Consider the following 94418-nt stretch of genomic DNA (forward strand, 5'->3'; position numbering starts at 1 on the left):
AGGCCTTATCTCGTGTCCAACGTCGTTGCCGATCATCTCGTCTTGCTCGACCACTTGCGCAGCATCCTGGTTGCCGTCGGCGAAGCCGAACAGGTACCCGAGGAAAGCCACTCGCTGTTCCTGGAGCGTTTCGACGAACTGCGCGCCCTGTTGCCAATCGACCCGATCGAAAGCCAGTACCTGGGCCAGGACCTGATGAGCCAGGTCATCCTGCGCTACCCGCAAATCGCCCACCTGGTGCCCCGCGACCTGCTGTGGTTCTTTGGCGGCGACTGCCTGCACTTCATGCCCGACGAAGAACTGGACCTGTACCAGGCCCTGGAAGAACGTCGCTATGAAGCCGAACAGAACGACGAACCGTTCGACTGGAACCAGGAAAAACAGCTGCTGGCGATGCCTCAGGACCAGAGCAAACACTGACGACTATGCTCGTTCCTACGCTCTGCGTGGGAACCTATCCTGTGACGCTCTGCGTCACCCGTGTACAGGCATAAAGGCAGGACGCGGAGCGTCCAAGGTGGCATTCCCACGCAGAGCGTGGGAACGAGCAACCGCGCTCCTACCGCCGCCGCAGCGTGGGCTCCTTGGCCATGCACTCCACCAGATAATCGATAAACACCCGCAACTTCGGCGGTAGGTACCGTGTGGGCGAATGCAGCAGCCACGCCTCGCCATGGTACGAGGCAATAAAATCCCACCCCGGCAACACCTGCACCAACTCCCCCGCTTCCAATGCATGCCGCGCGGTGAAATACGGCAAGCTGGCAATCCCGACATGCTGCAACGCCGCCTCCAGCCGCACCCCGGTGTGGTTCGCCGCATACCGGCCGCGTACGCCGACCGTGACCGCCTTGCCAGCCTGGCGAAACTTCCAGCGTGAATCTCCCGGTGTTTCACCCAAATAAATGCAACTGTGCCCAAGCAGATCATGGGGATGGCTCGGTGTACCGTGCTCGGCCAGATATTGCGGCGTCGCGCACAACAAATGTTCGATGGGCAACAGCTGGCGCCCGACCAAGCCTGGCGGTGGGCTGTCGGTGATGCGGATGCTCAAGTCGACGTTGTCGTCGATCAAATCCACATGCCTATCTTCCAGGATCAATTGCACATCCACCTTGGGATAGCGCCGCAAAAATTCCGGCATATGCGGGTGCACCACAAATCGCCCCACCGCCTTGGGCACACTGACCCGCACCAGCCCCTCCGCTTCATGGGTAAATTGCCCACTGATTTCCATCACCGAGCGCGCCGCATTGACCATCTCCTGGCAACGCTTGAACACCTCCTCGCCGCCCTCGCTCAGGCGCAGCTTGCGCGTGGTGCGTTGCAGCAGGCGCGTGGCCAGGGCTTGTTCCAGGCGCGAGATGCTGCGGCTCACCGCCGAAGGTGAAACGCTGAGTTGCCGCGCCGCTTCGGAGAAGCTGCCGGTTTCCACGACCTTGACGAAAATCGCCATTTCACCCAATAACGGTAAAGGAAGATTGATGCTCATGACGCACAGGTCCATTGATAATTGAGCGGATTATCACCCATCTGCGCACTATTTATACTGCCCACAGAACCCTGATGCGGATGTAAATAATGACCGAGCGCCTGTTTTTTACCCACGACCACCTGACGGCCGAGCTGGAAGTGCTCAGTTGCACCCCGCACGAAGAGCAATTCGCCGTGATTGTGCAGTCGACCATTTTCCATCCCCAAGGCGGCGGCCAGCCGTTCGACACCGGCTGGCTCGGCGATAGCCAGGTACTGCGGGTCGTGCAGGAAGCCGAACAGGTGGTGCACTACGTCGACCAGCCCCTGGAACCAGGACCCGCCATTGCACGAGTCGACGCACAGCGGCGCGCCTTGCACACTCGTCTGCATTCGGCGGGGCACTTAATTGGCAATGCCGGCGAACGCCTGGGCTGGATGCCGATCAAGGCTCACCACTGGCCCGGCGAAGGCAAGATCACCTTTATCCGTGGCCAAACCGCGCAAGACATGGATGCGCAGACGCTCCAGCAGTGGGTCAACACATGGATCGCCGCCGACTATCCCCGCTATATGACGCTGGAAGATGGCACCCGCGAAGTCGGCTTCGGCGAATTACCGGCTTACGCCTGTGGTGGCACTCATGTCCAAGCGCTGAGCGAACTGGGCCAGGTAACGATCCTGGCGTTGTCGGAGAAAAAAGGCGCGCTCTCGGTGCGCTATGAAATCAATGCGGGAGGAGGCTTGCCTTAATGCCATTCAGTTAAGCTCAGTTCCCCTGTGGGAGCTGGCTTGCCTGCGAAAGCGTTAGTGCAGTAGCAGATGCAGTGACTGACACACCGCTATCGGGGGCAAGCCCCCTCCCACATTGGATCGCCCCAAAGAAACAGGCTACACGGCAATCGCCCCCGCCCTGCTCGGCTCAACCACGAACGACTTCAACGTCGACACCGTCGCCGCCGGGTCACGCGGATCACTGATCGCACGAAAATTCGTCAACATGCTATTGGCCGCCAACTCCACCGACACATACCCACGCTGGCGACTGTCGAAAAACTTCACATGGGGGTTGAGCGGCATGATCTTCATGAACGCGTCATAGGGCGGGCCGTCGGAGGTCACCGACGAGCCAACAAACTCGGTGGCGACCACCGCCGAGTCCGGCCTTTCTGCGTCGGCATGCAGGTCGGTGGCCCAGAACGAATGAATATCCCCTCCCCAGAACACCGGGTTCTTCACGCGATTGCGCACGATCGACGCCAGCATCCGTGAGCGGTTCGCCATGTAGCCATCCCAGCCATCGGTCCAGCGGCCAAGCTTATGGTTGGTGAGGTCACGCTGCATCAGCGGCGCCACCAGCAGGTCTTGTGCGATCACATTCCACTGCGCTCCAGACTGGGCAAAGCCCTGATCCAGCCAGGCTTCCTGCTGCCAGCCGAGCAACGTGCGGCCAGGGTCACGCAGGTCGCTGCAGGGGGCGGTGACAATATGCCCCTGGTGGCTGCCATTGGCCACGATGCACGGTTGCTCGGAACGGTACTGGCGACCGTCGAGCACATGGAAACGCGCAAGCCGCCCATAGTCCAGGCGCCGGTAGATGCGCATGTCCGGCCCCTTCGGCACGCTGCTGGCACGCAGGGGCATGTGTTCATAAAACGCCTGGTACGCCGCGGCCCGTTGCTTGAGAAACTGCGCCACCGCCACCTTCGGGTCCTGGGACCAGCGGTTGGCATAGTCATTCTGTACTTCGTGGTCGTCCCAGGTCACGACGCTGGGGGCAGCGGCGTGAAGGGCCTGCAGGTCTGGATCGGTTTTGTACAGTGCGTAGCGGTTGCGGTAATCACTGAGGCTCTGTGCGTTGCCACTGCCGTGAGAACGAAACACCTTGCCCGAATCCGCAGCATAGGAACTGTCGTAAATATAATCACCGAGGAAAAACACCAGGTCCGGCTGCTCGGCGGCAAGGTGTCGGTAGGCGCTGAAATAGCCGCGCTCCCAGTGCGAGCAGGACACAAACCCCAGCCGGGCCGAGGCCATGGCCTGCAGCGGCGGCATCGTGCGGGACTGGCCCACCGGGCTCTGCGCACCGAGCCCTTCAAACTGGTACCAATACGGCCGATCTGCCGCCAGCCCCGCCACCTCGACATGCACCGCATGAGCGAAACGCGGCGTCGCCAATACTTCGCCCTGCTTCACAATGCGCGTCATCGCCGCATCGCTGGCCACCCGCCAGCGCACCGGCACCGAGCGACTCAGGCCGCCACGGCCATCCGCGGCGTTGAACAACGGCGCCAGGCGCGTCCAGATCACAAAGCCATCTGGCAACGGGTCGCCGGAAGCCACGCCGAGGGTGAACGGATAATCCACCCCGGCACTGCGCGCAAACGGGCTGAGGATGGAAAAGGCGGTAGCGACCACCAACCCGCCGAGGACCCGGCGTCGGCCGTGGTCGACGTCGCCGCTCACAAGCAGCGCTCCCAGTCATCACGCACGGTGGCAAACCCGAGCAAGTCCTCATACACGCCGTTCTTCAGGAACGCCTGGTGCATGCAGCCTTCATAGCGCAGGCCGATCTTCTCCATGACCCGCGCCGATTCCTTGTTGCGCGCGAAACACTGGCTGCCCACGCGCTGCAACCCTAGCGCCTCGAAGCCGAAATCCATCACCGCGCTCGCCGCTTCTGCCGCATACCCCTGGTTACGGCAGTGCGCCGCCACCCAGCCACCCAAGTGCCCATAGTGATGGCGAGCATTGATGCGCAGGCTGACCATGCCGACCAATTCGTCGGTGCCGCGCACATGCATCCCCAGGTTCAGCAGTTCACCAGTGCGGTACTTGTCGGCGGCCCCGGCAATAAAATCCTGGGCGGTTTCCAGGGTGTAGGGCGATGGAATGTTCGCCGTGTTGTCGGCAATTTTCGGCCCGTTGGCAAGCGTGAAAAGCACCTGCGCCTGGTGCATATGCAGGGCGCGTAACAGCAGTCGCGGGGTCGTCAATTGAGGCAGTGCAGTGGGCATGGGAGCCGGCTCTCAAGATAAATTTCTCAAGCATGGAGGCCCCGAGTGTCAGTTTCATTACGCCCGAAAACTGACCGGTAAGTTTTCTGAAAGACGCGTCCTAGAGCCTCTAAACGGTCAATTAAAGTTAACCAATCGGTCATTTTTGGCTGTTAGCGTTTTGCCCCTAATTCAATGACGGGGTAACGGAATGAGAACCTGGGACGAACCCAAGAAACGCAAGGCGCACATCGAGCTGATCCCGATGATCGACGTGATGATGTTCCTGCTGGTGTTTTTCGTACTGGTGAGCCTGAACGTGATTCCCGCGCTCGGCATGAAGACCCAATTGCCCAGCGCCAGCAGTTCGCAGCAGCTCAAGCCGCAGAACAAATTCATCCTCACCCTGGGCCTGGAAGGCCAGTTGCAACTGGACGGCAAGGACCTGACGGTGGAGGCCCTGGTGCCGGCGCTGAAGGCGGCCGAGAAGCCCGATACCAAGTCGACGATCATCGTCAACAGCGACAAAGGCGTGGAGGTTTCGCGCCTGGTGGAAGTGATGGACACCCTGCGCCTGGGTGGCTTCACCTCCGTGTCCATTGCTACGCGTAAGTCCTGACCATGTACGCTCTGTTTCGCGTGCGTCAGCTGCTGGGCGGCGTGCCGGCCCTGATCGCCTTGGTGCTGATTGCACTGGGTATCCAGTCCCAGACATTGAAGGTCGAGCCGGTGTATGACGAGTCGGCGGTCGAATTGGCCTTGGTCGAGCCGGAACCGCAAGTCATACCGGAACCGGTGGTGGAGCAAGAACCGCCACCGCCAGTGATCGAAGAGGAAGAGGCCGAGCCGGCGCCCCCGCCGCCACCGCCCAAGCCGCTGCCCAAACCCAAACCTGAACCCAAGCCAAAACCTGTGCCCAAGCCTGCCCCCGTGGTCGCCAAGCCCGTGCCGACGCCGCCACCGGTGGCCGCCAAGCCAGCCCCGGCCGTCGTCACCCAAGCGGCACCGACGCCTGCCCCACCGGCGCCACCGAAGGTCGATGGCCAGGCCCTGGAAAGCGGTTACCTCAAAGGCTTGCGCAACGAACTGGACACCTACAAGCAGTACCCCACCGGGCGCCAGGCGTCCCTCGAACGCCCGAGCGGCGAGGTGGTGGTGTGGTTGCTGGTAGACCGTCAAGGCCGTGTCCTCGACTCGGGTTTACAAACCCAAGCCTCGAGCATGCTGCTCAACCGGGCCGCCACCAATAGCTTGCGTCGCATCAAGCAAGTCAAACCGTTCCCCGAGCAAGCCTTCGGGGGGCGCAATGAGCAGCGCTTCACCGCCACCTTCAACTACAGCGTGCAATAAGCACCCGACACCAGGACGACAGTGATGAAGTTCACCCGTATTCATCTGGCACTAGTGGCCGCGACCAGCATGACCCAGGGAATGGTCATGGCAGAGACCAGCGACAGTGACGTCGGCACCATTGGGGTACAAGGCAAGGCGACCGCAGGAGGCGGTTACATGGTGCCGGAGGAAAGCATCAAGGGCCGCTCCACGGTAACCAAGGAAGCACTGGATAAACAGGCGGCCACCGGCAATGCCATCGACAAGCTCAAGTACACCCCGGGCTTGAACATCTCCAGTGAAGACAACACTGGCCTGTCGGGCTTTCGCTTCACCATGCGCGGCATGAACTCCGACCAGGTGGGCATGTCGGTGGACGGCATGCCGATCAATGATTCGGGCAACTACGCGCTGTATTCCAACCTGCTGGGCGATCCGGAAAACATCGACCAGATCTTCGTCACCCAGGGCGCTGCGGAATCCGACGGCCCGCACATTGGTTCCAGCGGCGGCAACATTGGCATCGTCACGATTCGCCCGACCAAGGAAACCGGTGCCTTCGTCAAACAGGTCGTCGGCAGCAACGCCACGCGCAAGACTTTTGCCCGCCTCAACACCGGCGAAATCAACGGCCTGAGCAACTGGCTGTCGGTGTCCCACACAGAAGGTGAAATGTGGCGCGGCTCGGGCGCGGTACGCGCGGACAAGGTGGAGTGGAACAGTTTTTTCGACGCCGGCAATGGCAACACCGCCAACCTGATCCTCAAGTACCACGAGCAGGACAACAACAGTTACAGCCAGTTGACCAAGGCGCAGTTCCAGCAATATGGCCGCAAGTACGACCCTTACCCTGCCACCCCGAGCGTGGGCAGCAACGGCAAATACAACAGCTATTACGCCCTGGCGCAGAACCCGTTCCAGACCTTCACCGCCGTGCTCAACACCCAGTTCAAACTGGCCGATAACCTCGCGCTGTCCGTGATCCCGTATTACTACTGGGGCAATGGCAGCGGCGTCGGTTCATCCAGCTATGCCCTCAACCGTGGCTCCAACCAGGGCGGTGTGTTCGACCTCGGCAACCTGCCCACGGCCGCCCAATACAACGCCGACGGCACACCCAACAGCGGCGTGTACTACCGCCCTTCACGCACGCAAACCTGGCGTCCGGGTATCACCACCAAGCTGACCTGGGACCTTGGCGACCACAGCCTGCAATTCGGCTACTGGTACGAGCGCGCACGCCAGAGTCAAACCCAGCCGTTCATTCCGCTCAAGAGCAACGGCAAGCCAGTGGACACCTGGCCGGACTCCAACAGCGCCATCGTCGATGCCAACGGCAACACCGTGCAGGGCCGCGACCGTTTCACCGTGACGCCAGCGCAAAAGGTCTGGGCCCAGGACACCTGGTACATCAACCCGGACTGGACCTTCATCGCAGGCCTGGCCTACATGAACGTCGAGCGTGAAGGCACCAACCACGGCAGCCTCAACGAACGCCCGGAAAAACGTAACCAGACCTACAACAAACTGCTGCCCAACGCCGGCCTGAAATACCAGCTGGACGAGCGTGACCAGTTGTTCTACAGCGTGTCGCGCAACATGCGCGTGCCGCAGAACTACGTGCTCTACGACAAAGGCGCCGGCTCGATCGACGCCGAGCCGGAAACCAGCTGGAACCATGAACTGGGCTGGCGCTACAGCGGCGACGACATGAGCCTGGCCGCCACCCTGTTCTACATGGACTTCAAGAACCGCCAGGTGTCGTCCCGGGACATCAACGGCGACTTTGCCGACATCAACGCCGGCTCCGTGGTCAACAAAGGCCTGGAGCTGGAGTGGAGCGGCCAGTTGCCCCACCACTTCAATTACTACACCTCCTACACCTACACCAAGGCCGAGCAGCAGGATGACCTGACCGTCTACAACGCCGGCAAACCCATCGTGCTGCCCACCAGTGGCAAGCAGTTCGCCAACGTGCCCAAGAACATGCTGGCGGCCAACATCGGTTATGACGACGGGCGCTTCTACGGCACCTTCGGCGGCAAGTACACCAGCAAGCTCTACGGCGACCTGACCAACGACGAGGCGATTTCCGGTCGCACCGTGTTCAACCTCGGCGCCGGTATTTACCTGCCGGTGGACAAGAAGGTGGTCAAGGACGCGACCCTGCGCCTGAACGTCGACAACCTGTTCGACAAGAAATACCTGGACGGCGTGTACACCACCAAGACCAACGCGGCCAGCTACAGCGGCTTCCGCGATGGCGACCCGGCGTACATCGTCGGCCTGGACCGTACCGTCACGGTTTCGCTGGAAGCGAATTTCTAAGACTCACCCCAAGAGGAACACCATCATGGATATGAACCTGCTCCACGACGTCACCTTCTATGTGATGTACGCGGCGATGGCCATTGCGATCTTCATCGCCATCGAACGCGGTATCTACTTCGCCTACGTACGCCGCCAGGCAAGCGCATTGATCGACGCCCTGGGCGCCAATGTGCACAGCGAGCGTGACCTGCCGGAAAACCTGACCCGTCGCGACAGCCTGCCGCTGAACATGATCTTGCCGGTGCTGGCCCAGAAGGCAACCCACGGTTCGCGCAAAGACCTGGACGACGAAATCGATACCCAGTACCTGAAGACGCGCGCCCCATTGGCCCGCAGCCTGTGGATCATCGAGACCATCACCACCGCCGCCCCGCTGCTGGGCCTGCTGGGCACCATTCTCGGCATCATCGACACCTTCAAGGCACTGGCCACCGCAGGCGTGTCGGACCCAGGGCAGATATCCGGGGGTATCGGGACGGCGTTGTTCGCCACAGGATTAGGTATCGCCATCGCACTGTTTTGCGTGGTGTTTCACAACTTCTTCCAAGACAGCCTGGAGCGCATCAACGACCAGTTGAAGATCCTGTTGATCCGCGCCGCCACCGGTGCCCGCGCACAGGATGAAGTGCCCCATCGCGTGCCCACCCCGCTGCACAGCCGCACGGCTTGACCTACAGGGCGGGCGCCTTGGGCGCTCGCCTTTTCCTTTGGTGCGATGAGACGCTTATGTCCCTTTCGATGAAGTTGCGTATCGCCGGCCTGACCGGCTTGCTCCTCAGTCCGCTGGCCCAGGCGGACTTTTCCATTCCAGGCTTTGAACTGGTGCATACCGTACCCGTGGACACCGCCTTGGGCACCGACGATCTGCGCCAGCCCGGCCCGGTATGGATCGAGCTGTTCGACGGCGCCAAAAGCCGCATTGATATCGGCCAGTTCTACGCCGCGGACCACCCTGGTTCGGTGATGAACACGGTGCTTGAACACCTGGAAGCCGCCGGCAAACGCGGCGTGAAGATTCGTTTCCTGCTCGAAGAAAAAGGCATCAAGCTGTCGGATGCCGCCACCCTGGAACGCTTGCGCGCCATTCCCAACCTGACCTTGCGCGTGCTGCCCTACGGGCAACTGAGCGGCGGCATCATCCACGCCAAGTACCTGCTGGTGGATGGCAAGCAGGCGTTTGTCGGCAGTCAGAATTTCGACTGGCGCGCCCTGGAGCATATCCACGAAACCGGGCTGCGCATCACTGACGAAACGGTGGTGGGCCAGGTGCAGGCGATCTTCGAGCAAGACTGGCAAGCCCAGGCCGCGCTGGCGGGTAAACAACCGGTGCCGCTACCCGCCAGTGGCCCGGCACCCGCACGTACCGGCAACTACCTGGTGGCCAGCCCGCAACGCTACAACCCGCCCGGCGTGGGCGACTCACAGTTGGAACTGCCGCGCCTGCTGGGCGAAGCCAAAAAAGAAGTACGCGTGCAATTGCTCGACTACGCGCCGCTGTCCTACGGACCGGATCGAACCCGGCCGTACTACGCGGTGATCGACAACGCCGTGCGCGCTGCTGCTGCCCGTGGCGTGTTGATCAAGCTGATGGTATCCAACTGGAACACCGACCCGCTGGAACTGCCTTATCTCAAGAGCCTGGCGGTACTGCCCAATGTCGAGATCAAGATCGTCACCCTGCCCGAGGCCAAGCAGGGCTTTATCCCTTATGCGCGGGTGATCCACACCAAAACCATGGAGATCGACGGCCAAGTGGCGTGGGTCGGCACCAGCAATTGGTTGGGCGGCTACCTGGATAATTCGCGCAATCTGGAAGTGGTGATGCGCAGTGAGGCGATGGCCAAGCGCGTAGGCCAATTGCATGAACAACTGTGGGATGGGCCTTACGCTAGAGCCTTGAGCGTGACGGAGGAGTATCCCGCGGCCCATCCTGGCCAGCATTGACCTTGGGCACCTGAGTAATGGTAGTGTGTGGAAATGTTTCTGACTCTTCCGTCAGAAACCTCCTACTCACTACCTGCAAAGGAATGCCTTTAACCATGCACTTTCCACTGAAAAAACTGGTGGCTGCCACCTTGTTCGCCGCGAGCCTGTCGGCAGTTGCCACTCCCGCATCCGCTAACATCACCGCAGACCAAAGCGCAGCCATCCTGAAGCATTTCAGCGAGAACTCGGCCACCGATTTTCGCAGTTTCCTCGGCACCCTGGCCAAGAGCGAACTGGGCAAATCGGCTGACACCGGCCCTGCTATCAGCGCGTTTCTGGGCAACAAAACCCTGAGCGCCGAGCAGCAGAACGAGATCAATCGCCTGCTGGGCATTTATACCCGCGTGAAGTACGGCAAAGCCGCGCTCGAAACCCTGCGCGAACTCGTGGAAATCCCCACGTTCAACGTGGACGGCCTGCCACAGTATAAAAACCCGGAATTCCTCAAGATCGCGGCGAAGATCGAGGCCTTGGCCAAGTCCTTCAACCTGAACTTCCGTAACGTCGATAACCGCGTGTACGAAATTTCCCTGGAGGGCAGCGGTGATGACGTCGTGGGTGTGCATGCCCATGCCGATGTGGTGCCCGTGACCCCTGAAAACTGGGTGCTGCAAGACGGTACCAAACTCGACCCGTTCAAGGTCACGCTGATTGGCGACCGCATGTATGGCCGCGGTACCGAGGATGACAAGAACGGCATCGTGGTGACGATGTACGCCATGAAAGTAATCAAGGAAGAAAAACTGCCATTGGCGCGCACGTTCAAGCTGCTGGTGGACACCACTGAAGAAACCGCCGGTGATGCCATTCCTTACTACTTCGAACGCAATCCCGTGCCGCAATACAACCTGGCGCTGGATGGCGGTTACCCGGTGGTGATCGCCGAGAAAGGCTCGGGTACGGTCATGGCCACCTTCCCGGTGCGCAAGGGCGAAGGCAAAGGCGCGCAAATCATCGCGATGACCGGCGGCAAGGCGAACAACCAGATTCCATCGGCCTCGGTGGCCACGCTGGTCAGCGATACGCCAGCCGAATTGGCCGCCAGCTTGCAACAGGCCGGTGACGACTATGCCAAGCGCAATGGTGGCAATTTCCAGGTGACGGCCAAGGTCGATGGCAAGGACGTCAAACTCACGGTTACCGGCGTATCCGCTCACTCCTCCGAGCCTGAAACCGGGGTCAACCCGGTGGCGCGTATGCTGGAACTGATCCACAGCCTCGACGGCAAGGTCGCCCTCCAGCACAACCACATCACCGATGCCGCGCGGTATGCCGCCGACAACTGGGGCCTGGATTACCTGGGCGGCAAATTGGGTGTGGGCTACGCGGATGATTTCATGGGGCCGTTGACCACCTCGCTGACGTTTGTGGGGCAGGATGACAAAGCCTTCAAACTGGCCGTGAACCTGCGCGCACCGAAAGGTAAAACCCCGGAGGCGCTCAAGGCGCAAATCGAGCAGAAGCTGAACACCTGGGACAAGAACGCCAAGGTCAACGTGAGCTTCACTTACTCGCTGGACACGCCGATGTACCGCAACCCTGAAGGGGAATGGGTAAAAGCCTTGCTGGCAGTGGCCACTGAAAACCTGGGCATGGCGCACAAATTCGGCACCTCGGCCGGCGCAACCTCGGTGCACGACCTGCCCAACGGCGTGCAATTCGGCCTGGCCCGCCCGGAAGAGAAGTACACCGGGCACACTGACAGTGAGTTCAAGACGGTTGAACAGTTCTTGCTGGACCTGCAGATCGTCACCGAAATGATGGGCCGCGTCGGGCAATTGCCGAAGCTCTGACCCAGTTGAAGCCCCAGCGAGGCTGCGATGGCGGCGGTACAGGCAACTTCTTTAGCGCCTGAACCACCGCTTTCGCAGCCTCGCTAAAGCTCGGGAGATCGGCGTATGTGGAATCACGCTTTGCAGGGCCATCGAGCCAAACACAACTCCCGACAACAACACCGCCCCAATGTGGGAGCTGTCGAGCCCCGGCGAGGCTGCGATGGCGCCGGCACAGTCAACCTCTTCATCGCCTGAACCACCGCTATCGCAGCCTCGCTAAAGCTCGAAAGCTCCCACAGGGGATCGGCTGTGTATGTGGAATCCCGCCTTGCAGGGCCATCGAGCCAAGCACAACTCCCGACAACAACACCGCCCCAATGTGGGAGCTGTCGAGCCCCGGCGAGGCTGCGATGGCGGCGGCACAGGCACCCTCTTCAGCGCCTGAACCACCGCTTTCGCAGCCTCGCTAAAGCTCGACAGCTCCCACAGGAGATCGGCGGTGTGGGTGAGATCTCGCTTTGCAGGGCTATCGCGCCAAGCACAACTTGGCAACATCAGCCTTGCAACATCAGCATGTCTTCAAAGAAACCACCGACCGGCTCCGTGGGATGGCACAGCTGTATTTCCAGCACCCAGGCCATTTCACTCGGTGGGATCTCCAGGTCAGCCAACACTTTGCTCTCGAACAACGCATGGGGGAAATCTGCAAGGCGGTGCCCTGCCAGGTTGCGTGCCAATCTCCAGCCTTTGGACAGGGCGCTCTGCTCGGCGAAGTCGTAGAGTTCACGCCCAGTCAGGCCACGCAGCCACGCCTGGCGTGTTTCATCAAACACTTCGTGCACGGCCGTTTTGCAGGACTGGTGCAACGGCGCATCGCCGAACACAAACGTATCGCCATAGTCCCCTTCGTAGCCATCCCACACCGGGCCAAGATCGACCACGGCAATGTCATTAGCGCGCAGCCTGCGCTGACGATCAACACCCTCGCGCGGTGGGCGCACAGTGTCGGCGCCAAAACGAATGTAGGTCGGATGCCAGGTGTGCGAAGCGCCCATGGCCTGCAGTTGCCTTGCGGCCATCTCAAGGGCCTCGCCGGTGGTCATGCCGATCTTCAACTGGCTGGCAATGGCCCCCAGGGCACGCATGGATTTTTCCCGCGCAGCCAACATGCCGTCCAAGGAATAACGCGGGCCGACTTTCTCCCAGACCGGGTCGAACGACAGGGAAACCGTTTCCGCACTTGACCGACCACTGGCAACAAACGCCTCCGCGATAAACCGGTGGCTCGGCAACCCCGCTTCAAGGCAATGGGTGCGCACCTGGCTGAGCATTGCACCATTACCGCACGCATACACCTGGACCTGCTCCCAGCGATGCCCGTGACCCGATGCAACCTCCTGCACCCTGCCCTCTGATGACCGCACGGGATGCCAGCGAAAACGGGGATGCTCAAGCATCGCGTGGTCGAGGAAGGCGCTGTCATAAAAGTCCGCCGATTGCGCGCCACCCCAATACAACGTCACTTCGACATCGCGCTTGAGCGCGGTCAGCAGGATAGGCTTGATGCCCGCGTAACCAGTGCCCGTGGCAAATAGGACCACGGGCGCCGCCTCATCGTCCTGCCAGGTACAGGCACCAAACGGCCCTTCCACGTGAAGACGCTCACCCGCGCCGAGATCACCCAGGATACCCTCGGAAAAGTACCCGCCACTCACCCTTCGAATCTGGAAGATCAACCGCCCTTCATCATCGGCGGGCAGGTTGGCAACCGAAAAGCAGCGCGTGTCACCGTCCGCCAGGCGGAACTTGAGGTATTGACCAGGCCGCACCGCCACTGGGCTTTCGGGTATCAATACCAACTCGATCACATCGGGGCCCAGCGCACGCTTACTATGCACTTGCGCCGCCACTACCAGCGCGGGCGTATCCAGCGACCAGCCGGGAATACGCAGGCGCATGTCGCCGCAGGCGTGGCTCTGGCATAACAACATTTCATTGGCTGCCAGAGGATAAGAAGGCGCCGGCGCACCCGGCGCAAGGCGCTTGGCCCGGTACGCACCTTCGGCGACCACCACCTTGCACGAACCGCAGGCGCCACGGCGGCAGGAGAACGGCACGGCCAAGCCGCTGGCGAGCATGGCGTCGAGCAAGAGTTCATCGCCCGCTTCAAAGGTTTTCCCCGAGGGCGACAGTTCGATGACATGACGTTTATTCATAAAGACCTCGGGATAAGTAAGGCTTGATTGTTGCGCTAGACTAGGCCCATTAAAACCTCCAGATTTGGATACTTCAGATGGTCCAGATGCGTAAATGGCGTCCACTGCTCCGGCTTGAAGAAGGTGCAAGCCAGGCGACTTACCGCAAGATCGCCGAAGGCTTGGTCAATGCCATCCTCGAAGGCCGCCTGCCGCCCGGGACGTTACTGCCGGGCACGCGGGAAATGGCACACTTGCTCGACGTCAACCGCAAGACGGTGATCCTGGCCTACGAAGAAGCCATGACCAAGGGCTGGCTGATCAGCGAGCCGCGCCGTGGCACCTTCGTCAATGCGCAGTTGACACCCACGCAACTGCCCAGCGTTACACAACCGTCTTTCGCACCGCAGTTACTGAACCAACCAGCGGTACCCTATTTCACCCATAACGCCCAAGTGGTCGCGCTTGAGCATCGACACGGCGCGCTGTTTTTCGACAACGGCACCAGCGACCACCGCCTGCTGCCCCAGGCCGTTTTGCACCGTTACTATCGCCATGCATTGCGCAACAGTTTCGCCTCCAATACCGTGCGTTACGGGAGTGAGGGCACCGGCTATCATTTGCGCTGTGCCCTGGCCGAGATGCTGCGTAACAACCGTGGGCTGACGGTCACTGCCGAAAATATCTGCCTGACCCAGGGCACCCAGATGTCCCTGTACCTGAGCGCCAGCCTGCTGCTCAAGCCCGGCGACGTGGTACTGGTGGAGCGCTTGAGCTACCCACCGGCCTGGGAAATTTTCCGTCAGCTCGGGGCTCAGTTGGTCACGGTCGACATCGACGATGAAGGTTGCCGCACCGACCAGATCGAGCGCTTATGCCGTGAGCACAAGGTGCGCATGATTTACCTCACGCCCCATCACCAGTTCCCCACCACCGTGAGCCTGCATGCCGCCCGCCGGCAACACTTGCTGGCGTTGGCCGCGCTGCATGACTTGTGCATTATCGAAGAGGACTACGACCACGAATATCATTTCAGTGGCCGCCCTTACCTACCGCTGGCCAGTGACCGCGCCCAACGCCATGTGCTGTATATCGGCTCGTTGTCCAAAGTGCTGGGCTCGACGTTCCGCTGCAGCTATATCGTCGCGCCCACCTCTGTGATTGAAGCCCTGCAGCGCAATGCCGCGCTGATGTTGGGCGATGCCGACGCGGTCGCTCAAGCCATGCTGGCAGACCTGATCAATGACGGGGAGTTGAAGAAGCATGTGCGCCGCGTGTCGAAAGAATATCGGGCGCGCCGATCCGTGCTGCAGGACTGCCTGGACCAGGCGTTTGGCGCTCGCATACAGGTGCGCGAACCCGAGGGGGGCTTGGCGCTATGGGTACGTTTCGAGGAAGAAATAGACGTCGATAAGTTGGCAAGCGCCGCATTGGACCACGGCGTCGTGGTGCGCAGCGGTCGTCAGTTTTCACCCAACGACCAGCCGGTAAACGCGCTGCGCCTGGGCTTTGCCTCCCTCGACCGGGATGAAATCCAGCAAGCCACGCGGCGCCTGGCCCAGGCGATGAACGCCGTAGGCAGGCGTTGAAAAACTTACCCAGCGGCCCCCAGGAAAGGCAGCGCCAGGTACAATTTGATCACCACCGCATTGGCGATATCGATGAAGAACGCGCCCACCATCGGCACCACCAGAAACGCGATCTGCGAGGGCCCGAAGCGCTGCGTTACCGCCTGCATATTGGCAATCGCCGTGGGCGTTGCGCCAAGCCCGAAGCCGCAATGGCCTGCCGCCAGCACCGCCGCATCGTAGTTGCGGCCCATCACCCGGAACGTCACGAAAATCGCGAACAGCGCCATCAGCAATGCCTGTGCGGCCAGCAGAATGACAATCGGCAAAGCCAGTGCCGCCAAGTCCCAGAGCTTGAGTGACATCAGCGCCATCGCCAGGAACAACGACAAACTGACATTGCCCAGCACCGAGACTTCGCGCTCGAACACCTGATGCCAGCCGAGCATCGACAGCCCATTGCGCAGCACCACACCGACGAACAATACGCACACGAACGTCGGCAATTCGAACGCGGTGCCTTGGATGGCGGCATTCAACAAGTTGCCGCCCTGCAGACTGATCGCCACCAGCGCCAGGGTCTCGATAAACGAAAACGCGGTGATCAGGCGCTCTTCATTCGGTTGTTCGAACCCCTTGGCCAGGCTCGACTGCGGTTGCCCAATACCTGGCACCTCGACCCGCTTGATCAGAAAGCGCGCCACGGGCCCGCCGATCAGGCCACCGAGCACCAGGCCAAAGGTCGCCGAGGCAATCGCCAGTTCAGACGCAGACGCCACGCCATACTGCTCACTGAACACCGCGCCCCAGGCCGCACCGGTGCCATGCCCACCGGACAAAGTCACCGAACCCGCAAGCAGGCCCATCAATGGGTCAAGCCCGAGCGCCGAGGCCAGCGCGATACCCATGGCGTTTTGCACCACCAGCAAGCCCGTTACCACCAGCAGAAACACCGCCAGGATCCGTCCGCCTTTCTTCAGGCTGGCAAAATCGGCGTTCAAACCGATAGTGGCAAAGAACGCCAGCATCAAGGGGGTTTGCAATGAAGGATCGAAGCGTACTTCGATATCGGCAAACCCGCGCAACGCCAGGAGCAGCATGGCGACCAACAGGCCACCGGCTACGGGTTCCGGAATGTTGTAGGTACGTAAGAAGCCGATGCGAGCCACAAGCCCGCGCCCCAGCAATAGCACCAGTGAAGCGGCAACGAGGGTTGAATAGAAATCGAGTTGAAGCATCCGGTCAGTTCTCTGAAGTGGACAAGGAGAATGGGTGGCCAGAGTAGAGAGCACAGGGCGAAAAGGCATCCACCCTACAAAAAACACAGACTTTCCCTACAAGCTTCACAATAATAACCTACAACCGCCTGCACCTCGCCCATCCAGAGATACGCACAGTAGACTTATCGACGACGCCTTCGCAGCAGAGGCCAGTTTGAGGCGATCTCACCCGGCTCAGCGTCACGCCCTGCGACTCGCACCAGGTCTGGAAACTCAAGCAACAGGGCACGATTGCCCCGGCCAATGTGCTCCATCACCGCCAGGGTAATGTTTTCCCGCACCATGCCCGTCGAAACGTAGTACATGGCCCAGGCCTGTTCTGGCGTACACAGGCCGATCTGCTCTTCAATCTCTTTGTAGGCCTTGTAGTCGTCCGACTCTAAATAGCGCTGATCACCACCCTGGCGCATGCTGTCTCCCTCCCCGACCTCGTCCCCGTCACGTACCGCTTTTGACCTTGGTCCAGACCCGTGTGCGAATGCGCTCCGCCTTCAGCGGCAAGGGCTCAAGCGGAACCAGTGTGGCCATGGTCTTTTTATCGGGATAGATCCAAGGGTTATCCCGCAACTTTTGTTCGACGAATTCAGTGGCGTCTTTATTGGCGTTGGGATAGAGCATGTAGTTGGATGTCTTGGCTATCACCTGTGGCCGCAGCATGTAGTTGATGAACGCCAGAGCGGCCTTTGGGTGGCGAGCGTCCTTGAGCAACACCCAGTTTTCAGACCAGACCAAGGCGCCTTCGCGCGGCAGGCTGTAGGCAATCTTGCGGCCACTGTTGGACTTTTCATTAATCGCCTGCGCCGCCAGGGCACCATTGGCCCAGCCGACGACCGCGCAGATGTTGCCGTCGGCCAAGTCGGTGTCGATCCGGGAAGAGTCGAAATAGAGCACATAGGGGCGAATTTTCAACAGCAGCGCCTGGGCCTTCTGGTAATCCTCGGGATCAGTGCTGTTGCTGGGCAGCCCCAGGTAGTGCAAGGCAATGGAAATGATCTCGCTGGGGGAGTCGAGCATGGCCACGCCACAAGACTTGAGCTTGCTGATGTTTTCTTCTTTGAAGATCAGGTCCCAGCTGTCCACCGGGGCGTCATCGCCCAGCGCCGCCTTGACTTTATCCACGTCGTAGCCAATGCCGGTGGTGCCCCAGACATAGGGCACGGCGTAGCGGTTACCGGGGTCATTGACCGCCAGCAGGGAGAGGATGTCAGGGTCGATGTGCGAAAGGTTACTCAACTGCGCGCGATCCAGCGGCTGCAGCACCCCGGCCTTGATCAAGCCCGGCAATACATTGGAGGTGGCCACCACCAGGTCATAGCCGGTGCGCCCAGCCATGACCTTGCTCTGCATGATTTCGGCGCTGTCGAAAGCATCCATATGCAGCTTGATGCCGGTCTCCTGCTGGAATTGCTTGGGCGTCTGCGGTTCAAGAAACCCGAACCAGTTATACAGATACACCGAAGATTCAGCGGCGGCTGCGGGCGTGCTGATTGCAGCGCCCATAAGCGAAGCTAAAAAAATAGCTCGCAAGTGTGCTCGACTCATATGACTATCCCTGTCCACACGACGCGCCCTCATGGCTATCGTAAGCTCGGGGTGAATATACCGAGCCTCGACGAATAGTAAATACCTACAAGTACTTAGCTCTGGCCTGCAAAGCCCTAACCCTAAAGGGGTAGAACATGTCGCTTGACCTTCATAGCCTGGCTTGGCACCGATCGGTTGGAAAACTGATCATGCAGCTCAATCGCCCTGAGTTCTGGAGTTCGTTGATTCGCGTATTGAATGAATATGTGCAGATAGACAATTGGGTGGTGCTGGTTTTTGGCGACCACGCAGTGCGTGTGATCAGCCTGCCCGAAGTAGCAGACAGCGAAGAAATCGACGCCTTTATTCACCGCTATGTGAAAGGCCTGTATCTGCTGGACCCGTTTTATATCGCTGATCGAGAAAACCCACAGAGCGGGTTCTTCCATCTGCTCGACATTGCGCCGGAACACTTCCGGGAAACCGAGTACTACCAGCAATATTTCGCGCAATACATCTCGGTCGATGAGGCGCAATACAATGTAAGGCTCGATGCCGGTACAACGCTGTGCATGTCGTTTGGCAGCAACCTGCGATTCACCCAGGCGCAGATAACGGTATTGGACATGATCAAGCCGTGGGTAACGGCAATGATGCATCAACGCATGGGCTTTGAAACTGACCCGGCAAAAAATCTTGCCGAGCCGGCCCCATGGGCTGAGGCACTTACTCAGTTGGAAGCACAAGTAACGGCACGTGAAAAGGACGTACTCAAGTTACTGCTCAGTGGGTTCTCCAACAAAGAGATCGCCGGCAAGCTGTCGCTGTCGACGGAAACCATCAAGGTTCACCGCCGCAACATCTACAGCAAGCTGAATATCAAATCGCAGTCCGAACTGTTTGCGCGGTTTTTTATGCCACGGCAGGAGATTCCTTCGACGCTTTGAACGGGGGCGGTGCGCTGGCGAAGTAAATTGCGCACAAACAAAAACGCCGATCATCACTGATCGGCGTTTTCGTTAAATATGGAGCGGGAAACGAGACTCGAACTCGCGACCCCGACCTTGGCAAGGTCGTGCTCTACCAACTGAGCTATTCCCGCAAATGGCGTCCCCTAGGGGACTCGAACCCCTGTTACCGCCGTGAAAGGGCGGTGTCCTAGGCCACTAGACGAAGGGGACACGCTACTGAAACACATGGTGTGTGTTCCAGTGCCCAGAGGCCTTGTCCGAAGACTTGGTCCTGGTTTCACTCAATGCCGCCCGAAGGCCACACTGCTTGTAAATTGGAGCGGGAAACGAGACTCGAACTCGCGACCCCGACCTTGGCAAGGTCGTGCTCTACCAACTGAGCTATTCCCGCATATGGCGTCCCCTAGGGGACTCGAACCCCTGTTACCGCCGTGAAAGGGCGGTGTCCTAGGCCACTAGACGAAGGGGACACACGTACAACATTCACTCCCTACCGCGTTTCGCTGTGTGCTTTACGCTGTAAGTGGCGCGCATTCTATGGATGGATTGAAAGGTCGTCAACCCCCAAGGATAAATTTATTTAAATCAATGACTTCGCCATGGTTTCACGGCCTTCGCGGGCATTGGCACCGTCCGAGCCTTGACGCCTATATTCTGGCGTTCGACAAGACGCTATAGTTCACCCAGGCAAATGATGGCAATGTGCATCCATTCAGGGAACGCCTACCTATATAGAAGAAATCACCTGGGCAACTGGTCGATCGGTCCTATCCGCCGGATGACCCAGTCACTACACTCCACAGCAAACCCTATTAAAGAGGTCACACCAGTGACACCACTCATGATCACCCTGCTGGTAATAGCCGGGATCGTAATACTGATCGCCATTGGCTACATGAACCACGTGGTGGAAAACAACAAGCTGGAAAAGAAGCGTACCGAGATCGAGCTTAACGATCGGCTGCGTCGCTGCGGTGAAATTACCGAGACCTTCCCCGGCCAACTGATGACCCCAGCGCTCAAGCTGTTGCTGGCTCGCCTGGAACTGAACGTCAACCAGCGCCTGTTGAATCTCAACAAGTCCAGCACACCGCTCAAGGCGCGTATCACCGAACTGAATGCGCTGATCGCCCAAGGCGAATCGATTCCGGTGGCCAACCCACCGGCACCGATCCAGACCGAGGCCAAGGCCAAGGACGTGCGCTTCCTGCTCGAAGCCCTGCACGGCCAAGTCACCCGCGCCGCGCAGGATGGCTTCCTGCCGACCAACGAAGCCAAGCACTGGATCAAGGAAATCCGTCATATCCTGGTGCTGCTGCACATCGAGTTTTTCAACAACCTCGGCCAGCACGCCCTGCTGCAAGGCCAACCCGGCCAGGCACGCCTGGCGTTCGAGCGCGGCGTGCAGTACCTGCGCAAACAGCCGGAGCCGGTGCTCTACAGCGCCCAGTTGCAACTGCTGGAGTCCCAATTGGCGCGCGCCAACTCCACAGTGCTGACCAACAGCCAGCCTGCCGAGGACGAAGTCAACGAGTTGACCGAGGGCTTGAAAGTCGTCGACGCCGATGCCGAGTGGAAGAAGAAAGCTATCTACGATTGATGGCATCGCGAACGCAATGCTCAAAGCAACGAACATCAAAGCTGGCTTGCCTGCGAAGACGTCGGCTCAGCAACATTGATGTTGACTGACACACCGCTTTCGCGAGCAAGCCCGCTCCCACAGTGGGATTGTGGGGTGTCAGGTAGGTGAGCATCGGCTGGCAGGCCTTCATCGCAGGCAAGCCAGCTCCCACAGTGAAATCATCACATGCCATCAATGTGCACCTATCCTCCTGCCCCCGACTAGCGTAAAAAAGTGCCCCTCACTCCGTGAAACTAGAGGCCTGTTATGCCTGTCGCCGTGATTGATGGACAACCGCTGCACTTTATCGACCAGGGCGCCGGCCCCGTCGTGCTACTGGGTTCGAGTTACCTGTGGGCCAGCGACATGTGGGCGCCGCAGATTGAAGCGCTGTCGCAGCAATACCGCGTGATCGTCCCCGAGTTGTGGGGCCACGGTGAGTCCGGGCCGTTGCCAGCAAACACCCATTCCCTGGATGACCTCGCCCGCCAGGCCCTGGCGCTGCTGGATCACCTGAGCATCGAACAAGCCAACCTGGTGGGCCTCTCGGTCGGCGGCATGTGGGGCGCACGCCTGGCGCTGCTGGCTCCCGAGCGCATCAACACCGTGGTGCTGATGGACACCTACCTAGGGGCTGAACCCGAAGCAACGCGCCAGTACTATTTCTCGCTGTTCAAGATGATTGAAGACGCCGGGGCGATCCCCGAACCGTTGCTGGATGTGATCGCACCGATCTTCTTCCGCCCGAACATCGACCGCGAATCCGCGCTGTACCAGGACTTTCGCCAGTCACTGCAAGGCTTCCCCAAAGAACGCTTGCTGGACAGTATCGTGCCACTGGGCCGCCTGATCTTCAGCCGCAAAGACATCTTGGAGCAATTACCTGGCTTGGACGCCGACACCACCCTGGTGATGTGCGGCGAGCAGGACAAACCCCGGCCACCCGCCGAGTCCGAGGAAATGGCCGACCTGATCGGTTGCAGCCTGATCCTGATCCCCGAAGCCGGGCATATCTCCAGCCGCGAGAACCCGGATTTCGTCAACGAGGCGCTGCTGACCTTCCTCGCCAACCACGCCTGATCGCCCTGCCCTCAGATCGCAGCGTCTACGCTGCGATCAAAGGCGGAAATGCCCCACCATCCCCTTGAGTTGCGCGCCCAACTGCGCCAACTGGATGCTCGAGGCGGCATTGCCTTGCATGCTCAACGCAGAATGATCGGCACTCGCCCGAATACTGGTGACACTGCGGTTGATCTCTTCGGCCACCGAGCTTTGCTCCTCGGCGGCGGCGGCGATCTGTTGGTTCATCTGCTGGATCAATGAAACAGCCGCCGCAATGCTGCCCAAGGCCCCTTCGGTCTCCAGTGCATCACTGACCGCCAGTTTCACCAGCTCGCCACTCTGCTGGATCTGCTGCACCGAGGACTGCGCCGCACTGCGCAGCGTGCTGACCAGCCGTTCGATTTCCTCGGTCGATTGTTGGGTGCGCTTGGCCAGTGCCCGCACTTCATCGGCCACCACCGCAAAGCCACGCCCCTGCTCACCGGCACGCGCCGCCTCAATCGCAGCGTTCAAAGCCAGCAAGTTGGTCTGTTCGGCCACGCTCTGGATCACGCTCAAGACGGTACCTATATTCTGGATTTGCGCGCTGAGGCTTTCGATGCTGGCGCTGGCACTGTTGCTCGACGTCGCCAGCAATTCGATACGCTGAAGGCTCATGCGTACCACCTGTTGGCCGCTATCGACTTTGGCATCCGCGGTCTGCGCGGCTTGGGCCGCCTGCTCGGCATTGCGTGCCACATCGTGCACCGTGGCGGTCATCTGGTTCATCGCCGTGGCGACTTGCTCGGTTTCGTCCTTCTGGTTGCTGACTTCGGCAGTGGTTTGCTCGGTGACGCTGGACAATGAATGCGCGGAGCTGGCGAGCTGTTCGATCCCCGCCTGCAACCCGCTGACCATCTGGCTCAAGCTATTGCCCATCTGCTGCATCGCCTGCATCAACTGGCCGATTTCATCACGACGGCTGATCTCCATGCGCCCACTCAGGTCACCCGAGGCGATCTGCTGGGCCACGGCGATCACCGCGCGCAACGGCGCAACAATCAAGCGAGTGATCACCCATGCAGCGATCAAGCCCACCAGCAGCGCCAGGGCGGATGAGCCGATGATCAGCAACGTGCTGTGCTGCAACTGTGTTTGCATGGACTGGTCTTCGGCGGCATACGCCTGGTTGACCCGGCTGACCACTTGCTCGGCGCGGTCATGCAATTGCGTGTAGACCACTTTTTCCTGGGCCAGCAGCCCGGTGTATTCGCCGAGCTTTTCACTGAACGACGCGATATGCCCGGCGACTTCGTTGAGCACGGTCTGGTAGCCGGGGTCCTTGACCGTGGTTTTGAGTGTCTCGACTTCAGCCAGGGCCTGGTCGGCTTGCTCGATCTTGCCCTGCCCGGCGTCGTCTGCGTCCGCCCTGCGGCTCTGATCCAGGCGCACCCGCGCTTCGTTCATGGCCTGCAACATCAGCCGCGACACCTGGCTGACCTGCCCTGCCTGCTCGATAAACGCCGCGCCCTCCTTGCCTTGGCTTTCCTTGAGGCCATAGGCGCCGTCGTCCGCCAGCCCGGCTTGCAGCACATCCAGGTTATTGGCCACGCTGGACACCGACCAACTGGCCATTTCCAGGGCGAGGTCTTTGGTCTGGGTCAACTCGACGAACTCATCGAATGCCTGGCGATAGGCGACCAAAGCTTGCTCAACATCACCCATCACTCGCTCGTTGCTGGCGGACCGCGCCTTGAGACGCGTGGCCTGGGCCATCAGCGCATCGACACTGGCATGCAGGGCCTCAACGGCCTTGGGGTCGGCGTGCAACGCATAGTCCTGCTCGATCACGCGCACCTTGAGCAGGTCGCTGTTGAGCGTCGACATCGACGTAAGACCCTCGAAGCGCTGGCCGATGGTCTGCAGGGACCACACACCGATGGCCGCTACCAGGGCCGTCAACAGCAGTACCAGGGTAAAACCCAAGCCGAGTTTTTTTGCCATACCGAGGTTGGCGAAACGTCGTTGCACGCCCGAAATCATTGCACTTGATCCTCTTGCGATGGCAAATGCCATAAGCCAGGTTTACAAGCAGCGAGATTCGCAACCCCGAGGCACTGAGCACAAGCCGCTGGCGCCGGAATAATGGCAAAAAGCTACATGTGCGTCGTTTTCAGAATGGTCGAGGTCGATCTCGCTGCACCCATAGCGCGGAACAGCGTCAATGCGCGTTGATCAGCGGCGTAGGCCACATTGATGCGCAGCCATTCGCTGCGCTCACCCGTGGGGCTGAACAACGCACCCGGCGACAGCAACACACCCAGCCGCTGGGCGCAGGCTTGCAATCGCAAGGGGTCGGCCAAGCCTGGTCGTGCCCACAGGAACATCCCGCCCGCGGGTGCGGCAAATACCTGCCACTCTTCATCCTCCAGCACCTGCAGAGTGGCAGCCATCTGCGCAGTCAGGCGCTTGCGCAGGCGCTGCATCCACTTACGGTAAGTGCCGTTACTCAGCAACGTCGCCACCATGGCTTCGGCAAACCGTGAGGTGCCGATGCCTGTCAGGGTCTTGAGCTGGACCAATTGCGTGATGATCGCGGCATTGGCGCACAGGTAACCCACGCGCAGGGCACTGCTCAGTGTCTTGGAAAAGCTCGACACATAGATCACCCGCTCATCATGGGCAAGCGCCGACAAGCGTGTGCAACTGGCATGTTGCAGGTCGCCGTAAACGTCCTCTTCGATAATCAGGAAGTCGCGCTCGCGTGCCAACTCCAACAAGCGCTCCGCCACCGGACGACTCAAACTGGTCCCCGTGGGGTTGTGATACAGGCTGTTGATGAACAGGCACTTGGGCCGGTGGGTGTGCAGCAGCGCTTCCAATGCCGGAATATCCGGGCCACCACGGGTGCGCGGCACTTGCAGCAGCGTAACGCCCTGAAAGGCCAGTTGGCGATAGAGATTGCCATACCCGGGTGTCTCGACCACCACCTTATCACCTGGCTTGAGCAGTGTGCGTATCAGCAGGTCCTGGGCATGGCTGGCGCCGTGGGTGGTGAGAATACGGTCCAGGCTGGTGGGCACGTGTATCTGGGTCAGGCGTTTGAGCAGTTGTTCGCGCAACGCCGGCAACCCCAAGGGTGTGCTGTAGTTGAACAGGCCGCCAGTGTCGGTACGGCTCAGTTCGCGGATCGCGTAGTTGATGTCATCGCTTTCGCGCCAGGTGTCGGGTAGCCAGCCGCAGCCCAGCTTCAGCTGGCCCAGTGGGCCATCGGTAAATGCCCCCCAGCCCTGTTCCGCACCCTCATACCAATGGTTTTCGTGGACCGTCGTGGGTGACGCCACCACAAACCCCGAGCCATGTCGGGGGGCCAGCAGCCCCTGGGCCACCAATCGTTCGAATGCCTCGATCACACTGGCCTGGCTCAGCAGGTTATCGAGGGCCAATTGGCGAATGGACGGCAAGCGTGTGCCAGGGCTCACCCCCTCCTTGCGAATCCATTCTGCCACCGCGCTGACGATCTGCTGAACAACCGGTACCAGGGCTTGTCGATCGATCCCTAAATCCATGAGCCACTCACTTCAACTGTCTGTTAACCCAAAACAGTTAAGCACAGAAGCTCAGTAAAACCGGCCGCCAACTTTTATTAAAGTATTGATTTTATTGGGTTATTTACCTAGTGAAACATATTCGGGCGCAGCCCACTGCCCGCCATGGAAACGCCCCACAGCACCTGGCTCTGTTTTCGAATGCCACGCGACCTGCCGTCCTAGATCGCTGTCGCGCCGCCGTCCACCGCCAGGGCCTGACCGGTGGTAAATGCTGCGCCATCACTGCACAGGTACAACACGGCGCTGGCGATTTCCTCAACCTTGCCAATGCGTCCGACCGGGTGCATGGCGGCGGCAAACTCAGCCTTGCGTGGGTCGGCCTCATAGGCGCGGCGAAACATGTCGGTATCAATCACGGCCGGGCAGACCGCATTCACGCGGATTTTCTTCTTCGCATACTCGATGGCCGCCGACTTCGTCAGCCCGATCACCGCATGCTTGGACGCCGCATAGATGCTCATCTTCGGTGCCGCCCCCAACCCCGCCACCGATGCGGTGTTGACGATGGCCCCACCGCCCTGGGCCAACAGCAACGGCAGCTGATACTTCATGCACAGCCACACGCCTTTGACGTTAACCCCCATGATCGCATCGAACTCATCAAGACTGCCGTCGGCCAGCTTGCCCTTCTCGATCTCGATGCCGGCGTTGTTGAAGGCGTAGTCCAGGCGTCCATAGGTGGCGACGGTCTGAGCCATCAATTGCTGCACGTCCGCGTCGAGCGTGACGTTGCAGCGCACAAATATCCCTTCGCCACCGGCCTGGTGGATCAATGCCACAGTGCCCTCACCTCCCGCCACATCAAGGTCAGCGACCACCACCTTCAAGCCTTCGGCGGCGAATGCCAGCGCGGTGGCGCGGCCAATACCAGCGGCGGCGCCGGTCACCAAGGCGACCTGGCCGGAAAACGTCATGCTCATGGGAACTGTCCTGTGGGGTTAGTAGCGATGGAGCGAGTCTAGCCAACGCCGGGAGCCGCACGTCAGCACTATCAGAAGGCCGGTTGGCGCTGCATGAATCGCAGTGATAAAGCGGACCGGCTGATTATCAATGAGGCCTATTGCCGGGCATTCGCCTGCGCCGCACACCCTTGCCCTTCTGCCACTGAGGGTCTATCACTCATGTTCCATTTCTAAAGAGTCCTTGCCATGACCGCCCAGACCAACCGCCAATTTCTGCTCGCCAAACGCCCGGTCGGTGCCGCCACGCGCGAGACCTTCACTTACCAGGAAGTACCGGTGGGCGAACCCCAGGAAGGCCAGGTGCTGGTGCGCAATGAATACCTGTCCCTCGACCCGGCCATGCGTGGCTGGATGAATGAAGGCAAGTCCTACATCCCACCAGTAGGCATCGGCGAAGTGATGCGCGCCCTGGGCGTAGGCAAGGTGATTGCCTCGAAGCATCCGAACTTCGCGGTGGGGGACTACGTGAACGGTGCACTGGGCGTGCAGGATTACTTCCTTGGCGAGCCCCGTGGTTTCTATAAGGTGGACCCCAAGCTAGCGCCCCTGCCCCGCTACCTGTCCGCCCTGGGCATGACCGGCATGACGGCGTACTTTGCCCTGCTGGACACCGGCGCACCGAAAACCGGTGACACCGTGGTGATCTCTGGTGCTGCCGGTGCCGTGGGTAGCATCGCCGGGCAGATCGCCAAGCTCAAAGGCTGTCGCGTGGTGGGGATCGCCGGTGGCGCCGAAAAGTGCAAGTTCCTGGTGGATGAGCTGGGCTTCGACGCCGCCATCGACTACAAAAACGAAGACGTGCCCGCCGCCCTCAAGCGCGAGTGCCCCAAAGGCGTGGACGTGTATTTCGATAACGTCGGCGGGGATATTCTCGACGCCGTGCTCAGCCGCCTGGCGCTCAAAGCCCGCGTAGTGATTTGCGGCGCAATCAGCCAGTACAACAACAAGGAAGCGGTCAAAGGTCCGGCCAACTACCTGTCATTGCTGGTCAATCGTGCGCGCATGGAAGGCTTTGTGGTGATGGACCACGCGGCGAACTTCGCGGCGGCGGGCCAGGAAATGGCCGGCTGGATGGCCCAGGGCAAGCTCAAGAGCAAGGAAGATATTGTCGAAGGGCTGGAGACATTCCCGGAAACGCTGATGAAGCTGTTCAATGGCGAGAACTTCGGGAAGTTGGTGCTCAAAGTCAGCTGAAACAACACAAAAACAAATGTGGGAGCTGGCTTGCCTGCGATGCAAGCAACTCGGTTTCTAAGTGATACCGAGTTGATACTATCGCAGGCAAGCCAGCTCCCACATTTTTGCTCACTCTAAAAATCAGGCGATCTCGGCGACGACCGCTGCCAACGCCTTGGCAGGATCCGCCGCCTGGCTGATCGGACGGCCAATCACCAGGTAATCCGAGCCCGCATCCAGGGCCTGGCGTGGGGTCAGGATGCGGCGTTGGTCATCCTGGGCGCTGCCGGTGGGACGGATACCCGGTGTCACCAGTTGCAACGACGGGTGAGCGTTCTTCAAGGCCTGGGCTTCCAGGGCCGAACACACCAGGCCGTCGAGGCCGGCTTTCTGCGCCAGGGCTGCCAGGCGCAACACCTGAACCTGCGGCTCGATATCCAGGCCAATACCTGCCAGGTCTTCACGCTCCATGCTGGTGAGCACGGTTACACCGATCAACAACGGTTTTGGGCCGCTGCGCTGTTCCAGCACTTCGCGGCAGGCGCTCATCATGCGCAGGCCACCGGAGCAGTGCACATTGACCATCCACACGCCCATCTCGGCCGCGGCTTTGACGGCCATCGCCGTGGTGTTGGGGATGTCATGGAATTTCAGGTCCAGGAACACTTCGAAGCCTTTGTCACGCAGGGTGCCGACGATTTCCGCCGCGCAACTGGTAAACAGTTCCTTGCCGACCTTGACCCGGCAAAGCTTGGGGTCCAACTGGTCAGCCAGCTTCAGTGCGGCGTCACGGGTGGGGTAATCCAGGGCGACGATGATAGGAGTCTGGCAGACGGACATTGGAATGGGCTCTCAGGCAAGTCGAAATCGGCGCGGATTGTAGCGCAAGCAGCGCCGTTGCGGGATCCGATGATCGGTAAATACTGATCAAGCGCCCAATACCGGCGATTCAGAGCAATTGTTTCAACCCCGATACATTCACGACACGCCCCCAATACGCCGCCCGGCTAGCCTCGCGCACATGACCGTCCGCCCAGCACTTCCAGCCCTGGAACTGGGCGCCTATGCTGACAGCCACACTCAGGCAGATGACCTCGCTATGCATACCCCTTGCGACCCTGTAAACGAAGCGCCAAAAGACGCGGTGATCGCCGAAGACAAGCGCTGGAATACTCGCGCGCTGATTGTCGACGACGACGTGCCGATCCGCGAACTGCTGATCGACTACCTGGCACGTTTCAATATTCTCGCCTCGGGCGTCACCGACGGCACCGCCATGCGCCAGGCCATGCAAGCGGAGACCTTCGATGTGGTGGTGCTCGACCTGATGCTGCCGGGCGAAGACGGGCTGACATTGTGCCGCTGGCTACGCGCCGAGTCGGATATTCCGATTTTGATGCTCACCGCCCGCTGCGAACCTACCGACCGCATTATCGGCCTGGAACTGGGCGCCGATGACTATATGTCCAAGCCGTTCGAGCCGCGGGAGTTGGTCGCGCGTATCCAGACCATCCTGCGCCGGGTGCGTGATGACCGCACCGAACAGCGGGCCAATATCCGTTTCGACACTTGGCGCCTGAACAGCGTGCTGCGCCAGCTGGTGGCCGATGATGGCCTGGTGGTGCCGTTGTCCAACGCCGAGTTTCGTTTGTTGTGGGTGTTTATCGAACGCCCCCGCCGTGTGCTGAGCCGCGAACAGCTGCTGGACGCGGCCCGTGGGCGTTCCATCGAGGCCTTTGATCGCAGCATCGACCTGCTGGTGTCGCGCCTGCGCCAGAAGCTGGGGGATGACCCCAAGGCTCCGCAATTGATCAAGACCGTACGCGGCGAAGGTTACCTGTTCGACGCCCGGGATATCGGTTGATGCGCGCGCCCTTCAACACGCTGTTCGGGCGACTGTTCGGCCTGTTGCTGGTGGCGATTGTGCTGGCCCATGTGCTGGCGTTCTTCTGGTTCCACCACTACGGCCCGCCGCCACCACCCCGCGCGGCCTTCGTCGAACAACCAGATGGCAGCCTCACGCCCTTGCGCAAAGCGCCTCGCCCCTGGTTCGGCGGCCCGGTGGTGCCCCTGACATTTCAATTTATCTCGCTGATCATCGCTGCCTGGTACGGCGCCAAACTGCTGAGCCGGCCAATCCAGCGCCTGAGCGCAGCGGCCGAGCGCCTGAGCGTCGACCTCGACAGCCCGCCCCTGGTGGAAACCGGCCCTCGCGAAGCACGCCAAGCGGCCTCGACCTTCAACCTGATGCAAAAGCGCATCCGCGAACAAGTCAGCCAGCGCGCACGCATGCTCGGCGCGGTCTCCCACGACCTGCGCACCCCGCTCTCGCGCCTCAAGTTGCGCCTGGAACAAATCGAAGACCCCAAGCTGCAAGGCCAGATGCGCCAGGACCTGGACGACATGATCGGCATGCTCGATGCCACCTTGAGCTACCTGCACGAACAGCGCACCAGCGAGACACGGCATTGGCTCGATGTACAGGCGTTGGTGGAATCCCTGAGTGAAAACGCCCAGGACCAAGGCCGCGACGTGCAGTTTGCCGGCACCTGTACACCGTTGCAGGTACAGCCGATGGCCCTGCGTTCATGCCTGAACAATTTGATCGATAACGCCCTGCGCTATGCCGGCACCGCCCGGGTGGAACTGGCCGACAGCCGCGGTGCGTTGGTAATCCGGGTGATCGACCACGGCCCGGGAATCGCCGCCGATAAGCGCGAAGCGGTGTTCGAGCCGTTCTTTCGCCTGGAAGGGTCGCGCAACCGCAATTCCGGAGGGGTCGGTTTGGGGATGACCATTGCCAGGGAGGCCGTCGAGCGACTCGGCGGCCACCTGAGCCTGGAAGATACACCGGGCGGTGGGTTGACGGCGGTGATGTGGTTGCCGAGGGTTTAAGCACTCCCATTTACCTGACGCGCCGCGATCCAAATGTGGGAGCTGGCTTGCCTGCGATTGCGCAGTGTCAGTCGATGAAGTGTTGGCTGGCCCACCGCTATCGCAGGCAAGCCAGCTCCCACAAGTACCGCGGCGCACCACAGTTAGGTACACCCATCAGTTACACGGTTTGTCTTCACGACGCACTTGCGCCTGGCTCGCGCTCCAGTCTGTCAACAGGCTGTAGGCCACCGCCAGCAACGTCGGGCCAATAAACAGGCCGATAAAGCCGAACGCTATCAACCCGCCAAATACACCCAACAACACAATCACCAACGGCAGGTTGCCGCCACGGCTGATCAGGTACGGCTTGAGCACGTTATCCACGCCGCTGATCACGAACGTGCCCCACACGCCCAGGAATACCGCGTAGGTGTAGTCGCCCTTCCACGCCAGCCACGCCGTGGCCGGGATCCACACCAGCGGCGGCCCCATGGGAATAAGGCTGAGCAGGAAAGTCACGATACCCAGCACCAGCGCGCCCGGTACGCCGGCGATCAGAAAGCCGATCAGCGCCAGCAGCGCCTGGGCCGCAGCGGTGCCGATCACACCATTGACCACTCGCTGTACCGTGCCAGCCACCAGTTCGATGTAATAGCCGGCGCGTTCGCCGATCAGGCGCTCCAACAGGCGGTGCACAAACATCGCCAGGCGCGGCCCGTCACGGTAGAAAAAGAATACGAAGACCAGGCTCAGGGTCAGCTCGAGAATGCCGCCGCCAATTTGCGCACTGCGCGCCAACAACCAATTGCCGACCTGGCCCAGGTACGGCTTGATGCTCACCATCAGCGCCGCGCCTTGTTGATCAATGCTGTCCCAGGTCGCCACCAGGCGCTCGCCTACAAAGGGGATCGACCCCAACCAGGTCGGCGCCTCGGGCAAGCCGTCGACCTGGATGTCCTTGATCAGCGCCACCGCATCACGCACATGGTCCGCCAGGTTGAACCCCAGCCATACCAATGGCACCGCCACCAGCAACATCCAGCCCAACGTCAAGATGCCAGCGGCCAGGGACTCCCGGCCGCCGAGCCAACGGGTGAGCAAACGCATCAGCGGCCAGCTGGCAAATGCCAGCACCGCGCCCCAGAACAGCGCCGACCAGAACGGCGCCATGACCCAGAAGCTGGCACCAAACAGCACCAGCAGCAGGATTTGCACCAGCAGGCGATCGTTATTGAGCATCGGGTATCTCGAGAAGAAGGCTGTAGGAAGAGAGCTTAGGCGAACGGCGCGGGTCCGTTCGCCCGTGTGATGCTTAGCGTATCAGATGCAGATGCAGTCCTTGGGTTTCACCTGCGCCGGTTTCCAGACGGGCGGTGCGCACGCCCTTCTCCACCAGCGCCTGGCGCCAGGCCTCGGTGTGCGGCCCGCTCAGGCTCACGCGCAGGGTGGTGTCGAGGTTCAAGGCACGGGATATCAAGGTCACCCAGGTGTCATCAGGCTCGGCGCCCAGCGCGGGGAAATCCAGCTCGCCGGTGCTTTTGAGTTCACGCAGCAGGGTGGCCGAGGTGGGCAGCAGGTTGCCCAGAGGCGCGCTAGCGTCGAGTTGCTCCACATGCAGGTAGGCGCGACGGTTACCGCGGGTAATGCCATACAGCGCGACCAGGGAATTGTCCTGCGGGGCGGCCAGGCGAAGCAGCAGGTACTCCTGTTGGCCGTCGGCGCCCACTAGCTTGGCGTTACCAAACACCTCGTTGGCCCACAGGCTGCTTTCGCCACAATCGCGGGCCTTGCACCAGAACAACAACTGCGCGCCCTTGGCCTGCAAGGCTTCGCGTGTTGCGGTAAAGGCGGCGCTGGAGCTGTGTTCGGCGGGTAGTTCATAGGTGATGGCAGTGGCTGGGCCGCGTGCGATGGCCTGGCCTTCGTAGCGCAACTGGCCGCTGATCTTGCGGATTGCGCCCATGGGGTAGATGCGTTCCTTGTCTTCAGCAGGGCGGTAATCGACGATTTGCGCATCAACCTGACGGGCTACCGCCGGTAAATCCTGGCTGCCGGGCAGATCGGCGGCAAATACCAGGGGGCTGAAACAGCAAAGGCCAAGGGCACGGATACATCCTTTACCCAGGCTCATCGGATCAGCGAGCCCTGGCCAATGTTGGTCACAGCGATATCGAGTGTGTTCATGGTTGACTCCCTTTCAATCCGCCCAGCCTCGGCAGTTGACCCCGCCAAGTCAAGGCGTGGAGAAGAACCGATTGAAACAGTCTGCAACAAGAGCTGCACCGGGCTCGTCATTCAGGTGTAAATGATGGCCGCCTGGCAGCGTGGTAATCGTGAAAGGTAGCTGAGAAAGCAATTCGGAATGTTTCGCCAGCATGCCGTCAGCCGCGACCACCAACTGCGTAGGGCACCCTACCCTTCGCACGAAAGCCATGGCCTGTTCATCGGTCAGGCGCATCGGCGACGCCAGGGTCAGGCGGCTATCGCTGCGCCAAGTGTAACCGCCCGGCACCGGCATCAAACCGCGCTGGGCCAGGAGTTGCGCCGCTTCACGGCTGACCGCCACCACGCCTTTCATCCGCGCCTCAACGGCCCGATCAAGGCTGTTGTAGACGGGTTTGCGCTTGTCCTGCAGGCTCAATTGCGCCTGCAACGCCATGCCCAGGCGCTCGGCCGCGTTCTCGCCGCTGGCGGTCGGTGGGATCACGCCGTCGATCAGGCCCAGGTGTGTCACCCGCTCCGGCAAGGCCCCGGCCAACACCAGGGAGACTATGGCGCCAAGGGAGTGGCCAAGTAATGCAAAACGTTTCCAGCCCAGTTGCTCGGCCACCTGCAGCACGTCGTAGACGTAATCCCACAAGGCATAACCGGCGCCAGCCGGGCGGTGCGCCGAATGCCCATGCCCCGCCATGTCCAGGGCGACGATGCGCAACCCGTGCAACTTGGGCGCCAGGCGCGCAAAGCTGTTGGCGTTGTCCAGCCAGCCATGCAAAGCAATCACCGGCAGCCCATCCTCGGCCCCGAACAGATGCGCGGCCAATTCGATGTGCGGCAAGCTCAGGCGAACCTCTTCGACAGGCGTACTCATGCGCAACTGCGCTCGCGGGCCTGCCAGCGGGCGAACAGGTTTTTGATCAAGGCAGCGGTGTCCTGGGGGCGTTCAAGAGGGAACATATGGCCCCCGGGCATGGTGAGCATTTCGCCCATGGGCAAGCGGTCGACACCGCTGGCATGGTGACGCATCACCACCCGGCTCTGGCGGCCACGCACCACGGCCAGCGGCACCTTCAACTGGCGCACCTGGCCCGGGCTGGTGTGGGGCACGCCGCGATAGATGCTGATTTCGGTGGCTGGGTCGAACCGCAGGCGCAGGCGATCGCCCACTTGCTGCAGACCATGTTGCAGGTACGCGTCAAAGCAATCGGGGTCAAAGCCACGGAACAGGGTCTTGCCGGCGAAATAGCTGCGCGCGGTGTCCAGGTCGGTGAATTCTTCGCGCCGGCCAAGCGTGCGCCCAGCCGGGGTGAGGCGGTCGATAAAACCAAAGCGCTTGGCAGCGCGGATCACCCAGCGGTCTGCGCGGGTGAGCACCGGCGAATCCAGCATCACCACGCCCCGGTACAGGTGCGGGCAGCGCATGGCCGCGTGCAAATGCAGCACGCCTCCCAGGGAATGGCCCACGCCCCATACCGGTTCTGGCTGCTGCTCCAGATGGTGGATCAGTTCGTCCACCAGGTTCTGCCAGTTATCATCCACCGGGAACCTGGGGTCGTGACCGTGCTGCGGCAGATGTGCCACCGCATATTCCGGGGCCAGGGCGGCAAACAGCTTGCCGTAAGTGGCCGAAGGGAAGCCATTGGCGTGGGTAAAAAACACGTGCTGCGACATACAGGTTCCATCAACAAAAACAGAGGGGGATTGTCACCATGCCCGGCCTCTACAGCAATGACTGTAACTGCCAGGAATGATGACACTCACGCCACGCCTATCGCGCCGGCGGTTGTTCACCCAGCGGCACCACGGCCATGGTCAGGCGCGAGACACAACTGGCCTTGCCCTCGTCGCTGCTCAAACGGATGTCCCACACTTGGGTAGTGCGCCCGATATGAATAGCCTTGGCCACCGCCGTCACCCGACCGCTGCGCACACCGCGCAGATGGTTGGCGTTGACCTCCAGGCCCACGCAATAGAACTTGCTTGCATCAATGCACAAGTAGGCGGCCATGGAGCCGACACTTTCGGCCAGCACCACCGAGGCCCCGCCGTGCAGCAGACCGTAGGGCTGATGGGTGCGGTGGTCGACCACCATACTGGCGGTAAGGGATTCGTCGTCGAAGCTTTCGAAACGAATATCCAGCATTTCACCGATGGTGTTTTTCTGGATCGCGTTGAGGTGTTCGATATTCGGTTGGGTACGCCACAGGCTCATACGGTTGTCCTTGTTGGTTTTATTACGACCCTAATCCTGCCACAGAACGGTTTCGGCGCGCGCGCTCCATGCTTGCAATTGTGGCCCGTACGTCGACTCGATCACGTTGCGTTTGATCTTCAAGGTCGGCGTGAGAAAACCGTTTTCCACCGCCCAGTGGTCTTTCACCACCACCAATTGCCCCATGCGTTCGTGCTTGTCCAGGCCCGCGTTCACCTGTGCCAGCCAGCGTTCAAGACCACTGCCGAGGGCTTGGCGGTCCTCGCCGGGTGCCGACAAGACGCACAGCCCTATCGGCGCGCTGAGCCCCTCGCCGACCACACACACCTGTTCAATACGTGCATGTTCGGCCAGGCGGTTTTCAATCGGCGCCGGGGCCACGTATTTGCCTTTGCTGGTCTTGAAAATTTCCTTGAGGCGTCCGGTCAGGCGCAGGCGACCGTCCGCGTCCTGCTCGCCCTTGTCACCCGTGCGCAGGAAGCCATCTGCGGTGAGCGTATCCGCGGTTTTCTGCGGGTCCTTGAAGTAGCCCAACATGGTCGCGCCACTGTGTACCTGCACTTCGCCTGACGGGTCGATACGCACTTGCACGCCTGGGCAGGGCTGGCCGATCCAACCAAGCGTTTGCCCACCTGGGCGACACACATGGGAATAGCCGCAGTTTTCGGTCATGCCATATACCTCCAGCACATCCAGGCCCAGGCGCTGATACCAACGCAGCAACGCCTCGGGCACCGGCGCCGCGCCGGAAAGAGCGATACGCAGCGCATCCAACCCCAGACCGGCGAGGACTTTATGGCCGACGCGCTTGCCGATAAAAGGCAGGCTTAACAGCATATCGAGCCTTTTTTCCGGGATTTTGACGTAGACGCCCAGTTGGAATTTGGTCCAGATGCGCGGCACGCCAAACAAGGCCGTCGGCCGCGCCCTGCGCAAATCGGTCAGGAAGGTCTCCAGGCTCTCAGCAAAAAAAACGGTTTGCCCGGTATAGATCGACGCCATTTCCACAAACATTCGCTCCGCCACATGGCACAGCGGCAGGTACGACAGCAACCGGTCATCCTCTCCCAGGCCAAACAACTCAGTACCGCGCGTGGCAGCACACCCCAAGGCGCCGAAACTGTGCATCACCCCTTTGGGCAGGCCGGTCGTGCCGGAGGTGTAGATGATGGTAGCCAGGCTGTCGGCATCCGGTAGCGGGTTGTCCTGAATCGGCGAGCAGGCTTGCAGGTTCGCCCAGTTGAAATCGAAAGCCCCGTCAGGACACAGCGGCAGGCTGATAGTCGGGACACCCGCAGGGATGCCAGGCGCCATCGCCGACCAATCATCAAGCTTGCCGATCAGCGCCAACCGCGCCTGCGAGTGAGTCAGCACATGGGCGACTGAGTCCGCGGTGAGGTTGGGATAAAGCGGCACCGACACATGCCCGGCCATCCAGATCGCCAGGTCGGCGATGATCCAGTGGGCGCAGTTTTTTGAAATCAGCGCAATGTGCGAGCCCTGGGGCAACTCCCGCGCGCGCAGCCAGTGCGCGGCGCAACGGGCCTGGTGGCCGACATCGCCCCAGGTGAGGGCCTGCACCTCACCGCCGCCGATGGGCTGAACGAGGAAGACTTTGCGCGGGTGCCGCGCTTCACGCTCGAAGAAGACCTGCAACGGCAAACGAAAAGCGACAGGCATGGGACGCGCTCCTTTGTGATCCGAGATACAGCCGACCAAGCACTTGCTTGGTTGACGGTATAGCACAGGTAAAGGAAATGGCTTGTCGCTAACCACGATGCGAAGCGAGCCGCTCTTGATCTGCTCTTGATCTTGATCTCAGGCGCCCCGTCGAACCACGCTGGCCGGAATTCCGGGGCCTTTTCCAAAAGTCAGGGCGGAACTCTAAGTGGCCGTTACCGCAGGAATGGATATGTACTCGGTATAACGGTGTCGCCTGTCAGGTCGTCATCGCAGGCAAGCCAGCTCCCACATTTGGATTGCGGGGTGTCATGTAGATAGGCGTCGGCTGTCAAGCCGTCATCGCAGGCAAGCCAGCTCCCACATTTGGATTGCGGGGTGTCATGTAGATAGGCGTCGGCTGTCAAGCCGTCATCGCAGGCAAGCCAGCTCCCACAGTTGGATCGCGGGGTGTCAGCGAGATAGGCGTCGGCGGCAGGCCGTCGCGGGAGCAAGCGCCCTCGCCACAGCGTCGCACGATGCCTAGGGATTCTTCACACCCACCAGACTCATCAACCCCGCCAACGGAAAATCACCCTCAAGCTCCGCCAGGCTGGCCGTGTACATCGGCTGTGGCTGACGCTGATGCCCATGCTGCAAAAAACTGATCAGGCTGCCCACCAGCGGTTGGTGGCTGACCAACAGCACGTCGTCATCGCTGTCGAGTTTCTCCAGCACTCGCTGAACATCCCCATCGGGCGTCAGCCACGGCACAGTACGGATTTCGGGCTGAAACCCCAGCACATCGCGCACCAACTGCGCCGTCTGTTGCGCCCTTACATAAGGGCTGGCAATGATGGCGCCCAAGGGCTGGCCAATCAGGTGCGCAGCACTGCGCAAGACTTCGGCACGCCCATGCTCGGTAAGGTTGCGCTCGGCGTCCGTGGGTGCGTGCCCTTCAGCGTCACCGTGACGCAGAATCCATACCTTCATAGCTTCGGCTCTTCATCACGCACCGGGTGCGGTGCCGGCGGTACGCTGTGGGCCGCTTCGCCTTCGGGCGCACGTGGGGTTGGCCAATCGGCGAACGGCCAGGGCTTTTGCTCGGTGTGGAAGCTGCCGAAGCGGCCAATCTGCGCCAGGAACTGGCTGAGGCTGTCGCCAAAGTTCATCAGGCCCAGGTTCGGCGCTCCGTAGACCAGCCGGTAAATCAATTGCACCACCACCAACGCGCCGAGCAGGAATTGCGCCACCTGCCACACCAGCGCAAACACCAGCATCCACAGGATGCGCAAGACAATCGACTCGTATGGGGGGGCAGCTTTGGGATCGTTCATGACGCGCTCCTCAGTTAAAACCACTGGTGGAAATGAAGTCGACATCGGTCTTGGGCTCGGCCCGCATCAGTAACTCGATGACCTGGTTCAAGGTGCGCCCTTCGAACAGGATCGCGTGCAGCCCGGCGACCAGCGGCATGTACACGCCCACTTCCTGGGCCTTGGCCTTCAAAACCTTGAGGGTGTTGACCCCTTCGGCCACTTCACCCAGGCGCGTCACCGCCTCCTCCAGGCTCAGCCCTTGGCCCAAGGCAAATCCAACCTGATAGTTGCGGCTTTTAGGCGATGAGCAGGTGACGATCAAGTCACCCACGCCCGCCAGACCGAGGAAGGTCATGGGGTTGGCGCCCTGGTTCACCGCAAAACGCGTCATCTCGGCCAGGGCACGGGTGATCAGCATGCTCTTGGTGTTTTCGCCCATGCCCAGGGCCACGGCCATGCCGGCGATGATCGCGTAGACGTTTTTCAAGGCGCCGCCCAATTCGACGCCGAAGCGATCGGCGCTGGCGTAGACCCGGAAAGTACGGCCATGCAGCACCGCCTGGACGCGCTCGCACAAGGCCTCGTCTTCACTGGCGACCACGGTGGCGGTCAACGCGTGCTCGGCGACTTCCCGCGCAAGGTTTGGCCCGGACAGCACGCCAATGCGCGCCTGAGGGGCGATCTCGGTGAGGATTTCACTCATCAACTTGAAGGTGTGGGCTTCGATACCCTTGGTCAGGCTGACCAACAACTTGCCAGCCAGGCGTTCGGCGTGGGGCGCCAATACCGAACGCAAGGCGCTGGAAGGCAGCGCGACGAAGCACAGGTCGCAAGCCGTGAGGGTGTCCAGCAGGTCGGTCACCGGTTCGACGGCAGGATGAATCTTGATACCTTTAAGGTAACGGGGGTTTTCGCGATGCACGCGAATGGCTTCGGCCTGCTCGGGGTCGCGCATCCACTGACGCACCGCGTGGCCGTTCTCGGCCAGCAGGTTAGCCACGGCGGTACCAAAACTTCCGCCTCCCAGGACCGCAATAGGGCGCTGTTCAGTCATATGCAATCCGTTAATCCATACCAGTGGCGATGGCGGCATTATACGGGGCGCCCGGCTTGCGGCCAGCCCCCCTATCAATTCGCGGTTTTGTCAGAAAATGCCACGGGTGTGCGAAGTAAATGCAAGTCCGACGACTGGCAAATAGCCGCGCCTCGGTTAACATGGTCGGCTATCCGCAATTAACAAGGCCGTGCCGTGTATCTAGGCCCTCCTCCTCGCTCATCACTGTTATTGATGCTGGTGTGCGCTACCTGCGCACAGGCCGACGATCTGTTCCTCGACAGCCAGCCGCTGCCCCAGGTCTTGACCGCCACGCGCCTCAAGCAATCGGCCGCCGCCGTGCCCGGCAGCATGACGGTGATCGACAGCGAGCTGATCAAGGCCAGTGGTGCCCGGGACATCTCGGAACTGCTGCGGCTGGTTCCCGGGATGATGGTCGGCTACACCAGCGGCAACCAGGCCTCGGTGAACTACCACGGCACCAGCGCCAGTGATGCCCGGCGCATGCAGGTGTTGATCGACGGGCGCTCGGTCTACCGCGCTGGCCTGGCCACGGTGGACTGGAGCGATATCCCGGTGGCCATGGAGGATATCGAGCGCATCGAGGTCTTTCGCGGCCCCAACACCGTCAGCTACGGCGCCAATGCACTGATGGCGGTGGTGAATATCCTCACCCGCTCGCCGGCCAACAGCCAGGGTTCACGGATAAAGGTGGTCCGTGGCGAACGTGGCATCAATGACTTCTATGCCAGCCAGGGTGTGGGCTGGGAGACCGGCGATTTGCGCTTGTCCCTGTCCGGGCAACAGGACGATGGTTTTGACAGCGACGCAGCCGGCGCCGACCGCCGTGACGGGCGCCGTCTCAACCGTTTCAGCCTGGCGGTGAGCCAGACCTTGAATGGGCAACAAAGCCTCGATTGGCAACTGAACGTCAAGGAAGGCACGAACCAGCGCCCTTATACCTACACCCCGGTGTTTGCCGGAATTACCGAAGGCGGTAGCAATTCCGACGCCACCGCCAAAGACTATGCGGGCTCCCTGCGCTGGAACTTCGACTTCAACCCCGACCACAGCCTGTATATCCAAGGTTCGGCACAGCAATGGGACCGCAAGCAAATCTGGAAAGCCTGTGACGCCAAGGTCTCGTTCAGCCCGGAGCTGACCCAGCTATGGCAGCTCAACCCCAACTATGCCGAACAGCTGGCGCGGCACATGGACACCTACAGCCAAGGCTCCGCACCACCCGGCAGCGCCGCCGAACAGGCCTTGGCCAATCAGGTGCTGGGCCAGTGGCGCAACGGCGCCAACCAGAGCGTGTGCGGCGATATCGACCAGAGCGCCCGTGAAAGCCGCTACGACGTGGAGATTCAGGACACGCTCAGCCTCTCCGACAGCCTGCGCCTGGTCAGCGGCATGAATTACCGCTACGACCGCGCCGACTCCGAGACCTACTTCAATGGCACCCTGGACGACACCACCTGGCGTCTGTTCGGGCATCTGGAATGGCGCGCCAGCGAACACTGGCTGCTGCAAGGTGGCGCCATGTACGAAGACACGCACCTGAGCGGTAACTCGCTGACGCCGCGTGTGGCGGTCAATTACCTGATCAACCCCCGCCACGGCTTGCGCGCGGTTTACTCCGAGGCGATCCGCTCGCCGGACATGTTCGAGAACAACGTCAACTGGAGCTACCGTGTCACCAATCTCAGCTCCCCGACCTACGGGCAAAACGCCGGGCAATATTTTGTCGTGACGCGCGGCCCCGGCAACCTCGACAAAGAGTTGATGCGCTCACGCGAGCTGGGCTACAACGGCTTCTTTGCCGAGCTGGGGCTGAATGTCGACGTGAAGCTGTTCTATGACGAAATCACCGACATGATCAGCTCGCCGCTGCGCAACAACCAGTACATCGCCAGTAACGCCAACAGCTCGCGCTTCACCGGTGCCGAGTCACAGCTCGACTGGCGCGTGAGTAGCGCCGACCGCCTGCGCCTGACCTATGCTTATGTAGACGCCACCTCCAGCAACCCGCTGGACAAAGCGCAAACCGCGCGTAACAGCGGCTCGGCCGGTTGGCTGCGTGAATGGGGCCAGGGGTGGTCCAGCGCCTTGTTCTACTATGGCGACGACGCACTCAACCAATATCGCTTCCAGCGGGTCGACCTGCGGGTGGCCAAGCGCATTGCCGTAGGCAAAACCAACGTGGAGCTGGCGGGCATGTTGCAACAACGCCTGGATAACCAACCCACCACCTGGGCGGACAACAACTACGACCATCGCCACGTTCTCTACTTCAGCGCCGAGCTGGACTTCTGACATGGCCGATCAGTCACGGATGACACGCCTCCTGGTTTCACGATTGTGGCGCCGCGGCCTGCTGCTGGCGTGCCTGCTGCTGGCAGCGCCGGCCTGGAGTGCCAGCATCCTGCTCACGGCCGCCGAGGACGGTGCCGGTGTGCGCGCCTTTACTCAGGCCCTTGCCCAACAGCGCCCCAACGACCAGGTCAGCTTTACCCCCCTCAACGAGTTGCCGGCGCCCAGGGACTTGCCCGCCAGCACCCGTTTGATCCTCCTCGACCTGCCCGGCCTCGACTGGCGCCTGCAGGATGCCCAGGGGCCGCCCGCTCTGGTGTTGCGCATCAGCCGCCTCCAGGCCCGGCAACGCCTGGGCAACACGCACCCGGCGAAAATCAGCCTGCTCTGGAGCGACCCGCCGCTGGAGCGTCAGTTGCGCCTGATCGCCCATATCCTGCCCCAGGCCCAGCGCGTTGGCGTGCTTTACGATGCCGGCAGTGAGTTCCTGCTGCGCGAACTGATGCAGGCCGCCAAGCCCATAGGCCTGGAAATCGTGCCCCAGCTCTGGGAGAACACCAGTGACAGCCGCCCGCTGCAAAACCTGTTCAGGAACAGCGACGTGCTACTGGGCCTGGACGATCCGAACCTGTACAACCCCAAAACCGTAAAAAACCTGTTGCTGAGCAGTTACGCCCGACAACTGCCGTTGGTGGGGCCCAATGCCGGCTTTGTGCGGGCCGGCAGCCTGGCCAGCACCTACAGCGATCAGGCCGACTGGCTCGCCGTGCTGGACCATCTGCTGGACCAGCCGCCGGCCAATTGGCCGCACACGCTCTACCCTGAACACTTCAAAGTCGTGGGCAACCCGCAAGTCGCACGCTCACTGGGCATCGAACAGGTCGATGAAGTCGCCGTTGCCGCCCGCTTGGCCGAAGGAGAACAACGCCCATGACCTTGCGCCGTCGTTGGGATATCAACACCCGCACCCAGCTCATTACCCTGGGCCCCGCGCTGCTGTTGACCCTGCTGCTCATCACCTTCTTCACCTTCGTGCGCATCCAGGACTTGCGCCAGGAGCTGGACCACACCGGTCAATTGATCGCCAACCAGTTGGCGCCCGCCACTGAGTACGGCGTGATTTCCGGCAACAACGATGTGCTTGAAACCCTGCTGCGTGCGACCTTGGCCACACCCCATGTGCGCTTCCTGGAGATCCAGGACAGCGCCGAGAACATCCTGGTGTATGTGGAGCAGCCATCCGAGCGGCATGACCGTTCGCTGTCGGTGAAGGTGTTCCAGGCACCGATCCGCCTGCAACACATCCAGCTCAACAACGACTTTTTCCAGGACAACCTCAGCGAACCCAAGGCCCCCCGCGCGGACTACCTGGGACGGGTGATCGTGGGCATGTCCAATGATGCGTTCAGCCAGCGCCAGCAGGAGATCCTGTTCAAGGCAGGAGTCCTGGCGCTGTTTGCCCTGCTGTTTACCTTCCTGCTGGCGCGACGCTTGTCGGCGAGCCTGTCACAGCCGATCAGCGCCATGGGACACGCGGTCAAGGCCATCCAGCAAGGCGATTACAAGACGCCACTGCCCATCGTCGATGACTCGGAATTGGGCGACCTCTCGCGGCATATCAACAACCTGGCCGAGGGCCTTCAACAGGCCAGTCGCGAACAGCAACAAGCCATGGCCCAGTTGATCCAGACCCGTGAAGAAGCCGAGCGGGCGAACAACGCCAAGTCGGATTTCCTGGCGATGATGAGCCATGAACTGCGCACGCCCATGAATGGCGTGCTGGGCATGCTGCAACTGCTGGAAACCACCGAGATGACCGAGGAGCAGACCGAGTATGCGGCGCTGGCTTCGGAGTCTACCGAGCACTTGCTCAAGGTGATCAATGACATCCTCGATTTCTCACGCATTGAACGCGCCGCACTGGAGCTGGAGCATATTCCGTTCAACCTGACGGACCTGATCAGCAGCTGCGCCCAAGCGTTCCAGCACAGTGCCCAACAGCGCGGGCTGAGCCTGGAGTTGCCCATCCCCATGGGCCTGGAAGCCCTGCGGGTGCGCGGCGACCCGACGCGGATCCGTCAGATTCTGGTAAACCTGATCGGCAATGCATTGAAATTTACCGAACATGGCAGCGTGACCGTCGAGCCCCACTGGCAAACCCTGGACCATGAGTTGCTGTGGTTCACCTGCACCGTGCGCGACAGCGGCATCGGTATTTCTGCCGAACGCCTGGATTTGATGTTCGATGCCTTCCAGCAGGCCGACAGCTCCATTTCCAGGCGTTACGGTGGCACGGGCCTGGGCCTGCCGATTGCGCGCACCCTGGCCGAACGTATGGGTGGCACCTTGCGCGCCCAGAGCGAAGAAGGTCGAGGCTCAGTGTTCACCTTGGAGATTCCGCTGGCCATTGACCAGCAGCATGTGCCGGTCGCCGCTCCTGATGCGCTTGGCAAAGCCAGCGCCGGCGATGGGCGCCACGTACTGTTGGTGGAGGACAACCCGGTCAACCGCACCGTGGTCGAAGCGATGCTGCGCAGCCTGGGCTTCGAAGTCAGCCTGGCCACGGACGGCGCCGAGGCGATCCGCAGCGCCGAGAGCTTGATTTTCACCGCCATCCTGATGGATTGCCGCCTGCCCCTGATTGATGGCTACGAGGCCACGCGGCAGATTCGCCAACTGCCCGGCTGCGCCGATCTGCCGATCATCGCCCTGACGGCCAACGCCTTGCAGGGCGATCGCGAAGCCTGCCTGGCAGCCGGAATGAACGATTACCTGGCCAAGCCGTTCAAACGCACGGATTTGCAGCAAATCCTGCAGCGCTGGGTGCAATAGCGCCGCGCCATCAGCCAACTGCGACTGGCGTGAAAGACGAAAGTGGGGCAGTCTTAGGCACCCGAACGGGCTGATAAACAGGCCCGGTTTAAAATTTCAGTGAACAAGTGTACATTCAGTGCCTTGCCGCTGTGACTTTCACTACAACGCAATAGTCTATGTGTAGGCTGCCGCTATGAGGCATGAACGCTTCATTCGGTTCGGGAAGATTTGCCCTACCCTGCCGCATGGGATTATTGAGGAGCTCGCATGACCAAACAAAACGCCTTTACTCGGGAAGACCTGCTGCGCTGCAGTCGCGGTGAGCTGTTCGGCCCAGGTAACGCGCAACTGCCCGCCCCGAACATGCTGATGGTGGATCGCATCACCCATATCAGCGAAGAGGGTGGCAAGTACGGCAAAGGTGAATTGGTCGCCGAGCTGGATATCACCCCTGACCTGTGGTTCTTCGCTTGCCACTTCGAAGGCGACCCTGTGATGCCAGGCTGCCTGGGCCTTGATGCCATGTGGCAGCTGGTCGGTTTCTACCTGGGCTGGCAAGGCCTGCCGGGCCGCGGTCGCGCCCTGGGTTCGGGCGAAGTGAAGTTCTTTGGCCAGGTACTGCCGAGCGCCAAGAAAGTCACCTACAACATTCAAATCAAGCGCGTCCTCAAGGGCAAGCTGAACCTGGCCATCGCCGACGGTTCGGTGACTGTCGACGGTCGCGAGATCTATACTGCCGAAGGCCTTCGGGTCGGCGTATTTACTTCCACTGACAACTTTTAAGGGTTATCCGCATGCGCCGCGTCGTTATCACTGGTCTGGGCATCGTTTCTTGCCTGGGCAATGACAAAGAGACCGTCACCGCTAACCTGCGTGCAAGTCGCCCTGGCATCCGCTTCAACCCGGAATATGCCGAAATGGGTCTGCGTAGCCAGGTTTCCGGCTCCATTGACCTGCCCCTCGAAGAACTGATCGATCGCAAGATCTATCGCTTCGTCGGCCACGCTGCCGCCTACGCCTACCTGGCCATGAAAGACGCGATCGCGGACTCCGGCTTGAGCGAAGACCAGGTTTCGAACGTACGCACCGGCCTGATCGCCGGCTCCGGCGGCGCATCGACCCTCAACCAGATGGAAGCGCTGGATATCCTGCGCGAAAAAGGCGTGAAGCGCGTCGGCCCTTACCGTGTCACGCGGACCATGGGCAGCACCGTTTCCGCTTGCCTGGCTACGCCATTCCAGATCAAGGGCGTGAACTACTCGATCTCCTCCGCATGCGCCACCAGCGCCCACTGCATCGGGACTGCCGTTGAGCAGATCCAACTGGGCAAGCAGGACATCGTATTTGCCGGCGGCGGTGAAGAAGAGCATTGGAGCCAGTCGTTCCTGTTCGACGCCATGGGTGCATTGTCCACCCAGTACAACGAAACCCCAGAAAAAGCCTCCCGCGCTTACGACGCCAAGCGTGACGGTTTCGTCATCGCCGGCGGTGGTGGCATGGTGGTGGTCGAGGAGCTGGAACACGCCCTGGCCCGTGGCGCGAAGATCTACGCGGAAATCGTTGGCTATGGCGCGACGTCCGACGGCTACGACATGGTTGCGCCAAGCGGTGAAGGCGCCATCCGCTGCATGCAGATGGCAATGTCCACCGTCGACACCCCAATCGACTACCTGAACACCCACGGCACCTCGACCCCGGTCGGCGATGCCAAGGAAATGGAAGGCGTGCGTGCGGTATTTGGCGACAAGGCTCCGAAAATCAGCTCCACCAAGAGCCTGTCGGGTCACTCCCTGGGCGCCGCTGGCGTTCACGAAGCGATCTATTGCCTGCTGATGATGGAAGGCAACTTCATGGCCGGCTCGGCCAACATCGACGAGATTGATCCGGTTGTGGCTGATATGCCGATCCTGACCAAGACCGTTGAAAACGCCAAGATCGACACCGTGATGAGCAACAGCTTTGGTTTTGGTGGCACCAATGCCACCTTGGTACTCAAGCGCTGGCAGGGCAAGTAAGCCCGCAGGTTGATCACACGAAAAAGCCCCGACTGGTTCGGGGCTTTTTTTTGCGTTTGATTTGAAACCGCGTCGCCTTCATCGCAGGCAAGCCAGCTCCCACATTCGACCGTGCTCACCTTGAAGAAACGCGGTCCAGTGTGGGAGCTGGCTTGCCTGCGATTGGGCCAACCCGGTTCCCCGCCCTACACCGAAAACCGCGCCACCATCGAATTCAAATCCACCGCCAACCGCGACAACTCCTGGCTCGCTGCACTGGTCTGATTGGCCCCGGTCGATGTCTGGTGCGCCAGGTCGCGGATATTCATCAAGTTACGATCCACCTCCCGCGCCACCGCCGCCTGCTGCTCCGAGGCGCTGGCAATGACCAAATTGCGTTCGTTGATCAAGGTAAACGCCGAGGCAATCTCTTCCAGGGCCATGCCCGCCGATTTGGCGATATCCAGTGTGGAGCGCGCCCGAGTATTGCTCTGCTGCATCGAGCTGACAGCCTGGTCGGTGCCCTGCTGAATCCCGCTGATCATCTGCTCGATTTCCTGGGTCGACTGTTGCGTGCGATGGGCCAAGGCCCGCACTTCATCGGCTACCACCGCAAACCCGCGCCCGGCATCCCCCGCTCGCGCCGCTTCAATCGCCGCGTTCAGTGCCAGCAAGTTGGTTTGCTCGGCAATCGAGCGAATCACATCCAGCACTGTGCTGATGCCATAGACCTTTTGCGCCAGCGCTTCGACCTGGGTCACATTGGCGGTCACATCGGTCGCGAGGGCTTCAATCGACACCACCGTCTGCTGCACCTGTTCACGCCCTTGCTGGGCAATGCGGTCGGATTCGCGAGACGCCTGGGACGTGGCCACGGCATTGCTCGCCACCTCCTCCACCGCCACCGTCATCTGATTGACGGCCGTGGCCGCCTGTTCGATTTCCTGGTTCTGCTGGTGCAAGCCACGGGTCGCATCCTCGGTGACGCAACTGAGCTCTTCGGAAGCCGACGCCAATTGGTTCGATGATTCTGATATGCGCCGGATAGTGTCGCGCAAGCTCTCCTGCATACGCTTGAGCGCCTGTTGCAAGCGCGCTGGCTCGTCGCTGCCACTGAGCCTGATGTCGCCCGTCAAGTCGCCACTGGCAACGCCCTGGGCCACTTTCAACGACTGTGCCAACGGCAGCACGATGCTGCGTGTCAGCCACACCGCCAGGCCAATCGTGATTAACGCCGTGACGCCAATCATGACCATCACCCAGACCCGCGACTGGCTGAACACCTGCTGTGCCAGCCGGGCGGCCTCGTTGGCGCTGGACTTGTTCAGATTGACCAACTCACGCAGCGTCACGGCCATCTGGTCGGCCATCTGATTCATTTCGCCATTGACCACCGCAATGGCGTCCTCCAGCCGATTAGCCTTGGATAAGCCCACCACCTGCTCCTGGCGTTGCAGGTACTGCTGCTCCTCGACCTTGAAGCGATCAAACAGCACCCGCTCCTCTGGCAAGACGATCAATGCCTCGTACACGCCTTCAGCGTGATGCAAGCCGGTTTTGATCTCGGCGATTTTCTGCTCGTTCTGCGCCACCGCCTGGGGGTCGCGGTTGACCAGCAAGCGCAACGTCAGCGCCCGAATGCGCAACACATCCTGATTCATCTCCCCCACCGCCATGACGCTGGGCAGCCAGTTGGTCTCCACCTGGTCCGACTGCTGGCGCATATTAGCCATCTGCAACAGGGCAAAGCCGCCCAAGACGAACACCATCAACGCCAGCACACCAAAGCCCAGGCCGGCGCGAGGGGCGATATTCAAACTGCGGATATTCATGCCAGGGTTCCTTCCAAAAGTACTGCATCCACCTGCAGCGGGTCTCTTGGACGTTATCGGCACCTCAGGTCATGAGCATAAGATCAAAACGCGATATCAACGCGCGTCTCCATCGCGAGGCGGCTTGGGCAGGATGGCCAGGAAATTGTCGCGGGCAACCTTGTGGGCAACGTCTTCAGGCAACGCATCGAGGAAAGGATCGAAGCGGCGCATCTCTTTGCCCAACTTATTGAAGCGCCCCACAACATCGGAGCCGAGCATGAAGCGATCCGGGAAGCGCTCCACCAGCGCAACCCATTGCGGCCGTGGCTTATCGGCGTCGTCCAGCAGATACGGTGTGAGCATGCTCCAGGACAAGTCGATATACAGGTTGGGGTAAGCCTCAAGCAGGCGCGCCAAGGTGGGCAGCAAAAACTCCATTTGCACCTGATGACGGTGGATTTCCTTGCTGGTACCGGCATGGGCCCAGATAAAACGCGTGTGCGGGTGGTTGCGTAACGGCTGCTCGACTTCCGCCAGGTACAGTGGGTTGCGCTCACGTTTGGAGGTAATGTTGGAATGCAGCATCACCGGCAGGTCGTTTTCGGCCGCCAGGTGGTAGATGCGCGTCATGGCTTCGTTATTGGCACGCGGCGTGTCGCCGGAAGTCAGCGCGGTGAGGTCATCATGGCGGGTAAACACTTCACCGATGCCCTGCCACAGCCCAGGGTTGAGGTCGAGCATGCGCTGGATGTGGGCGGCGGAGTTCTTGTCGTTGGGATTGAAACCGGCGAGGAACGGGTGAAAGTGCTGGCGTTGCGCAGGAGAAAGTTTATTCACTGCCGCCGCGACGATCACATCCGTGGCGCTGTACCAATAAGCATCGGCGTCGTCACCGGCGTAATAGCGCGGACGCTTGGGCTCGTCTTCGTGCCATTTCTTGGCCACGGGAATCCCGGAAATCATGACGTGCTCAATGCGGTTGTCCGCCATGGCCTTGAGCAGCTTGTCCATGCCGGCGCTCTCCTGAAAGAAATCCACGTAATGCAGGTGCGCGTCGCTGTAGGCATAGTCACGGGCCTGCGCGGCAAGGCTGCTGATGGCAAGCAACAAGGCAAGACTCAGGCGGGTTCCAGACACGGTAAAACCTCAATATGGGCTGATACGGGTAGACCTTGCGCCAGCCTTCAGGGTTCAGCATGGAAAAAACCGGAACACTGGAGTGCCAGCATGCTCTATAACTGCATGACCTTCATCCTGCGCCCTTATGAGGTTTGCCATGCCTGTTACCGTCAATACGCTGAACGCTGAAAACTTTCGTCACAGCGTGAATATCAATAATCACGAGCTGTTTACCGACCTGCCCAAGAGCCTGGGCGGTGACGATTCGGCGCCCTCCCCCCACGATTATTTCGATGCTGCGCTGGCGTCGTGCAAAGCTTTGACCGTGAGGCTCTACGCGCAGAAAAAAGCTATCCCGCTGACCGGCGTGACCGTGGAGGTCACTCACGACAGCGCCGAAGAGCAAAAGGGTAAATACAAGCTCGACGTCAAGCTGACCCTCAAGGGCGTACTCACCGACGCCCAGCGCGATGAACTGCACCGCGTCGCCGATAAATGCCCGGTACATAAGCTGATGACCACTGCCGAAGTCACTATCGAGACAAAATTGTCGGAAGGTGCCTTCAGCCAATAGCCCCACCTTCCCATCGAGCGGGTTATGCTCAAAGCATCTAACCCGCTCAGACTGGGATGCCCATGACCACTCTCACCGTGATTCGCCCTCGCCCCGAAGATGTAGAAGGCCAGCCTATCCTGCGGCCCCTGCCCTCGCGTGAATGCCGCAGCGTCGGGCCCTTTGTGTTTTTCGACCACATGCTGCCGACCCGCTACGCACCGGGTAACGGCATGAATATCCGCCAGCATCCCCATATCGGCCTGTCCACCCTTACTTACCTGTTTGAAGGCGTCTTGCAGCATAAGGACAGCCTTGGCTCGGACCAGGTGGTGCAAGCCGGCGATGTCAGCTGGATGACCGCCGGCAGCGCGATTGCCCACGTCGAGCGCACACCTGAAGCGGTCAAGGCCAGTGGCTTCAACCTGCATGGCCTGCAGGTATGGCTGGCCTCGCCCAAGGACCACGAGACCGGGCCGGGACACTACAGCCATCACCCAGCGGCGAGCTTGCCGAAAAGCGATAACCTCGGCGTGCAGGTGCGTTTGATCGCCGGTGATGGTTTTTGCCTCAGGTCACCGGTGCCGGTACTGTCGCCGACGCTGTATGCCGAGGTACAGATGCAAACCGCCACCACCCTGTTGATTCCTGATGAACATGAGGAACGTGCGGTGTATGTGCTGGAGGGTGAGGTGCAGTTGGACGGTGAAGCCCTGGAGGTCAACAGCTTGGTGGTATTGCCGACTGGGCAGGAGATGACCCTGTATGCCGAGAGTGATTGCCACCTGATGGTATTTGGCGGGGCGCCGCTGGATGGGCCACGGCGGATCAACTGGAATTTTGTGGCGAGTGATCCGGCGGTGATCGAGCAGGCGAGACAGCGTTGGGCGGCCGGGGATTGGCCCACCGTGCCGGGGGAGTCAGAAAGAATCGAGTTGCCTGTGAAATAGCTATCGCAGGCAAGCCAGCTCCCACATTTGATGGGTATACACATTTTAGAATGTAGGAGCTGGCTTGCCTGCGATGGCGTCCGATCAGGCGCTGAGAAATCAGCCCTTGAACACTTCATCCAACAAGTTATGCATCGACTGGAAAGCCCGTGCAGCGGTCTTGGCGTCGTACATCATCTTGCCTGGCACATTGGCATGGGGGTCGGTGAAGGAATGCACCGCACCGCCGTAGCTGAGCAACTGCCAATCCACACCCGCCGCGTTCATTTCATCTTCGAACGCCGGCAGTTGCTCTTTGGGCACCAACGGGTCCGAGGCGCCATGCAGCACCAGCACTGAACCCTTGATGTTCTTCGCGTCTGCGGGGTTCGGTGTATCCAGAGTGCCATGGAACGACACGGCAGCCTTCAGCGGCGCGCCGGTACGGGCCAGTTCCAGGGAGCAGCAACCGCCAAAGCAGAAGCCGAAGGTGGCCAGTTTCGAGGTGTCCACTGCTGCCTCAGTCTGGCCTTGCAGTTGCTCTAACGCTGCTTGCATGCGCTTGTTCAGCAACGGGCGATCATTCTTCAACGGCATCATCGCCGCGCCCGCTTCATCGCCATTTGAAGGACGTACGTTTTGCCCGTAGAGGTCGGCAATCAACACCACGTAGCCTTTGCCGGCAACGGCCTTCGCGATCTCTTCGGCCCCCACACTCACGCCCATCCAGTTCGGCGCCATCAGCAGTCCCGGCAACGGGCCCTTGTGGCTGGCATCGAACGCCAGACGGCTTTCATAAGACTGGCCATCAATCTGATAGACCACGGAACGTACAGTGACTTGGCTCATCATTTTCCCCAATTCAGATGGATTGACGATGCTCCCTGTAGGAGCGAGCTTGCTCGCGAAGAACGTCAACGATAACGCGCAAATGCTGAATGAACGCGGTGATCTCACGTTTTTCGCGAGCAAGCTCGCTCCTACAGTAGAGCCAGAACGAAAAAACCCGCCGAAGCGGGTTTTTCTACAACGGTGTTAAACCGACAATTCAACCAACAGCTTGTTCAGTCGGCGCACATACGCGGCCGGGTCCTTCAAGCTGTCGCCGGCTGCCAGGGCGGCCTGGTCGAAGAGGATGTGCGACAGGTCACCAAACCGCTCTTCGCTCTGCTCGCCATCGAGTTTCTCGATCAGCGGGTGAGACGGGTTGAATTCGAAGATCGGCTTGGAATCCGGCACTTTCTGGCCGCTGGCTTCCAGGATCTGGCGCATCTGCATGCCCAGGTCCTGCTCGCCGATGGCCAGGATCGCAGGAGAGTCGGTCAGGCGGTGGGAAACCCGCACTTCACTCACCGCTTCGCCCAGGGAAGCCTTGATGCGCTCAACCAGGCCCTCTTTGGACTTGGCGACTTCTTCGGCTTCCTTCTTCTCTTCTTCGGAGTCCAGGTTCCCCAGGTCCAGGTCACCACGGGCCACGTCGACGAAGGTTTTGCCGTCGAACTCGGTGAGGTAGCTCATCAGCCACTCATCGATACGGTCGGTCAGCAGCAGCACTTCGATGCCTTTCTTGCGGAAGACTTCCAGGTGCGGGCTGTTCTTGACCTGGGCGTAGGTTTCGCCGGTCAGGTAGTAGATCTTGTCCTGACCTTCCTTGGCACGTGCCAGGTAGTCAGCCAGGGACACAACCTGCTCGCCGTCTTCACCCTGAGTCGAGGCAAAACGCAGCAAACCGGCGATTTTTTCCTTGTTGGCAAAATCTTCCGCCGGGCCTTCTTTCATGACCTGGCCGAAGTTTTTCCAGAAGCTCTTGTATTGCTCAGGCTCGTTCTTCGCCAGCTTTTCCAGCATGTCGAGTACGCGCTTGGTGAGCGCCGACTTCATGGAGTCGATGATCGGGTCTTTCTGCAGGATTTCCCGCGACACGTTCAGCGACAGGTCGTTGGAGTCGACCACACCTTTGATAAAGCGCAGGTAAAGTGGCAGGAAGGATTCCGCCTGGTCCATTACGAACACGCGCTGCACGTAGAGCTTCAGGCCTTTTGGCGCTTCACGCTGGTACAGGTCGAACGGAGCACGGGCCGGTACGTAGAGCAGCGAGCTGTATTCGAGCTTGCCTTCAACCTTGTTGTGGCTCCAGCTCAGCGGGTTCTCGTAGTCGTGGCCGATGTGCTTGTAGAACTCCTGGTATTCCTCGTCCTTGATCTCGGTACGCGGACGGGTCCACAGGGCGCTGGCGCGGTTGACGGTTTCCCACTCTACCGCCGGGGCTTCTTCGCCTTCGGCAACGGTCTGTTCCTTGGGCAACTCGATCGGCAACGCGATGTGGTCGGAGTACTTCTTGATGATGTTGCGCAGGCGCCAGCCATCGGCGAATTCATCTTCACCGGCTTTCAGGTGCAGCACGATGCGCGTGCCACGGTCAGCCTTGTCGATCGTGGCGATTTCGAATTCGCCTTCGCCCTTGGAAGCCCAGTGCACGCCTTCGCTGGCGTCAAGGCCGGCGCGGCGGCTGAATACTTCAACCTTGTCGGCGACGATGAAGGCCGAATAGAAGCCCACGCCGAATTGGCCGATCAGGTGAGAGTCTTTTTTCTGGTCGCCCGACAGGTTCTTCATGAAATCTGCGGTGCCGGACTTGGCGATGGTCCCCAGGTGGGTGATCGCATCGTCACGGCTCATGCCGATACCGTTGTCTTCGAGGGTGACGGTCTTGGCGTCTTTGTCGTAGCTCACACGGATCTTCAGTTCCGCGCCGCCTTCCAGCAACTCAGGCTTGGACAGGGCTTCGAAACGTAATTTGTCGACAGCGTCAGAGGCGTTCGAGATCAATTCGCGAAGGAAAATTTCCTTGTTGGAATACAGCGAATGGATCATGAGGTGCAGCAGTTGCTTCACCTCGGTCTGGAAGCCCAGGGTTTCCTTTTGAGTTTCCACACTCATGGTCATCAAACTCCAATTGGATGGCAGTGGCCGCGCCCGAAAGGGTTGACGGCGGGTTGTCATCAAAGTTGGGGGCTCAGGCCAGGATTTCAAGGGCGGGCCAATTCCTCAATCTTGAAATGTGCGCGGGCGGTGGCAATCGGTTCGGCCGGTGTGCTCTGCCAGGCGGTAATCGCCACGTTGGCCACGCGCCGGCCCTGGCGCCATACCTGGCACTTGGCATAGGTGTCACGAAACTGGCCGGCGCGCAGATAATCCAGGGAGAAGTCGATGATTTTCGGCAGGCCCGGAGCGCCCGTGAACACCATCAGATGCAGGGCGGCTGCCAACTCCATGAAGCCGGCGATCACCCCGCCATGCAACGCCGGCAATATGGGGTTACCAATATTGTCCTTGCTGGCCGGCAGGCGAAACAGCAACTCATCCCCCAGCCGGGTGCATTCGATGCCGATCAACCTGGCATAAGGCACCAACTCGAGCAGCGCGTCACAGTCGCCACGATCGAGGGCTTGCTCCAGACGGGTCTTGAACCGATGCGTCATGCCTGCTCTCCCTTGATGACCGTGCCCAAGCCTTGGGTGCCTTTGAGGCGCTTGCCCATGCGCATAAACGTGCCCACCACATGGGCAATAGGTTGTTGCGGGTCATCCTGATAGGCAACGCCACGGGTGAAGATCACATCGGTGGTCACCCGGTAGCATTGCGCGAAGCCATACACCGGCTTATGGGGTTCGGCGGGATGCATGTAGTCGATACGCAGGTCCAGGGTGGGGCACACCTCGAACTCGGGCAGTACGCACAGGGTTGCCATGCCGCACGCGGTGTCCATCAATGAGGTCAGGGCGCCGCCGTGGATCACCCCGCTCAGGGGGTCACCGACGATATGCGGCCCATAAGGCAGTACGAGGGTCATGCCCTCCTCGCTGGCTTCATGCACCGTCACGCCCAGCACATGGCAATGGCGCAGGGCCGAAACGAAGCGCACGGCACGCTCTAACAAAGGGTTTTCGGTCATTGTTTTTAGACTCTTATTAGTGTGAATTCGGCGGATTGGAATGACTGGGTAAAGTTCCTGTACGAAACATGCTATATATCTGTGGGACATAAGGAACTAATGCTGGCCCCTTGGGTTCGAAAGGCCAGTAGATATCTTCAATAAGGAGAAACACCCCATGCGTAAGACATTAGCTATTTCCATGATGCTGGCCGCTGCTCTCGGTCTGGCTGCCTGCGACAAGAAATCCGAAGACAAAGCCCAAGATGCCGCTGCACACTCTGAGCAAGCACAGCAAGACATGGCTAAAGCACAGGATAAAGTGAACGACGCTGCGAAAGAAAACGCTGAAGCTGCCAAAGCTCAGGCCGAATCGAACGAAGCTGCTGCAAAAGAAGCTGCACCTGCCGCACCTGCAGAACCTGCCAAGCAGTAATCGCAGGGTTTAAAGCAGTATTGCAGCAAAAGAAAGCCCGCTGATTAAAGCGGGCTTTTCTTTGTCTGCGATTTGCTTGCAGCGCTACTGTGCGCCGTCTTTTACAGCGTCGGCTCCCGGCATATCGGTCGGGGTATACACCATCACCTGCAATACATCGGAATGGAACTCGCGGCGGTACAGCACCAGCACCACCCCGCTACTCATCAACATGAACAACCAGGGGCTGACAAACCAGGCCAGCATGGTCATGCCGAAGTAATAGGCGCGCAGGCCAAAGTTGAACTGGTTGGCCGCCATCGAAATCACTCGCGCCGCCCGCAAAGCAAACGCCTTGCGCTCCTGCTCTGACACGTGCCGTTCACCGATCATGGGCGCCGAGCCCACCAGCACCGCCGCGAAGTTGTACTGGCGCATGCACCAGCTGAAGGTGAAAAAGGCATAGACGAACACCAGTGCCAGGCACAGCAATTTGATCTCCGACATGCCCTGGGATGCCTGCTGCACCATGGGAATGTCCGCCAGCAGTGACACTGCGCGTTCCGAAGCCCCCAGCACCGTGAGAATACCGGCGAGGATGATCAAGGTGCTGGAGGCAAAGAACGAGGCATTGCGCTCCAGGTTACCGATCACACTGGCGTCGGCGATACGGTTGTCGCGCAGCAGCATGCGGCGCATCCAGTCTTCACGGTACAGGTGCAACACACTGGCCAGGCACGCCGTGTCCCGGGCTTTCCACGTTGCGTAACGGGTGTAGCCACCCCAGCAGATGACAAACCAGAGTGCTGCAAGCAGATGAACTTGATTGATTTCGACAAACGACATGTAGGTCCTTGTACAGGGTAGCCATGGTGAAAACGCGGTCAAACTGTGGGAGCGGGCTTGCTCGCGAATGCGGTGTGCCAGCTGCATATTAGTTTGCTGACACACCGCATTCGCGAGCAAGCCCGCTCCCACATTACCGGTTCACAAGTTTAGAAATATGTAACCTCATACGCAAAAAAAATGCCCCGTATCGTTTGATACGGGGCATTTCAGTAGAGCTCAACCGCGCGTTACGCGATGGCTTCGCTGCGCTTGCCCAGCATACGGTCAATCACCACGGCCACGACCAGCGTCATCACCGACGGCACCAGCCACGCCAGGCCTTGTTCGCTCAACGGCAGGTTTACCAGTTGCGTAGGCATCCAACCCGCCAGGCCCGCACCCTTGAGTGCGTCGATGCAGCCAAAGATGAACGACACCAGCATCACCGGGCCGACAATACGGCCCTGTTCCTGCCAGAACCCTTTGCAGAAGCTCAAGGCCACCAACACGATGCATGGCGGGTAGATCGCGGTCAGCACCGGGATCGAGAAGGCAATGAGTTTGGTCAAGCCCAAGTTGGACACAAACAGCGAGAACAGTGCCAGGATCACCACTAGGGTCTTGTAGGACAGCGGCAGGATCTTGCTGAAGTACTCGGCGCAGGCACAGGTCAGGCCCACGGCGGTCACCAGGCATGCCAGGGAAATCAGCACGGCGAGGAAACCACTGCCCAGGGAGCCGAACGTGTATTGCACATAGGCGTGCAGTACCGCCGCGCCATTGCTGGCACCCGCGGCCACGGCATGGCTGCCCGAACCCAGGCGGAACAGGCTGACGTACACCAGTGCCAGGCCCACGCCGGCAATCAGCCCGGCAATGATCGCGTAGCGGGTGATCAGCTTGGGTGACTCGACGCCACGGGAGCGAATCGCGTTGACGATCACGATGCCGAACACCAAGGCGCCCAGGGTATCCATGGTCAGGTAACCATTAATAAAGCCTTGGGAGAACGGCGCGGCAACGTATTCCGGCGTGGCAACCCCCACCTCACCGGCGGGCAAGGCAAACGCAGCGATGCCGAGAATAGCCAGGGCGATGATTTTCAGCGGCGCCAGGAAACGGCCCACGGTGTCCAGCAGTCGACCTGGGTACAGGGAGACAAAGAACACCACCAGGAAATACACCGAGCTGTAGAGGAACAGTGCCAACGGGCTCTCACCGGTCAAGGGCGCCAGGCCCACTTCAAACGATACTGTTGCGGTGCGCGGGGTCGCAAACAGCGGGCCCACTGCCAGGTAGGCCGCTGCCGCCAGCAGGCCACCGGCGATCTTGCCAATCGGGCTGCTCAGCGCATCCATGCCACCACCGACCTTGGCCAGGGCGATCACAGTGACCACCGGCAAACCGACCGCGGTGATCAGAAAGCCCAGCGCCGCCATCCAGACATGCGGCCCGGACTGCAAACCAACGATAGGCGGGAAGATGATGTTGCCGGCGCCCACGAACAGGGCAAAGGTCATAAAGCCCAGCGCCAGGATATCCTGGCTTTTCAACACTTTCATTTGAGGAAATACCACACTACTGAATCGGAATTTAGAGAGGGCTTCCCTATGGATGAGGGAAATGCTGCCGGCCCTTGTGGGGACCGACCGGTCTAGCGCGCAGCTTCCTTTTGGGACGCGGACGCATAAAGAGGCGGCTAGAGTACAGAATTAGGCTGACAAACGCACTGTTGCGGGGCGGACTGTCCGATAAGCGACATTTCAATGTCGCGTTTTCATACTTAATTGGGCAATACAGAACCCTGTGGGCGCTGGCTTGCCTGCGATGGCATCGACTCGGTTTGGCTGATGCACCCAGTTGTCTGTATCGCAGGCAAGCCAGCTCCCACATTGAACCGAGCACATTCGTCAATCTGGCTATATCCAGAAAGCACAAAGGCCACCCGAAGGTGGCCTTTGTGTGGTCAAGCGTCAGCTAAGCGCGAGGCTTACTTGACAGCCCAACCGGTCAGCTCGGCCAGGGCCTTGCCGATGTCTGCCAGCGAACGCACGGTTTTAACGCCTGCGTCTTGCAGTGCAGCGAATTTCTCGTCTGCAGTGCCTTTGCCGCCAGAGATGATTGCGCCAGCATGGCCCATGCGCTTGCCCGCAGGGGCAGTCACACCAGCGATGTAGGAAACAACCGGCTTGGTCACGTGTGCCTTGATGTAGGCAGCCGCTTCTTCTTCAGCCGAACCGCCGATCTCACCGATCATTACGATCGCTTCGGTCTTCGGGTCTTCCTGGAACAGCTTCAGGATGTCGATGAAGTTGGAGCCTGGGATCGGGTCACCGCCGATGCCGACGCAAGTCGACTGACCGAAACCGGCGTCAGTGGTCTGCTTGACAGCTTCATAGGTCAGGGTGCCGGAACGGGAAACGATACCGACTTTACCTGGCAAGTGAATGTGACCTGGCATGATGCCGATCTTGCATTCGCCTGGGGTGATCACGCCTGGGCAGTTAGGGCCGATCAGGACTACGCCCAGTTCGTCGCACTTAACTTTAGCGTCCAGCATGTCCAGTGTAGGAATGCCTTCGGTGATGCAGACGATCAGCTTGATGCCGCCGAATGCCGCTTCCAGGATCGAGTCCTTGCAGAAAGGAGCTGGAACGTAGATCACGCTGGCGGTGGCGCCAGTGGCTTCTACTGCTTCTTTCACGGTGTTGAACACGGGCAGGCCCAGGTGCTCGGTGCCGCCTTTGCCTGGAGTTACGCCGCCAACCATCTGGGTGCCGTATTCGATGGCTTGCTGGGTGTGGAAACTACCTTGCGAACCGGTAATACCCTGGCAGATAACTTTGGTGTCTTTATTGATCAGGACGCTCATTACTTGCCCTCCGCAGCTTTGACAACTTGTTGAGCAGCGTCGGTCAGGCTGGTAGCCGCGATGATGTTCAAACCGCTTTCTGCCAGTACTTTAGCGCCCAGTTCAGCGTTGTTACCTTCAAGGCGAACAACAACCGGGATTTTAACGCCGACTTCTTTCACTGCACCGATGATGCCTTCGGCAATCATGTCGCAACGAACGATGCCGCCGAAGATGTTGACCAGTACTGCAGCGACGTTGGAGTCGGACAGGATGATCTTGAACGCTTCGGTAACGCGTTCCTTGGTAGCGCCACCACCTACGTCGAGGAAGTTGGCTGGCTTGCCGCCATGCAGGTTGACGATGTCCATGGTACCCATGGCCAGGCCGGCACCGTTGACCATGCAGCCGATGTTGCCTTCCAGGGCTACGTAGTTCAGTTCGAACTTGGCAGCGTGCGCTTCGCGCGGATCGTCTTGCGACGGATCGTGGAAAGTCTTCAGCTTAGGCTGACGGTACATGGCGTTGGCGTCGATGTTGATCTTGGCATCGAGGCAGTGCAGATCGCCGTCAGCCTTGATCACCAGCGGGTTCACTTCCAGCAGGGCCAGATCGTGATCCTGGAACAGTTTGGCCAGACCTACGAAGATCTTGGCGAACTGGGCAACTTGCTTGCCTTCCAGGCCCAGCTGGAAAGCCAGTTCACGACCCTGGAATGGCTGAGCGCCAACCAGTGGATCGATAGTGGCCTTCAGAATTTTTTCTGGGGTTTCGTGAGCAATTTTCTCGATGTCCACGCCACCTTCGGTGGAAGCCATGAACACGATGCGACGGCTCGAACGGTCAACGACAGCGCCCAGGTACAGCTCTTTAGCGATATCAGTGCACGATTCAACCAGGATCTTGGTGACTGGTTGGCCATTGGCATCAGTCTGGTAAGTCACCAGACGCTTGCCCAGCCACTGCTGTGCGAAGGCCTTGGCGTCTTCTTTGCTGCGAACCAGCTTGACGCCGCCCGCTTTACCGCGACCACCGGCGTGGACCTGGGCTTTGACAACCCACTCGCTGCCGCCGATTTTGTCGCAAGCTTCTGCTGCTGCTTCCGGGGTGTCTACTGCGTAGCCCTTGGAAACTGGCAGGCCGTATTCAGCGAACAGCTGCTTACCCTGATACTCGTGAAGATTCATGCTTTTTACCGTCTTCGTTAGGTACTGCGCATTCGGCGCTGCGCTCATTATGAGTGCCGCGCCACCTGTGACTGCTGCTCGCGCAACTTGCGGGGCTTATGGCCCGTAAAGCTGCGCAAGGCTGCGTCCAGCGGATATTCCGCGGTGAGTCTTGCGCGCAAGGCTCACGACGGGCAACTCCGCCGTGGTTTCTTATTATCTCGCTTAGCGCTTCTTCTTGTTGGCAATGTGGATGGCGCCGCCATTCACTGCCAACGCAGCTTCGTGCAGCGCTTCGGACAGGGTCGGATGGGAGAAGACCATCATGCCCAAGTCCTCGGCACTGGTGCCGAATTCCATGCCGATCGCGCCTTGCTGAACCAGTTCTGCAGCGCTTGGGCCAATCACGTGGACGCCCAATACGCGGTCAGTCTTGGCATCAGCGATGACTTTGACAAAACCACCGGTGTCGTTGGCTGCCATGGCACGGCCAGAAGCGGCAAACGGGAAGGTGCCGACGTTAACTTCAACGCCTTCAGCTTTCAACTGCTGTTCGTTCTTGCCGACCCATGCAATTTCCGGGTGGGTGTAGATAACCGATGGGATCAGGTCGTAGTTCATCTGGGTCTTGTGACCCTTGATGCGCTCAACGACCATGATGCCCTCTTCGGAAGCCTTGTGGGCCAGCATCATGCCACGAACCACGTCGCCAATGGCATAGACGCCAGGCACGGTGGTGGCGCAATGATCGTCAACGTGGATGAAACCACGCTCGTCGATGTTCACGCCGCTGTCGGAAGCCAGCAAGTCGTTGGTCACTGGGCGGCGGCCCACGGCGACGATCAGCTTGTCGAAAGTGATGGTCTGCTCGCCGTCTTTATCGGTGTAGGTCACTACGACTTCTTCGCCGTTGACCTTGGAACCGGTAACACGGGCGCCAAGCTTGATGTCCAGACCTTGTTTGGTCAGGGTTTTCAGCGCTTCCTTGGACACCGCGGTGTCGGCAGCCAGCAGGAATGTATCCAGGGCTTCCAGTACGGTGACTTGAGCACCCAGGCGGGACCATACCGAACCCAGTTCCAAACCGATCACGCCGGCGCCGATGACGCCCAGACGCTTAGGCACAGCTTGGAATTCCAGGGCGCCGGTCGAATCAACGATCACGTTGTTATCAACAGGAGCAGGCGGAATGTCGATTGGACGCGAGCCGGGTGCCAGGATCACGTTTTCGGCTTCGATGACTTCAACCGAACCGTCTGGCTTGGTGACTTCAACTTTCTTGCCGGCCAGCAGTTTGCCGTGGCCTTGAATGGAAGTCACGCCGTTGGCCTTGAACAAGGTGGCAACGCCGGAAGTCAGGCCTTTGACGATGTTGGCTTTACGGCCGACCATTGCGGGTACGTCCATGGTCACGCCAGCATGGTTGATGCCGTGGATCGCAAAGCCGTCTTGGGCTTCGTGGAATTTCCAGGAGCTGTCCAGCAGCGCCTTGGACGGAATGCAACCCACGTTCAGGCAAGTACCGCCCAGCGCCAGTTTGCCTTCCTTGTCGGTGTATTTTTCGATGCAAGCAGTGGACAGGCCCAGTTGCGCAGCCTTGATGGCGGCAACATAGCCGCCAGGGCCTGCACCAATCACTACAACGTCAAATTTCTGTGTCATGAAAATAGATCCTCTATTTGCGACAAGCTTCTAGTCACACGTTGCAAGCCAAGCTGCTTTTTCCTACAGCTTGTAGCTCGCAACGTGCAACTGCTTCTATCAGATGTCCAGGAGCAGGCGAGCCGGGTCTTCCAGCAGGTTCTTGATGGTCACCAGGAACGTCACGGCTTCTTTACCGTCGATCAGGCGGTGATCGTAAGACAGTGCCAGGTACATCATTGGGCGGATCACGACTTGGCCGTTGATGGCCATCGGACGCTGGATGATGTTGTGCATGCCCAGGATCGCGGCCTGCGGTGGGTTGACGATCGGCGTCGACATCATCGAACCGAAGGTACCACCGTTGGTGATGGTGAAGGTACCGCCGGTCATCTCGTCGATGGTCAGCTTGCCGTCACGGGCTTTCTTGCCGAAGCCAGCGATGCCGCCTTCGATTTCGGCCAGGCTCATCAGCTCGGCGTTACGCAGGACTGGAACCACCAGGCCGCGGTCGCTGGAGACGGCAACGCCGATATCGGAGTAGCCGTGGTAAACGATGTCGCCGCCGTCGATCGAAGCGTTGACTGCCGGGAAGCGCTTCAGCGCTTCGGTGGCCGCTTTCACGAAGAACGACATGAAGCCCAGGCGCACGCCGTTGTGGGACTTCTCGAACAGGTCCTTGTACTTCGAACGCAGGGCCATGACTTCGGTCATGTCGACTTCGTTGAAGGTGGTCAGCATCGCCATGTTCGACTGAGCTTCAACCAGGCGCTTGGCCACGGTGGCACGTACACGAGTCATCGGTACGCGCTTCTCGGTGCGGTCGCCAGCGGCAAACACAGGCGCAGCGGCAGCAGGCGCTGCAGCCTTGGCAGGTGCGGCAGCCGGAGCGTTCTTCTTGGCTTCAACTGCGGCAACCACGTCTTCCTTGGTCACACGGCCATCTTTGCCGGTGCCCTTGATGGAAGCCAGGTTGATGCCGTTTTCCTCAGCCAGTTGACGCGCAGCCGGTGCAGCGATTGGATCTTCGCCACCCGCAGCCGGTGCGGCAGGCGCAGAAGCAGCCGGTGCAGCAGCGGCAGGAGCAGGAGCAGCGGCAGCAGCGCTGCCCTCTTCGATCGAGCCCAGTACCTGGTTCGACAGAACGGTAGCGCCCTCTTCAGCAACGATTGCGCCCAGCACGCCGTCAGCTTCGGCCAACACTTCCAGAACGACTTTGTCGGTCTCGATGTCGACGATCAGGTCGTCACGCTTGACGGCCTCGCCTGGTTTCTTGTGCCAGGTGGCAACGGTGCCATCGGCAACCGATTCCGGGAATGACGGGGCTTTGATTTCGATAGCCATTATCTGTAGGTCCTTAAAATTCGGTTTCAGTCAGCGCGAAGGCGTTAAACAGTGAAAGCATCTTGCAGCAGTTTTTCCTGCTGCTCGGCGTGCATCGACGCGTAACCACAGGCAGGTGCAGCAGAAGCATCACGACCGGCGTACTCAAGGACCAAAGCCTTGTTGTGGTTGCCGATGCTGCGACGCAGATGATGCTGGCTGCTGTACCAGGCGCCCTGGTTCATCGGTTCTTCCTGACACCACACTACGTTCGTGAGGTTGGTGTAAGGCGCGATGATCTCCATGAGGTCATCTTCCGGGAACGGATAAAGCTGCTCGATACGCACGATGGCGATGTCTTCGCGGCCTTCGGCACGGCGTTTTTCCAACAGATCGTAGTAGACCTTGCCGCTGCACAGGATCAGGCGAGTGACCTTGGCGGCGTCCAGCGTATCGATCTCTGGAATCACGGTCTGGAACGAACCTTGGGCCAGATCTTCCAGGGTCGAAACGGCCAGCTTGTGACGCAACAGCGACTTCGGCGTCAGCACCACCAGCGGCTTGCGCAGCGGACGGATCACCTGGCGACGCAGCAAGTGGTAGATCTGCGCCGGGGTCGTCGGCACGCACACCTGAATGTTGTGCTCGGCGCACAATTGCAGGTAACGCTCCAGACGGGCCGAGGAGTGCTCAGGGCCCTGACCTTCATAACCGTGTGGCAGCAGCATGGTCAGACCGCACAGACGGCCCCACTTGTGCTCGCCGCTGGTGATGAACTGGTCGATAACCACCTGGGCACCGTTGGCGAAGTCGCCGAACTGGGCTTCCCAGATCACCAGCGCGTTCGGCGTGGTGGTCGAGTAACCGTATTCGAACGCCAGTACGGCTTCTTCGGACAGGAACGAATCGTACAGGTCGAAACGTGGCTGGCCTTCGTACAGGTTCTGCAACGGGATGTAGGTGCCCGCGTCTTTCTGGTTGTGCAATACAGCATGACGGTGCGAGAACGTACCGCGGCCGATGTCCTGGCCGGTCATGCGGATCGGGTGACCTTCGAACGCCAGGGTCGCGTACGCCATGGTTTCGGCGTAACCCCAGTTGATCGGCAGGCCACCGGCTTGCATCTTCTGACGGTCTTCGTAGATCTTCGCAACCTGGCGCTGTACGACGAAGCCTTCGGGAATTTCCAGCAGCTTGGCGGACAGTTCCTGCAACGTCTTCAAATCGAACGAGGTATCGTGACGTGCAGTCCAGGTGTGACCCAGGTATGGGCGCCAGTCAACGAACAGCTCTTTGTTCGGCTCCTTGACCAGGCTTTTCACTACATGCAGGCCGTTGTCCAGTGCGTTGCGGTATTCGTCGACTTTCGCCTGAACACGCGCATCGTCAACCACGCCGGCCTTGGTCAGGCTTTCGGCGTACAGCTCACGGGTGGTGCGCTGCTTGGTGATCTGCTGGTACATCAACGGCTGGGTGCCGCTTGGCTCGTCCGCTTCGTTGTGACCGCGACGGCGGTAGCAAACCAGGTCGATGACCACGTCACGCTTGAACTGCATGCGGTAGTCGACAGCCAGTTGGGTCACGAACAGCACGGCTTCCGGATCATCGCCATTCACATGGAGGATCGGCGCCTGGATCATCTTGGCAACGTCGGTGGCGTACTCGGTGGAACGCGCGTCCAACGGGTTGCTGATGGTGAAGCCCACCTGGTTGTTGATGACGATGTGAACGGTACCACCGGTCTTGAAGCCGCGAGTCTGCGACATCTGGAACGTTTCCAGGACCACGCCTTGACCGGCGAATGCCGCGTCACCGTGGATGGAAATCGGCAGAACCTTCTCACCGGTGGAATCGTTACGACGATCCTGGCGAGCACGTACCGAACCCTCGACCACTGGCGAAACGATTTCCAGGTGGGAGGGGTTGAATGCCATGGCCAGGTGAACTTCACCGCCGGTGGTCATCACGTTGGACGAGAAGCCCTGGTGGTATTTAACGTCACCGGAACCCAGCTCGACCTTCTTCTTGCCTTCGAACTCGTCGAACAGCTCACGCGGGTTCTTGCCGAAGGTGTTGACCAACACGTTCAGGCGACCACGGTGAGCCATGCCGATCACGATTTCCTTGGTGCCATAGGAACCGGAACGCTGGATCAGTTCGTCGAGCATCGGAATCAGGCTTTCGCCGCCTTCCAGGCCGAAACGCTTGGTGCCTGGGTATTTAGTGCCCAGGTATTTCTCGAGGCCTTCGGCCGCGGTCACGCGCTCCAGCAGGTGGCCGCGCACATCGGCGGACAATACCGGACGGCCACGCACGCCTTCCAGGCGGTGCTGGAACCACTGGCGCTGCTCGGAATCGGTGATGTGCGTAAATTCAGCGCCGATGGTGCGGCAATATGTCTGCTGCAACGCTTCGTGAATTTCGCGTAGGCTCGCTTCCTCTTTGCCGATGAACAGGTCGCCGGCACGGAAGGTCGTATCAAGATCGGCATTGGTCAAGCCGTAATGATTGATCGACAGGTCTGCAGGTGCAGGACGCTGCCACAGCCCCAGCGGGTCAAGCTGGGCTGCCTGGTGGCCACGCATACGGTAGGCCTGGATCAGTCGCAGTACTTCAACTTGCTTCTTCTCATGCTCACTGCTCACGCTGCCGGCGGAAACCGGTTGGGCGCGGCGCTGGTTCTTTGCCAGCAGCACGAACTGATCGCGAATTGTTGCGTGCGATACATCGGTGGCAGCGTTGCCGTCTGAAGACAACGTCTGAAATTTGGTGCGCCATTCTTCTGGCACAGCGTTAGGGTCGTGCAGGTAGAGCTCATAAAGCTCTTCCACATAGGCAGCGTTACCACCTGAAAGATAGCCGCTGTTCCACATGCGCTGCATCACGCTTTCTTGCATGCTTGGTCACCCTCGATTTGGGGACACCACCGGCGAAAACACCGAGTTTGCTTGCAAAAGGCCAAGTGCAGCGACCAAAACAAGCCACTTAGGATCACGCTGATAGTTCGGGTACCAACCCGAATGCCCCTGCTTGTCTCATTTCTTCAAAATAAGAGCCGCGGCTTTGTAAGTCGCTGCTCAAGTTAAAACTACGGCGCCGGTTGAAGCCTGCGCCGCAGCATTTACGGGCACAACGGTCCTGCTTTTACTACAACGTCAGTTACACGCCGCTCTGCAGCAGCATGTTACGGATGTGACCAATGGCCTTAGTCGGGTTCAGGCCTTTAGGACATACGTTGACGCAGTTCATGATCCCGCGGCAGCGGAATACGCTGAACGGGTCATCCAGCGAAGCCAGACGCTCGGACGTCTTGGTGTCACGGCTGTCTGCCAGGAAGCGGTAGGCTTGCAGCAGCGCAGCTGGACCCAGGAACTTGTCCGGGTTCCACCAGAAGGACGGGCAGGATGTCGAGCAGCAAGCGCACAGGATGCACTCGTACAGGCCATCGAGTTTTTCACGTTCTTCCGGGGACTGCAGACGCTCGATGGCCGGAGCCGGCGTGTCGTTCTGCAGGAACGGCTTAACTTTCTCGTATTGCTTGTAGAAGATGCTCATATCGACGACCAGGTCACGGATAACCGGCAAACCTGGCAGTGGACGAACAATCAGCTTGTTGCCTTTGACCACGGCGGACAGCGGCGTGATGCACGCCAGGCCGTTTTTGCCGTTGATGTTCATGCCGTCGGAACCGCACACACCTTCACGGCAAGAGCGACGATAGGAGAAACCCTCGTCCTGCTCTTTGATCAGTGCCAGTACATCCAGCACCATCAGGTCTTTACCACCGGTATCGACCTGGAACTCCTGCATGAACGGCGCGGCGTCCTGATCAGGGTTGTAGCGATAAACACTGACTTTCAACATGGCAGCCACCCTTAGTAAGTCCGAATCTTCGGTTCAAACGTCGGCACCGTCTTCGGCGAGAAGTTCACGGCACGCTTGGTTACGCGCTTGTCACCCGGGAAGTACAGGGTGTGGCACAACCAGTTTTCGTCGTCGCGATCTTCAAAGTCTTCACGAGCGTGAGCACCACGGGATTCTTTACGAACCTCGGCGGCGATCGCCGTCGCTTCAGCCACTTCCAGCAGGTTTTGCAGCTCAAGGGCTTCGATACGAGCAGTGTTGAACGCCTGGCTCTTATCGTTGATTTTGACGTTGGCGATGCGCTTGCGCAGGTCAGCCAGCTGGGCGATGCCCTTCTGCATGTATTCGCCGGTACGGAACACACCGAAGTAGTTCTGCATGCAGCTTTGCAGCTCGCGACGCAGGGTTGCCACGTCTTCGCCATCCGTGCGCTCGTTCAGAGCGTTCAGACGCGCCAGGGCCGCTTCGATGTTGGCGTCGGTGGCGTCATCGTATTCGATGCCGTCAGTCAGCGCCTTCTCAAGGTGCAGGCCGGCCGCACGGCCGAATACCACCAGGTCGAGCAGCGAGTTGCCGCCCAGGCGGTTGGCACCGTGAACCGATACGCAAGCCACTTCACCTACTGCGAACAGACCATGGATGATCTCGTCCTGGCCGTCGGCGTTCTGGGTGATTGCCTGGCCGTGAATGTTGGTCGGCACGCCGCCCATCATATAGTGGCAAGTTGGAACCACCGGAACCGGAGCAACTACCGGGTCAACGTGGGCGAAGGTCTTGGACAGCTCGCAGATACCAGGCAGGCGGCTGTGCAGCACTTCTTCACCCAGGTGATCGAGCTTGAGCAGTACGTGGTCGCCATTCGGGCCACAGCCGTTACCGGCGATGATCTCTTTAACCATCGAACGAGCCACAACGTCACGGCCAGCCAAGTCTTTGGCGTTCGGAGCATAACGCTCCATGAAACGCTCGCCGTGCTTGTTGATCAGGTAACCACCTTCACCACGGCAACCTTCGGTCACCAGTACACCGGCGCCGGCGATGCCGGTCGGGTGGAACTGCCACATTTCGATGTCTTGTACCGGTACGCCAGCACGCAGGGCCATGCCGACGCCGTCACCGGTGTTGATCAGGGCATTGGTGGTAGAAGCGTAGATACGACCTGCACCACCGGTCGCCAGCACAGTCGCCTTGGCGCGGATGTAGGTGGTTTCACCGGTTTCGATGCAGATGGCGATCACACCGACGAACTCGCCCTTGCCGTTCTTCACCAGATCAACAGCGTAGTACTCGTTCAGGAACGTGGTACCGGCTTTCAGGTTGCCTTGGTAAAGGGTATGCAGCAGCGCGTGACCAGTACGGTCGGACGCAGCGCAGGTACGGGCAGCCTGGCCGCCTTTACCGTAATCCTTGGACTGGCCACCGAATGGACGCTGGTAGATACGGCCTTGCTCGGTACGGGAGAACGGCAGACCCATGTGGTCCAGCTCGAACACCGCGGCCGGGCCTTCCTGACACATGTATTCGATAGCGTCCTGGTCACCGATATAGTCGGAACCCTTGACGGTATCGTACATGTGCCAGCGCCAGTCATCGTTAGGGTCGGCGGAGGCGATGGCGCAGGTGATGCCACCCTGGGCCGATACGGTGTGGGAACGCGTCGGGAACACCTTGGTGATCACGGCCGTCTTGTGGCCGCCCTGGGCCAGCTGCAGCGCAGCGCGCATGCCAGCACCGCCGCCACCAATAATGATGGCGTCGAATGAAATAGTTGGAATGTTAGCCATGAATCAGATACCCCAAAGAATCTGCACACCCCAGACGAAGTAAGCGAACATCGCGACGCCGCATACTGCCTGGAAGAGGAAACGTACTGCAGTCGCGGACTTGCCCAGCGCCATCGGCGTCAGGTAGTCAGTCGCGATGGTCCACATGCCAACCCAGGCGTGAGCGCCCAGGGCTACAAGGGCCAGCAGACTGAAGATTCGCATCGCATTGTGGGAAAACAGGCCGTGCCATTGCTCATAGCCGATGCCCGGGTTTGCGACGAGGTATCCGATCAGGAAAATGAAATAAGCCGCGAGAACGACCGCAGACACACGCTGTGCCATCCAGTCATAGAGGCCCGAACGCGACAGATTCGTTACGCTGGTTACCATATCCAAACTCCTGCCAGAACGATCAGCACCACGGAAATGGCGACGATGATTTTCGAGCCCAGGCGGCCGCCTTCCAGCGTCTCACCGATGCCCATGTCCATGATCAAGTGGCGCACACCGGCTACCAGGTGATACAGAAGAGAGGACAGGAGGCCCCATGCTACGAACTTGGCCAGCGGGCTGGTCAAGCATGCCTTCACCTCGGCGTATCCTTCCTCGGAACCCAGGGATTTGCTCAATGCATAAAGCATGATGCCCAAGCCCAGGAACAGGATGATGCCGGAAACACGGTGCAGGAACGACGTAACGCCGGTGATGGGGAGTTTGATGGTCCTTAGGTCTAGGTTTACAGGTCGTTGGCTATTCACGGCTTTTTTTCACACTGAAGAGCCCCTAACAATCAGGGCAAAGTTGTTGGGGAGTGCGACTGGTCAGGTAAGCACCACCCAGGGAGTGCGACCCCCAATGAAAGCAAGCCCAAAAGCCCTTGGCGGTCGGTGGCCGAGTATAGACAGTTAGGTTACTAATGACAACGCGCACACCTCACCCTAATAGCTGATTGCGCTGGCGGGATAAAAGGCGTAAATGGCAGTCAATTTCGACGAAAAAGTACGGTTAAAGCCTTCTGGCGCAAGACTTTAGGCAAATTGACATCTGGATTTATATCAATATAGTGGTGCGGGCCCTGCGTGGGGGGTCTGTCTGATGATTTGAAGCATAAATAGGAGGCCACATGGCTGACAAAAAAGCGCAGTTGATCATCGAGGGCGCAGCCCCCGTCGAGCTGCCCATTTTAACCGGCACCGTTGGTCCCGATGTTATCGACGTACGGGGCCTGACGGCCACGGGCCGTTTTACTTTCGACCCAGGCTTCATGTCGACCGCTTCCTGCGAGTCGAAGATCACCTATATCGATGGTGACAATGGCATTCTGCTTCATCGCGGCTACCCGATCGAGCAACTGGCTGAAAAGTCGGACTACCTGGAAACCTGCTACCTGCTGCTAAATGGCGAATTGCCAACAGCCGAGCAGAAAGCCCAGTTCGTCAGCACCGTGAAGAACCACACCATGGTTCACGAGCAGTTGAAGACCTTCTTCAACGGCTTCCGTCGCGACGCCCACCCGATGGCCGTCATGTGCGGTGTAGTAGGCGCCCTGTCGGCCTTCTATCACGACTCCCTGGACATCAATAACCCGCAGCATCGCGAAATTTCCGCGATCCGCCTGGTTGCCAAGATGCCTACCCTGGCCGCAATGGTTTACAAGTACTCCATGGGCCAACCCATGATGTACCCGCGCAACGACCTGACGTACGCGGAAAACTTCCTGCACATGATGTTCAACACCCCGTGCGAGATCAAACCGATCAGCCCGGTGCTCGCCAAGGCCATGGACCGGATCTTCATCCTCCACGCCGACCACGAGCAGAACGCTTCCACCTCTACCGTGCGCCTGGCGGGCTCTTCGGGTGCCAACCCGTTCGCCTGTATTGCCGCCGGCATCGCCGCACTGTGGGGCCCTGCCCACGGCGGTGCGAACGAAGCCGTATTGACCATGCTCGATGAAATCGGCGATGTGTCCAACATCGACACCTTCATCGCCAAGGCCAAGGACAAGAACGATCCGTTCAAGTTGATGGGCTTCGGTCACCGGGTCTACAAGAACCGCGACCCGCGCGCTACTGTCATGAAGCAGACCTGCGACGAAGTGTTGAAGGAACTGGGCATCAAGAACGATCCGCAACTCGAACTGGCCATGCGCCTGGAAGAGATCGCCCTGACCGACCCGTACTTCATCGAACGCTCGCTGTACCCGAACGTCGACTTCTACTCGGGGATCATCCTCAAGGCGATCGGCATTCCAACCAGCATGTTCACCGTGATCTTCGCCCTGGCGCGGACCGTGGGCTGGATCTCCCACTGGAAAGAAATGCTCTCCAGCCCGTACAAGATTGGCCGCCCGCGCCAGCTGTACACCGGCTACGAGTCGCGTGACATCACCAAGCTGGAAGACCGCAAGTAAGCACTTAACGGCTTGTTTGTCATGAGAACGGCCTCCCTTAGTGGAGGCCGTTTTTGTTGGTGTGGCCTGATCTACCGCCATCGCAGGCATGCCAGCTCCCACCGTCGATCGGGCTCACACAGTCAACCTGTGGGAGCCGGGCTTGCCCGCGATGAGGCCAGCCCAGGCAAAAAAATACCCCGGCCTTGCGACCGGGGTATCTCTTATGCAACTGACGACTTAGTGATTAACCGCCCCACTCGCCCCCAGGCCAGTCTGCGAACGCACGAACTGCGGGAAGTACAGCGCACGCTCTTTCTCTGCCGCCGCCGACTTGTCGGTGATGGAGAAGAACCAGATGCCGACGAACGCAATGATCATCGAGAACAGCGCCGGGTACTCGTACGGGAAGATCGCCTTTTCATGGTGCAGGATCGACACCCAGATGGTCGGACCGAGGATCATCAGGCCCACGGCGCTGATCAAGCCCAGCCAGCCGCCAATCATGGCACCACGGGTGGTGAGGTTTTTCCAGTACATGGAAAGCAGCAGCACCGGGAAGTTACAGCTGGCAGCGATAGAGAACGCCAGCCCGACCATGAACGCAATGTTCTGGCTTTCGAACAGGATACCCAGGCCGATGGCCAATACACCCAAGGCTACGGTGGTGATCTTCGACACGCGAATCTCATCTTTCTCGTTGGCCTTGCCCTTCTTGATCACGCTGGCATACAGGTCATGGGACACCGCCGAAGCACCCGCCAGGGTCAAGCCGGCAACCACCGCCAGGATGGTGGCAAACGCCACGGCCGAGATGAAGCCCAGGAAGATACTGCCACCCACCGCGTTGGCCAGGTGCACCGCCGCCATGTTGTTACCGCCGAGCAAGGCGCCCGCTGCATCCTTGAACGCCGGGTTGGTGCTGACCAAAAGGATCGCGCCGAAGCCGATGATAAAGGTCAGGATATAGAAGTAGCCGATGAAGCCGGTTGCGTACAGCACGCTCTTACGCGCTTCCTTGGCGTCGCTTACCGTGAAAAAGCGCATCAGGATGTGCGGCAGGCCAGCGGTACCGAACATCAGTGCCAGGCCCAGGGAGAATGCCGAGATCGGGTCTTTCACCAGGCCGCCGGGGCTCATGATCGCCTCACCTTTGGGGTGAACCTTGATCGCCTCGGAGAACAGCATGTTGAAATCGAAGTTGACGTGCTTCATCACCATCAGCGCCATGAACGAGGCACCGGACAGCAACAGCACCGCCTTGATGATCTGCACCCAGGTGGTCGCCAACATGCCGCCGAACAGCACGTACATGCACATCAGGATACCCACCAGGATCACCGCCACATGGTAATCAAGGCCAAACAGCAGCTGGATCAGCTTGCCCGCGCCGACCATCTGCGCGATCAGGTAGAACGCCACCACCACCAGCGAGCCACACGCCGACAGGCTGCGGATCTGGGTTTGCCCCAGGCGATAGGACGCCACGTCGGCAAAGGTGTATTTGCCCAGGTTACGCAAGCGCTCGGCGATCAGGAACAGAATGATCGGCCAGCCCACAAGGAAGCCGATCGAGTAGATCAAGCCGTCATAGCCGGAGGTGAACACCAGCGCGGAAATCCCCAGGAAGGACGCCGCCGACATGTAGTCACCGGCAATCGCCAGACCGTTCTGGAAACCGGTGATCTTGCCGCCCGCCGCATAGTAGTCCGCCGCTGACTTGTTGCGCTTGGACGCCCAATAAGTGATGCACAGGGTGGCGCCGACAAACGCGACGAACATCACAATGGCCGAGATGTTCAGCGGTTGCTTGTGCACTTCACCGGTCAATGCGTCCGCCGCCCAAACGGCCGGAGCCAACAGCGAAGCACCGAATAGAGCCAATAGACGCCGGATCATTGCGCAGCCTCCTTGAGAATCGCATTGTTCAGGTCGTCAAATTCGCCGTTGGCCCGACGCACGTAGATGCCGGTGAGAATGAAGGCCGACACAATCAGCCCGACGCCCAGGGGAATGCCCCAGGTAATCGAGGAACCGGGGCTGATCTTGGCCCCCAGCACTTGTGGCCCGTAGGCGATCAACAGGATGAAAGCGGAGTAAAGCCCTAGCATGATCGCCGAGAGAATCCAGGCGAACCTTTCCCTTTTCCTGACCAGCTCCTTGAAACGCGGGCTGTTTTGAATCGAGAGGTAAATGCTGTCGTTCATTGTTTTTATCCTCGCAGCACAGCTTTTTATTATTTTGGAACGTATCCACTGTATGCGGCTGCGCAATGGGTTCCAGACGACCTTAGTAGTAGATCGAGTGTAGCGAGGGATTGCTGGGGCGCAGGAAGATTTGAGTCAGTGCAAAACGAATGTGGGAGGGAGCAAGCCCCCTCCCACAGGGTTGCATCGGTGGCTTTTATTTAGCGGTCCATTCGGCAACGCGCTCGGGGTGCTTGGCTACCCAGTCCTTGGCCGCGGCGTCCGGCTTGGCGCCTTCTTGAATCGCCAGCATGACTTCACCGATTTCATCCTTGGAGGCCCACTGGAATTTCTTCAGGAAGGCTGCGACTTCCGGCGCTTTCTTCTCCAGGCCCTTGCTGCCGATGCTGTTGACGGTTTCAGCAGCACCATAAATCCCTTTTGGGTCGTCCAGGAAACGCAGTTTCCACTTGGCGAACATCCAGTGCGGTACCCAACCGGTGACCGCAATCGACTCCTGCTTGTCTTCGGCGCGGGTCAGTTCGGCAATCATCGCCGCACCCGAGCTGGCTTGCAGTTTGTAGTCCAAGCCATATTGCTTGATGGCTTCGTCGGTCTTGAGCATTACGCCTGAACCGGCGTCGATGCCGACGATCTTGTTCTTGAAGGTGGTGTCGGTCTTGAGGTCTTCGATGGACTTGGCCTTGACGTACTCCGGCACGATCAGGCCGATCTTGGCGTCCTTGAAGTTGGGGCCGTAGTCGACCACCTTGTCCTTGTTCTTGGTCCAGTATTCACCGTGGGTTACAGGTAGCCAGGCGGAAAGCATGGCATCGAGTTTGCCGGTGGCGACGCCCTGCCACATGATCCCGGTGGCAACCGCTTGCAGTTTTACGTCGTAGCCGAGCTTTTGCTTGATCACCTCTGCCGCCACATGAGTAGTGGCCACGCTGTCGGACCAGCCGTCCACGTAGCCGATGCTCAGGGTCTTGCTGTCGGCACTGGCCAGTGTGGAGCCCATCGCAACTACCAGAGTGGCAGCTGCGCCCAAGAGTCGTCGCATCTTCATAGTACTTCCCCGAAAGTGCTGCGCCCGACGGATGCCGAGCGACGTCAAACTGTTGTTATAGGGTGCACCGCGCCCCCTTCACGCGCATCGATCCGGTTGCTGAGGCATCAGTGGAGTACTGACAGTTTTATCTTCAACCTGCGTAGGCATTTGCCCTGCTCTGTCAGCGACCTTGGTTGAGCAGGAAACGACATCACATCGCCAGCAGGATGCTTTGTAGGCGTTATCGCCAGAATCCCGCCCGAAGTTTGCATGTCAAAATTATGCAGCCGCACTGGGCTGCGGCAAATCCGGGTAAGATGCGCGCCTTTGCTCCCCCAGATAAGCCGACCATGCCCGCGACTGCCCGCTTCCCTGCCCTGCCCTATTTCTTTGCCTTGATCCTCGGCATGCTTGCCCTTGTCGGCTACTGGTACGGCCTCGGCCGGCCCGTGGTGTTGCCAGACGTCGCCAGCGCCAGCCATAAGCTGCAATGTGCGTCCTACACACCGTTCGACAAAGACCAGTCCCCATTCGACCAACCGTTCACGCTGCGCCCCGAGCGCATGGACGCCGACCTGGCGCTACTGGCTACGCGCTTTGAATGCATTCGCACCTACTCCATGACCGGCCTGGAGGCCCTGCCGGACATGGCGCGCAAGCATGGGTTGAAAGTGATGGCCGGGGCCTGGGTCAGCAGCGACCCTGTGGCGACCGAAAAAGAGATCAACGAGTTGATCGCGGCGGCCAACGCTAGCCCGGATGTAGTGACCTCGGTGATCGTCGGCAACGAAGCCCTGTTGCGCAAGGAAGTTACTGCCAAGCAACTGGTGGCGCTGATCCATCAGGTTAAAAGCCAGATCAAGCAGCCCGTCACCTATGCCGATGTCTGGGAGTTCTGGTTGCAACACCCGGAAATCGGGCCGGCGGTGGACTTCCTGACCATTCACCTGTTGCCGTATTGGGAAGATGAGCCGTCCGGCATCGACCAGGCGCTCAAGCACGTGGGCGATGTGCGCCAGACCTTCGGCCATAAATTCGCGCCCAAGGACATCGTGATCGGCGAAACCGGCTGGCCCAGCGAAGGCCGACAGCGCGAAACCGCCGTGCCCAGCCGGGTCAATGAGGCCAGGTTCATGCGCGGCTTCGTGGCCATGGCCGAAGCCAATGGCTGGCGCTACAACCTGATCGAAGCCTTTGACCAGCCATGGAAACGTGCGAGTGAAGGGGCTGTGGGTGGTTACTGGGGGCTGTTCGATGCAGACCGTCAGGACAAAGGTATCCTCGCCGGCCCGGTGACCAATGTGCCCTACTGGCGGCTGTGGCTGGGCGTCGGCGGGCTCATCCTGCTTGGCACCCTGGTGCTCGGCGGCCGCGTTCGCAGCACTCGCTCTGCATTAATACTGCCGTTGCTAGGGGCCGTCGCAGCGTGCTCCATCGGCAGTTGGGCCGAACTGACCCGCGTTACCGCGCGCTTCAGCGATGAATGGGTATGGGCAGGCTTGCTGGTGATGTTGAACTTGCTGGTGCTGGCCCACGCCGCACTCGCCCTCAGCGCACGGGAAGGCTGGCGTGAGCGCGGGTTCAGCTGGCTGGAGCAACGCGCGGGCTGGCTGATGGCAATCGCCGGGTTTGCCGGTGCGGTGATGATGCTAGCGCTGGTGTTTGACCCGCGCTATCGCAGCTTCCCAAGCGCGGCGCTGGTGTTGCCGGCCCTGGTGTACCTGGTACGCCCAGTGACCGGACCACGTCGGGAGATTGCGTTGCTGGCCTTTATCATCGGTGCCGGCGTTGCGCCGCAGTTGTACCGTGAAGGGCTGTTGAACCAGCAGGCCTGGGGTTGGGCAGTGGTCAGCGTGCTGATGGTTGCGGCTTTGTGGCGTTGCTTGCGAGTGCGCAAGGCGTAACACCGCTATCGCAGGCAAGCCAGCTCCCACAGTTGAGTGGGTTCACACATTTCTATCTGTGAGCACGGTCAAATGTGGGAGCTGGCTTGCCTGCGCTGAGGCCACATCAGGCGCCGCGCGGCTTCCTGACCAACCGCAACCCCGCAATCACCACCGCAAACACCGCAAACGTCGTGTTGTACAACGCCAGCGCCGGCAACCCGAACACCAAGCCCACCACCGCCAACGCCCATCCCGCACGCCCCGGTACAAAAAAGCCCAGCACTGAGGTGATCAACGCCGCCCACCCCAGCAGCTTGAAATGGATCATCAAACCCAGGTTCGAACGCACCTGGCATTCCCAGCGGCTGGCCTCATCAGCACAGATGCCAACCCATTGCCCATCCTCCATGAAGCCGTAGCGTGCGGCATAACTGGCGGCCAGCCATAACGGCAGGGCAATAAGCAGCAGAATCAACGGCAAACGACGGGACATGGGGCACTCCGATAGGCAAAAACGGCGCCCAGCTTAATCCCACGGCGGCCGTTAGCAAGGTGTTCGCACAGATATCTGTTCAACAAAGCATGGCAAAGTGTATCGTCTCGCTACTATTACCCCGATTCCGACGTTTTTTCCGACTTTTCGTGCCGAGTGCTGGCACTTCGGTGACAAGGCGGTGGTCATAGCCTGCGAACTTCATTCAGCCCGTTCCTCTTAGGGATTAAGTCATGCTCCGTTCCTTGCGCTGTGCTGCCTTGCTGGGCAGCCTATTTTTGAGTGCGTCAGCACTGGCCGTCGATATCGACCAAGCCAGCTATGGCTACCCTTTGACCAACCCGTTCGAAGCAACCATCGCCACCACGCCTCCCGATCTGCGGCCAACCCTGCCGACAGATGACGAGATCAACCAGTCCGACTACACCCTGACGATGCGCCCCGAGCGCGAGTTCAGCCTGCCGGACAATTTCTGGGCGGTGAAGAAACTCACTTACCGCATTGCCAAGCAGGACCGTGCTGCGCCTTTGATCTTCCTGATCGCCGGCACCGGTGCACGCTTTGATAGCAGCATCAATGAATACCTGAAAAAGCTGTATTACCAGGCCGGCTACCATGTGGTGCAGCTCTCCTCGCCAACCAGCTTCGATTTCATCAGCGCCGCTTCGCGCTTCGCCACCCCGGGCATCACCCAGGAAGACGCCGAAGACATGTACCGCGTGATGCAAGCCGTACGCGCGCAGAACGCCTCGTTGCCAGTGACTGATTTCTACCTCACCGGTTACAGCCTGGGCGCCCTGGATGCGGCGTTTGTCAGCAAGCTGGATGAGACCCGCCGTAGCTTCAACTTCAAGAAAGTGCTGCTGCTCAACCCGCCGGTCAACCTCTACACCTCGATCACCAACCTCGACAAGCTGGTACAGACCGAGGTCAAGGGCATCAACAACAGCACCACCTTCTATGAGTTGGTGCTGAGCAAACTGACGCGTTACTTCCAGCAGAAAGGCTACATCGACCTCAACGATGCCTTGCTCTATGACTTCCAGCAGTCCAAGCAGCACCTGAGCAATGAACAGATGGCCATGCTGATCGGCACCTCGTTCCGCTTCTCGGCCGCTGACATTGCGTTCACTTCGGACTTGATCAACCGCCGCGGCCTGATCATTCCACCCAAATACCCCATCACCGAAGGCACCAGCCTCACGCCGTTCCTCAAGCGTGCCCTGCAGTGTGACTTCGACTGCTACCTCACCGAACAAGTGATCCCGATGTGGCGCGCGCGTTCCGATGGCGGCAGCCTGCTGCAACTGATCGACCAGGTCAGCCTCTACGCCCTCAAGGACTACCTGCGCGACAGCCCGAAAATTGCCGTGATGCATAACGCCGACGATGTGATCCTCGGCCCTGGCGACCTGGGTTTCCTGCGTAAAACTTTCGGCGATCGCTTGACCGTCTACCCGCTGGGCGGCCATTGCGGCAACCTCAATTACCGCGTCAACGCCGACGCCATGCTGGAGTTCTTCCGTGGCTAAATATCTTCTGCTGCTCGCCGCACTGATGTGCGCAGGCGTGGCCAATGCCGACAACAGCAAGGCCCAAGAACCCGTCAAGGTCGATGCCGACGGCTTCAAGGAGCCGCTGACCAAGCTCAAGTTCAACCCAGGCTTGGACCAGCGTGAGTTCGAACGCTCCACGCTCACCGCGCTCAATGTCTACGACCCACTGGAGTCGTGGAACCGCCGCGTGTACCACTTCAACTATCGCTTCGACCAGTGGGTATTCCTGCCGGTAGTAAACGGTTACCGCTACGTCACGCCGAGCTTCCTGCGCACCGGCGTGAGCAACTTCTTCAACAATCTGGGCGATGTGCCCAACCTGATGAACAGCTTGTTGCAGCTCAAGGGCCACCGCTCGCTGGAAACCACCGGGCGCCTGCTGGTCAATACCACCATTGGCATCGCCGGCCTGTGGGACCCGGCTACCGCCATGGGCCTGCCGCGCCAGAGCGAAGACTTCGGCCAGACTCTGGGCTTCTACGGCGTACCGGGCGGCGCCTATGTGGTGTTGCCGATCTTTGGCCCGTCGAACCTGCGTGACACCACCGGCTTGCTGGTGGACTACAGCGCCGAATCGCAGATCAACTTCCTCAACGTATCCGAAGTCAGCTCCAACCATCCGGAAGTCTGGGCCCTGCGCGCCGTGGACAAGCGCTACCAGACCAGCTTCCGCTACGGCCAGATGAACTCGCCGTTCGAGTATGAGAAGGTGCGGTATATCTATACGGAATCGCGCAAATTGCAGATTGCCGAGTAAACGTCATTGACCAAAGCCAAGGTCATCGCAATGGCCTTGGCCTCAATCCTGTAAACGCCATCTATCGTCACACTTTGAGCCACTGATCACCGCCAGACGGCGAAAACAGTGGAACCTCTTGAATGAAAGTTTACACACAGGTACTGACCCGGCGGCTCACCCAAGGCCGCCGAGGTATTCCTGATTAAACTTCTTCAAAAGGACACATCATGTTCATTCCGAACACCTTGAATCTGGCGGCTGGCTTGATAGACGCCATTACACAACAGTTTGGTATGCCGAAGCTGCAAGCCCCAACCGAAAACACCGGCCGGGCAGCTGGCGATTATCGGACCGTAGACGAAATCACCAAAAACCCCTTGTTCGACAATCTGCTTACACCATTGCCCGCAGATAAAATGCCGACGTCCGCTCACCTGGATCCATTCACGAATCCCTATACAGCGCGGCTTGAAGAACACAGGATCGACGATTTCTACGATAAGGTTGGAGGCAATTGGAACGATCCCAGCCTCAGCGACAGTGAGCGCGCTGATATCGCCGCGAATGCGGAGCGAGTGCTTGAATATATCGATAGCCTAGGAGGAAACAATTCGACAGTGGGCGACCAAATGATTAACGGGATGAGCAGCGCCTTGCCTCGTTTGTACTATTACAGCCTGACCACTGAGCATCTGACGACCGAGGGTTCCGAGGCAAGGCTTCTACTGAATTTTGCCGATCACGGTTACGATGTCTTTCATTAAGTGAAGCGCTGTTAGCTGAAAAACAAGCAGCGCCGCCTGGCACTGCTTGTTTTGAGGGAGCATGGGCACGTTATGGTTTGGGTTTTAAAACAGCCCAGAGTTTGGTCACTAAGGTGAGCAATACCAGAACCACCCCACCGGCAATAATCCCCACCATCGCATTCAGCAACGTCGGCATCAGCCACGCCAGCGCCCCTGTGCTTTGGCTCACCGTCTCGATCCAGTGGTGCACCACGGGCACGCCATGGGTGAGAATGCCACCACCGACCATAAACATCGCCGCCGTGCCGATCACCGACAAGCTCTTCATCATGTACGGCGCCGCACTCAGAATCGCGCCGCCAATACTGCGTGCCACCTGGCCCGGCTTCTGCGTCAGCCACAGCCCCAGGTCGTCGAGCTTGACGATACCAGCCACCAATCCATATACGCCGATGGTCATGACAATGGCGATACCCGACAGCACAATCACCTGCTGTGTGAGCTGCGCGTCGGCGACAATGCCGAGGGTGATGGCAATGATTTCGGCGGACAGAATGAAGTCGGTGCGGATGGCACCCTTGATCTTGTCTTTCTCGAACGCCACCAGATCGGTTGCCGGATCGGCCACCGCTTCAGCCAACTGCGCGTGTTCGGCTTGATCTTCAGCCTTGCTGTGCAGGAATTTGTGCGCGAGTTTTTCGAAGCCCTCGAAACACAGATAGGCACCGCCAAGCATCAACAGTGGTATCACCGCCCACGGAGCAAAGGCGCTGATCAACAGGGCCGTCGGCACCAGGATCAACTTGTTGATAAACGAGCCCTTGGCCACCGCCCACACCACGGGAATTTCCCGCTCAGCCCGCACGCCGGAGACCTGCTGGGCGTTCAGTGCAAGGTCATCGCCCAGCACGCCCGATGTCTTCTTGGCGGCCATTTTTGTCATCAGCGCGACGTCATCGAGTACCGCCGCGATATCGTCGATCAACACCAACAAGCTGCTTCCTGCCATGAACCGAACTTCCGTTAGAGAGAGATGGCGCGAGCATAGCGCGGCGCAAGGCGTTGCGGGCAGATTGTTGAGGCTTGCGGATGGCCGGTGCTACCATGCGCAACCGCCTGTCATGGCAAGGAAACGTCTGGTTTATGAGCAGCATTCGCGAGCGCAACAAAGAAAAAATCCTGCGGGCGGCGAGCGAGGAGTTTGCCGACAAGGGCTTCGCCGCGACCAAAACCAGCGACATCGCCGCCAAGGCCGGGCTGCCCAAGCCCAACGTCTATTACTACTTCAAATCCAAGGACAACCTTTACCGCGAGGTGCTCGAAAGCATTATCGAGCCGATCCTGGCCGCCTCCACGCCGTTCAACCCCGAAGGCGAGCCCAAGGAAGTATTGAGCAACTACATCCGCTCCAAAATCCGCATCTCCCGCGACCTGCCGTTTGCCTCCAAGGTGTTCGCCAGCGAAATCATGCACGGCGCCCCACACCTGAGCACCGACCAGGTTGAACAGCTCAATGCCCAGGCCAAGCACAATATCGACTGCATCCAGAGCTGGGTTGACCGTGGCCTGATCGCAGCAATTGACCCCAACCACCTGATGTTCAGCATCTGGGCAGCCACCCAGACCTATGCCGATTTCGACTGGCAGATCTCGGCGGTAACCGGCAAGGCCAAGCTGGATGAGGCCGATTATGAGGCGGCGGCGCAGACGATTATTCGGTTGGTGCTCAAGGGGTGTGAGCCGGATTGATACACCGCGCAGAGGCTATCGCAGGCAAGCCAGCTCCCACACGGATTTGCGCGGGACACAAAATGTAAATTGGTCATAATCCCCTGTGGGAGCGGGCTTGCCCGCGATAGCGCCCATCCAGACACATCCTGCTAAAAGCCTGCCGATCAGCCTTCGCCCCTCAGTCTAGCCTCTCAGAACACCATCTGAAGAGAGGCCAAGGAATGCCTGATCTACCTGCTTCAAAACGCCTGCGCATCGGCCGCTATAACGAATCCAACCGCATTTACCTGCTCACCACCAACACCCTTGAACGTGAGCCCATCTTCAGCGACTTCAGACTTGGCCGTCTGGTCGTACACCAATTCAGAATCGTTCAATATAAAGGGCTCGCAACCTCATTGGCCTGGGTAGTAATGCCTGATCATTTCCATTGGCTTGTTGCTCTGGAGAAAGGTTCGCTTGCCGACTTGATGCGACAAGTGAAGTCCAAGAGCACCCGAATTGTGAATGCGGTGGCTGGCCGCCAAGGTCGCCTCTGGCAGCCGGGCTTTCATGATCATGCCGTGCGTCGAGAGGAAAGCCTTGAGGGGATTGCACGCTACATCGTAGCTAATCCACTCAGGGCTGGGCTGGTAAAGAAGTTTGGCGACTATCCGCTGTGGGATGCTATTTGGGTTTGACTGTAGACCGAGTCGACTGCATCGCAGGCAAGCCAGCTCCCACACTGATTGGATTCACACAGTTGGATTTGTGAACACCGCCAATGTGGGAGCTGGCTTGCCTGCGATAGCTTACTCACAGTCAGAACGATTCAAGCCGACACCCCCGCATCCGCCATCAACCCCACCCCCTCTATCGCCGTGATCGCACACTGCTCGTCAATATCGGACGTGTCCCCGCTGATCCCAATTGCGCCGAGCACCATGCCGCTCTGATCCCGAATCAACACCCCACCCGGTGCCGGCACGACGCTGCCCTGCCCCAGACTGTTCAAGGCCGCGATAAACGCCGGGCGCTGTTGGGCGTCCAGTGCCAGCAAACGTGAACCCTTGCCCAGGGCAATGGCGCCCCAGGCTTTGCCGATGGCGATTTGCGGGCGTAGCAGGCTGGCGCCGTCTTCGCGTTGCAGGGTGACCAGATGGCCGCCGCTGTCGAGCACGGCGATGGTCAGTGGCGCAGCCGAAATGGTGCGGCCTGCAGTAAGGGCCTGGGTGGCCAGCTGGGTGGCGAGTTTCAAGGTTAAAGCGCTCATAGGTGCCGTCCTTATCTTGTTATGGGTAACGCGGTGAGGTCTGTTTGATCAGATGCTCGATGACACAAATAGAACACAATGATATCTGTTTTTGTATACAATATTTTTCAACAAAGGCTCCATACGTCGAAAAAAGCGCTTCCGACGAACGCAAAGGTCAGTTCACGAAAGGCATTGACCAACGTAGCTCGCCGTGAATACACTTTGGACAGACACCACTTGTATACAATTACAAAACGCAAGAGGCACCAAAACCATGAGCAAAATGAGAGCAATCGAAGCCGCCGTCCTGGTGATGCGCCGTGAAGGTGTGGATACCGCCTTCGGTATCCCAGGCGCCGCGATCAACCCGCTGTATTCGGCCTTGCAGAAGGTGGGTGGCATCGATCACGTCCTTGCTCGCCACGTTGAAGGCGCCTCGCACATGGCCGAGGGCTACACCCGCACCAAGGCCGGCAATATCGGCGTGTGCATCGGCACATCGGGCCCGGCGGGTACCGACATGGTCACCGGCCTGTATAGCGCCTCGGCCGACTCGATCCCGATCCTGTGCATTACCGGCCAAGCCCCCCGCGCCCGGATGCACAAGGAAGACTTCCAGGCCGTGGACATCACCAGCATCGTCAAGCCAGTGACCAAGTGGGCAACCACGGTGCTGGAACCCGGCCAAGTGCCTTACGCGTTCCAGAAAGCCTTCTATGAAATGCGCTCCGGCCGCCCTGGCCCGGTGTTGATCGACCTGCCGTTCGACGTACAGATGGCCGAGATCGAATTCGACATCGACGCCTACCAGCCGCTGCCCCTGGCCAAGCCGCTGGCGACCCGTGTGCAAGTGGAAAAAGCCCTGGCTCTGCTCGACGCAGCTGAACGCCCATTGCTGGTGAGCGGTGGTGGCGTGATCAACGCCGACGCCAGCGAGCTGCTGGTGGAGTTCGCTGAGCTGACCGGCATCCCGGTGATCCCGACCCTGATGGGCTGGGGCACGATCCCGGACGACCATCCGCTGATGGTGGGCATGGTCGGCCTGCAAACCTCGCACCGCTACGGCAACGCGACGATGCTCAAGTCGGACGTGGTGCTGGGCATCGGCAACCGCTGGGCCAACCGTCACACCGGTTCGGTCGAGGTGTACACCGAGGGCCGTAAATTCATTCACGTCGACATCGAACCGACCCAGATTGGCCGCGTGTTCACGCCGGACCTGGGCATCGTTTCTGACGCCGGCTCCGCGCTGACGATGTTCATTGAAGTGGCCCGCGAGTGGAAAGCCGCCGGCAAGCTCAAGGACCGCAGTGCCTGGTTGCATGACTGCCAACAGCGCAAGGCCACCCTGCACCGCAAGACTCACTTCGACAACGTGCCGGTCAAGCCGCAACGCGTGTACGAAGAGATGAACCAGGTGTTCGGAAAAGACACCTGCTACGTCAGCACCATCGGCCTGTCGCAGATTGCCGGCGCGCAATTCTTGCATGTGTACAAGCCACGCCACTGGATCAACTGCGGGCAGGCCGGCCCATTGGGCTGGACCATTCCCGCAGCGCTGGGCGTGGTCAAGGCCGACCCGAGCCGAAAAGTGGTGGCCTTGTCGGGCGACTATGACTTCCAGTTCATGATCGAAGAACTGGCGGTGGGCGCGCAGTTCAAGCTGCCGTACATCCATGTGGTAGTGAACAACTCTTACCTGGGCCTGATCCGTCAGGCCCAGCGTGGGTTCGAGATGGACTACTGCGTGCAGCTGTCCTTCGACAACCTCAACGCCCCCGAACTCAACGGCTATGGCGTCGACCATGTGGCGGTTGCAGAGGGCTTGGGCTGCAAGGCTCTGCGTGTGTTCGAGCCAGGCCAGATCCAACCTGCCTTGCGCCGCGCCCAAGAGATGATCGAAGAATTCAAGGTGCCGGTGATCGTTGAGATTATTCTGGAACGGGTGACCAATATTTCCATGGGCACCGAGATCAACGCCGTCAATGAATTCGAAGATCTGGCCCTGGTCGGCAACGATGCGCCGACTGCCATTTCCCTGCTCGATTAAGGAGAACCCTATGCCGCGCTTTGCTGCCAACCTGTCCATGTTGTTTACCGAACAGGATTTCCTTGCCCGCTTCAAAGCGGCTGCCGATGCCGGTTTCCAGGGCGTGGAGTACCTGTTCCCGTATGAATTCAGCTCTGCCGATATCAAGGCGCAGCTGGACGCCAACGGCCTGACCCAGGTGCTGTTCAACCTGCCAGCCGGTGACTGGGCCAAGGGCGAGCGCGGCCTGGCTTGCCACCCGGACCGGGTCGAGGAGTTCCGTGCCGGGGTCAAACTGGCAATCGCCTATGCCCAGGTCTTGGGCAACACCCAGGTCAACTGCCTGGCGGGTATCCGGCCACAAGGCGTTGATGACGAGACCGTAGAAAAGACCTTCGTCGCCAACCTCAAGTACGCCGCCGAGAAGCTGCAGGCGGCGGGTATCAAGCTGGTGATGGAGATGATCAACACCCGCGACATTCCGGGCTTCTACCTCAACAACACGGCGCAGGCCCTGTCGATTCGCGAGCAAGTGGGCAGCGCCAACCTGTTCCTGCAATACGACATCTACCACATGCAAATCATGGAGGGCGACCTGGCGCGGACCATGGCGGCGCACCTGGGCGAGATCAACCACATCCAACTGGCGGACAACCCAGGGCGCAACGAGCCAGGTACCGGTGAGATCAACTACCGCTTCCTGTTCGAGCATCTGGACCGCATTGGTTACGCGGGTTGGGTCGGCTGTGAGTACAAGCCGTTGACCACTACCGAGGCGGGTTTGGGCTGGCTCAAAACCCATAACGCCATCTGACAACTGACACAACACAAAACACTGTGGGAGCTGGCTTGCCAGCGATGCGGACACCTCGCTGTATCAGGCATACCCAGGTGATGCCATCGCAGGCAAGCCAGCTCCCACATTAAACGAGGATTTTGATCATGGCTAAAATCGGATTCATCGGCACCGGCATCATGGGCCAACCCATGGCCGCCAACCTGCAGAAAGCAGGCCATCAACTGTTTCTCTCCGAACATCACGGCAAGGCTCCGGCTGAACTGATCAGCGCCGGCGCCGTGGCGCTGGCCAACCCGCAACAAGTGGCCCAGGAAGCCGAGTTCATCATCGTCATGGTGCCCGACACCCCTCAAGTCGATGACGTGCTGTTTCGCGCCGACGGCGTGGCTGCGGGCCTGTCACCGAACAAGGTGGTGATCGACATGAGCTCGATCTCCCCTACTGCGACCAAAGCATTCGCCGCCAAGGTCAACCAGGCCGGCGCGCAGTACCTGGACGCACCGGTGTCCGGTGGTGAAGTCGGTGCCAAGGCCGGCACCTTGAGCATCATGGTCGGCGGCGAACCGCAGACGTTCGAACGCGCGTTGCCGCTGTTCCAGAGCATGGGCAAAAACATCACCCTGGTAGGCGGCAATGGCGATGGCCAGACCGCCAAGGTGGCCAACCAGATCATCGTCGCGCTGAACATCCAGGCGGTGGCCGAAGCGTTGTTGTTCGCCTCCAAAAACGGCGCCGACCCGGCCAAAGTGCGTGAAGCGCTGATGGGTGGCTTTGCATCGTCGAAGATCCTGGAAGTGCACGGCGAGCGCATGATCAAGGGCACCTTCGATCCGGGTTTCCGCATCAACCTGCACCAGAAGGACCTGAACCTGGCGCTGGCTGGTGCCAAGGAACTGGGGATCAACCTGCCTAACACCGCCGGCACCCAGCAAGTGTTCAGCACCTGCACGGCAATTGGCGGCGGCAACTGGGACCACTCGGCGCTGATCAAGGGCCTGGAGCATATGGCGAACTTCTCGATTCGCGAAAAATAACCCACACCGCTGATCGTTCCCACGCTCCGCGTGGGAATGCCTCTTGTGACGCTCCGCGTCACGCTTTGGGCGCAGAGCGTCCCGGACTGCATTCCCACGCAGAGCGTGGGAACGATCGCAGAGCGTGGGAACGATCGCTGCACCTCTAATAACAAGAATCCCCCGGGAGCCCGCTTATGTCGGTCGATCCGCAACACCTGCTTCGCGAGCTGTTTGCCACAGCCATCGACGCCGCCCACCCCCGGCAAGTCCTTGAACCCTACCTGCCTGCCGACCGCAGTGGCCGTGTGATCGTGATCGGCGCCGGCAAAGCCGCGGCCGCCATGGCACTGGTCGTCGAAGACTGTTGGCAGGGCGAGGTCTCGGGCCTGGTGGTCACCCGCTACGGCCATGGCGCGCCATGCAAAAAAATCGAAGTGGTCGAAGCCGCCCATCCGGTGCCGGATGCGGCCGGCCTGGCCGTGGCCCAGCGCGTGCTGGAACTGATCAGCCATCTGGGTGAAGACGACCGCGTGATCTTCCTGCTCTCCGGCGGTGGCTCGGCTCTACTCGCCCTGCCCGCCGAGGGCATCACCCTGGCGGACAAGCAAGCCATCAACAAAGCCCTGCTTAAATCCGGCGCCACCATTGGCGAGATGAATTGCGTGCGCAAGCACCTCTCGGCGATCAAGGGCGGTCGGTTGGCCAAGGCTGCGTGGCCGGCCACGGTGTACACCTACGCGATCTCCGATGTACCGGGCGACCAGGCCACGGTGATTGCCTCGGGCCCGACCGTCGGTGACCCGAGCACCTCACAACAGGCCCTGGCGATCCTCAAGCGTTACCACATCGACGCCCCCGCTTCGGTGCGCAGTTGGTTGCAGAACCCGGCCTCGGAAACCGTCAAGCCCGGCGACCCGGTGCTTGCCCGCAGCCACTTCCAATTGATCGCCCGCCCGCAGCAATCCCTGGAAGCGGTAGCAGTAAAAGTGCGCCAGGCCGGTTTCAGCCCGCTGATCCTCGGTGATCTGGAAGGCGAAGCCCGCGATGTGGCCAAGGTACACGCCGGCATCGCCCGCCAGATCGTGCAGCACGGCCAGCCACTGGCGGCGCCGTGCGTGATCCTTTCGGGGGGCGAAACCACCGTCACCGTACGCGGCGACGGCCGTGGCGGGCGCAACGCGGAATTCCTCTTGAGCCTCACCGACAGCCTCAAGGGCCTGCCCGGCGTGTACGCCCTGGCCGGCGATACCGATGGCATCGACGGTTCTGAAGACAACGCCGGCGCGATCATGACCCCCTGCAGCTACCGCCGTGCCGAAGCCCTGGGCCTGTCGGCCAGTGATGAGCTGGACAACAACAACGGCTACAGCTATTTCGCCGCCCTGGGCGACTTGATCGTCACCGAGCCGACGCGCACCAACGTCAACGACTTGCGCGCCATCCTGATCCTTGAGACTGCCAACCATGACGCCTGACAAGAAGGTCAAAATCCTCGCCACCCTGGGCCCGGCCACCGACGGTATCGATGACATCCGCGAGCTGGTGGAGGCCGGGGTAAATATCTTCCGCCTCAACTTCAGCCACGGCGACCACGCCGACCATGCCCAGCGCTACCAGTGGATTCGCCAGGTCGAGCGCCAGCTCAACTACCCGCTCGGTATCCTCATGGACCTGCAAGGGCCGAAGCTGCGGGTGGGACGCTTTGCCGAAGGCAAGGTGCAGCTCGTACGCGGCCAGGCCCTGCGCCTGGACCTGGATGAAACTTTGGGGGACCAACGCCGGGTCAACCTGCCCCACCCGGAAATCATCGCGGCCCTGGAGCCGGGCATGGACCTGCTGCTCGACGACGGCAAGCTGCGCCTGCGCGTGATCACCAAGCATGCCGACGCCATCGACACCACCGTGCTCAATGGCGGCGAACTGTCTGACCGTAAAGGTGTGAACGTCCCACAAGCGCTGTTGGAACTGAGCCCACTCACCGCCAAGGACCGCCGCGACCTGAGCTTCGGCCTGGAGCTGGGTGTGGACTGGGTGGCGCTGTCGTTTGTGCAGCGCCCGGAAGACATCCGCGAAGCCCGCGAGCTGATTGGTGATAAGGCGTTTTTGATGGCCAAGATCGAAAAGCCGTCAGCGGTGCAACGGCTGCGCGAAATCGCCGAACTGAGCGACGCGATCATGGTGGCCCGGGGTGATTTGGGCGTGGAAGTGCCGGCCGAGAGCGTGCCGCAGATCCAGAAAGACATCATCAGCACCTGCCGCCAACTGGGTAAGCCGGTGGTGGTGGCCACGCAGATGCTCGAATCCATGCGTTTCTCCCCGGCACCCACCCGCGCCGAAGTCACCGATGTCGCCAATGCGGTGGCTGAAGGTGCGGACGCGGTGATGCTGTCGGCGGAAACCGCCTCGGGCGAGTACCCGCTGGAAGCGGTGCAGATGATGAGCAAGATCATCCGCCAGGTGGAAAACGGCCCAGACTACCAGGCACAGTTGGATGTCAGCCGGCCCAAGGCAGATGCCACGGTGTCGGACGCCATCAGCTGCGCGATCCGCCGCATCAGCAGCATCCTGCCGGTAGCGGTGCTGGTGAACTACAGCGAGTCCGGCAGTTCCAGCTTGCGCGCGGCGCGGGAACGGCCCGTGGCGCCGATTCTCAACCTCACGCCCAACCTGTCCACGGCGCGGCGCCTGAGCGTGGCGTGGGGCGTGCACTCGGTGGTCAATGATCGGCTGCGCCAGGTGGATGAGGTGTGTTCCACCGCGCTGGAAATTGCCCAGGCCCAGGGCATGGCGCAGCGTGGCGATACCTTGGTGATTACCGCAGGGGTGCCGTTCGGGCAGCCGGGGTCCACCAATTCGCTGCGTATAGAGACGCTGATTTAGCGCCTGTCAGGGCCTCATCGCGGGCAAGCCCGGCTCCCACATTTGATCGAGTTTGCATGTCGAACATCAATCAAATGTGGGAGCTGGCTTGCCTGCGAGGAGGGCAACTCGGTCTTATTGACTCAACCCAAATGCACAACCCAACCTGCCCCGACTGGGCCGAAGCCCTGCTCAACGGCTTCAGCCAAATCTTCCTGCAGCGCCACCCGCTGTGCGGCCTGCTGTGCCTGCTGGCGATCCTGATCGGCGCCCCGGCGTTGCTCGGCGGTGCCTTGCTGGGAGGTGTCGCGGGGTTGCTCACGGCCCAGCGCCGGGGGTATCCCAAGGCCGAGCGCCAGGCCGGGCTGTATAGCTACAACGGCGTATTGCTGGGCCTGTTGATCAGCCAGCACTTTGCCTGGTCGGCGCTGGTGCCGCCGCTGATCCTGGCGTGCGGCGGCTTGAGTGCCATCCTCACCCGGCACTGGTTGAAATACGCGACCCAACCCCTGGATTTGCCAGCGTACACCGCGCCCTTTGTTGGGCTGGGCTGGTTGCTGCTCGGCCAGGTCCCGCAGAACACCCTTGCGCTGAGCGAGCCCGACACTGTCGCTATACTGGCCGCGCCCTTCACCGGCCTTGGGCAAATCATGCTGCTGGACCAGCCCCTGGCGGGTGTGCTGATCGCCTTGGGCTTGCTGCTGGCCGACCGTCGCGCCGTCGCGTGGGCCTTGGGCGGCGCCACTCTCGGCATGCTGGCCGGCCTGTGGTTGAACGACGCCACTGGCGCTCTGCTCGGCCTGCACAGCTATAACCCCGCGCTGGCCGCCCTGGCCCTGTGCTCGTCGCGTCGCCAGCCTTGGTTGCCACTGCTGGGTATCGGTCTGGCCATCCTGCTCACCCCAGGCTTTGGCGCCCTGCACCTGCCCGCGCTGACCGCGCCGTTTATCCTCGCGTGCTGGCTGGTGCGCGCCGGTCAGCGAATGCTGCACAAGCCTCACATGGACAGCCCGTACGAATCGCCCTAGGCTTGCTCGATATTCGTTTCAGGCAGGGTTTATGGACAGCAACAACGACTGGCGCCAGCGCCTCTACATCATGGTGTTCCAAAGCGACACCGTCGCCGGGCGGCGCTTTGACGGCATCCTGCTGCTGATCATCCTCGCCAGCCTGGTGATCGTGATGCTCGACAGCATCGACACAATCCATCAGAACTACGCCGACCTGCTGGCCTATATCGAGTGGGGCTTCACGCTGATCTTCGCCATCGAGTACGGCCTGCGCCTGTATTGCTCGCCCAAGCCGCTGCGCTATGCCTTCAGCTTTTATGGCTTGGTGGACCTGCTCGCCATCGTCCCCGGCATCCTCGCGCTGTACTACAGCGACGCCCAGTATCTGCTGATCATCCGCATCATCCGCATGCTGCGCATCTTCCGCGTGCTCAAGCTCAGCCCGTATCTCAAGCAGGCCAACTACCTGATGGCGGCGCTGCGCGGCAGCAAGCAGAAGATCGTGGTGTTCCTGGTCAGCGTGTGCACCCTGGTGACGGTGTTCGGCACCTTGATGTACGTGATCGAAGGCCCGGAACATGGCTTTACCAGTATCCCCAAGGGCATCTACTGGGCGATCGTCACCCTGACCACCGTGGGCTTCGGCGATATCGTGCCCAAGACGCCCCTGGGCCAGGTTATTTCATCGCTGGTGATGATCACCGGTTACTCGATCATCGCCGTGCCGACGGGTATTTTTACCGCTGAACTGGCCAGTGCCATGCGCGGCGAACAGCTGCATACCGACTGCCCAGTGTGCAAGAAGGACAGCCATGAACCCAACGCCGCGTTTTGTGCGCGCTGTGGCAGCAATCTGTTTCGCAAACTGGAATAAGCAAAGTTCTTTTTAATCTTTAAAGCTCTATGAAGGCCCGGCTATAGTCGCTGGCAAATTGCCTCCCTCTTCTCGAACAACAAGGAATGAGCAGTGAAAAAAATCCTCAGCGCCTCCCTACTGGCCGCCGGCCTGGCCCTGGCGGGCTCCGCCCAGGCAGCGACCACCCTGCTCAACGTCTCCTACGACGTGATGCGCGATTTCTACAAGGACTACAACGCCGCCTTCCAGAAGCATTGGGCAGCCGAGCACCCGGACGACAAGCTGACGTTGCAGATGTCCTTCGGCGGCTCCAGCAAACAGGCGCGCTCGGTGATCGACGGCCTGCCCGCCGATGTGATCACCATGAACATGGCCACCGACATCAATGCCCTGGTCGACAACGGCAAGCTGGTGCCGGACAACTGGGTGACACGCCTGCCGAATAACAGTGCGCCATTCACCTCAGCCACAGTCTTTATCGTGCGCAAAGGCAACCCCAAGGCGTTGAAAGACTGGCCCGACCTGCTCAAGGATGGCGTGCAAGTGATCGTGCCCAACCCGAAGACCTCGGGCAACGGCCGCTACACCTACCTGTCGGCCTGGGGCTACGTGTTGAAGAACGGCGGCGATGAAGACAAGGCCAAGACCTTCGTTGGAAAGTTGTTCAAGCAAGCGCCCGTGCTGGACACCGGTGGCCGCGCCGCCACCACCACCTTCATGACCAACCAGATTGGCGACGTGCTGGTGACCTTTGAAAACGAAGCGGAAATGATCGCCCGTGAGTTTGGCCGTGATCAGTTCGAAGTGGTCTACCCAAGCGTCTCCGCCGAAGCCGAACCGCCGGTGTCGGTGGTGGATAAAGTGGTCGAGAAAAAAGGCACCCGTGCGGTGGCTGAGGACTACCTCAAGTATCTGTGGTCGCCCGAAGGCCAGGAAATTGCGGCGAACAATTACCTGCGCCCACGGGACCCTAAGGTGCTGGCCAAGTACACCGACCGGTTCCCCAAGGTGGACTTCCTGTCGGTGGAGAAGACCTTCGGCGACTGGCGCACAGTGCAAAAGACCCATTTCAATGATGGCGGGGTGTTTGACCAGATCTACTCTGGCCAATAATCCATCTGACTGAATCAACTCGGTCAAACCTGTGGGAGCTGGCTTGCCTGCGAAAGCGATCTATCAGTCATATTTCTGGTGACTGGTGCACCGCCATCGCAGGCAAGCCAGCTCCCACTTTTTTGCGTAGGGCAGATGTGTCTGAATGTATCATCAGCCCGCATAAGTGATATCACCACAAGCAGCCTACTCACTTGCGAGCCTTGTCTTTACTCTCTCACGCCATCGTCCTTCGCCTTTATGAGTACACCATGAACGCAACCTCTCACGCTGCAGGCACCATGACCCGGGGCATGGTCATGCTGTTCGCGTTTTGCTGCGGCGCCATTGTCGCCAACATCTACTACGCGCAACCGATCATCGAGCTGATTGCCCCGGACATTGGCCTGACGCCGGCAATGGCCAGCCTGATCGTGTCCCTCACGCAAATCGGCTATGCCCTGGGCCTGTTTTTCCTGGTGCCTCTGGGCGACCTGCTGGAAAACCGCAAGCTGATGATCGCCACCACCGTCGTGGCGATCGCCAGCCTGCTGGGTGCGGCGTTTATCGAACAGCCGAACCTGTTCCTGCTGGTGTCGCTGCTGATCGGTTTCAGTTCCGTCTCGGTGCAGATCCTGATTCCGCTGGCCGCACACCTGGCGCCAGCCGAGTCCCGTGGGCGGGTGGTCGGCAGCATCATGGGCGGCCTGCTGCTGGGCATCCTGCTGGCACGGCCGGTGTCGAGCGTGGTGGCCGATCACTTCGGCTGGCGTGCGATGTTCATGGCGGCCGCCGCACTGATGGCGTTCATCAGCGTGGTGCTGATGCTGACAATCCCCAAGCGCCAACCCGATCACAGTGCCAGCTATGGCCAGTTGCTGCGCTCCCTGGGCACCCTGTTGCGTGAACAACCGCTGTTGCGCCAGCGGGCGTTCTACCAGGGTTGCATGTTCGCCGCCTTCAGCCTGTTCTGGACTGCCGTACCACTGGAACTGGCGCGTAACCACGGCCTGAGCCAAAGCGAGATCGCACTGTTTGCCCTGGTCGGTGCACTTGGCGCCATCGCCGCGCCCATGGCCGGTCGCCTGGCCGACGCAGGCCATACCCACCGCGCCTCGTTGCTGGCGATGCTGTTTGGCGCGCTGAGTTTCCTGCCGGCGTTGGTACACCCGCTTTACAGCGTGATCGGCCTGGCAGTCACCGGTGTGGTTCTGGACTTCTGCGTGCAGATGAATATGGTCCTCGGCCAGCGCGCCATCTACGCCCTCGATGCCAACAGCCGCAGCCGCCTGAACGCGCTGTACATGACCAGCATTTTTATCGGCGGTGCGTTCGGTTCAGCGATTGCCAGCAGCGTGTATGAACATGGCGGCTGGTTGGCCGTCATGCTGGTGGGCAGTGCATTTGCGCTGGTTGCGTTGTTGCGTTTCATGAGCGTTGCACGTAAAGCCGCGTTGGCCACCGTCCAAGCGTCCTGACGAGCCCGTGCGCCACTTCAAAACGCACAAAAGGGCGGGACTTAATCAACACGTGAGTAAGTCCCGCCCCCGCCTTGCTTCCAGCAGTGGCGCCCGTCAAAGGCGCGCGATCAAGGCATTAGAGATAACTGCCCTCTTTGATGTTGAGCCCGATGACATCTTCTGGACTGATCATTCGGGTGCTTTTGATCAGGAAGTCGGTCTTGCCATCGCCATCCAGGTCGGCCGCCAGCAAGTAACGTCCCGTTTGCGGATTAAACTTGATGATGGTGTCGCCTGCCGCCCCCGTATAGTTCTCGACGAAGTTCAACGCTACCTTGCCGTCGAGCACCATTTGCGACAGGTCGATCTTGTCCTGCCCCGTGTTGAAGTCCAACAACAAGTCGGCATTGGCACGGGTTGAATCGCTAAAGGCGTTGAACTTGAAGGTGTTCCAACCGCCGCCGCCCACCAACGTATCGGCCCCCGCGCCACCGGTGAGCACATTATCCGCACTGTTACCGATGATGCGATCGTTACCATGGCCCCCCACAGCATTTTCGATCACCGTCTTCTCGCCGATCCTGACGTTTTCCTTCATCCCCCCCACGCTGGAAAACGAACCACCGCGCAAGTTGATGATTTGATCCTGCTTGAAGCCAGAGAAATCAAAGGTATCGTTCCCACGCTCATCCCATACGTTGAAGTCTGGCTTATCAGCCGCGGACGTCAGGGTCGTTTCCGCCTTGCCAGTATTCGAGTTGAATCCATAGGTGGTGTCA

83 protein-coding genes, 4 tRNA genes and 1 pseudogene are annotated in these 94418 nt (G+C 60.1%); 39 read left to right on the top strand and 49 right to left on the bottom strand.

From position 1 onward, the window contains the following. Positions 1-12 precede the first annotated feature (12 nt). Positions 13-420, top strand: coding sequence for a PA2817 family protein (locus BT199_RS23580; RefSeq protein ID WP_003190109.1), 408 nt, complete (start codon positions 13-15; stop codon positions 418-420). 139 nt (positions 421-559) lie between these two features. On the opposite strand, the gene BT199_RS23585 is transcribed toward BT199_RS23580, so the two are convergent. Then, on the bottom strand, positions 560-1492 hold the full coding sequence (locus BT199_RS23585) for a LysR family transcriptional regulator (RefSeq protein WP_014717778.1): 933 nt from the start codon (positions 1490-1492) through the stop codon (positions 560-562). Positions 1493-1581: 89 nt separating this feature from the next. On the opposite strand from BT199_RS23585, the gene BT199_RS23590 reads away from it, so the two are divergent. Continuing rightward, positions 1582-2226: an alanyl-tRNA editing protein gene (locus tag BT199_RS23590; RefSeq protein ID WP_019817272.1), complete on the top strand. Its 645-nt coding sequence runs from the start codon at positions 1582-1584 to the stop codon at positions 2224-2226. A 138-nt stretch (positions 2227-2364) separates the two neighbouring features. On the opposite strand, the gene BT199_RS23595 is transcribed toward BT199_RS23590, so the two are convergent. Further along, positions 2365-3939: an alkaline phosphatase D family protein gene (locus BT199_RS23595; RefSeq protein ID WP_072435557.1), complete on the bottom strand. Its 1575-nt coding sequence runs from the start codon at positions 3937-3939 to the stop codon at positions 2365-2367. After that, a complete protein-coding gene (locus tag BT199_RS23600; RefSeq protein ID WP_072435558.1) occupies positions 3936-4490 on the bottom strand; it encodes a GNAT family N-acetyltransferase in 555 nt (184 codons plus the stop codon). The genes BT199_RS23595 and BT199_RS23600 overlap by 4 nt, the downstream gene beginning before the upstream one ends. A 190-nt stretch (positions 4491-4680) precedes the next feature. On the opposite strand from BT199_RS23600, the gene BT199_RS23605 reads away from it, so the two are divergent. The 6 genes from BT199_RS23605 (at position 4681) to BT199_RS23630 (ending at position 11911) form a co-directional block, all read left to right on the top strand. Further along, complete coding sequence (locus tag BT199_RS23605; protein WP_014717774.1) at positions 4681-5088, top strand: ExbD/TolR family protein; 408 nt, start codon at positions 4681-4683, stop codon at positions 5086-5088. 2 nt (positions 5089-5090) lie between these two features. Continuing rightward, entirely contained in the window at positions 5091-5819 is a 729-nt protein-coding gene (locus tag BT199_RS23610) for an energy transducer TonB family protein (protein WP_072435559.1), read from the top strand. Between the two features lie 24 nt (positions 5820-5843). Then, positions 5844-8129 carry a TonB-dependent receptor gene (locus tag BT199_RS23615; RefSeq protein WP_014717772.1) on the top strand — a complete coding sequence of 762 codons (2286 nt, stop codon included), beginning with the start codon at positions 5844-5846 and terminating at the stop codon, positions 8127-8129. 25 nt (positions 8130-8154) lie between these two features. Then, positions 8155-8802: a MotA/TolQ/ExbB proton channel family protein gene (locus tag BT199_RS23620; RefSeq protein WP_072435560.1), complete on the top strand. Its 648-nt coding sequence runs from the start codon at positions 8155-8157 to the stop codon at positions 8800-8802. A 56-nt stretch (positions 8803-8858) separates the two neighbouring features. Continuing rightward, positions 8859-10076: a phospholipase D-like domain-containing protein gene (locus BT199_RS23625; RefSeq protein ID WP_072435561.1), complete on the top strand. Its 1218-nt coding sequence runs from the start codon at positions 8859-8861 to the stop codon at positions 10074-10076. Between the two features lie 95 nt (positions 10077-10171). Then, complete coding sequence (locus BT199_RS23630; protein WP_072435562.1) at positions 10172-11911, top strand: dipeptidase; 1740 nt, start codon at positions 10172-10174, stop codon at positions 11909-11911. A gap of 536 nt (positions 11912-12447) precedes the next feature. Here the strand turns inward: BT199_RS23630 and BT199_RS23635 are convergent. Continuing rightward, on the bottom strand, positions 12448-14109 hold the full coding sequence (locus BT199_RS23635; RefSeq protein WP_072435563.1) for a M24 family metallopeptidase: 1662 nt from the start codon (positions 14107-14109) through the stop codon (positions 12448-12450). Between the two features lie 77 nt (positions 14110-14186). On the opposite strand from BT199_RS23635, the gene BT199_RS23640 reads away from it, so the two are divergent. Further along, a complete protein-coding gene (locus tag BT199_RS23640; protein ID WP_072435564.1) occupies positions 14187-15677 on the top strand; it encodes a MocR-like pyridoxine biosynthesis transcription factor PdxR in 1491 nt (496 codons plus the stop codon). Between the two features lie 5 nt (positions 15678-15682). Here the strand turns inward: BT199_RS23640 and gltS are convergent, their stop codons facing one another. From gltS to BT199_RS23655, 3 genes are all read right to left on the bottom strand, one after another. Next, positions 15683-16894, bottom strand: a complete 1212-nt coding sequence (gene gltS / locus BT199_RS23645) for a sodium/glutamate symporter (protein ID WP_014717766.1) — start codon at positions 16892-16894, stop codon at positions 15683-15685. Positions 16895-17058: 164 nt separating this feature from the next. Then, positions 17059-17346, bottom strand: a complete 288-nt coding sequence (locus BT199_RS23650; RefSeq protein WP_014717765.1) for a hypothetical protein — start codon at positions 17344-17346, stop codon at positions 17059-17061. A 28-nt stretch (positions 17347-17374) separates the two neighbouring features. After that, a complete protein-coding gene (locus BT199_RS23655; protein ID WP_014717764.1) occupies positions 17375-18478 on the bottom strand; it encodes a polyamine ABC transporter substrate-binding protein in 1104 nt (367 codons plus the stop codon). A gap of 137 nt (positions 18479-18615) precedes the next feature. On the opposite strand from BT199_RS23655, the gene BT199_RS23660 reads away from it, so the two are divergent. Beyond that, positions 18616-19407: a helix-turn-helix transcriptional regulator gene (locus BT199_RS23660; RefSeq protein ID WP_014717763.1), complete on the top strand. Its 792-nt coding sequence runs from the start codon at positions 18616-18618 to the stop codon at positions 19405-19407. A gap of 79 nt (positions 19408-19486) precedes the next feature. On the opposite strand, the gene BT199_RS23665 is transcribed toward BT199_RS23660, so the two are convergent. From BT199_RS23665 to BT199_RS23680, 4 genes are all read right to left on the bottom strand, one after another. Further along, positions 19487-19562 (bottom strand) — tRNA-Gly (locus BT199_RS23665). 3 nt (positions 19563-19565) lie between these two features. Next, positions 19566-19641 (bottom strand) — tRNA-Glu (locus BT199_RS23670). Positions 19642-19746: 105 nt separating this feature from the next. Then, positions 19747-19822 (bottom strand) — tRNA-Gly (locus tag BT199_RS23675). Between the two features lie 3 nt (positions 19823-19825). After that, positions 19826-19901 (bottom strand) — tRNA-Glu (locus BT199_RS23680). Between the two features lie 371 nt (positions 19902-20272). Between BT199_RS23680 and BT199_RS23685 the strand changes: the two genes are divergently transcribed. Continuing rightward, the gene (locus tag BT199_RS23685) at positions 20273-21031 is read left to right on the top strand and encodes a hypothetical protein (protein ID WP_019816693.1); all 759 of its coding nucleotides are present in this window, start codon (positions 20273-20275) and stop codon (positions 21029-21031) included. Between the two features lie 288 nt (positions 21032-21319). Further along, positions 21320-22132, top strand: coding sequence for an alpha/beta fold hydrolase (locus tag BT199_RS23690; RefSeq protein ID WP_072435565.1), 813 nt, complete (start codon positions 21320-21322; stop codon positions 22130-22132). Positions 22133-22168: 36 nt separating this feature from the next. Here BT199_RS23690 and BT199_RS27755 read toward each other — a convergent pair whose 3' ends face one another. The 4 genes and pseudogenes from BT199_RS27755 to BT199_RS23705 all read right to left on the bottom strand — a co-directional run bounded on the left by BT199_RS27755 (position 22169) and on the right by BT199_RS23705 (position 26624). After that, on the bottom strand, positions 22169-23050 hold the full coding sequence (locus tag BT199_RS27755) for a methyl-accepting chemotaxis protein (RefSeq protein ID WP_370721009.1): 882 nt from the start codon (positions 23048-23050) through the stop codon (positions 22169-22171). After that, positions 23027-24169, bottom strand: a pseudogene (locus BT199_RS27760) (HAMP domain-containing protein); the annotation flags it as partial. The pseudogene BT199_RS27760 and the gene BT199_RS27755, both read right to left, overlap by 24 nt. A gap of 80 nt (positions 24170-24249) precedes the next feature. Continuing rightward, positions 24250-25662, bottom strand: coding sequence for an aminotransferase-like domain-containing protein (locus BT199_RS23700; protein WP_014717759.1), 1413 nt, complete (start codon positions 25660-25662; stop codon positions 24250-24252). Positions 25663-25862: 200 nt separating this feature from the next. Further along, a complete protein-coding gene (locus BT199_RS23705) occupies positions 25863-26624 on the bottom strand; it encodes an SDR family oxidoreductase (protein WP_014717758.1) in 762 nt (253 codons plus the stop codon). 228 nt (positions 26625-26852) lie between these two features. Here BT199_RS23705 and BT199_RS23710 point away from each other — a divergent pair, with 228 nt between their 5' ends. Continuing rightward, positions 26853-27860, top strand: coding sequence for an NADP-dependent oxidoreductase (locus BT199_RS23710; RefSeq protein ID WP_014717757.1), 1008 nt, complete (start codon positions 26853-26855; stop codon positions 27858-27860). A 123-nt stretch (positions 27861-27983) separates the two neighbouring features. Here BT199_RS23710 and pyrF read toward each other — a convergent pair whose 3' ends face one another. After that, positions 27984-28682 (bottom strand): orotidine-5'-phosphate decarboxylase, encoded by a 699-nt coding sequence (pyrF, locus tag BT199_RS23715; RefSeq protein WP_003190068.1) that lies wholly within the window; start codon positions 28680-28682, stop codon positions 27984-27986. Between the two features lie 259 nt (positions 28683-28941). Here pyrF and BT199_RS23720 point away from each other — a divergent pair, with 259 nt between their 5' ends. Together BT199_RS23720 and BT199_RS23725 are read left to right on the top strand one after the other, a co-directional pair. Continuing rightward, positions 28942-29706 (top strand): response regulator, encoded by a 765-nt coding sequence (locus tag BT199_RS23720; RefSeq protein WP_014717756.1) that lies wholly within the window; start codon positions 28942-28944, stop codon positions 29704-29706. Next, the gene (locus BT199_RS23725; RefSeq protein ID WP_014717755.1) at positions 29706-30737 is read left to right on the top strand and encodes a sensor histidine kinase; all 1032 of its coding nucleotides are present in this window, start codon (positions 29706-29708) and stop codon (positions 30735-30737) included. Before BT199_RS23720 ends, BT199_RS23725 begins: the two co-directional genes overlap by 1 nt. A gap of 156 nt (positions 30738-30893) precedes the next feature. Here BT199_RS23725 and BT199_RS23730 read toward each other — a convergent pair whose 3' ends face one another. The 9 genes from BT199_RS23730 to BT199_RS23770 all read right to left on the bottom strand — a co-directional run bounded on the left by BT199_RS23730 (position 30894) and on the right by BT199_RS23770 (position 39180). After that, positions 30894-31958: an AI-2E family transporter gene (locus BT199_RS23730; RefSeq protein ID WP_003190063.1), complete on the bottom strand. Its 1065-nt coding sequence runs from the start codon at positions 31956-31958 to the stop codon at positions 30894-30896. A gap of 73 nt (positions 31959-32031) precedes the next feature. Continuing rightward, a complete protein-coding gene (locus tag BT199_RS23735; protein ID WP_014717754.1) occupies positions 32032-32850 on the bottom strand; it encodes a DUF4892 domain-containing protein in 819 nt (272 codons plus the stop codon). A 102-nt stretch (positions 32851-32952) separates the two neighbouring features. Then, positions 32953-33807 (bottom strand): alpha/beta hydrolase, encoded by an 855-nt coding sequence (locus BT199_RS23740; protein ID WP_072435567.1) that lies wholly within the window; start codon positions 33805-33807, stop codon positions 32953-32955. After that, a complete protein-coding gene (locus BT199_RS23745; protein ID WP_014717752.1) occupies positions 33804-34607 on the bottom strand; it encodes an alpha/beta fold hydrolase in 804 nt (267 codons plus the stop codon). The genes BT199_RS23740 and BT199_RS23745 overlap by 4 nt, the downstream gene beginning before the upstream one ends. 97 nt (positions 34608-34704) lie before the next feature. Beyond that, entirely contained in the window at positions 34705-35148 is a 444-nt protein-coding gene (locus BT199_RS23750; protein WP_014717751.1) for a hotdog fold thioesterase, read from the bottom strand. A 30-nt stretch (positions 35149-35178) separates the two neighbouring features. Continuing rightward, entirely contained in the window at positions 35179-36828 is a 1650-nt protein-coding gene (locus tag BT199_RS23755) for an AMP-binding protein (protein ID WP_072435568.1), read from the bottom strand. 522 nt (positions 36829-37350) lie between these two features. Beyond that, the gene (gene sixA, locus BT199_RS23760; RefSeq protein WP_072435569.1) at positions 37351-37800 is read right to left on the bottom strand and encodes a phosphohistidine phosphatase SixA; all 450 of its coding nucleotides are present in this window, start codon (positions 37798-37800) and stop codon (positions 37351-37353) included. Beyond that, complete coding sequence (locus tag BT199_RS23765; RefSeq protein ID WP_014717748.1) at positions 37797-38144, bottom strand: DUF4389 domain-containing protein; 348 nt, start codon at positions 38142-38144, stop codon at positions 37797-37799. Before BT199_RS23765 ends, sixA begins: the two co-directional genes overlap by 4 nt. A gap of 10 nt (positions 38145-38154) precedes the next feature. Beyond that, positions 38155-39180: an NAD(P)H-dependent glycerol-3-phosphate dehydrogenase gene (locus tag BT199_RS23770; protein ID WP_014717747.1), complete on the bottom strand. Its 1026-nt coding sequence runs from the start codon at positions 39178-39180 to the stop codon at positions 38155-38157. Positions 39181-39375: 195 nt separating this feature from the next. On the opposite strand from BT199_RS23770, the gene BT199_RS23775 reads away from it, so the two are divergent. From BT199_RS23775 to fabB, 5 genes are all read left to right on the top strand, one after another. Beyond that, positions 39376-41496, top strand: a complete 2121-nt coding sequence (locus BT199_RS23775; RefSeq protein ID WP_333959125.1) for a TonB-dependent receptor plug domain-containing protein — start codon at positions 39376-39378, stop codon at positions 41494-41496. Between the two features lies 1 nt (position 41497). Then, complete coding sequence (locus BT199_RS23780; RefSeq protein ID WP_072435571.1) at positions 41498-42427, top strand: ABC transporter substrate-binding protein; 930 nt, start codon at positions 41498-41500, stop codon at positions 42425-42427. Continuing rightward, positions 42424-44325 (top strand): ATP-binding protein, encoded by a 1902-nt coding sequence (locus BT199_RS23785; RefSeq protein ID WP_072435572.1) that lies wholly within the window; start codon positions 42424-42426, stop codon positions 44323-44325. Before BT199_RS23780 ends, BT199_RS23785 begins: the two co-directional genes overlap by 4 nt. A 249-nt stretch (positions 44326-44574) precedes the next feature. Continuing rightward, positions 44575-45090 (top strand): 3-hydroxyacyl-[acyl-carrier-protein] dehydratase FabA, encoded by a 516-nt coding sequence (fabA, locus tag BT199_RS23790; RefSeq protein WP_003190035.1) that lies wholly within the window; start codon positions 44575-44577, stop codon positions 45088-45090. Positions 45091-45101: 11 nt separating this feature from the next. Then, complete coding sequence (fabB, locus tag BT199_RS23795) at positions 45102-46322, top strand: beta-ketoacyl-ACP synthase I (protein WP_003190033.1); 1221 nt, start codon at positions 45102-45104, stop codon at positions 46320-46322. A 185-nt stretch (positions 46323-46507) separates the two neighbouring features. Here the strand turns inward: fabB and BT199_RS23800 are convergent, their stop codons facing one another. Continuing rightward, positions 46508-48133: a methyl-accepting chemotaxis protein gene (locus tag BT199_RS23800; RefSeq protein ID WP_058410670.1), complete on the bottom strand. Its 1626-nt coding sequence runs from the start codon at positions 48131-48133 to the stop codon at positions 46508-46510. A gap of 96 nt (positions 48134-48229) precedes the next feature. Further along, positions 48230-49252 (bottom strand): amidohydrolase family protein, encoded by a 1023-nt coding sequence (locus BT199_RS23805; RefSeq protein ID WP_072435573.1) that lies wholly within the window; start codon positions 49250-49252, stop codon positions 48230-48232. A 139-nt stretch (positions 49253-49391) separates the two neighbouring features. On the opposite strand from BT199_RS23805, the gene BT199_RS23810 reads away from it, so the two are divergent. Both BT199_RS23810 and BT199_RS23815 read left to right on the top strand, forming a co-directional pair. Then, on the top strand, positions 49392-49808 hold the full coding sequence (locus BT199_RS23810; protein WP_072435574.1) for an OsmC family protein: 417 nt from the start codon (positions 49392-49394) through the stop codon (positions 49806-49808). A 62-nt stretch (positions 49809-49870) separates the two neighbouring features. Then, positions 49871-50737 carry a pirin family protein gene (locus BT199_RS23815; RefSeq protein WP_020301699.1) on the top strand — a complete coding sequence of 289 codons (867 nt, stop codon included), beginning with the start codon at positions 49871-49873 and terminating at the stop codon, positions 50735-50737. A gap of 99 nt (positions 50738-50836) precedes the next feature. Here the strand turns inward: BT199_RS23815 and BT199_RS23820 are convergent, their stop codons facing one another. The 4 genes from BT199_RS23820 to BT199_RS23835 all read right to left on the bottom strand — a co-directional run bounded on the left by BT199_RS23820 (position 50837) and on the right by BT199_RS23835 (position 54671). Beyond that, positions 50837-51565 (bottom strand): dienelactone hydrolase family protein, encoded by a 729-nt coding sequence (locus BT199_RS23820; protein ID WP_014717739.1) that lies wholly within the window; start codon positions 51563-51565, stop codon positions 50837-50839. A gap of 186 nt (positions 51566-51751) precedes the next feature. After that, positions 51752-53656, bottom strand: coding sequence for a molecular chaperone HtpG (gene htpG, locus BT199_RS23825; protein WP_014717738.1), 1905 nt, complete (start codon positions 53654-53656; stop codon positions 51752-51754). Positions 53657-53745: 89 nt separating this feature from the next. Further along, positions 53746-54198 carry a PaaI family thioesterase gene (locus BT199_RS23830; RefSeq protein ID WP_014717737.1) on the bottom strand — a complete coding sequence of 151 codons (453 nt, stop codon included), beginning with the start codon at positions 54196-54198 and terminating at the stop codon, positions 53746-53748. Then, the gene (locus BT199_RS23835; RefSeq protein ID WP_020301697.1) at positions 54195-54671 is read right to left on the bottom strand and encodes a PaaI family thioesterase; all 477 of its coding nucleotides are present in this window, start codon (positions 54669-54671) and stop codon (positions 54195-54197) included. Before BT199_RS23835 ends, BT199_RS23830 begins: the two co-directional genes overlap by 4 nt. Before the next feature lie 157 nt (positions 54672-54828). Between BT199_RS23835 and BT199_RS23840 the strand changes: the two genes are divergently transcribed. Then, on the top strand, positions 54829-55086 hold the full coding sequence (locus BT199_RS23840) for a hypothetical protein (protein WP_003190018.1): 258 nt from the start codon (positions 54829-54831) through the stop codon (positions 55084-55086). Positions 55087-55170: 84 nt separating this feature from the next. On the opposite strand, the gene BT199_RS23845 is transcribed toward BT199_RS23840, so the two are convergent. The 11 genes from BT199_RS23845 to sdhC all read right to left on the bottom strand — a co-directional run bounded on the left by BT199_RS23845 (position 55171) and on the right by sdhC (position 69262). Continuing rightward, positions 55171-55911 carry a DUF599 domain-containing protein gene (locus BT199_RS23845; RefSeq protein ID WP_072435575.1) on the bottom strand — a complete coding sequence of 247 codons (741 nt, stop codon included), beginning with the start codon at positions 55909-55911 and terminating at the stop codon, positions 55171-55173. Positions 55912-56141: 230 nt separating this feature from the next. Next, on the bottom strand, positions 56142-57455 hold the full coding sequence (gene brnQ / locus BT199_RS23850; RefSeq protein WP_003190014.1) for a branched-chain amino acid transport system II carrier protein: 1314 nt from the start codon (positions 57453-57455) through the stop codon (positions 56142-56144). Between the two features lie 428 nt (positions 57456-57883). Continuing rightward, complete coding sequence (gene sucD / locus BT199_RS23855) at positions 57884-58765, bottom strand: succinate--CoA ligase subunit alpha (RefSeq protein WP_003190013.1); 882 nt, start codon at positions 58763-58765, stop codon at positions 57884-57886. After that, positions 58765-59931 (bottom strand): ADP-forming succinate--CoA ligase subunit beta, encoded by a 1167-nt coding sequence (sucC, locus tag BT199_RS23860; protein ID WP_003190011.1) that lies wholly within the window; start codon positions 59929-59931, stop codon positions 58765-58767. Before sucC ends, sucD begins: the two co-directional genes overlap by 1 nt. Positions 59932-60135: 204 nt before the next feature. Next, the gene (gene lpdA, locus BT199_RS23865; RefSeq protein WP_014717733.1) at positions 60136-61572 is read right to left on the bottom strand and encodes a dihydrolipoyl dehydrogenase; all 1437 of its coding nucleotides are present in this window, start codon (positions 61570-61572) and stop codon (positions 60136-60138) included. 99 nt (positions 61573-61671) lie between these two features. Then, entirely contained in the window at positions 61672-62895 is a 1224-nt protein-coding gene (gene odhB / locus BT199_RS23870) for a 2-oxoglutarate dehydrogenase complex dihydrolipoyllysine-residue succinyltransferase (protein WP_014717732.1), read from the bottom strand. A gap of 44 nt (positions 62896-62939) precedes the next feature. Then, positions 62940-65771 (bottom strand): 2-oxoglutarate dehydrogenase E1 component, encoded by a 2832-nt coding sequence (locus tag BT199_RS23875; protein WP_014717731.1) that lies wholly within the window; start codon positions 65769-65771, stop codon positions 62940-62942. Positions 65772-66033: 262 nt separating this feature from the next. Next, positions 66034-66738 carry a succinate dehydrogenase iron-sulfur subunit gene (locus BT199_RS23880; protein WP_003172807.1) on the bottom strand — a complete coding sequence of 235 codons (705 nt, stop codon included), beginning with the start codon at positions 66736-66738 and terminating at the stop codon, positions 66034-66036. Between the two features lie 11 nt (positions 66739-66749). After that, positions 66750-68522 carry a succinate dehydrogenase flavoprotein subunit gene (gene sdhA, locus BT199_RS23885; protein ID WP_014717730.1) on the bottom strand — a complete coding sequence of 591 codons (1773 nt, stop codon included), beginning with the start codon at positions 68520-68522 and terminating at the stop codon, positions 66750-66752. Between the two features lie 3 nt (positions 68523-68525). After that, positions 68526-68894, bottom strand: a complete 369-nt coding sequence (gene sdhD, locus BT199_RS23890; RefSeq protein WP_003172805.1) for a succinate dehydrogenase, hydrophobic membrane anchor protein — start codon at positions 68892-68894, stop codon at positions 68526-68528. After that, a complete protein-coding gene (gene sdhC / locus BT199_RS23895) occupies positions 68888-69262 on the bottom strand; it encodes a succinate dehydrogenase, cytochrome b556 subunit (protein WP_014717729.1) in 375 nt (124 codons plus the stop codon). Before sdhC ends, sdhD begins: the two co-directional genes overlap by 7 nt. A 365-nt stretch (positions 69263-69627) precedes the next feature. Between sdhC and gltA the strand changes: the two genes are divergently transcribed. After that, positions 69628-70917: a citrate synthase gene (gltA, locus tag BT199_RS23900; RefSeq protein ID WP_014717728.1), complete on the top strand. Its 1290-nt coding sequence runs from the start codon at positions 69628-69630 to the stop codon at positions 70915-70917. Between the two features lie 219 nt (positions 70918-71136). On the opposite strand, the gene BT199_RS23905 is transcribed toward gltA, so the two are convergent. From BT199_RS23905 to BT199_RS23915, 3 genes are all read right to left on the bottom strand, one after another. Continuing rightward, positions 71137-72795 carry a cation acetate symporter gene (locus BT199_RS23905; RefSeq protein WP_003190002.1) on the bottom strand — a complete coding sequence of 553 codons (1659 nt, stop codon included), beginning with the start codon at positions 72793-72795 and terminating at the stop codon, positions 71137-71139. Then, entirely contained in the window at positions 72792-73103 is a 312-nt protein-coding gene (locus BT199_RS23910) for a DUF485 domain-containing protein (protein WP_003190001.1), read from the bottom strand. Before BT199_RS23910 ends, BT199_RS23905 begins: the two co-directional genes overlap by 4 nt. A gap of 196 nt (positions 73104-73299) precedes the next feature. Next, complete coding sequence (locus tag BT199_RS23915) at positions 73300-74151, bottom strand: glycine betaine ABC transporter substrate-binding protein (protein ID WP_003233255.1); 852 nt, start codon at positions 74149-74151, stop codon at positions 73300-73302. Positions 74152-74483: 332 nt separating this feature from the next. Between BT199_RS23915 and BT199_RS23920 the strand changes: the two genes are divergently transcribed. Further along, positions 74484-76037: a glycoside hydrolase family 17 protein gene (locus BT199_RS23920; RefSeq protein ID WP_072435576.1), complete on the top strand. Its 1554-nt coding sequence runs from the start codon at positions 74484-74486 to the stop codon at positions 76035-76037. A gap of 106 nt (positions 76038-76143) precedes the next feature. Here the strand turns inward: BT199_RS23920 and BT199_RS23925 are convergent, their stop codons facing one another. Then, positions 76144-76512: a hypothetical protein gene (locus BT199_RS23925; protein WP_014717724.1), complete on the bottom strand. Its 369-nt coding sequence runs from the start codon at positions 76510-76512 to the stop codon at positions 76144-76146. 233 nt (positions 76513-76745) lie between these two features. Here BT199_RS23925 and BT199_RS23930 point away from each other — a divergent pair, with 233 nt between their 5' ends. The 3 genes from BT199_RS23930 (at position 76746) to BT199_RS23940 (ending at position 79571) form a co-directional block, all read left to right on the top strand. Further along, positions 76746-78044 (top strand): serine protein kinase PrkA, encoded by a 1299-nt coding sequence (locus BT199_RS23930; RefSeq protein WP_003189995.1) that lies wholly within the window; start codon positions 76746-76748, stop codon positions 78042-78044. Further along, on the top strand, positions 78037-78825 hold the full coding sequence (locus tag BT199_RS23935) for an MlaA family lipoprotein (protein ID WP_014717723.1): 789 nt from the start codon (positions 78037-78039) through the stop codon (positions 78823-78825). Before BT199_RS23930 ends, BT199_RS23935 begins: the two co-directional genes overlap by 8 nt. A 209-nt stretch (positions 78826-79034) precedes the next feature. Beyond that, entirely contained in the window at positions 79035-79571 is a 537-nt protein-coding gene (locus tag BT199_RS23940) for a hypothetical protein (protein ID WP_072435577.1), read from the top strand. Between the two features lie 70 nt (positions 79572-79641). Here the strand turns inward: BT199_RS23940 and BT199_RS23945 are convergent, their stop codons facing one another. Then, positions 79642-80562 carry a DUF808 domain-containing protein gene (locus BT199_RS23945; protein WP_072435578.1) on the bottom strand — a complete coding sequence of 307 codons (921 nt, stop codon included), beginning with the start codon at positions 80560-80562 and terminating at the stop codon, positions 79642-79644. A 134-nt stretch (positions 80563-80696) separates the two neighbouring features. On the opposite strand from BT199_RS23945, the gene BT199_RS23950 reads away from it, so the two are divergent. Both BT199_RS23950 and BT199_RS23955 read left to right on the top strand, forming a co-directional pair. Beyond that, positions 80697-81302, top strand: coding sequence for a TetR/AcrR family transcriptional regulator (locus BT199_RS23950; RefSeq protein WP_014717721.1), 606 nt, complete (start codon positions 80697-80699; stop codon positions 81300-81302). A 203-nt stretch (positions 81303-81505) separates the two neighbouring features. Then, positions 81506-81964, top strand: coding sequence for an REP-associated tyrosine transposase (locus tag BT199_RS23955; RefSeq protein WP_014717720.1), 459 nt, complete (start codon positions 81506-81508; stop codon positions 81962-81964). Between the two features lie 131 nt (positions 81965-82095). Here the strand turns inward: BT199_RS23955 and BT199_RS23960 are convergent, their stop codons facing one another. Further along, the gene (locus BT199_RS23960; RefSeq protein WP_020302584.1) at positions 82096-82536 is read right to left on the bottom strand and encodes a GlcG/HbpS family heme-binding protein; all 441 of its coding nucleotides are present in this window, start codon (positions 82534-82536) and stop codon (positions 82096-82098) included. 256 nt (positions 82537-82792) lie between these two features. On the opposite strand from BT199_RS23960, the gene gcl reads away from it, so the two are divergent. From gcl to BT199_RS24005, 9 genes are all read left to right on the top strand, one after another. Further along, the gene (gene gcl / locus BT199_RS23965) at positions 82793-84568 is read left to right on the top strand and encodes a glyoxylate carboligase (RefSeq protein ID WP_003189987.1); all 1776 of its coding nucleotides are present in this window, start codon (positions 82793-82795) and stop codon (positions 84566-84568) included. A gap of 10 nt (positions 84569-84578) precedes the next feature. Next, entirely contained in the window at positions 84579-85361 is a 783-nt protein-coding gene (gene hyi / locus BT199_RS23970) for a hydroxypyruvate isomerase (protein ID WP_014717718.1), read from the top strand. Positions 85362-85489: 128 nt separating this feature from the next. Further along, on the top strand, positions 85490-86380 hold the full coding sequence (locus BT199_RS23975; RefSeq protein ID WP_019820390.1) for a 2-hydroxy-3-oxopropionate reductase: 891 nt from the start codon (positions 85490-85492) through the stop codon (positions 86378-86380). Positions 86381-86556: 176 nt separating this feature from the next. Next, complete coding sequence (locus BT199_RS23980; RefSeq protein ID WP_072435579.1) at positions 86557-87837, top strand: glycerate kinase type-2 family protein; 1281 nt, start codon at positions 86557-86559, stop codon at positions 87835-87837. Then, positions 87827-89242 (top strand): pyruvate kinase, encoded by a 1416-nt coding sequence (gene pyk, locus BT199_RS23985; RefSeq protein WP_014717715.1) that lies wholly within the window; start codon positions 87827-87829, stop codon positions 89240-89242. Before BT199_RS23980 ends, pyk begins: the two co-directional genes overlap by 11 nt. Positions 89243-89373: 131 nt before the next feature. Further along, complete coding sequence (locus BT199_RS23990; protein WP_032902979.1) at positions 89374-90249, top strand: urea transporter; 876 nt, start codon at positions 89374-89376, stop codon at positions 90247-90249. Between the two features lie 31 nt (positions 90250-90280). Beyond that, a complete protein-coding gene (locus tag BT199_RS23995) occupies positions 90281-91105 on the top strand; it encodes an ion transporter (RefSeq protein WP_019820385.1) in 825 nt (274 codons plus the stop codon). Positions 91106-91198: 93 nt separating this feature from the next. After that, entirely contained in the window at positions 91199-92200 is a 1002-nt protein-coding gene (locus BT199_RS24000) for a sulfate ABC transporter substrate-binding protein (RefSeq protein ID WP_014717712.1), read from the top strand. 251 nt (positions 92201-92451) lie between these two features. Beyond that, positions 92452-93657: an MFS transporter gene (locus tag BT199_RS24005; RefSeq protein ID WP_014717711.1), complete on the top strand. Its 1206-nt coding sequence runs from the start codon at positions 92452-92454 to the stop codon at positions 93655-93657. 118 nt (positions 93658-93775) lie between these two features. Here BT199_RS24005 and BT199_RS24010 read toward each other — a convergent pair. Further along, the coding region (locus tag BT199_RS24010; protein ID WP_175556223.1) for a M10 family metallopeptidase C-terminal domain-containing protein at positions 93776-94418 on the bottom strand (643 nt) is incomplete at its 5' end.

Source organism: Pseudomonas sp. NFR02 (assembly GCF_900119375.1).
Lineage (GTDB): Bacteria > Pseudomonadota > Gammaproteobacteria > Pseudomonadales > Pseudomonadaceae > Aquipseudomonas > Aquipseudomonas paracarnis.

What these genes read in the sequence shown, in the direction of transcription:
- BT199_RS23975 (WP_019820390.1), top strand. Translation starts at nt 85,490, where the DNA reads ATGGCTAAAATCGGATTCATCGGCACCGGCATCATGGGCCAACCCATG.
- BT199_RS23700 (WP_014717759.1), bottom strand. Translation starts at nt 25,662, where the DNA reads ATGGATTTAGGGATCGATCGACAAGCCCTGGTACCGGTTGTTCAGCAG.
- lpdA (WP_014717733.1), bottom strand. Translation starts at nt 61,572, where the DNA reads ATGACACAGAAATTTGACGTTGTAGTGATTGGTGCAGGCCCTGGCGGC.
- sucD (WP_003190013.1), bottom strand. Translation starts at nt 58,765, where the DNA reads ATGAGCGTCCTGATCAATAAAGACACCAAAGTTATCTGCCAGGGTATT.
- BT199_RS23995 (WP_019820385.1), top strand. Translation starts at nt 90,281, where the DNA reads ATGGACAGCAACAACGACTGGCGCCAGCGCCTCTACATCATGGTGTTC.
- BT199_RS23610 (WP_072435559.1), top strand. Translation starts at nt 5,091, where the DNA reads ATGTACGCTCTGTTTCGCGTGCGTCAGCTGCTGGGCGGCGTGCCGGCC.
- BT199_RS23710 (WP_014717757.1), top strand. Translation starts at nt 26,853, where the DNA reads ATGACCGCCCAGACCAACCGCCAATTTCTGCTCGCCAAACGCCCGGTC.
- BT199_RS23835 (WP_020301697.1), bottom strand. Translation starts at nt 54,671, where the DNA reads ATGACCGAAAACCCTTTGTTAGAGCGTGCCGTGCGCTTCGTTTCGGCC.
- BT199_RS23780 (WP_072435571.1), top strand. Translation starts at nt 41,498, where the DNA reads ATGGCCGATCAGTCACGGATGACACGCCTCCTGGTTTCACGATTGTGG.
- BT199_RS23915 (WP_003233255.1), bottom strand. Translation starts at nt 74,151, where the DNA reads ATGAAGATGCGACGACTCTTGGGCGCAGCTGCCACTCTGGTAGTTGCG.
- BT199_RS23810 (WP_072435574.1), top strand. Translation starts at nt 49,392, where the DNA reads ATGCCTGTTACCGTCAATACGCTGAACGCTGAAAACTTTCGTCACAGC.
- BT199_RS23990 (WP_032902979.1), top strand. Translation starts at nt 89,374, where the DNA reads ATGCACAACCCAACCTGCCCCGACTGGGCCGAAGCCCTGCTCAACGGC.
- BT199_RS27755 (WP_370721009.1), bottom strand. Translation starts at nt 23,050, where the DNA reads ATGCAGGCGATGCAGCAGATGGGCAATAGCTTGAGCCAGATGGTCAGC.
- BT199_RS23765 (WP_014717748.1), bottom strand. Translation starts at nt 38,144, where the DNA reads ATGAACGATCCCAAAGCTGCCCCCCCATACGAGTCGATTGTCTTGCGC.
- gcl (WP_003189987.1), top strand. Translation starts at nt 82,793, where the DNA reads ATGAGCAAAATGAGAGCAATCGAAGCCGCCGTCCTGGTGATGCGCCGT.
- odhB (WP_014717732.1), bottom strand. Translation starts at nt 62,895, where the DNA reads ATGGCTATCGAAATCAAAGCCCCGTCATTCCCGGAATCGGTTGCCGAT.
- BT199_RS23600 (WP_072435558.1), bottom strand. Translation starts at nt 4,490, where the DNA reads ATGCCCACTGCACTGCCTCAATTGACGACCCCGCGACTGCTGTTACGC.
- pyrF (WP_003190068.1), bottom strand. Translation starts at nt 28,682, where the DNA reads ATGTCCGTCTGCCAGACTCCTATCATCGTCGCCCTGGATTACCCCACC.
- BT199_RS23655 (WP_014717764.1), bottom strand. Translation starts at nt 18,478, where the DNA reads ATGAGTCGAGCACACTTGCGAGCTATTTTTTTAGCTTCGCTTATGGGC.
- BT199_RS23800 (WP_058410670.1), bottom strand. Translation starts at nt 48,133, where the DNA reads ATGAATATCCGCAGTTTGAATATCGCCCCTCGCGCCGGCCTGGGCTTT.
- BT199_RS24005 (WP_014717711.1), top strand. Translation starts at nt 92,452, where the DNA reads ATGAACGCAACCTCTCACGCTGCAGGCACCATGACCCGGGGCATGGTC.
- BT199_RS23930 (WP_003189995.1), top strand. Translation starts at nt 76,746, where the DNA reads ATGCTCCGTTCCTTGCGCTGTGCTGCCTTGCTGGGCAGCCTATTTTTG.
- gltS (WP_014717766.1), bottom strand. Translation starts at nt 16,894, where the DNA reads ATGCTTCAACTCGATTTCTATTCAACCCTCGTTGCCGCTTCACTGGTG.
- BT199_RS23585 (WP_014717778.1), bottom strand. Translation starts at nt 1,492, where the DNA reads ATGAGCATCAATCTTCCTTTACCGTTATTGGGTGAAATGGCGATTTTC.
- sdhD (WP_003172805.1), bottom strand. Translation starts at nt 68,894, where the DNA reads ATGGTAACCAGCGTAACGAATCTGTCGCGTTCGGGCCTCTATGACTGG.
- htpG (WP_014717738.1), bottom strand. Translation starts at nt 53,656, where the DNA reads ATGAGTGTGGAAACTCAAAAGGAAACCCTGGGCTTCCAGACCGAGGTG.
- BT199_RS23755 (WP_072435568.1), bottom strand. Translation starts at nt 36,828, where the DNA reads ATGCCTGTCGCTTTTCGTTTGCCGTTGCAGGTCTTCTTCGAGCGTGAA.
- hyi (WP_014717718.1), top strand. Translation starts at nt 84,579, where the DNA reads ATGCCGCGCTTTGCTGCCAACCTGTCCATGTTGTTTACCGAACAGGAT.
- BT199_RS23605 (WP_014717774.1), top strand. Translation starts at nt 4,681, where the DNA reads ATGAGAACCTGGGACGAACCCAAGAAACGCAAGGCGCACATCGAGCTG.
- BT199_RS23830 (WP_014717737.1), bottom strand. Translation starts at nt 54,198, where the DNA reads ATGACGCATCGGTTCAAGACCCGTCTGGAGCAAGCCCTCGATCGTGGC.
- pyk (WP_014717715.1), top strand. Translation starts at nt 87,827, where the DNA reads ATGACGCCTGACAAGAAGGTCAAAATCCTCGCCACCCTGGGCCCGGCC.
- fabA (WP_003190035.1), top strand. Translation starts at nt 44,575, where the DNA reads ATGACCAAACAAAACGCCTTTACTCGGGAAGACCTGCTGCGCTGCAGT.
- BT199_RS23725 (WP_014717755.1), top strand. Translation starts at nt 29,706, where the DNA reads ATGCGCGCGCCCTTCAACACGCTGTTCGGGCGACTGTTCGGCCTGTTG.
- BT199_RS23875 (WP_014717731.1), bottom strand. Translation starts at nt 65,771, where the DNA reads ATGCAAGAAAGCGTGATGCAGCGCATGTGGAACAGCGGCTATCTTTCA.
- sixA (WP_072435569.1), bottom strand. Translation starts at nt 37,800, where the DNA reads ATGAAGGTATGGATTCTGCGTCACGGTGACGCTGAAGGGCACGCACCC.
- BT199_RS23685 (WP_019816693.1), top strand. Translation starts at nt 20,273, where the DNA reads ATGATCACCCTGCTGGTAATAGCCGGGATCGTAATACTGATCGCCATT.
- BT199_RS23660 (WP_014717763.1), top strand. Translation starts at nt 18,616, where the DNA reads ATGTCGCTTGACCTTCATAGCCTGGCTTGGCACCGATCGGTTGGAAAA.
- BT199_RS23950 (WP_014717721.1), top strand. Translation starts at nt 80,697, where the DNA reads ATGAGCAGCATTCGCGAGCGCAACAAAGAAAAAATCCTGCGGGCGGCG.
- BT199_RS23750 (WP_014717751.1), bottom strand. Translation starts at nt 35,148, where the DNA reads ATGAGCCTGTGGCGTACCCAACCGAATATCGAACACCTCAACGCGATC.
- brnQ (WP_003190014.1), bottom strand. Translation starts at nt 57,455, where the DNA reads ATGAAAGTGTTGAAAAGCCAGGATATCCTGGCGCTGGGCTTTATGACC.
- BT199_RS23650 (WP_014717765.1), bottom strand. Translation starts at nt 17,346, where the DNA reads ATGCGCCAGGGTGGTGATCAGCGCTATTTAGAGTCGGACGACTACAAG.
- BT199_RS23730 (WP_003190063.1), bottom strand. Translation starts at nt 31,958, where the DNA reads ATGCTCAATAACGATCGCCTGCTGGTGCAAATCCTGCTGCTGGTGCTG.
- BT199_RS23960 (WP_020302584.1), bottom strand. Translation starts at nt 82,536, where the DNA reads ATGAGCGCTTTAACCTTGAAACTCGCCACCCAGCTGGCCACCCAGGCC.
- fabB (WP_003190033.1), top strand. Translation starts at nt 45,102, where the DNA reads ATGCGCCGCGTCGTTATCACTGGTCTGGGCATCGTTTCTTGCCTGGGC.
- BT199_RS23955 (WP_014717720.1), top strand. Translation starts at nt 81,506, where the DNA reads ATGCCTGATCTACCTGCTTCAAAACGCCTGCGCATCGGCCGCTATAAC.
- BT199_RS23840 (WP_003190018.1), top strand. Translation starts at nt 54,829, where the DNA reads ATGCGTAAGACATTAGCTATTTCCATGATGCTGGCCGCTGCTCTCGGT.
- BT199_RS23940 (WP_072435577.1), top strand. Translation starts at nt 79,035, where the DNA reads ATGTTCATTCCGAACACCTTGAATCTGGCGGCTGGCTTGATAGACGCC.
- BT199_RS23815 (WP_020301699.1), top strand. Translation starts at nt 49,871, where the DNA reads ATGACCACTCTCACCGTGATTCGCCCTCGCCCCGAAGATGTAGAAGGC.
- BT199_RS23785 (WP_072435572.1), top strand. Translation starts at nt 42,424, where the DNA reads ATGACCTTGCGCCGTCGTTGGGATATCAACACCCGCACCCAGCTCATT.
- BT199_RS23945 (WP_072435578.1), bottom strand. Translation starts at nt 80,562, where the DNA reads ATGGCAGGAAGCAGCTTGTTGGTGTTGATCGACGATATCGCGGCGGTA.
- BT199_RS23845 (WP_072435575.1), bottom strand. Translation starts at nt 55,911, where the DNA reads ATGTCGTTTGTCGAAATCAATCAAGTTCATCTGCTTGCAGCACTCTGG.
- BT199_RS23745 (WP_014717752.1), bottom strand. Translation starts at nt 34,607, where the DNA reads ATGTCGCAGCACGTGTTTTTTACCCACGCCAATGGCTTCCCTTCGGCC.
- gltA (WP_014717728.1), top strand. Translation starts at nt 69,628, where the DNA reads ATGGCTGACAAAAAAGCGCAGTTGATCATCGAGGGCGCAGCCCCCGTC.
- BT199_RS23615 (WP_014717772.1), top strand. Translation starts at nt 5,844, where the DNA reads ATGAAGTTCACCCGTATTCATCTGGCACTAGTGGCCGCGACCAGCATG.
- BT199_RS23735 (WP_014717754.1), bottom strand. Translation starts at nt 32,850, where the DNA reads ATGAGCCTGGGTAAAGGATGTATCCGTGCCCTTGGCCTTTGCTGTTTC.
- BT199_RS23980 (WP_072435579.1), top strand. Translation starts at nt 86,557, where the DNA reads ATGTCGGTCGATCCGCAACACCTGCTTCGCGAGCTGTTTGCCACAGCC.
- BT199_RS23640 (WP_072435564.1), top strand. Translation starts at nt 14,187, where the DNA reads ATGGTCCAGATGCGTAAATGGCGTCCACTGCTCCGGCTTGAAGAAGGT.
- BT199_RS23620 (WP_072435560.1), top strand. Translation starts at nt 8,155, where the DNA reads ATGGATATGAACCTGCTCCACGACGTCACCTTCTATGTGATGTACGCG.
- BT199_RS23770 (WP_014717747.1), bottom strand. Translation starts at nt 39,180, where the DNA reads ATGACTGAACAGCGCCCTATTGCGGTCCTGGGAGGCGGAAGTTTTGGT.
- BT199_RS23905 (WP_003190002.1), bottom strand. Translation starts at nt 72,795, where the DNA reads ATGATCCGGCGTCTATTGGCTCTATTCGGTGCTTCGCTGTTGGCTCCG.
- sucC (WP_003190011.1), bottom strand. Translation starts at nt 59,931, where the DNA reads ATGAATCTTCACGAGTATCAGGGTAAGCAGCTGTTCGCTGAATACGGC.
- BT199_RS23925 (WP_014717724.1), bottom strand. Translation starts at nt 76,512, where the DNA reads ATGTCCCGTCGTTTGCCGTTGATTCTGCTGCTTATTGCCCTGCCGTTA.
- sdhA (WP_014717730.1), bottom strand. Translation starts at nt 68,522, where the DNA reads ATGGCTAACATTCCAACTATTTCATTCGACGCCATCATTATTGGTGGC.
- BT199_RS23630 (WP_072435562.1), top strand. Translation starts at nt 10,172, where the DNA reads ATGCACTTTCCACTGAAAAAACTGGTGGCTGCCACCTTGTTCGCCGCG.
- BT199_RS23720 (WP_014717756.1), top strand. Translation starts at nt 28,942, where the DNA reads ATGCATACCCCTTGCGACCCTGTAAACGAAGCGCCAAAAGACGCGGTG.
- BT199_RS23880 (WP_003172807.1), bottom strand. Translation starts at nt 66,738, where the DNA reads ATGTTGAAAGTCAGTGTTTATCGCTACAACCCTGATCAGGACGCCGCG.
- BT199_RS23690 (WP_072435565.1), top strand. Translation starts at nt 21,320, where the DNA reads ATGCCTGTCGCCGTGATTGATGGACAACCGCTGCACTTTATCGACCAG.
- BT199_RS23920 (WP_072435576.1), top strand. Translation starts at nt 74,484, where the DNA reads ATGCCCGCGACTGCCCGCTTCCCTGCCCTGCCCTATTTCTTTGCCTTG.
- BT199_RS23625 (WP_072435561.1), top strand. Translation starts at nt 8,859, where the DNA reads ATGTCCCTTTCGATGAAGTTGCGTATCGCCGGCCTGACCGGCTTGCTC.
- BT199_RS23590 (WP_019817272.1), top strand. Translation starts at nt 1,582, where the DNA reads ATGACCGAGCGCCTGTTTTTTACCCACGACCACCTGACGGCCGAGCTG.
- BT199_RS23910 (WP_003190001.1), bottom strand. Translation starts at nt 73,103, where the DNA reads ATGAACGACAGCATTTACCTCTCGATTCAAAACAGCCCGCGTTTCAAG.
- BT199_RS23820 (WP_014717739.1), bottom strand. Translation starts at nt 51,565, where the DNA reads ATGAGCCAAGTCACTGTACGTTCCGTGGTCTATCAGATTGATGGCCAG.
- BT199_RS23705 (WP_014717758.1), bottom strand. Translation starts at nt 26,624, where the DNA reads ATGAGCATGACGTTTTCCGGCCAGGTCGCCTTGGTGACCGGCGCCGCC.
- BT199_RS23635 (WP_072435563.1), bottom strand. Translation starts at nt 14,109, where the DNA reads ATGAATAAACGTCATGTCATCGAACTGTCGCCCTCGGGGAAAACCTTT.
- BT199_RS23740 (WP_072435567.1), bottom strand. Translation starts at nt 33,807, where the DNA reads ATGAGTACGCCTGTCGAAGAGGTTCGCCTGAGCTTGCCGCACATCGAA.